Origin of the sequence: Diaphorobacter sp. MNS-0, assembly GCF_019602835.1 — a bacterium.
Lineage (GTDB): Bacteria > Pseudomonadota > Gammaproteobacteria > Burkholderiales > Burkholderiaceae_C > Diaphorobacter > Diaphorobacter nitroreducens.
In genome coordinates this window covers 3,759,923-3,873,273 of the sequence record NZ_CP080761.1, presented here as the reverse complement: position 1 = coordinate 3,873,273, position 113,351 = coordinate 3,759,923, and the positions used below count along the sequence as shown (strand labels likewise).

Here is a 113,351-nt window from a genome sequence, read left to right as displayed (position 1 = left end):
CGCGGCCACGGGGTTTGACCAGGAGTCCATCGCCACGCTGGTGCTGTCGGGGCGCTTTCTGGGCTTTCTGCCCGACCACTATGCCGAGAGCTTCGAGCGCCAGGGCCGCATGCAGCCCGTGCGGCCCGCGCTGTTCCGCTACGACTGCCGCTTCGTCAGCCTGGTGCGCCGCTCACCCGCGCCCAGCCGGGCCGCGCAACTGCTGCAGCGCTGCCTGCTGCAGGCGCATGGGGTCTGACGGCCCGCCCGGGTCGCTCAAGCGCCGGGCCGCGCTGCCGATAATGCAAGGCATATGACCACCCTTGCCGCCATCGCCCAATCCGGCCTGCAGGCCGCGCAGCTGCGCCTGGACAGCAGTGCCCACAACGTGGCCAACCTGAACACCCCGGGCTTTCGGCGCCAGACGGTGGACCAGCAGGCCGCACCGGCGCCGGGCGGCGTGCAGGCGCGCGTGGCAGCGCCTGCGGCCGCGCCCGGCGTGGCGCTGGAAGCGGAGGCCGTGGAGCAGATCAGTGCCACCTATGCCTTCCAGGCCAACCTGCTGGTGTTGCGCCGCGCCGACGAGATGGCGGGCGCGTTGCTGGACGTGCGGGCCTGACGCTGTCGGTTTAGGGCCTGTTCACACTATTTTTGCCAGTGCGAATGGCGTGAAAACCGCGCCAATCTAGGCGCGTGACGACGCCAAGGCCGGGGCCTTGGCTAGGAGGGCAACGACGAATGGCGTGGTTTTCACTCCGTTCCCTCCGGGTTGCGATCAAAAAGGGCCATTCGCGGCGTTGCCAAGCCTCGCTGGGGTAGCACCCCAGCTTCGTTTGGCGCCTTGCGCCTGGCCCTTTTTGATCGCAACGCATCTGGCAAAAATAGTGTGAACAGGCCCTAGATGAAAAGTGCCTCTGGCGCTTATCTGGCAAGCGCTAATAGCTACGTAAATAAGAGCAATCGCAACCCGCTAGCCCATCATGCGGCCCGGGCGAGGTGCGCGAGTTGCTGTGCCAGCCAGTCGGTAAACGACTCCGACCCCAGGTGGGCCGGGGTCTCAGGCGGCATGCGCATGGGCGGCCTCCGCAGGGGCGTGTGCCTGTGCCTCGCGGCGCTGGCGGGCGCGCTCCCAGGCCTTTTCATGGAAGAAGAAGGCCACAGCCTGCACCGTGGGCTCCAGCAGGCTGAGGGTGAGCGACGCAATCAGATTGCCCGTGACGGCATACGCCACCAGGGCGGCCACGCAGATGTGGATCACGTAATAGCTGCCGGTCTTGGCCAGCGTGGGCAGGTTGTGGCGGGCGGCGATGCGGATGCGGGACATGGTGTTCTCCTGTAGCGGTATGTGGAGAATGCTAGTCATTCGCATTTGGTTTGGCCAATTGTTCGTGGCTAAGTTGCAGATAGAAACTGTCGAATCGCCGCGGATATGATGGCCGCTCTCTTTTTTCAACCTCTCAACCGACCCGAACGGGAGCACCGCATGGCCCTCATGGACTTCATCAAGAAGCAGTTCATCGACATCCTCCAGTGGACCGAGGACGGCGATGGCACGCTGGCCTGGCGCTTCCCGATGGAGGGGATGGAAATCCAGAACGGCGGCACGCTGGTGGTGCGCGAGTCGCAGATGGCGGTGTTCGTCAACGAAGGCCAGGTGGCCGACGTGTTCGGCCCCGGCACCTACAAGCTGACCACGCAGACGCTGCCGGTGCTGACCTACCTGAAGAACTGGGACAAGCTGTTCCAGTCGCCGTTCAAGAGCGACGTGTACTTCTTCAGCACGCGCCAGCAGGTGGACCAGAAGTGGGGAACGCCCCAGCCCATCACCATCCGCGACAAGGACTTCGGCGCGGTGCGCCTGCGCGCCTTCGGCAACTATGCGTACCGCATCGCGGACCCGAAGCTGTTCCACACCGAGATCTCGGGCACGCGCGAGTCCTACTCCTCGGCGGACCTGGAGGGCCAGCTGCGCGGCCTGGTGCTGCAGAACATCAGCAACGCCATCGCGGGCAGCGGCCTGCCGTTCCTCGACCTCGCGGCCAACCAGGTGATGTTTGCCGACGCGCTGGCGCACGAACTGCAGCCCGCGTTCGCCAAGATCGGCCTGAAGCTCGAATCGATGACGGTGCAGAACGTCTCGCTGCCCGAAGAGCTGCAGAAGATCCTCGACCAGAAGATCGGCATGGGCATGGTCGGCAACGACATGGGCAAGTTCATGCAGTACCAGACGGCGCAGGCCATCCCGAAGTTCGCCGAAGGCGCAGCGGGTGGTGGAAACGGTGGCGGCAGCGTGGCGGGCGACGCCATGGGCCTGGGCGCCGGTGTGGCGCTGGGCCAGGTGCTGGCGCAGAACCTGCAACAGGGCCTGCAGGGCGGCGCTGCGCCATCGGCCCCGCAGGCCGCGCCTGTCGCCGCGCCGGTGGGTGTGCGGCCCGAGGAAGTGATGGCCACGCTGGAGAAGCTCGGCGAGCTCAAGTCCAAGGGCATCCTCACGCAGGAGGAGTTCGACGCGAAGAAGGCGGAGCTGCTCAAGAAGCTCATCTGACGCGCGTACACTCTCTTTTTAGTAGCTGCCAGCGCTTGCCACACAAGCACTGGAGGCCAAAAACACCTTAGATCCACGACGCATGGCCGACAGCGGCACCCAGCGGACCTACCGCGCGCCCTGCCCGGGCTGCGGCGCGCCGGTCGAATTCAAGAGCGCGCAATCCACCCATGCCATCTGCGCCTACTGCCACAGCACCGTGGTGCGCAGCGGCGAGGTGCTGCAGCGCCTGGGCCGCATGGCCGAGGTCTTCGACGACCACAGCCCGCTGCAGCTCATGGCCAGCGGACGCATCGCGCTGGACGGCCAGACGCTGCCGTTCACGCTGATCGGCCGCCTGCAATACCAGGGCGAGGAAGGCCGCTGGACCGAGTGGGTTGCCTTCCTGCAGGACGGCAGCACCGCCACGCTCAGCGAGGACAACGGCGCCTATGTCTTCACCCGCCCGGCCACGCTGGGGCGGGAATTGCCCGAAGCCGAGCGCTTTCGCGTCGGCATGACCACGGCCGTGGCCGGCCAGCCGTTCAGCGTGGCGGCCAATGTGCGCGCACAACTCGTCGCGGCCGAGGGCGAGGTGCCGAAGCTGCCGCCGCTGGGCACGCCGTTCCAGGTGGTGGAGCTGCGCTCGGCCGACGGCGAGGTGCTCTCCATCGACTACGGCACCCAGCCCCCCCAGGTGCAGCGCGGCCGGGCGGTGCGGCTGGAGGATCTGCAGTTCCAGGGCCTGAAGGACGAGTCCGCCAAGGAGGAAAAGGGCCGCCAGTTGAGCTGCCCCCATTGCGGCGCGCCGGTGCAGGTGCAGCTGTCCAGCACCAAGAGCTGCACCTGCCCGTCGTGCCACAGCCTGATCGACCTGAGCGCGGGTTTGGGTGGCGAGCTGCGCCATGCCGCACAGTACGAACCGGTGCAACCGCTGATCCCGCTGGGCAGCGTGGGACAGTTCGAGGGCGCGCCATGGCAGGTGGTGGGCTTTCAGCACCGCACGGGCGTGGAGCCCGGGGATGACGAGCACTTCGGCTGGGAGGAGTACCTGCTGTACCACCGCCAGCGGGGCTTCCTGTTCCTGGTGGACGCCAGCGATGGCTGGAGCCTGGTGCGCCCCGCCACGGGCGCGCCGCAGCACAAGCCGGGCGCGCCCGCCGCCACCTACCTGGGCACGCAGTACCGCCTGACCTCCACCTACCAGGCCGAGACCAACTATGTGGCGGGCGAGTTCTACTGGCCCGTGGAACGCGGCCAGAAGACCAGCAACAGCGACTTTGCCGCCGTGAACGGCAAGGGCCTGCTGTCGCGCGAGCAGTCGCGCAGCGAGGTCACCTGGTCGCACGGCCAGCGCATGGACTCCAGCGCAGTCGCCCAGGCCTTCAAGCTGGGCGACAAGGCGGCGCTGTTCCGCCGCCAGGACGCGGGGCCCGTCGCCGCGGGCTCTGGCATCGGCTGCGGCACGGTGATCGTGATCCTCATCGTGCTGATCATCCTGCTGGTGCTCATGAGCAACTGCTCGGGCTCTTCAGGCGGGTACTACCGCAGCTCGGGTGGCTCGTTCGGTGGCTACAGCACGGGCGGCGGCCACAAGTGACGACTTTTGTGACACCTTCTTCTCTCAACCCTTCCAAGGAGCAAACGCCATGATGGGAATCGAATGGCTTCGGCCCGCGGCCTTCCTCGGGTCCATCCTCTACGCGCTGATCGGCGTGGTCATCTTCTGGCTGTGCTTCTGGCTGATCGACAAGATCACGCCCACCGACCTGTGGGCCGAGATCGTGGAAAAGCAGAACCGCGCCCTGGCGATGGTGGTGGCCGCCATGTGCCTGGGCATCAGCATCATCGTGGCGGCGGCCATTCACTGAAGGCTCGGGCCGGGCAATGCCTGCACCACAATAGCGGGCTTGCCTTGCGCCCCCCGCTGCGGGCCTTTGACTGCCTGATATGCCCACCCTCGACTGGCTCAACCGCTCCACCGCCTTCACCACCGCCGCCCAGGTGCCCTACCGGCTGCTGGACACCGTTTCAACCCACGGGAACCAGCACCAAGCCCATGACAACCTGCTGATTCAGGGCGACAACCTCGAAGCGCTCAAGGCACTGCTGCCGTTTTACCGGGGCAAGGTGAAGTGCATCTTCATCGACCCGCCGTACAACACGCAAAGCGCGTTCGAGCACTACGACGACAACCTGGAGCACAGCCAGTGGCTGTCGATGATGTTGCCGCGCCTGCAACTGCTGCGTGAGTTGCTGAGCGAGGACGGATCGATCTGGGTGACTATCGACGACAACGAAGGGCATTACCTCAAGGTGTTGATGGATGAGGTGTTTGGGCGGCGGAATTTTGTGGCGACTTTTGTATGGCAAAAAGTCGATAGCCCCAACGACAACAAACCGGCAATTACTCCCGATCACGAATTTTTGCTGAGCTATGCGCGGAATGCCAAGGAAACCGTTTTCCAGAAAAAAAAAGCTGAGTCACTTGTAGAAGCCTATGGGATCGTCGATGAACAAGGTCGCCGATGTCGTGACCGCTTGCTGAAAAAGAATGGCAAGAACAGCCTTCGAAGTGACCGACCTTCGATGTATTTCAGACTCGACGCTCCAGACGGTACCCCGGTATGGCCTGTCCACGACGACGGACGTGAGGCCCGATGGTCCCATAGCCAAAGAGGCATTGATGAAGCACGTAACGAGGGACGGCTGATATGGAAGCAACGCGAACGAAATGGATTGGCAATTTGGATTCCATACATTCGCGAGTTTGCTCCAGCAACCCCTGTACGACCGCACCCGACTATTCTTCTCGACGTAAAGACGAGTAGACAAGCCAAAGCTCATCAGCGTGAGCTGCTGCCAGACGCAGAGCAGTTCGACACTGTAAAACCAGAACAACTGCTGGAGCGAGTATTCGAGATCGCCACCAACCCCGGCGACCTGGTTCTCGACAGCTTCCTCGGCTCCGGCACCACCGCCGCCGTGGCGCACAAGATGGGCCGCCGCTGGATCGGCATTGAGATGGGCGAACACGCCGCCACGCACTGCCTGCCCCGGCTGGAGAAGGTGGTAGCGGGCGAGCAGGGCGGCATCAGCCAGGCGGTGGGCTGGCAGGGCGGCGGCGGCTTTCGCTTCGCCCGCCTGGGTGCTCCCGTTTTTGACGCACAAGGCTGCATCCACCCCGAGGTACGCTTCGCCACGCTGGCGGCTTTTGTCTGGCAACAGGAGACGGGCACCGCCTTCGACTCCGCCAACGGCCAGGCGGGCACGCCCTGGCTCGGTACGCACTCTGTTTTTGATAGCCTCTCGCGCTTGCCTGATGCACCCGAGGCCGCAATTCCACCTGAAACCGAGCCTCCCGAGCTGGTGCTGCGCAGCCGCACGGCCTACTACCTGCTCTTCAACGGCATCCTGGGCGACAAGCGCCCGGCCAGCGGCAATGTGCTCACGCGCGCCGTCCTCGATGCACTCTTGCAACTGCACGCCGCTACGCCCCATCCCGACGCCCCGCTGGTGGTCTATGGCGAGGCCAACCGCCTGGGCCCCGAGACGCTGGCGCGTGCGCGGGTGACGTTCAAGCACATTCCGTATGACGTGAAGGCGAGGTGAATGCCATGCAGGAATTCGACACAGCGGCAGAACTTCAGCGCTGGTTGCGTGCCCAGTTTCCCCGTGAGAACGAACGCCACGAGTGGAAAGAATGGCATTCACTCAAGTCGAACATCTCGGGGCGCAAGGGCGATGACTTGGTGTCCTACATCAGTGCCTTAGCCAATATGGACGGTGGCTGCGTGGTGATTGGAGCACAGGACAAAACGCTCACACCGACCGGCATTCGGGATTTTGCCGGTTACACCGCGGAGAACGTGGTGCACCGGGTGTTGGGCAAAACGCCTGGCTTGCCGTCAATGGGGCTGCATGTGCAGGAACTGCGCGCAGGGGATACGGGCGCAGTGGTGTGGCTGGTGCACGTGCCGCGCCATGCTCCGCGCGAACTGGTGCTAGCGCACGATAAAGCATGGCAGCGCGATGGCGACAGCCTGGTGGAACTTCGCGAAGAACGGCGGCGTGCCATCTTGGCTGAGAATCTAGCGGGCGAGGATTGGAGTGCGGCCGTGGTTCCCGATGCCACGCTGGACGACCTTGACGAAGCCGCTATTGCCAAGGCGCGCGAAAAATACTTTGAGAAACACCAACGCGAACCCTGGGCTGCGCAGGTGTCGCAGTGGAGCGCCGAGAAGCTCTTAGACAAGATTGGCTTGACGATCCACGGGCGGATTACGCGTGCTGGCTTGCTGCTGCTGGGGCGCCGCGAAAGCGCCATGGCACTGCTTTCGCCTCATCCCGTCGAGATCACCTGGAAGGTGGCTGCCGAAAGGGTGGCAGAGCATTTCCACCCGCCGTTTTTGCTCACCACTACCGAGGTAGCGTTGCGCGTGCGGAACCCTAATATCAAGCTGTTCCCGGCCAATGAACTTTTGGCGGTGACTTTGCCGCGCTACGACACGAACACTGTGTTGCTCGAAGGTTTGCACAACTGCCTGGCGCACCAAGATTACGCACAATGTGGGCGTGTCGTCGTGGAGGAGTCGGCCGGGCTGGTGCGCATGATCAACCTGGGCGGTTTCTTTGACGGACAGCCCGACGAGTACGCCAGCGGGGCGCGAACGCCGGAGCGCTACCGCAACGAGCGCCTGGCCAAAGCCATGGCCGAAGTGGGCATGATCGACAAGGTGGGCTTCGGCATCCACGACATGGTGCTAGCGCAGCGGCGGCGTTTCTTGCCGCTGCCGGACTATGAAGGGTCATCCCCTCTGCGCACCGTTTTCAACGTCTATGGTCAGGAGATCGACGAGAACTACAGCCACTGGTTGATGGAGCGCACCGACCTGCCCATCGAGCATGTGCTTTGGCTCGACCGGGTGCAGAAAAAACGCAAGCTCGATGCTGCGCAGGTGGCGGAGTTACGGCGGGCGGGCTTGATTGAGGGGCGAAGCCCCAAGCTGTACATATCGGCTCAGTTGGCTGTGGCGACGGGGCAGGAGGTGGCGTATCTGAACCAGCGCCGCCCTGACGCCGACGACTACAAGGCCGCTGTGTGCAAGTTGCTCGCCATGGGACCGCAGCCGCGTGCAAAAGTTGATGAACTGCTCTTGCCCAAGCTGCAACTGTGGATTCCGGAACTGGCCCAGCGCAAGGCGTACATCAAGGCCTTGCTCAAGGAAATGTCCAAAGAGGGGCGTATCCGGAATATTGGAGGGCCCACCAAGGCGGCCCTGTGGGCGCTGGTGTCGGATGACGCGACAAACAAACCCCAATAAACCCCAATAAACCCAAACAACTTGCCTCGATCGCTTAGAAAGCTTCTTTCAAATCAATGGCTTGCATTGGGGTTTTGACCCCAATCCTCCCCAATCCTTCCCAATCCATGCCCCCCATCTCCCTCAAGACCTACCAGCAAGCCGCGCTCGACACTCTGGCCGCCTTTGCCCGCGCGGCGCGGGTCAAGGGCCCCGTGAGTGCGTTCAGCGAACTGGCGGGCCGCCCCTGGCATGCGGGGGCGTTTGGCGACGATCTGCCCTGCGTGTGCCTGCGCATCCCCACGGGCGGTGGCAAGACGGTGCTGGCCGCGCATGCCGTGCCGCTCTTGGCGCGCGAGTGGGCGGCGGTGGATGCGCCGGTGACCGTCTGGCTGGTGCCCAGTGATGCCATCCGCCAGCAGACGCTGAAGGCCTTGCAGACGCCCGGCCACCCCTACCGCGCTGCGCTGGCCGATGCCTACGGTGAGGGGCTGCGCGTGTGCGTGTTGGAGGACGTGGCCCAGATTGCCCCGCCCGAGTGGGGGCGCAACGCCATCGTGGTGGTGGCGTCGATCCAGAGCTTTCGCATCGAGGATGCGGGCCAGCGCAACGTGTACAGCTTTTCAGAAAGTTTCGAGCCGCATTTCAGGGGCGTGGACGAGCGGGCGCTGGGCCGCCTGCGCGAGCTGCCCGACGCGCTGGTGACGCACGAGGATGTGGAGCGCGACGCCACCGGCGTGCTGGCAGGCTTTGCGGGCCAGCCGCGCTGGAGCCTGGCCAACTGGCTGGCGCTGCACCAGCCCCTCCTCATCGTGGACGAGGCGCACACCGCCAAGACGGACAAGAGCTTCACGGCGCTGCAGCGGCTCAACCCCTCGTTCATCCTGGAGCTGACGGCCACTCCCATTGCCGCCAAGACCAACGTGCTGTACCACGTCAGTGCGCAGGAGCTCGCGGCCGAGGACATGATCAAGCTGCCCATCGTACTGGCCGAGCACCCCGAGGGCTGGCCCGCCGCCGTATTCGGCGCGGTGCAAACCCAGCGCAAGCTGGAGGCCGAGGCACTGAAGGACGAGGCGGCGGGCGCGGGCTATGTGCGGCCCATCGTGCTCTTTCAGGCCCAGAACGCGGGCGAAGAAATGCCGCCCGAAAAGCTGCGCGATTATCTGGTCGATGAACTGAAGCTGCCGGCCCATCAGGTGGTCGTGGCCACCGGCAAGGAGCGTGGTCTGGATGACATCCCCCTGGCGGCGCGCGACTGCCCGGTGCGCTACGTCATCACCGTGCAGGCGCTGCGCGAGGGCTGGGACTGCCCGTTTGCCTATGTGCTGTGCAGCCTGCAGAAACTGAGCAGCGCCACGGCGGTGGAGCAACTGCTGGGCCGCGTGCTGCGCATGCCCTACGCTGCGCGCCGGGGGCGCGAGGCGCTCAACCGCGCCTACGCCCATGTGTGCGCGGCGGAGTTCTCACAAGCCGCGCATGCGCTGGCGGATCGGCTGATCGAGCACATGGGTTTTGAGGCGCTGGATGTGGCGAGCATGATCGCGCCACCGAGCAGCCTGCCGCTGTGGGACAACGATTTGGAGAAAAATCAGGCTCCAGCGCCCATCCAGCAAGCGCCAATAGCTACAAATTTTGAAGCAATTGCCGCCTCACCCAAGCTGTTGGCCCTGCCTGGCGTGCAGCAGCGGGCGATTGCCGGCGTGCAGCAGGTGGTGGTGACCGGCCACATCGGCCAGGACACCGAAGCGCTGCTGCTGGCCCAGGTGCGCGGCGCCAAGAAGCAGGAGCAAGTGCGCGAGAAGGTGGCGCGGCACAACGCGCTGGTGGCCACGCAGGCCGCGCCCGCGTCGCACAACGTGCCGTTTGCGCCGCTGCCCACGCTGGGCTACCGGCTTGACGCGCAGGCCCCGCTGTGGCCGCTGGAGCGCGAGGCCGTGCTGGAGGCGGTGGAGCTGGACTTGCTCACGCCGCAGGCGGTGCAGCTGCCCAGCTTTCAGGCGGCGCAGGAGTCGGACATTTTCGAGATCGGCATGGACGGCGCCCGCGTGGCGCTGCGCCGCGCGGGCAGCGCGCAAATGGCGATGGACTGGGAGAGCAGCAGCATCACCGCCGACACCCTGGTGGGCTGGCTGGACCAGTCCCTGTTCAAGACCCCGGAGTTGGCTGGACTCACGCAGAGCCGACGCCGCGCCTGGCTGGCCGCCGTGGTGAACCACCAGCTGCACGGCTGCGGCGTGCCGCTGGTGGTGCTGGCGCAGGCGCGGTTCCGGCTGGCGCGCGCCATCGAGGCGCATGTGGCCGACCTGCGCGACGCCGCCACGCGGCGCGCCTTTCAGCAGCAGGTGCTGGGCCAGGGCCAGGGCACGCCCTGGCTGATCGAGCCCGACTGGGCGCACCCGCATGTGTTCGAGCCCGGCCGTTACCCCGCGCCCGAGGCCTCGCGCTACGGCGGGCGCTACCAGTTCGGCAAGCACTACTTTCCGGTGCTGGCCGATCTGAAGGAGGGCGGGCAGGAGTTTCAATGCGCGCAGCTGATCGACCGCCACCCGCGCGTGCGCCACTGGCTGCGCAATCTGGACACCGCGCCCTGCGGCTTTGGCCTGCCCACGTCGCGCGGGCGGTTTTATGCCGACTTCGTGGCCGAGCTGGTGGACGGGCGCGTGGCGCTGCTGGAGTTCAAGGGCGCGCACCTGCAAAACGACCCGTATGAGATCGAAAAGCGCCAGGTGGGCGAGCTGTGGGCACGCGCCAGCGGCGGGCGGGCAGTGTTTGGCTGGCTGACCATCGACGGCCTGGCGCAGCAGCTGGACGCGGCGCTGGCATAGCCCCGTCTGCGCGCCGCGTCACTGCGCGCCGATTCCCCTGCGCGGCCGGTGCCCGGCGGGCCAGCTTCGTCAGCCCTATGCCGTACATTGGGCGGCCCATGCCGCTCATGCCCCGCCCATCCTCACCCCCTTCGTCCCCGCGCCGCCGCCAGTGGCTGCAGGCCAGCGCCGCTGCGGCTGCGGGCCTGTGGCTGTCCGGCTGCGAGAAAAAGCCCGCGCCCGACCTGCTGGGCGGCTACACCGGCGACGCCATGGAGCGCGGCCACGCGCTGCGCGACCGGCTGGCCGAGGGCGCGCCCTACCAGCCCGACATCGTGCGCCGCACGCAGGTGGTGATTGCCGGTGGCGGCGTGGCGGGGCTGGCGGCGGCGCGCGCGCTGCGGCTGGCGGGGGTGGATGACTTCCAGTGCATGGAGATGGACGGCCAGCCCGGCGGCAACAGCCGCGCGGGCAGCGTGGGCGGCCTGGCCTGCCCGCTGGGCGCGCCCGGCCTGCCCGTGCCCGGCGACGACGCGCGCGAGGTGCAGGACTTGCTGGAGGAGCTGGGCCTGCGCCAGCGCGAAGCCGGCCGCTGGCGCTACGGCGGCGAGGCCGGGCAGTACCTGGCCCGCAGCCCGCAGGAGCGGCTGTTTTTCCAGGGCCACTGGCAGGACGGCCTGCTGCCCGTGGCGGGCGTGGGCGAGGCCACGCTGGCGCAGTACCGGCGCTTTGGCGCGCGCGTGGCGGAACTCGCGGGCGCCGCGCGCTTTGCCATGCCGGTGCTCAAGACCTGGGCGCCCAACAGGGCGCTGGCCCCCGTCCATCAATCGCTGGACGCTATGACTTTTGAGGCATGGCTGGCGCAGGAGGGGCTGGACGACGCCCACCTGCGCTGGTACCTGGACTACTGCTGCCGCGACGACTACGGCGCGGGCGCGGCGCGCGTGTCGGCCTGGGCGGGCATCCGCTACTTCGCCAGCCGCCACGGCTTCCGCGCGCCCGGCGAGGGCGGCGAGGGGGTCGATCCGCCCGGGGAGCTGCTGGCCTGGCCCGAGGGCAACGGCTGGCTGACCCGGCGCCTGGCCGCGCCGCTGGCGCAGGGCGGCCAGCTGCGCACCGGCGCCAGCGTGCTGCGCATTGCCGAGACGCGCCGGGGCGTGGAGGTGGACGTCTATCTGCACGCCAGCGACAGCATCGAGCGCTGGCAGGCGCGCCGCTGCATCGTGGCGCTGCCGGTGCACGTGGCCGCGCGCGTGGTGCGGCCCGCGCCGGACTTCCTCACCCAGGCCGCGCGCCAGCTACAGTGGGCGCCCTGGCTGGTGGCCAACATCCACATCGACGCGCCGCTGGCCGAGCGCGACGGCGCCGCGCCCGCCTGGAACAACGTGCTCCATGCCGACCCGGTGGCGGGCGGCCTGGGCTATGTGCATGCGGGCCGCCCGCGCACGGATTCACGCCCGGATTCACGCCCGGCCAGCCCCGGCCCCACGGTGCTGACCTACTACCAGGCCCTGGGCGACGTGCCGGGCGCGCACCAGCAGCTGGCCGAGCAGCCCTGGACGCACTGGCGCAGCGCCATCCTGGCCGCCCTGTCCGCGCCCCACCCCGACCTGCAGGGGCGCGCCACGCGCATGGAGGTCACGCGCTACGGCCACGCCACGCCCCTGCCCGTGCCGGGCACGCAGGCGCTTTTGAGCAAAATCGGCCTCTCGCGCTTGTCGAACAAGCGCTACCAGCTATCAAATGGAGAGCGCGTGCCCATGCCGCCCACGCCCGGCACCCCGCGCCTGCTGTTCGCGCATGCAGACTGGTCGGGCTATTCGGTGTTCGAGGAAGCCTTCACGCGCGGCCATGCGGCGGGGCTGGCCGCCGTGTGAGAACACGGGCCGCCCATCCGAAATCGCTATCGCGGGCATAAGAACTATTGGTTTCCACAAACGCCCAGAGTCTTCTTATCATTCGCCGCAAGTTTCCCCTCCCCACCCAACGCAGGAGTACGCAATGAGCAACGACAGCAAGAAATGCCCCGTCACCCACCTGACGACCGACTTCGGCGCCCCCGTGCCCACCAACCGCAACAGCCTCACGGCCGGCCCGCGCGGCCCGCTGCTGGCGCAGGACGTGTGGCTGAACGAGAAGCTGGCCGGTTTCGTGCGCGAAGTCATCCCCGAGCGCCGCATGCACGCCAAGGGCTCGGGCGCCTTCGGCACCTTCACCGTGACGAACGACATCACCAAATACTCCCGCGCCAAGATTTTCGAGACGGTGGGCAAGAAGACCGAGATGTTCGCCCGCTTCACCACCGTGGCCGGTGAGCGCGGCGCGGCCGACGCCGAGCGCGACATTCGCGGCTTCGCGCTGAAGTTCTACACCGAGGAAGGCAACTGGGACATGGTCGGCAACAACACGCCGGTGTTCTTCATCCGCGACGCGCGCCAGTTCCCCGACCTGAACAAGGCCGTCAAGCGCGACCCGCGCACCAACCTGCGCAGCGCCACCAACAACTGGGACTGGTGGACGCTGATCCCCGAGGCGCTGCACCAGGTCACCGTGGTCATGAGCGACCGCGGCATTCCGGCCAGCTACCGCCACATGCACGGCTTCAGCTCGCACACCTACAGCTTCTGGAACAAGGACGGCGAGCGCTTCTGGGTCAAGATGCACTTCCGCACCCAGCAGGGCATCAAGAACCTGACCGACGCCGAGGCCGAGGCCCTGGTCGGCAAGGACCGCGAAAGCCACCAGCGCGACCTGTACGAGGCCATCGAGCGCGGCGACTTCCCCAAGTGGAAGATGTACGTGCAGATCATGCCCGAGGCCGATGCCGAGAAGTACCACCTGCACCCGTTCGACCTGACCAAGGTCTGGTACAAGGGCGACTACCCGCTGATCGAGGTCGGCGAGTTCGAGCTGAACAAGAACCCCGAGAACTTCTTTGCCGACGTCGAGCAGGTCGCCTTCGCCCCCGGCAACCTCGTGCCCGGCATTGGCGCCAGCCCCGACAAGATGCTGCAGGCGCGCCTGTTCAACTACGCCGACGCGCAGCGCTACCGCCTGGGCGCCAACTACCACCAGATTCCGGTGAACCAGGCGCGCTGCCCGGTGCACAGCAACCACCGCGACGGCACCGGCCGTGTCGATGGCAACTACGGCGGCCTGCCGCACTACGAGCCCAACAGCTTCGGCCAGTGGCAGGGCCAGCCCGAATTTGCCGAGCCGCCGCTGAAGATCACCGGCGAAGCCAAGCACTGGAGCTTCCACGAGGACGACAGCAACTACTTCGAGCAGCCGGGCAAGCTGTTCCGCCTGATGAGCCCCGCGCAGCAGGAAGCCCTGTTCGGCAACACCGCCCGCGCCATGGGCGACGCGCCCGAGTTCATCAAGTTCCGCCACATCCGCAACTGCAACGCGGCCGACCCGGCCTACGGCGCAGGCGTGGCCAAGGCGCTGGGCCTCGATCTGGCGAAGGCGCTGGCCTCGAAGAAGGACGACCCGATGTTCGGCAACCCGCTGGTGGCGCTGCCCGCCTGACGCACGGCGGCGGCGATTTCTGCATGAAAATCGCCGCAAGCCCTTGTATATCCTGCGCATATAGCTACTGAAAGAGTAGCAGACAAAACGAAAGGCCCTGGTCAAAAACCAAGGCCTTTCCTCTTTCCTCTTTCCTCTTTCCTCTTTCCTATTTGCACTGCGCATGCCCCCTTCAGGTCATGCCGGAAGCTACGGGGCTATGCCAATTCCTGCCAAGGATTGACCAAGGCCACCCCTGTCTTGTCATAGCCGCCCGTATCGCGCGTCACGACCGTCAGGCCATGGTGCATGGCCGTGGCGGCGATGATCAGGCCGGGCTGCGGGAACATGTCCTAAAGTCCCAGGAATGTCCCGCCAGCTTGACGGCGCCGAGAGGGCGCCGCTCCCCCGATCCATGCACACCAGCGACTCCCCCGGATTGTTTGAACACCAGCATGTGCAGCTGGAGGCCCAGCTGCACGCCCATTTGCTGGACGTGGTGGGCGCGGATTTCGGGCATGCGCTTCAGCGCCTGCAGCGCTGGCGCGCCGACTTGGCGCAGCACATCGAGATAGAGAACACCCGCCTGCTGCCCCACGTGCCCTCTGGCGCCCGCTGGGCCGCGCGGGTCTATCTGGTGGAGCACGACCGCATCGCGCTGCTGGCCGACGAATACCTGCTGAAAGTGCAGGCCATGGCCCAGCAACCGCCACAGGACGAGCAGGCACGCCGCCACGCGGTGCTGGCGCTGCTGGACGCGGCGCACGCCCTGCGCCATGTGCTGGAGCACCACCACGAGCGCGAACACCAGGGACTGGCCCGCGAGCTGCCCCCGGCCCTGCAGGCCGCCGCCTGGGAGGGCGTGGAGCCTGGCGGGGCGTAGCGGGCGTAGTGTGGGCACATAGGTTTATGCGCACCCGTCTGCACCAAGGCGGCCCGACCCCAGAGATACCAGCGTACCGCCCCGGCGCAGCAGCCACAGCGCCTCCAGCCCCATGCGCCGCGCCAGCGCCAGCCCCTCGCCGGGGCCTGCCACCAGCAGCGCCGTGGCCCAGGCGTCGGCGTGCATGCCCTGGCGCGCCAGCACGGTGACGCTGGCCACCTCGTTGCGCACGGGTGCGGCGCGGCGGGCGTCCATGGTGTGCGCCAGGCGCGCGCCGCCCACGTCCAGGCAATGCCGGTAGTCGCCAGAGGTGGCCACGGCCAGGTTGTCCAGCTCCAGCACGCTGTGCACGGCGCGGCGCCCGGCCTCGGGGCTTTCCACGGCCACGGCCCAGGGCTGGCCGTCCGCCTGACCGCCCACGGCGCGCAGCTCGCCGTCCAGCGCCGCCAGGGCGTGGCGCACGCCGTGCTGGCGCAGCACGGCGGCCATGCGATCCACGGCGTAGCCCTTGGCGATGCCGCACAGGTCGATCTGCAGCAGCGTGCGCAGCGATAGGTGCTTGCGGGCGCGCAGCGCGGCGCGATCCAGCTCCAGCACCTCGTGCGTGGGCAGGCGCGCGGCGGTTGCGGCGCTGGCGGCGCGGATGGCTGCCGCATCGGGCGCGTCGCGCGCCGCGCCAAAGCCCCAGGCATTGACCAGCGCGCCCACGGCGGGGTCGAAGGCGCCCGCGCTCAGGCGGCAGATGTCGAGCGCGCAGGCCAGCACCTCCATGATTTCAGCGGGCAGCGTGACCCAGGCGTCCGTCGGCGCGTGGTTCAGGCGGTTGAGGGCGCTGCCCGGCAGCCAGGGCGACATCTGCGCGTCCACCTGCTGCACGGCGGCGGCCAGCGCGGCTTGCAGCGCCGGGCGGTCGATGGTCGGCGGCGCATCGCAGGTGACAGACCAGCGCGTGCCCATGGCGGGGCCGTGCAGCGTCAGCCGGTGCATGGGGTGCGGCCCTACTGCCACTGGTAGCGGAACGACTGGATGTATTCCCGCCCCGCCTGCGGCTTGCCCGCACCGGCCGAGGTGAGCGGCACGCGGATTTCCGAGGGGCTGTCGTCCATGTCTTCTGCGGCGGCGTCGATGCGGATTTCGTAGCCCGCGTCGATCAGCGCGTCGGCCAGGTCGGCCGTCACGGCCAGCGTGCGGCCCGGCCCCACGCTGGCGCCGGTCACGCCCTGCAGGCGCCTGCGGTCGGGAGCGGACAGGCGGCTCCAGTCCGCCAGGTGCTTGTGGTACTTGGCCTTGCCGCCAGCCACCCACAGCGTGCGGGCGTAGGCGCCCCGGGCGTCGGTGAGATAGACGGCGAGATAGGCGCCGTCGCCGCCGTAGTTCTTGAGCTGGGTGGTGAGCGTGACGGGCCGGGCGAACGCCAGTGCAGGCACCGCCAGGCACAGCGCCAGCAGCGGGTGTGCGGGTTTCATGGAAAGCTCCTTTCAAAAATCAACGCCGGGATCAGCGCATGGCAAACGATTCGCGGTGCACGCGCCACGGGCGGGGGCCGCTGGCGTGTACATGCAGCGCATCGCCCAGGCCCTGGGGGCCGCAGAACCAGATGTCCAGCGGCCCGGCGATGGCCTCCAGGTCCTGCGGCTTGAGGCGCTGGCCCTGGGCGTCGCCATGCACCGTGAGGGTGACCGGCGGCTGGGCCTGCGCGCACAGCGTGCGCAGGCGGGGCAGCAGCGGGTCGGTGGCGGCGTCGCGGGTGCAGTAGTGCATGTGCACCGGCTGCAGGTTGGAGGCTTGGGGCGCGGCGCCGCCCTGGCGCGCCTCCAGCAGCGCCAGGAAGGGCGTGATGCCCACGCCGCCCGCCACCCACACCTGCCGGCAACGGCGGCGGCCCTGGCCGTCGAAGCGCCCATAGGGGCCTTCGATGTCCACGCGCTGCCCCGCCCGCAGGCGCTGGCCCAGGGTGCGTGTGTAGTCGCCCAGGGGCTTGATGACCAGGCGCAGCAGAGGCTCGCCACGGTCGCTGGCGCCCAGGGCGCCCGGAGCGCTGGCGATGGTGAAGGGGTGGGCGCCTTCCGCAGCGTCGAAGCGCACGAAGGCGAATTGCCCGGCGCGGTGGCCCGGCCAGCTGGCGGGCAGGGCGCAGACCACCTCGATGGGCGCCGCCGGGCCTGCGTCGCCCAGCACACGCACGGCATGGATGCGCCCCGCGTGGCTGCGCGAGCGGCCGATCCGGCCCGCCAGCGACCACACCGCCGCCAGACTGCCCAGCGCCAGCAGCGTGCCCATGAGCAGGCCCAGCGGCAGTGCCCAGAAGGCCAGCGGCATCAGCGCCACCGTGTGAATGACCAGCGCCAGAAACACCAGCGGCATGGCGCGGTGCAGGAAGCGCCACGGCTTGTAGGCCAGCAGCCGGGTCAGCAGCGTGATGGCCACCATGGCCAGCAGCAGGTAAAAAGCCATCTCGCCCAGGTCCTTGGCAAAGCCCCGGGCGTCGGTGAGCCAGGGCAGAACGGCGTCGCGTGCCGGCCGGCCGGCGCGGCCCCACAGGCCCTTGATCCAGTCGCTGGATTCATCGGCGCCCCAGTGCAGGATGGCCGTCAGCGCCGCACTGATGCCCGCCCACTTGTGCAGGCGGTAGACCTGGTCCATGCCGCCCAGCGGACGCTCCAGCCAGGGCAGGCGCAGCGCCAGCACCATGGCCAATGCCATCAGGCCGATGCTCCACAGGCCCGAGAGATACAGCGCCTGTTGGCGCAGCTGCCACCAGCCAGTGGCTGCCCCCTGTGCATCCACAAGGGGAGAGACGCCCAGCTCGGGCGGCAGTACCGCGAGCCAGGCCAGGGTGATGGCCAGCAGCCAGCCTCCCAGGACGATCTTGATGCGCATGGCGTTTCCTTCTTGTGCGTTGAGCAAGTGGCCCGCCAGGGTGTGTGGCGAGCGGCTTGGCAACGATTCTGGAAAAGCCACGATGAACTCGTGCTGAAGGCCGCGTTCATGCGACATTCATCGCCGTGCACGTATAAAAAACGCCCATGAACGCCTTGCGCCGCCCCTTCGTCCTGATGGCCCTTGCGGTGGCCGCCGCCACCGCGGGCACTGCCGCGCAGGCCGCCGAGCGCGGCCATGGCGACCATGACCTGGCGCGCCAGGCCCTGGAGCGCGGCCAGGTGCTGCCGCTGCGTACCGTGCTCGAGAAGGTCGAGCGCGAGTACCAGGGCCAGGTGCTCAAGGTGGAGTTCGAGCATGATGACGGTCGCTTCATCTACGAGATCCGCCTGCTGCAGCAGGACGGCCGCATGGCCAAGCTGAAGATCGACGCGGTCGATGGACGTGTGCTGCAGATCAAACGCAAGGAACATTGATGCGCATCCTCGTCGTGGAAGATGAACCTACGCTGCGGGACCAACTGGTGCAGGCGATCGCCGCGGCGGGCCACACGGTGGAAGCCGCCAGCGACGGCGCGCAGGCCCACTACCTGGGCGAGGTGGAGGACTTTGACGCCGTGGTGTTGGACCTGGGCCTGCCTGTGCTGGACGGCCTGTCGGTGCTGCGCCGCTGGCGCGCCGCGGGGCGCAACATGCCGGTGCTGATCCTTACCGCGCGCGCCGCCTGGCATGAGAAGGTGGCGGGCATGGACGCGGGCGCAGACGATTACCTCGCCAAGCCCTTCCACATGGAGGAGCTGCTCGCGCGCCTGCGTGCGCTGCTGCGCCGTCTGGGGGAGCACGCCAGCGCGCAGTGGCAGTGCGGCCCGATCTGGCTGGACACGCGCCAGGCGCGCGTGCTGGTGGACGGCCAGCCGCTCACGCTCACCAGCCACGAGTTCAAACTGCTCTCGTTCCTGATGCAGCGCAAGGGGCAGGTGCTGTCGCGCACCGAGCTGTCTGAGCACATCTACCCGCACGACAGTGATCGTGACTCCAACACCATCGAGGTCTTCGTGGGCCGCCTGCGCAAGAAGCTGCCGCCGGGCAGCATCGAGACCGTGCGCGGCCTGGGCTACCGCCTGGCCGAGGCCGGCGCCACGGCATGAGGGTGGGCGGCTCTCTGCGCCTGCGCCTGCTGGCGGGCACGCTGGCGTGGATGCTGCTCAGCATCGCGCTCGCGGGCTGGGCGCTGCGCACCTTGTTCCAAGACCACATCACCCAGCAGCTACAGGCGCAACTGGTGGTGCAGCTCGACCAGCTCAGCGCCTCGGTGGAATGGACCCCGCAGGGCGGCACGGCCGTGGCGCCGCTGGCCGGTGATGCGCGGCTGGCGCAGCCGCTGTCGGGCCTGTATTGGCAGGTGGACCAGGTGGGCGCGGCGCCGCAGGCCGCCGTGGCGCGCTCGCGCTCGCTGTGGGACCAGGTGCTGGCGCTGCCGCCCGTGCCGGGCGACTACCCTGCGCGCGGCTACCGCGTGCTGCAGCTGCACGATGCGCAGGGCCATGCGCTGCTGTCCGTGGCGCGCACTCTGCAATTGCCCGACGAGTCCGCCCCGCCCCTGCGCCTGGTCGTCGCGGGGGATAAGGCCCTGCTGGCCGAGCCGCTGCAGCGTTTCACCCACCTGCTGCTGATCGCACTGGGCCTGCTGGCGCTGGGCCTGGCCATCGCCGTGGCGGTGCAGTTGCAGCTGGCACTGCGCCCGCTGCAACTGCTGCGCGAGCAACTGGCCACCGTGCGCGGCGGGCGCGCCGCGCGGCTGGAGGGGTGCTTCCCGCAGGAGCTGCAGCCGCTGGTCAATGAGTTCAACCATGTGCTGGCCGAGAACGCCGACATGGTGCAGCGCGCGCGCACCCAGGCGGGCAACCTGGCGCATGCGGTGCACACGCCGCTGTCCATCCTGGCGAATGCCGCGGCACAAGAGAGCACGCCGCTGGCGCAGTTGGTGACCGAGCAGGTGGCCAGCGCGCGCCGCCAGGTGGACTACCACCTCGCCCGCGCCCGTGCCGCCGCCGCCGTGCGCGCCACGGGGCTGCGCACGCCGGTGCTGGCGCCGCTGCAGGCCCTGCTGCGCACCATGCAGCGCCTGCATGCCGACCGGCAGTTGGCGTTCGAGCTGGCGCCACAGGCGCAGGATGGCGCCTTTCGCGGCGAGGAGCAGGATCTGTACGAACTGCTGGGCAACCTCATCGACAACGCCGGCAAGTGGGCGCGCACGCGCGTGGTGGTGGACGTGCGGCGCGAGGGCGATCTGCTGTGCTTCACCGTGGACGACGACGGCCCCGGCATTCCCGAAGCGCTGCGCGACCGCATGTTCGAGCGCGGCGTGCAGTTGGACGAGCAGCGCCCCGGCTCGGGCCTGGGGCTGGACATCGTGCGTGCGCTGGCGCAGACCTATGGCGGCAGCGTGCAAGCGCAAGCCTCGCCGCTGGGCGGGGCGCGGCTGCGCCTGTGCCTGCCGGCGGCGGACTGAAGCACCGCTTCCTAGGGCCTGTTCACACTATTTTTGCCAGATGCGTTGCAATCCAAAGCGCCAGGCGCTAGGCGCCAAACGAGGCTGGGGTGCGGCCCCAGCGAGGCTTGGCAACGACGCGGATGGCGCTTTGGGTTGCAACCCGAAGGGAAGGCCATGGAAACGGCGCCCCTCGTTGTTGCGTTTCTAGCCAAGGCCCCGGCCTTGGCGTCGTCACGCGCCTAGATGGGCGCCGTTTCCATGGTCTTCGCACTGGCAAAAATAGTGTGAACAGGCCCTACTGGCCATGCCAATGAAATCCGGCGCAATGCCCTGCTATAACTCCCCCCTTATCGAGCACAGAGGGGACGGAGCAAATGACCAACGAACAACAACAGCTTCAAACGCTGCTGCTCAACCTGCTGCCAGCAGACCACACCACCGTGGGCAATATCACGCTGCTGGAGCAGTTTCTGGCCGCCGCCCAGGCCGCCGGGCACCAGCCCCTCCCCACGGAAGCAGACTTCAAAACCGCACGCGAAGCGCTGGTGGCTGCCGGCCTGGCCGTCAAAGGCAAAGGGCGCGGCGGCGCCACCGCCCGGGCCACCGGCGCGCAACGGCCAGACTTTGCGCTCGATGCCCCTACCGCACCCGCCCCTGCAGCCGCCGACAAGCAGCCCAAAGCACCCAAAGCCAAACCCAGCCTCAAGCAGCCTGACAACGGCGACACCCAGGTGCTGGCCTACCGCCACCCCGACCGGCGCAAGAACAACCCCGAAGTGGGCCTGGTGAACGCCGAAAGCGACCCCGAGCAACCCAAAACCCGCTGGGCCTACGACCCGCACCTAGACCCTGCACTGCAATTTGACAGCGCCCGTGCCCAGGCCGACGCGCTGATCGCCGACGCCCTGGCCAGCAACGACCCCGCTGCCATGCGCCATGCGTTGCAAACCTTGCGGCGCATGGGTGCGCCCTACCTGCAATGGACAGGCAAAGCGGAGCGCACCAGCTTTGAAGTGGACACCGTGAGCCTGCATGTGCATGAGCGCATTGACGCCATGAGCATTTTGAGCAGCGTCGGTAAGCGCCAAAACGCTAGCAATTCAGTAGCTGCTAGCGCAGGTGGGATGGGCGCTAGAGGCCAAAAACACCCAAACTTTTTTCAGCCAGGGCTGTTTGAAGCGCCGTTTGAAAGCGTGCCCCTGCGCGCGGCGCTGGACTTCTACAAGCATGACCGGGGCTGGGCCAACCGGCTGGTCGCTGGAGATAGCCTGCTGGTAATGAACAGCCTGCTGCAAAAAGAAGGCATGGCCGGGCAGGTGCAGATGATCTACATCGACCCGCCCTACGGCATCAAGTACGGCAGCAACTTTCAGCCCTTTGTGGGCAAGCGCGACGTGAAAGACCGGGCCGATGCGGATTTAACGCAAGAGCCCGAAATGATCAAGGCCTTCCGCGATACCTGGGAACTGGGCATTCACTCGTATTTGACCTATTTGCGCGACCGGCTGTTATTGGCGCGCGAGTTATTGAGTGATTCGGGCAGTGTGTTTGTGCAGATTTCGGATGAGAACTTGCACCATGTGCGGGAGTTGATGGATGAGGTTTTTGGCCCGGAAAACTTCCTAGGCCAAATAATCATTCAGAAAACTGGGGGATTTACAAAGAAAACTTTGTCACTGATTGAAGATTATGTTGTTTGGTATGCAAAAGATAAGGAGGCTGTTAAATACCGAGACCTCAGGGAGTTCTCTCCAACGCCAGAGCCAAACGACAAATACTATCGCCGCCTCCTCTTGAAAAATGGTGATTGGCGATGGTTTACAAGCGATGAATCGGAAAACCCTGAAAAAACGCTTGAGATAGGACGAATTTTTAGACACGGGCCAACAAATTCGGATGGTCCATCAAGTAATCCAAAGCCATTCAATTTTCAAGGCCTAGATTACTGGTGTAATCCAAATAGACACTGGACGGTAGATCCTGTCACCGACCTGCCTAGAGTGGCTCGTTCGGGAAATATATTTCAGCTAGGCAACGACGTTGCTTTTAAGCTGTTTTGGGACTTCAATGCGGCAAAACCATTGGGTAATGTTTGGCTTGATACCCAGTCTGGTGGCTTTAATGCTGACAAAGTTTATGTTGTGCAAACAACTACAAAAGTCATCGAGCGCTGCATGCTAATGACCACCGACCCCGGCGATCTGGTTCTGGACCCCACCTGCGGTTCCGGCACCACGGCCTACGTCGCCGAGAAATGGGGCCGCCGCTGGATCACCTGCGATACCTCGCGCGTGGCCATCACGTTGGCCAAGCAGCGCCTGATGACCGCCAGTTTTGATTACTTCGCCCTGCGCTACCCGCATGAGGGGCTGCGCGGCGGTTTTATCTACAAAACCGTGCCCCACGTCACGCTCAAAAGCATTGCCAACAATGCCGAGATCGATGCGATTTACGAGCGTATGCACCCAGCCATTGCGTCGGCACTGGAGCAGCTGAATGCCCTGCTCAAGGATGCCGCGCAGGACTTTGGTATTCCCTGGTTCACGCCGACTGAAGGTGCCCGCAAAGGGCAGAAGCTGGATTTCCACGCGGGTGACGCCTTGCTGGAATGGGAGGTGCCCTTTGATTTACCGAAGGACTGGTTGCCAGAGCATCTCCGAGATTGGCAAGAGCTTGCACAGGTGGGGCAAGAGCGTGCGTTGACGGGAGTGGAGCAAGCGTTCGAGGCCTTTCACACCGCCCGGCAAAAAATGCAGGCCGAAATGGATCGCAGCATTGCCGCCCATGCCGACAGCGAAACCCTGTACGACCAGCCCGAGCGTGACAAAGGCAAGCTGCGCGTGTGTGGCCCCTTCACCGTTGAGGCCGTGCCCTTTCCTACTGTGCTATCACTAGATGAGCTGCCCGCGCTTGCTGGGCAAGGGCTAGAGGCCGATTTTGCTGATAACAGCCTGGCGCGCAGCGGCCACACCAGCCGTCAGCACGCCTGGCGCGATGAGTTGCTGAAAACCGGCATCCGCGGCAAGGGCGGGCAGATGCTGCGCTTTGCCGAACTGGAGGTGTTGCCCGGCACCACCAGCGTGCACGCCAGCGGCAGCCTGGACACCGGCGAGCGCGTGGTAGTGAGCTTTGGCCCCGAGCACGGCGCGCTGGAGCAGCGCCAGGTGGAGCGCGCGTTGAACGAGGCGGGCGAACTGTTCCCCCGCCCCAAGATGATCGTGTTCTGCGCCTTCGCCTTCGACCCCGAGGCGGCCAAGGACATCGACGCGCTCAAAGGCATCACCGCACTGAAGGCGCAGATGAACACCGACCTGCTGACCGAAGACCTGAAAAAAGCCCGCAGCAGCAACCAGAGCTTCTGGCTCATGGGCCAGCCCGATGTGCTGCTGACGCAACTGCCCGATGGCCTGTGGCAGGTGGAGGTGAACGGCTTTGACTATTTCGACACGGCCAAGGGCGAACTGGTGTCGGGCGGCAAGGGCAAGATTGCCGCGTGGCAGCTCGATACCGACTACGACGGGCGCAGCCTGTTCCCGCACCAGGTGTTCTTCCCGATGGCGGGCAAGGACGAGGGCTGGATGAAGCTGAAAAAGGACATCCGCGCCGAGCTGGATACAGAGTTGCTGCAAGCCTTCACCGGCACCGTGTCGCTGCCGTTTGCTGCCGGTGACAACCGCACGGTGGCCGTGAAAATTGTGGACGACCGGGGCATTGAGTCGCTGAAGGTGATGCGGCTGGATGCTTCGGCAACCCAGGCATAAGGAGAGCGCAGTGCTGATTTCAAGACTCAAACTGCAAAACTGGCGCAACTTCAAAAAAATCGAGGTGGATTTGCGCGACCGGGTGTTCGTGATTGGGCCGAACGCCTCGGGCAAGTCCAACCTGCTGGATGTGTTCCGGTTTTTGCGCGATGTGGCCAAACCCAAGGGTGGGGGGCTGCAGCGCGCCGTGGAAATGCGCGGCGGCATGACCAAGGTGCGCTGCCTGCTGGCGCGCAGCAACCCGGAGGTGCTGATCGAGGTCGATCTGGCAGAAAAAATAGATACCCCGGCCATCTGGCGCTACTGCCTGGCCTTTCGCAGCGAGGGCAAAGGCAAGCAGCGGGTGGTGGTAAGCAAGGAGCGGGTGGAAGACTTGCGCACGGGCGCCGTGCTGCTCGACCGGCCCCACAACCCGGAAGACCAGGCAGACCGTGAGCGTTTGACGGAAACCAGCCTGGAGCAGGTCAACGCGAACAAGGATTTTCGGGACATTGCGCAGTTTTTTGGCGCACTGACTTATCTGCATCTGGTGCCGCAATTGCTCAAACATGCGGAGCTGGGCGCCAGCGTCTTGCTGGAAGGTGACCCTTTTGGCCAGTCGTTTCTGGAGCGCATTGCCAAAACCCCGGACCGCACCCGCGATGCACGTCTGAAAAAAATCGAATCGGCCCTGCGGGCCTGTGTGCCCAATATGCGCGACCTGAAATTCAGCCGCGACAACGCCACGGGCACGCCCCACCTGGAAGCGCTCTACGAGCATTGGCGGCCCGATGCGGGCTGGCAGCGTGAAGACCAGTTCTCTGATGGCACGCTGCGCCTGCTGGGCATCATGTGGAGCCTGCTCGATGGCGACTCTTTGCTGCTGCTGGAGGAGCCGGAGTTGTCGCTGAACGAGTCGATTGTTCGGCAGATTCCGCCCTTGCTGTGGCAGATGCAGCGCCGGGCAAAGCACCGCCGCCAGGTGTTTGTGACCACCCACAGCGAGGCCCTGCTGGAGCACAGCAGCGTGGACCCGCGCGATGTGCTGCGGCTGGAGCCTTCGGCCGAAGGCACACGCGTTGTGCCTGCCACAGCCCAGGAGCTGGAGTTGGTTGCGGCGGGCTACAACGTGGCCGAGGCCATGGTTCGCAAGGCCCCGCCAAGCCAGATTGAACAGCTTTCCATTTTTTAGCCATGGCCCAACCGCTGGACATCGCCCTGGTGGTGGAAGACGTTTTGAGCCTGGTCCTGATGGAGAAGGTGCTTGCGCATACCGGGCGCGGCTATACGGTGCTGCGGCCTCTGGTGGCGCGCGGGGTGGGCAATATGCGCAAATCGGTGTCCAAGTACCTGAACGCCAGCCGCGCTTTGCCCCACGTCGTCCTGGTGGATCTGGATCAGACGCCGTGCGCCCCGCAGTTGCGCGAACAGTGGGGGGTTGCCACTTTGCCTCGGTCCATGCTGTTTCGGGTGGCAGTGCGTGAGGCAGAGGCTTGGGTGCTGGCCGATCAGGAGGGGTTTGCAAGCTTTGCGGGCATACCGGTCAGCAAAATTTCTCCTGCGCCCGAGTCCTTGGCCGACCCCAAGCAAGAACTGATCAATCTGGTACGGCGCAGCCGCAACAAACGGCTGGTAGCAGAACTGGTGCCAGCGCAAGGCAGTGCGGTTTCGATTGGGCCGCTGTACAACGAGCGCATGCGCCAATTTGTCCATGAGCGCTGGAATGTGGACGCCGCCATGGCGCACGCCCCCAGCCTGGCGCGCACTTTTGATCGCCTGCAAACCTTTTTGAAGTGAAGCGCCTTGACCTCACCCACCTCCCTCATCATCAACTCAGCCTTCACCGAGCCGCAGCAGCACTGGGCCGAGAACCCCGACCGCACACTGAGGCGCGAGCCAGTGCGCCGCCCGGCGGGCTACGAGATCATCGACACGCGCGAGAACACGCGGCGGCAGGTGGCCATCCCGCTGGTGGACACCATCCGCGACCGGGTGCGCCAGTGGCGCGCCGATGGCTGGCCGGGCACCACGGCGGTGACGCTGGCGCTGCTGCAGCACTGGTGGGATGCAGACAAGGTGTCGCGTCGCCAGTACCCGTTCTACTTTTGCCAGCTCGAAGCCATAGAAACGCTGATCTGGCACCTGGAGGCGCTGCCTGAATATCGGCAGGGCATCTTCATCGAGGGCGACGGCGGCGCGTTTGAACGGTTGTGCAACAAGATGGCCACGGGCAGCGGCAAGACTACGGTGATGGCTATGGTCATCACCTGGCAGGTGCTGAACGCGTTGACCTACCCCAAGTCGCCGCGCAAGTATTCCAGCGCCATTTTTCTGGTGGCGCCGGGCCTGACGGTGAAGTCGCGCCTACAGGTGTTGATGCCGGGGCACGAGCAGAACTACTACGACCAGTTTGAGCTGTGCCCTTCCGAGGCGCTGCGGCAAAAGCTCAACCGGGCCAGCATCCTGATCGAAAACTGGCACACCCTGATGCCACTGAAAGAGCAAGAGCGCTCGGTGGTGAAAAAGGGCAAAGAGAGCGACGAGGCTTACACCCGCCGCGTGCTGGGCCCGCTGGCCAACGCCAAGAACCTGGTGGTCATCAACGACGAGGCGCACCATGCCTACCGCAAGCCCGCCGACATCAAGGTGAGCAAGGCCGAGGCCGAGGCGCTGGGCATTGACCTGGACGAGGCCACCCGCTGGGTGGAGGGGCTGGACCGCATCCACAAAACCCGGCGCATTGCGCGCTGCTACGACCTGTCGGCCACGCCCTTTGCGCCCACGGGGCGCAGCAACACCGAGGCGGGCCTGTTCAGCTGGGTGGTGTCGGACTTTGGCTTGAACGATGCCATCGAGGCCGGGCTGGTGAAAACGCCGCGCGTGGTGGTGCGTGACGATGCTCTGCCCAATGCGCAAACGCTGCGCCCCAAGCTCTACCACCTGTACCGCGAGCCCGATGTGGCCGAAGACCTGAACCGCAAGGCCGAAGCCCACGAACCCCTGCCCGCGCTGGTGCAGCAGGCCTACACGCTGCTGGGGGCCGACTGGCGTGCCACGGCGGCCGACTGGGCGGCGCAGGGGCACCTCTCGCCCCCAGTGATGCTGACGGTATGCAACCGCACCGAAACCGCAGCACGGGTGGAGCACTATTTCACCAAGGGCCATGCGCAGTGGGCCGAGCTGCACGATGCCCAGCGCACGCTGCGGGTGGATTCCAAAGTGCTGGAAAAAGCCGAAGTGGGCGAAGCGGCCAGCGCCGACAAAGACTATGACGCGCGCCTGCGCAGCATCGTGCAGGCCGCGCGGATTGAGCCGCAGAGCAAAGAGCGTTGGCTGGCCAGCAGCACCAAAAAAGAAGAAGTGCTGCGCGAGCTGGTGGACACGGTGGGCAAACCTGGCCAGCTGGGGCAAGACCTGCAGAACGTGGTGTCGGTGGCCATGCTGTCGGAGGGCTGGGACGCCAAGACGGTGACGCACATCATGGGGCTACGCGCCTTCACCAGTCAGCTGCTGTGTGAGCAGGTGATTGGCCGGGGCCTGCGCCGCGTGGCCTACGACATCGACCCCACCACGGGCCTGTATGCGCCGGAATTTGTGAACGTGTTTGGCGTGCCGCTGTCGGTGGCTATGCCACCCGGTGGTGATGGGCCCCCGCCGCCACCGCCCAAGCCCAGCGTGCAAATCAAGGCCCTGCCCGAGCGGCAAGTGCATGAGATCAAATGGCCCAACATCCTGCGGGTGGACCAGGTGGTGCGTCCACAGCTGGTCGTGGAGTGGAGCAAGGTGCCGACGCTGACGATTGACCCGGCCAAAGTGGCACTGCACGCGGACATTGCCCCCGCGCTGGGCGGCGCAGCCGACTGGAGCCAGATCACCACCATCGACCTGGAGAAACTGCCCGAGGAGTTTCGGCTACAGCGACTGGTGTTCAAGGCGGCGCAGAAGGCATTTGAGCAGTTGCAAGACCAGTTCAAAGGGCAACGGGAATACTTGCTGTTTCAGTTGGTGCGGCTGGTGGAGACGTTTCTGGCGTCGGGCAAGATCGACATTCCGTCGCTGTTTCATCAAGACCCGCTGCGCCAGCGGATTTTGTTCTCCATGCACATGGATGCCATCGTGCAGCATCTGATGGCCTATGTGATCGAGCAAAACACCTTGCGGCTGGAGGCAGTGTTTGATGGCGAGCGTCCGGTGGGCAGCACGCGCGACATGCGCACCTGGTACACCACGCGCGTAGCCGAGCCCACGCAGCGCAGCCAGATCAGTCACATCGTGGTGGACAGTGGCTGGGAAAAATACGCTGCCAATGTGGCCGAAACGCACCCGGATGTGGCCGCCTGGGTAAAGAACGACCACCTGGGTTTTCACATCCTGTATTTGTGGAACGGCACCAAGCGCAAGTACATCCCTGACTTCTTGGTGCGATTCACATCAGGCAAGACCCTGGTGCTGGAGATCAAGGGCGAAGACTCACCCCAAGACCAAGCTAAACGACAGGCACTGGATCAATGGGTGCAGGCAGTGAATGCGCAAGGCGGCCTGGGCAGTTGGGCGTGGGATGTGGTGGCAGGTAGCGCAGCAGGGTTGCAAGATGTCCTTGCGAAGCACGCTGCGAAGTGATGAATTCGCATCTTCCCCCTGACCGAGCTTTACGCGTCAAAGGGGCCATGCGCAGGCCAGTAGCGGCTGGCAGAATCCCGTCTCTTTCTCCTCGCGGGGCAGGTTGCACTGCCCAAGGAAATCCACGTTTATGTTCACAGGCATCGTCCAAGCCACGGCCACCATCGCCGCCATCGACGACCGCGCCGGCCTGCGCACCTTCACCCTCGACTTTCCCGCCGGCTTCTGCCATCAGCTTGCCATCGGCGCCAGCGTGGCGACGGACGGCGTGTGCCTCACGGTGACCGAGATCCTCTCGCCCACGCGCGCCACGTTCGACGTGATGCTGCAAAGCCTGAACATCACCACGCTGGGCAGCTACGCCGTGGGCGACCGCGTGAACGTGGAGCGCGCCGCCAAGGACGGTGCCGAGATCGGTGGCCACCCGCTGTCGGGCCACGTGGATTTCACCGGCACGCTCGTGGAGCGCCGCGAACTGGAGAACAACCTTGTCTGGCGCGTGGCCGTGCCCGAGGCGTTTCGGCGCTACGTGTTTGCCAAGGGCTACATCGCCCTCCACGGCGCCAGCCTCACCGTGGCCGAGGTGGACCGCGCCGAGGGCTGGTTCGAGGTCTGGCTGATCCCCGAGACGCGCCGCGCCACCGTGTTCGAGAACGTGCAGGTGGGCGACCGCCTAAACATCGAGATCGAGCGCAGCACCCAGGTGGTGGTGGATACCGTGCGCGAAGCGGTGCAGGAAAGCCTGGGCCGCCTGGCGCCGGTGCTGGAGGGGCTGCTGAAAGAGAAGGGCCTGTCGCTGGACGACTACCTGCCGCACCCGTCCAAGGCCCTGCCGCCGCAGCGATGACCGGTGCGCCGCGCGCCCTCACGCCGGCCGACTTGCCCGCGTTGCTGGCGGTGCAGCGCGCCTGCTACGGCGACGCCTACGTCGAAAGCGCCGAGGTGTTTGCCCGCCGCCTGGCCAGCCCCGTGAACTGCTCGCTGGTGCTGGAGCATGAGGGGTGCGTGGCCGCCTACCTGGCGGCCTACCACTCGCTGCTGGGCAAGGTCACGCCGCTGCACGGCGACTTCGATGCCGTGCCGGCGCCCGACACGCTGTATCTGCACGACATGGCGGTGCTGCCCGCCTGCGCCGGCCGGGGCCTGGCGCGTGCGTTGCTTACGCGGCTGCTGCCGCGGGCCCGCGCGGCGGGGCTGCGCCACACGGCGCTGGTGTCGGTGCAGAGCTCGCAGACGTACTGGGCGCGCCAGGGCTACGCCGTGCACCCCGTGCAGGACGCCGCGCAGCGGCGCCACCTGGACAGCTACGGCGCCGGCGCGGTGTACATGGCGCAGGCACTATAAAAACGATAGCTTTTAGCGCTTGCCATCAAAGGATTTCAGAACGTTTTGTTCCTGAAAGCCCCATTCGGCAAGCGCGACCAGCTATCTTTTTAATTACCTCCGAAGCCTAGAACTGCAGGTCCGCGCGCAGCCACAGCGTGCGGCCGGGTTCGTTGATGCGCACGCCGCCCGGGTAGCCGAAGCCGGCGTTGCCCGCCAGGTTCAGGTGCTCGGCGTAGTTCTTGTCCAGCAGGTTGTCCACCCCGGCGGCAAGCTTCAGCTGCGCGTTGATGCGGTAGCCCGCGTGCAGCGACAGCACGCCGAAGCCGGCGCTTGCGCCCAGGTCGCGGCCCACCACGTTGCCCTGGCCGTTGGCATGGCGGTGCTGCGCGGCCACCAGGCGCCACAGGCCGCCGGCGCTCCACGGGCCCTGGGCGTATTCCAGGCCCAGGCGCGCCTCCAGCGGCGGCATCTGCGGCAGCGGGCGGCCTTCACTGGTGTTGCGGCCCCAGCTGTAGGCCAGCGTGCCCTGCGCCGTCCACGCCGTGCCCAGGCGCTGGCTGGCGCCCAGCTCCAGCCCGGCGGTGCGGGCGTCGACGTTGCGCACGGCCGATTTCATGCCGGTGTAGTCGAACAGGATGTAGTCGCGCACCACGCCCACATAGGCCGAGGTCCACAGCTGCCAGTCCGCGCCCTTCCACTGCGCGCCCATGTCCAGCTGCGTGGTCTTCTCGGGGCGCAGCGTGGCGAAGGCGTTGCCGGCGCTGGCCGCGCTGTTGCCGGGGGAGATCAGCTCCCAGTAGTCCGGAAAGCGCTGCACGTGCCCCAGGCCCGCGTAGACCAGCGCGCCCTGCGGCGCCAGCGTGCGTTCCCAGCGCACGAAGCCGCTGGGCATGGCCGAGCGCGTGCGGTGGTCCGCGCCGGCCGCCGGGGCCATGCCGCCCATGCCGCTCGGGGCAGGGTAGCGCCAGGCCTCGGCGCGGTCCAGGCGCAGGCCGCCCACCCAGCGCGTGTCGGCCTGGGCCTGCCATGACAGCTCGGCAAATGCGCCCAGGTTCTCGAACTTGGCGTCGCGCATCCAGGGCTTGCTGTCGTAGGGCACGCTGGGCGTGCCGGTGCGCTTGTCGTGCGGGCTGCGCTGTGCGTCCAGGCCCGTCTCCAGCTGCCAGTCGGGCTGCCACTGCAGCGTGGCGGCCACGCGCGCGCCCTCGGTGGTGCGCCGCACGTTGCTGGCCATGGGCATGGACATGCTGCCGCCGGGCTGGAAGGTGCGCAGCGTGAAGTTGTCCATCACGTGGTCGGCGCGGTTGCCGTAGACCTGTGCCTGCAGCTTGGCCAGCCAGGGCGTGAGGTGGCGCTTCTCGAAGCGCAGGCCCCAGCTCTCGCGCTTGAACTGTGTGCCGTCCATGCCGCGCCCGCCGTAGCGCGCCTCGCCGTCGCCCGTGCCGGCGCTCAGCTCCAGCAGCGTGTCCGCGTCGGGCGTGAAGCCCAGCGCCACGTCGGTGTTCCATTTGTCCCAGGCCGAGGGCACGCGCCGGCCGTTGCCGTCCTTGTAGTCCTGGCCGTGGGAATGGTTGGCGGTCACGCGCACGTACACCTGCGCGTTGCCGGCCTGAAAGTCCACGTTCTGGTCGTTGCGCCCGGCGCTGGCGCCCAGCAGGCTGGCGCTGAGGCGCACGCCGGGTTCGGTGAAGTCAGGGCGCTCGCGGTCAAAGCGCACCACGCCGGCCGAGGTGCCCGGCCCCCAGACGACGGTCTGCGGCCCCTTGACGACGGTGAGCGTGTCGTAGGTCTCGGGCGAGATGTAGGAGCTGGGCGCGTCCATGCGCCCCGGGCAGGCGCCCAGCAGCTGCGTGCCGTTGGTCAGCAGCGGCAGGCGCGAGCCGAACTGGCCGCGGAACACCGGGTCGCCGTTGGAGCCACCGCTGCGGATGGCCGAGAAGCCCGGGATGGTCTTGAGGTAGTCGGCCGCGTCGCTGGCCGGCACGGGCTGGCGCGGCTGCTTGGGGTCGGCCACCACCTGCACGGGCGAGTGGTCGTGCACGGCCGTGACGACCACGTCGCGCAGCGTGTGCTCGGGGGCCGCGGCCGCGTTGTTCACGGCGTCGTTCGCGGCCAGGGCCGGGCCTGCCAGCAGCAGCGCGCAGGCCAGCGCGCAGGGGGTGAGGTGCGAGGACAGGGGTGCGCACCGCAAGGCAGGCGCGCGGAAGGAATATGCAGTCATGAGAAATCCACGCCCGGCGCTGCTCGGCCGCGGGGGCGGCAGATCAGCGCGCAGGCAAACAACGGAAGGCGCCAGTCCCACGGGCCGGCGGGTGGTTGCAGTCAGGCGTGGGTGGAAGGCGGGCCGCGCGGGGGCAGCGGCGCCTGGGCGCGCCAGGCCGCCACGGCCGGCGCGCGGCTGCGCTGTGCGGGGTGCACGCGCGGGGCGGGCGGGCGCAGGGCGGCCAGTGCCAAGGCTGGCGGCGTGGCCAGGGCAATGCACAGCAGGCAGCCGGGGTCGGCATGGTGGCTGTCGTGCGCAGCCGGGTCTGCGTGCGGCGCAGGGCCACCCGCGGGTGCGGCGAAGCAGACGTCCAGGTGCGCCAGGTCGACTGCCGGCAGCGCCTGGCGCACCTGCACGTTGGCCCACAGCGCCACCAGCCACGCACACACGAACACCGCGAGGACCGCGGAGCCCAGGCGTCGGTGGTGGCGAATGCGCTGCAGCATGGGGTGGGGATTATCCCGAGCGCTGCGCGTTCGGGGCGCGCCGGAACTTGACCCAGCGCAAGCCGTCAGAAAGTGTCCACATGCGCTGGTGATAATCGCGGCTATGCCAAACCGCTGGAAACCCAACGTCACCGTGGCCGCCATCGTCGAGCGCGAGGGCCGCTTTCTGTTCGTCGAGGAAGACACGGCCGACGGGCTGCGGCTGAACAACCCCGCGGGCCACCTGGACCCGGGCGAGTCGCCCATCCAGGCCTGCGTGCGCGAGGTGCTGGAGGAGACGGCCTACGACTTCGAGCCCACGGCGCTGGTGGGCGTGTACCTGAACCGCTTCACGCGCACGCGCACGGGGGATGACATCACCTACCTGCGCTTTGCGTTTGCGGGCAATGTGGGCGCGCACCACGCCTGGCGGTCGCTGGACGACGGCATCCTGCGCGCCGTGTGGCTCACGCCCGAGGAGCTGCGCAGCTGCAGCGCGCGCCACCGCAGCCCGCTGGTGCTGCAGTCCGTCGAGGATTACCTGGCCGGCCGGCGCGCGCCGCTGGACTTGATCCACACCGACGCCAGCGTGCTGCGGACGCCGGGCTGATGATCAGGGCGCTTGGCTTGGCTCGCAGCGCCAGCCAAGCCAGCAGACGCCGTGGCGCGGGCTTGGCAGGGTCACTGGCCGTCGCCCCTCCTTTTCGCAAAGCGAGAGCAGGGGGACGCGGCGCAGCCGCTCATGGGAGGTCACTGCGCGGTGATCTTGCGCTCGCGCACGATGGCGCCCCACTGGTCGTATTCCTTCTTCATGAAGCTGGCGAGCTCGGCGCGCGTGGTGGGGTGGGGCGACAGGCCGTGCTTGTTCAGGGCCTCCTTCACGCCGGCGTCGTTGAGCGCCTTCACGATCTCCTTGTTCCAGCGCTCCAGCAGCGGCGCGGGCGTCTTGCCCGAGGCCACGAAGGCATACCAGTTCAGCGCCTGAAAGCCCGGGAAGCCCGATTCCGCCACCGTGGGGATGTTCGGCAGGTAGGCCGGGCGCGTCAGGCCGGTGGTGGCCAGCGGGATCAGCTTGCCCGCTTCCACGTGCGGCATGGCGGTGGGCGGCGCGGCGAAGTAGCTGGTCACGCGCTCGCCCAGCAGGTCCTGCAGCGCGGGTGCGCCGCCCTTGTAGGGCACGTGGACCATGTCGATGCCGGCGCGCTGGTTGAACAGCTCGCCCGCCAGGTGCGAGGCCGAGCCCGCGCCGGTGGAGGCATAGTCCACGCTGCCGGGCTTGGCCTTGGACAGTTGCACGAACTCGGCCAGGGTCTTCACGCCCGCGCCCTTGTGCACCACCAGCACGTTGGGGAAGTACACCCCGCCCGAGATCGGCGCCAGGTCCTTGAACGGGTCGTAGGGCAGCTTCATGAGGTGCGGCGCGATGGTCAGCGGACCCACCGAGCCGAACAGCAGCACCGTGCCATCCGATGCGCCCGCGGCCACCTGCTGGTGGGCGATGTTGCCGCCCGCGCCGCCCTTGTTCTCCACCACCACGGACTGGCCGATGTTCTCGGCCAGCTTCTTGGCGATCAGGCGGGCCGCCGCGTCGGCTGCGCCCCCGGGCGCAAAGCCCACGACCAGCGTGACCGGCTTGGCCGGCGGAAAGTCCTGCGCCAGTGCCGGGCCGGCCCAGGCGATGGAGGTGAGGGCCACGGCGGCGGCCTGGATCAGGGTGCGTTTTTTCATGGCGAGGCTCCTTTAGTCGTTGTAAGTCAAATGTTGCTCTAGCGCTTATCCATCAAGCGCTAACAGCTATGGTTTTAGAAGCAATCAATCGCTGCCCAGCCCGATCGGGTTGGGCTGGCGCTTTTCGGTGGTGTGGCGCAGCAGCGCGGCGGTGCGGAACACGCCGTGGGCGAACTTGCCGTAGGGCAGCGTGGCAAAGAGGGCCATCACCGCGCCCAGGTGCAGGCACAGCACCAGGGCCAGCGCGGGCGCGGCCGACGGGGTGATGCGCACCAGCCACAGCGCCAGGCCGCTTGCGGCCACCAGGAACAGCAGGGCGATGAAGCCCAGGTCCATGGGCTTTTGCGCGGCTTCGCCGTGTGCGGGGTGGCGCGTGCGGTTCAGGTACCACAGGCCGATCGTGCCCAGCACCAGCATCACGCCGCCCGCCACGCCCAGCAGTTTGGGAATGCTGGGTGCCTCGTAGGGCGCCTGCCAGCCGAAAACGTAGTGGTACACCGTGGCCAGCGAGGTCGCGGCAAAGCACAGCAGGAAGCCGTAGAACGTGAGGTGGTGCGCGCGGCGGCGCTTGAGGGTGTAGGCGTCGTCCTCGTTGTGGCAGCCGTCGCCATGGCCGCCGTCCAGGTACTTCAGGCGCAGCACGTCGTGCGCGGCCTCGGTGGCGGCGGGGGCGCTCACGTCGGCGCCGCTGGTGGCGGGCTTCACGTCCTTCCAGAAGCGGCGCACGCCCATGGACAAGGCCAACACCACGAACAGGAACACCGGCGCGAACAGGCCCACCAGCAGGTTGTGCGGGAACAGGCGGTAGAAGTTGCCGCCCAGGTCCGCGCCCCACAGCGCGCCGAGCCCGCCGCCCTGCAGCGCCGCGCCCAGCACCAGGAACAGCGTGAGCGCGGCCACGAGGGCCAGCGACAGCGTGAGGCCGTTGCGGCGGTACAGCCGGCCCAGCGCGGGCGGCCAGGCGTAGTCGGCGTAGGTCTGGCCGCGCACCTGGGCCATGGCCTGCGGGATGTTCACGGCGAATTCGTGCGGCGGGGCGTACTGGCAGGCGTGCAGGCAGGCGCCGCAGTTGTGGCACAGGTTGGCCAGGTAGTGCACGTCGGCCTGGGTGAAGTCCAGGCGGCGCGTCATGGCCGGGAACACGGCGCAAAAGCCCTCGCAGTAGCGGCAGGCGTTGCAGATCTGCATCTGCCGCGCCACCTCGGTCTCGGCGGCGCTCTGCGCCGGCGCGGGCACGATGGGAATCACGCGGGCGGGCCCGCCCTGGGCCAGGCCTATCGCTTCGTCGGTCAGGGATTTCAGGGTTTGCATGGTGTTCAGCCCTCGTCGTTCACCGCGCCGTGCGCGGCAGCCTGGCCCGCGGCGGCCAGCGCGGCGTTGCGCCCGGCGATGCGGCCGAAGGCCGTGCCGATCGACATGCCCACGCCGGCGGTGTAGCCCTTACCCAGCACGTTGCCGGCCATCATTTCGCCCGCCACGAACAGGTTGCGGCTGGGTTGGTCGGCGAAGCGCACGGCGGCCGTGTCGTCGGTGTGCAGGCCCAGGTAGGTGAAGGTGACGCCGGGCTTGAGCGCGTAGCCGTAGAACGGCGCGGTGTCGATGGGCCGCGCCCAGTGGGTCTTGGCGGGCGCCACGCCCTCGGTATGGCAGTCGTCCAGCGTGGTGTGGTCGAACTGGCCCACGCGGCAGGCGGCGTTGTAGGCGTTCAGCGTCTGCATGAAGGTCTCTGCGGGCAGGCCGAGCTTTTCGGCCAGCGCGGGCAGGCTGTCGGCCTTCACGCCGGGGAACACCGGCGGCATGAAGCGGCCGATGGCCTTGCTGTCGATGATGGAGTAGCCGATCTGCCCCGGCTGCTGCGCCACCAGGCGGCCCCAGATGGCATAGCGCTTGGGCCAGAAGTCTTCGCCCTCGTCGTAGAAGCGCTCGCCCTCGCGGTTGACCACCACGCCCAGCGACACGCAGTCGATGCGCGTGCAGATGCCGCCGTCGTACAGCGGCGCGCGCGCGTCGATGGCCACCATGTGCGCCTGCGTGGGGTCGCCGATGCGGTCGGCACCGTGGTCGTCGAGCAGGTGCTTCAGCAACACGCCGCGGTTGTAGGCCGTGCCGCGGATCAGGAAGTTGTCGGCCGGCCACTCGCCGCGCGCGTTCTGGCCCCAGGCCTCGCGCAGCCATTCGCGGTTGGACTCGAAGCCGCCGGCGGCCAGCACGCAGCTCTTGGCGGTGATGCGCTGGCCCTGCACCCAGGCGGCCTGGAAGGTGCCGTTCTCGATCTCGATGCGCTCCACGGGCGATTCGTAGCGCACCTGCACGCCCAGCGCCTCGGCGCTGCGGTAGTAGGCATTCACCAACGCCTTGCCGCCGCCCATGAAGAAGGCATTGGTGCGCGCCACGTGCAGCGTGCCGGCCAGCGCGGGCTGAAAGTGCACGCCGTGGCGGCGCATCCAGAGGCGGCAGGTGCTGGACGCGCGGATCACCAGGCGCGCCAGGTGCTCGTTGGTCTGGCCGCCGGTCACCTTCAGCAGGTCCTGCCAGTACTCTTCTTCAGGGTAGGCATCGACCAGCACGTCCTGCGGCGCGTCGTGCATGCAGCGCAGGTTGCGGGTGTGGGCGGAGTTGCCGCCGCGCCAGGCGCGCGGGGCCGATTCCAGCAGCAGCACGCGGCTGCCGGCCTCGCGGGCCATCAGCGCGGCGCACAGGGCGGCGTTGCCGCCGCCGATGACCAGGACATCGGTGTCCATCGGGGGAGATTGCATAGGTTTCGCTCGTGGGGTCGCGCCAGGCAGGGGCGAGGGGCGCAGCAGTCGAGCGTGGACTGTAGGCAGCGGCCCGCCAGCCGTGCAGCCGCGGGCGGGTATGGGGGTATCACGAACGGTGATGGCTGCGCGCCCGGGCGCGACGCCCGAAAGCAGCCGCTACGGGGCGGGAATCCCTGCCGGTGCCTGCGCCAGCAGTGAGGTGCCGATCCAGCGGCCCTCGGTGACCAGACCGCGGGCACAGTCCAGCAGCACCACGCGCGCGGCCAGTGCGGCGGGGGACAGCTCTTCGTCCGGCAGGCTGCACAGCAGGTTCACGCGCCGCGCCGGCGCGCCCGTGAGGCGCGCGCACTGAAAGCGCGTGGCCGCGTCCGGGTAGCGGCCCAGTGCCGCCCAGGGCTGCAGCGTGGAGCCCAGGCCGGCGTCCACGGCGGCCATCAACATGGCCAGCGAGTCCACTTCCAGCACCACATGCGGGGCGATGCCCGCGCTGGCAAAGGCCGTGTCCAGCGTGCTGCGCAGGCCGTGCGGGCCGGTGGGCAGGATGAGCGGCTCCTCGCGCAGCTCGGTGATCGCCACCTCGGCGGCCAGGCGCGGGGCGGCGGCGCCGCGCATCAGGAACAGGTCTTCTTCCAGCAGCGGCTGGATTTGCCAGCGCTGGGTGCGTCCGGCCAGTTGCGCCTGGTGCAGGCGCGAGTCGAACAGCACGGCCAGGTCCAGCTCGCGCGCATGCAGCATGGCCGAGAGGTGGCCCGACATGCCCTCCACCATGTGCAGCCGCACGTCGGGGTAGCGCGCGCGCATGGCCTGCATCAGCGGCAGCCCCAGCAGCGCCGAGGTGGTGGGCGCCAGGCCCACGGTGACGGTGCCCGACAGCCGCGCCTGCTGGGCGGCGCGCACCGCCTGCTCGGCATGGCGCAGGGTGAGCTGCGCCTCGCGGAAGAACGCGGCCCCGGCCTCGGTGGGGGCCACGCCGCGCGGCGTGCGGTGCAGCAGGCGCGTGGCCAGCTCGCCCTCCAGCCGGGTGATCTGCTGGCTCAGCGCGGACTGCACCAGGTTCAGGTCGAGCGCGGCGCGGCTCATGGAGCCCAGCTCCACCACCCGCACGAAATATCGCAATTGCCGCAGTTCCATCGTCTCCAACACCCGGTTGACCCCAGGCGCCGCCCGGCCGGGGGGGGCTGGGATAATCGCACAGATATGACGAAACACCGGGTCGTGGTGGGCCTGTCGGGGGGCGTGGACTCCGCCGTCACGGCGCACCTTCTCAAGCAGCAGGGCCACGAGGTGGTCGGCATCTTCATGAAGAACTGGGAAGATGACGACGACAGCGAGTTCTGCTCCAGCCGCCAGGACTTCCTGGACGCGGCCAGCGTGGCCGATGTGATCGGCATCGAGATCGAGCACGTCAACTTTGCCGCCGAGTACAAGGACCGGGTGTTCGCCGAGTTCCTGCGCGAATACCAGGCCGGCCGCACGCCCAACCCGGACGTGCTGTGCAACGCCGAGATCAAGTTCAAGGCCTTCCTGGACCACGCCATGCGCCTGGGCGCCGAGAAGATCGCTACCGGCCACTACGCGCGCGTGCGTCAGAACCCGGCCACGGGCCTGTTCGAGCTGCTCAAGGGATTGGACCCGTCCAAGGACCAGAGCTACTTTCTGCACCGCCTGAACCAGGCGCAGCTGTCCAAGACGCTGTTCCCCGTGGGTGAGCTGCACAAGACCGAGGTGCGCCGCATCGCTGCCGACATCGGCCTGCCCAACGCCAAGAAGAAGGACTCCACCGGCATCTGCTTCATCGGCGAGCGGCCATTCCGCGAGTTCCTCAACCGCTACATCCAGCATGCACCCGGCCCCATCCTGGACGACCGCGGGCGCAAGCTGGGCCGCCACGTGGGCCTGTCGTTCTACACGCTGGGCCAGCGGCAGGGCTTGGGGATCGGCGGTGTCAAGGAAAAAGGCGCCGGGGCGAAAGCACCGTCTGGCCAGCCGGTGCGCGGCGCGGGCGACCATGCGCCCTGGTTCGTGGCCCGCAAGGAGCTGGAGACGAACACCCTGCGCGTGGTGCAGGGCCACGACCACCCGTGGCTGCTGTCGCACCGCCTGGATGCGCAGGACGCGAGCTGGATTGCCGGCCATCCGCCCGCAGCAGGCGCCTGCGCCGCCAAGACGCGCTACCGCCAGCAGGACGCCGCCTGCACGGTGCTGGCCGCACAGGGCGACGCCTTCAGCCTGCAGTTCCCCGAGGCGCAGTGGGCCGTGACGCCGGGCCAGTCGGCCGTGCTGTACGACGGTGAGGTGTGCCTGGGCGGCGGGGTGATTGCGGCCGTGAACGGCTGAAAGCCCGCCCAGGGGGGGTAGGCGGCATCAAGGGATACCCGAATAGCCGGGATGCCGGACCTGCGTCCTTGCTATGGTGTGAAATTGCTTCAGCACCGGTCTCCGGTTTTTTCACGCTGCGTCGCGGGCGGGCTTTCTACAGTCTCGTCCGCGCCGCTCCAGTCGGTTGACCTCCGGTACTGGGCGTGCGAGGCATTTCTCCTTCCAAAACCGGGACAACAACAGGGGGCACAGGCTATGGTCTGGCAACAAATCTACGACCCACTGGGCAATATGGTCATCTCCACCGCACTGGCCGCGCTGCCGGTGGTGGTCATGCTCGCGGCCTTGGGCTTTTTCCACATCAAGGCGCATATCGCGGCAGGCATGGGCCTGATCACGGCGCTGCTCGTGGCGGTCTTCGTCTACGGCATGCCGGGCGACATGGCCGGCCGTGCGGCGCTGTTCGGTGGTTTCACCGGCCTGCTGCCCATCGGCTGGATCGTGCTGAACATCATCTTCCTGCACCAGCTCACCGAGCAAAACGGCAGCTTCGCCGTGCTGCAGGACTCGCTGTCGGGCATCACCGAGGACCGGCGCATCCAGCTCTTGCTGATCGCCTTTTGCTTCGGCGCGTTCTTTGAAGGCGCGGCCGGCTTCGGCACCCCCGTGGCGGTGACGGCCGCCATCCTCATCGGCCTGGGCTTCTCGCCGCTGGCGGCCTCGGGCCTGTCGCTGATCGCCAATACGGCGCCGGTGGCCTTTGGCGCCCTGGGCACGCCGGTGATCACGCTGGCCAAGGTGCACGGCTACGACCTGATGGAGGTGACGGCCATGATCGGCCGCCAGCTGCCCTTCTTCTCGCTGCTGGTGCCGTTCTGGCTGATCTGGGCCTTCGCCGGCCGCAAGGGCATGATGGAAATCTGGCCGGCCATCCTGGTGACGGGCGTGTCCTTCGCCATTCCGCAGTTCCTGGTGTCCAACTACATCGGGCCGGAATTGGTGGACATCATCGCCGCCATCGTCTCCATGGTCTGCCTGGTGGCCTTCCTGCGCGTGTGGAAGCCCAAGACGGTGTGGACGTCGCCCTCGCTGCGCGGCCACGACCCCAGCGCCGCAGAGGCCAAGCCGCCGCAGCCGGTCAAGCGCCACAGCACCCAGGCGCTGGTGGCCGCCTGGACCCCCTGGGTCATCTTGTCGGTGTTCGTGTTCATCTGGGGCCTGCCCTCGGTCAAGGCCTGGCTCAATGGCATCTTCGCGCCGGCCTTCCCCATGGCCGGGCTGCACAACCTGATCGAGAAGGTGCCACCCGTGGTGCCCGCGCCGCACAAGGAGGCCGCCGTCTACACGCTGAACCTGCTGTCGGCCACCGGCACGGGCATCCTGCTGTCGGCCGTGGTGAGTGCGCTGGTCATGAAGTACAACCCGGTCGCCATAGTCACCACGTTCTTCCGCACCTTCTGGCTGGTGCGCTACTCGCTGCTCACCATCGTGCTGATGCTGGCGCTGGGTACGCTCACGCGCTATTCGGGCACCGACACCACGCTGGGCCTGGCTTTTGCCAATACCGGCGTGCTGTACCCGTTCTTCGGCACGCTCATGGGCTGGATCGGCGTGGCGCTCACGGGATCGGACACGGCCTCCAACGTGCTCTTCGGTGGCATGCAGAAGGTGGCAGCCGAGCAATTGGGCCTGTCGGCCAACCTGATGGGCGCAGCCAACAGCTCGGGCGGCGTGATGGGCAAAATGATCGACGCGCAGTCCATCGTCGTGGCCTCCACCGCCACCCGCTGGTTCGACCACGAGGGCGACATCCTGCGCTACGTGTTCTTCCACTCCATCGCGCTGGCCTGCCTGGTGGGCCTGTACGTGACGATGCAGGCCTATGTCTGGCCGTTCTCCCTCATGGTGGTGCACTGATTTGAGTGTTTTTGGGCTGCAGCGCTTGCCCATCCAGCGCGAGCAGCTATCACCACCATAGCAAACGGGCGCCCTGGGGCGCCCGTTGTGCTTGGTGCGAGGCCGAATCAGAACGGAATGTCGTCGTCCATGTCGTCAAAGCCCGATGCGGCGCGCGGCGGCTGTGCCACGGGCGCGGGTGCGGGGCGGGCCGCGGGGGGGGCGGGGCGCGGCGCGGGTGCGGCGCGGCGCGGGGCCTCGTAGCCGCCACCACCACCGCCCCCGTTGTCGCCGTAGCCGCTGTCGTCATAGCCGCCGCCCTGGCCGCCGCCCATGCCCTGGCGGCTGCCCAGCATCTGCATGGTGTCGGCGCGGATTTCGGTGGTGTAGCGCTCCTGGCCGCTCTGGTCGGTCCATTTGCGCGTGCGCAGGCTGCCTTCCACGTAGATCTGGGAGCCCTTGCGCAGGTACTGGCCCACGATCTCGGCCAGGCGGCCGTTGAAGACCACGCTGTGCCATTCGGTGGCTTCCTTGTTCTCGCCGGTGTTCTTGTCGCGCCAGCGGTCCGTCGTGGCGATGCGCACGTTGGCGACCTGGTCGCCGCTGGGGAAGGTGCGCATCTCGGGGTCGCGCCCCAGGTTGCCGACGATGATGACTTTGTTCACGGATGCCATGAAAAATCCTTGTGCTTAGCCCGGACGGCAGGGAAGGGTTCCGGGCCAGATGAGTCCAACAGGCGACCCCTGCGAGGCCGCAGGTGCGCAGCATAGCGGCTTGCACGCCGCCGGTGCGCCGGAGGGTGAAAAAATCAGTGGCCGCCGCCGCGTCCCACCGGCCGCAGCGGCCAGGTGACGAGCAGCCACAGGGCCGTGAGCACGGCGGTGGCGGTGAACAACCCCGGCGCGCCCGCCCACTTCGCCAGCGCGCCGCCCAGCGCACCGCCCGCGAACAGGCCCAGCGACTGCAGCGTGTTGTAGGCGCCCAGCGCCGCGCCGCGCAGGTTGGCCGGCGCCATGCGCGACACCAGACTGGGCTGCGTGGCCTCCAGCGCGTTGAAGCCGCAGAAGAAGATGAACAGCAGCGCCGCCACCGGCATCAGCGATGGCGCAGCCCCTCCGGCCGCCAGCAGGCCAAAGCCCATCTGCACCACCAGCACCAGCCCAATGGCGACCAGCAGCGCAGCGCGCAGCCGCCCGCGCCGCTCCATGGCAAACAGCCCGCCCATGGCGACGAAGGACAGCACCACGGCCGGCAGGTACACCTGCCAGTGCGCGTCCTTGGGCAAGCCGGCCTGCACCAGCAGGGCCGGCACGGCCACCCACATGGCCATCTGCACCGTGTGCAGCACGAACACGCCCAGGTTCAGGCGCAGCAGGTCGGCATGGCGCCACACGTCGGCCAGGCGCCCGCGCGGCGCGTCGGCATGCTGCACCGGCTCGGGCGGCACCATCCACAGCACCACGGCCACGCCGCCCAGCGCCAGCGCGCAGGTCAGGCCGAAGAGGCCGGCCAGGCCGATGTGCGCGGCCAGCAGCGGCGCCGCCACCAGGGCGATGGCGAACATCAGCCCGATGCTGGCGCCCACCAGTGCCATGGCCTTGGTGCGCACCGCGTCGCGTGTCTGGTCGGCCAGCAGCGCCGTTACGGCGGCGGACACCGCGCCCGCACCTTGCAGCGCGCGCCCCACCAGCAGCCCCATCACCGAGTCGGCCAGCGCGGCGAGCAGGCTACCCGCGGCAAACACCAGCAGCCCCAGGACGATGACACGCTTGCGCCCGAAGCGGTCCGACGCCATGCCCAGCGGCAGCTGCAGCACCGCCTGCGTGAGCCCGTAGATCCCCATGGCCAGCCCCACCAGGGCCGGGTCGTCGCCGCCGGGGTACTTGCGGGCTTCGAGGGCAAAGACCGGCAGCACCAGGAACAGGCCCAGCATGCGCAGCGCGAAGATCAGCGCCAGGCTGATGCTGGCGCGGCGCTCCAGCGGGGTCATGGCGGTGGAGGGCGGAGTGGGTGTGGTGGTGTCCGGCACGGGCGCGGGGGCAAGTCAAAGCACGGATTCTCACCCATGGCCGGGCCGCACGCGGCAGGGCGGGCCATCGCGGCGTGTGGCGAATTGGGCATGAAATCGCGGTCAGATGCAATACAGATGAGCGCAAACAGCTATTTTTTTAGGAGCATCTGCATGGCTTACCAGACTGACGCCCAGGGCGCTCCGGCCGCAGCTTCTGCGCGGGCGGGGTGGGTGACCTATCATCGTGCGTTTGCCTCCAGGCACGCGCGATGCCCACCTTCGAGCCACCCTCCGACGATCGCCACCCTTCGCCTGCCGATGCGGCCGGAGGGCGCCCACTGGCGCAGGTCCTGCGCGAGCAGCGCATCAGCATCCGCGGGGCGCGCACGCACAACCTCAAGAACATCGACCTGGACATCCCGCGCAACCAGCTCGTGGTGATCACCGGGCTGTCGGGCTCGGGCAAGTCCAGCCTGGCGTTCGACACGCTGTATGCCGAAGGGCAGCGCCGCTATGTGGAGAGCCTGTCGGCCTATGCGCGGCAGTTCCTGGGGCGGCTGGACAAGCCTGATGTGGACCTGATCGAGGGTCTGTCGCCGGCCATTTCCATCGAGCAGAAGGCCACCAGCCACAACCCGCGCTCCACCGTGGGCACGGTGACCGAGATCCACGACTACCTGCGCCTGCTGTTCGCGCGCGCGGGCACGCCGTACTGCCCGGACCACGGCCTGCCGCTGTCGTCGCAGACCGTGAGCCAGATGGTGGATGCGGTGCTGGCCTTGCCCGAGGACACCAAGCTCATGCTGCTGGCGCCTGTGGCGCGCCAGAAGAAGGGTGAGTTCACCGAGCTGTTCATGCAGATGCAGGCGCTGGGCTACGTGCGCTTTCGCGTGGACGGGCAGATCTACGAGCACGAAAGCCTGCCCCAGCTCAAGAAGACCGAGAAGCACGACATCGACGTGGTGATCGACCGCTTGAAAGTGCGCCCCGACGCCCAGCAGCGCCTGGCCGAGAGCATCGAGGCCGCCCTGCGGGTGGGCGGGCACGAGGGCAACGGCCGGGTACTGGCGCTGGAGATGGACTCGGGCCAGGAGCACCTGTTTTCCAGCAAGTTCGCCTGCCCGGTGTGCAGCTACTCGCTGCCTGAGCTGGAGCCACGCCTGTTCTCGTTCAACTCGCCCACGGGCGCCTGCCCCGCGTGCGACGGCCTGGGCCAGCAGGAGGTGTTCGACCCCGCGCGCGTGGTGGCTTTCCCGGCCATCAGCCTCGCCAGCGGCGCCATCAAGGGCTGGGACCGGCGCAACGGCTACTACTTCGCCATGCTGGAGAGCCTGGCGCGGCATTACGGCTTTGATGTGGAGACGCCCTTCGAGGAGTTGCCCGAACGCGTGCGCGAGGTCATCCTGCACGGTTCGGGCGAGGAAGAGATCGCCTTCAGCTACCTGCTGGACAGCGGCCCGAACAAGGGCAAGCCCATCGTCAAGAAGCACCCCTTCGAGGGCATCCTGCCCAACATGGCGCGGCGCTACCGTGACACGGACTCGGCCGTGGTGCGCGAAGACCTCGCGCGCTACCGCAGCGCCCAGCCCTGCCCCGAATGCCACGGCGCACGCCTGCGCCGCGAGGCGCGCCATGTGAAGGTGGGCGAGGGCGACGCCGCGCTGGGCATCTACGACGTGAGCCACCGCACGCTGGCGGACGCGCTGCAGTGGTTCGCATCGCTGCAGCTGGCCGGCGCCAAGGCCGAGATCGCCGGCAAGATCGTGCGCGAGATCGCCGCGCGCCTCACCTTCCTGAACGACGTGGGCCTGTCCTACCTGAGCCTGGACCGCAGCGCCGAGACGCTCTCGGGCGGCGAGGCGCAGCGCATTCGCCTGGCCTCGCAGATCGGCAGCGGCCTGACCGGCGTGATGTACGTGCTGGACGAACCCAGCATCGGCTTGCACCAGCGCGACAACGACCGGCTGATCGCCACCCTCACGCGGCTGCGCGACCTGGGCAACAGCGTGATCGTGGTGGAGCACGACGAGGACATGATCCGCGCCGCCGACCACTGCGTGGACATGGGGCCCGGCGCGGGCGTGCATGGCGGTCGCGTGATGGCGCAGGGCACCTACGCCGAGCTGTGCGCCAACCCGCAATCGCTCACCGGGCAGTACCTGAGCGGCGCCAAGACCCTGCCGGTGCCTGCGCGGCGCACGCCCTGGCTGCCCGTGTTGCAACAGAGCGCCGCAGCGCCCGAACCCGACAAGAAGCCCAAGTCGCGCTTTCCCGAGACGGCTGCCAGCCTGCGCAAGAAGGAGCGCCTGGCCGAGCACCGCGCCACGCAGGGGCAATTGCAGGCGCTGCGCGTGGTGGGCGCCACGGGGCACAACCTGAAGGGCGTGAGCGTGCAGTTCCCGGTGGGGCTGTTCACCTGCGTGACGGGCGTGTCCGGCTCGGGTAAGAGCACGCTGGTCAACGACACGCTGCACAAGGCCGTGGCGCGCCAGCTCTACCGCGCGCACGACGAGCCCGAAGCGCATGAAACCATCGAGGGGCTGGAGTATTTCGACAAGGTCATCAACGTCGACCAGAGCCCCATCGGCCGCACGCCGCGCAGCAACCCGGCCACCTACACGGGCCTGTTCACGCCGATCCGCGAACTGATGGCCGAGACCACCACCGCCAAGGAGCGCGGCTACGGCCCCGGGCGCTTCTCCTTCAACGTGGCGCAGGGCTCGGGGGGCGGGCGCTGCGAGGCCTGCCAGGGCGACGGCGTGGTGAAGGTGGAAATGCACTTCCTGCCCGACGTGTACGTGCCCTGCGACGTGTGCCACGGCCAGCGCTACAACCGCGAGACGCTGGAGGTGCAGTGGAAGGGCAAGAACATCGCCCAGATCCTGGACCTGACGGTGGAGGACGCCCACGCCTTCTTCAAGGACGTGCCCACGATCGCGCGCAAGCTGCAGACGCTGCTGGACGTCGGCTTGTCTTATATCCGCCTGGGCCAGAGCGCCACCACGCTCTCGGGCGGCGAGGCGCAGCGCGTGAAGCTGGCGCAGGAACTCTCCAAGCGCGACACCGGCCGCACGCTCTACATCCTGGACGAGCCCACCACCGGCCTGCATTTCGCCGACATCGACCTGCTGCTCAAGGTATTGCTGCAGCTGCGCGACGCGGGCAACACCATCATCGTCATCGAGCACAACCTGGACGTCATCAAGACCGCCGACTGGGTCATCGACATGGGCCCCGAGGGCGGGGCCGGCGGCGGCACCGTGGTGGCCGAGGGCACGCCCGAGCAGGTGGCCCACAATGCGGCCAGCCACACGGGCCGCTACCTGGCGCCATACCTGTCTGCCGCCCAAAATCAGTAGTAACCCTGAGGTTTTGCGCCGCCGGCAGTTACAGTTGCGCACCGCGGCGGAGTGTTTCACTACGCCAGCGCGGCTTTATGGCGAATGATTGGGCGCGGGCTCTGGAATCATCGCGCCACTTCGCTGGCCGGCGCTTGTCGGCACGGCAGCCCCCGGCCTCCGCGCCGGCTTCTCCTCCACCTTTTTTTGGCAGGACTTCGCGGCGCGCAGCGCGCCCCGCGGGCCTGGACGTTTCATGAACCTGCTAGACCCGACCGTCATCACCTTCGGCATCTACCTGCTGGCCATGCTGTTCATCGGCTGGCTGGGCTACCGCGCGACGACCGACCTCTCCGACTACATCCTGGGCGGGCGCAGCCTGGGCAGCTTCGTCACCGCGCTGTCGGCCGGCGCGTCCGACATGAGCGGCTGGCTGCTCATGGGCCTGCCCGGCGCGGTGTACCTGAGCGGGCTGAGCGAGGCGTGGATCGCCATCGGCCTGACCATCGGCGCCTACCTCAACTGGCGCCTCGTGGCCGCGCGGCTGCGCCTGTACACCGAGCGCACCAACAACGCCCTCACGCTGCCCGACTACCTGGCCTCGCGCTTCGAGGACGGCTCCAACGTGCTGCGCCTGGTGACCACGGCGGTGATCCTGGTGTTCTTCACCATCTACTGCGCCTCGGGCGTGGTGGCCGGTGCGCGCCTGTTCGAGAGCATGTTCGGCCTGCCCTACCAGACAGCCCTGTGGGTGGGGGCGCTGTGCACCATCGCCTATGTGTTCATCGGCGGCTTCCTGGCGGTGAGCTGGACGGACACCATTCAGGCCTCGCTGATGATCACCGCGCTGATCCTGGCGCCCGTGGTGGCCTACTTCGCCGTCACCGGCGAGCTGCAGGCCGGCCAAAGCCTCACCGAGATGATCGGTGCGCAGAAGCTCGACCTGATGCACAACGCCAGCGTGATCGGCGTGGTCTCGCTCATGGCCTGGGGCCTGGGCTACTTCGGCCAGCCGCACATCCTGGTGCGCTTCATGGCGGCGGATTCGGTGGCCTCCATCCCGCGCGCGCGCCGCATCGGCATGACCTGGATGGTGCTGTGCCTGGGCGGCGCCGTGGCCGTGGGCCTGGTCGGCATCCCGTACTTCGCGGTGCACACGCAGCAGGCCGCCGGCGTGCAGGCCAATGCCGAGACGGTGTTCATCGAGATCGCGCGCCAGCTCTTCAACCCCTGGATCGCCGGCCTGCTGCTGGCGGCCATTCTGGCGGCGGTGATGAGCACGCTGTCGTGCCAGTTGCTGGTGTGCTCCAGCGCGCTGACCGAGGACATCTACCGCGTGTTCCTGCGCAAGAACGCCACGCAGCGCGAGCTGGTGTGGGTGGGCCGAGCGATGGTGTTCGCCATCGCCGTGGTGGCGATCGTCATCGCGGGCAACCCCAACAGCCGCGTGCTGTCGATGGTGAGCTACGCCTGGGCGGGCTTCGGCGCGGCGTTCGGGCCGGTCATCCTGCTGTCGCTGTTCTGGCGCGGCATGACGCGCAACGGCGCGCTGGCCGGCATCGTGGTCGGTGCCGTGACGGTGGTGGTGTGGAAGCAGGGCGGCTGGCTGGGGCTGTACGAGATCGTGCCCGGCTTCGTTCTGGGCGCGCTGGCCGTGGTGCTGGTGAGCAAGCTGGGCAAGCAACCCTCACCCGCCATGCTGCAGCGCCACGACGCGGTGGACGCCGAGATGGCGCGTCTGCAAGCCTGAGGCGAATGCGGGTTTGAGGCAAAGTGGCCTCAAACCCTTGTGGGATAAGCGCTAGAAGCTATTAATTATATAGCGCAACGGCGTGCGGTCGTTCGCCCAGCTTGAACACCGCCACGCCCTCCACCAGCTCCTGCGCCTGGCTGCGCAGGCTGGCGGCGGCGGCGGCCATCTCTTCGACCAGCGCGGCGTTCTGCTGCGTGGTCTGGTCCATCTGGCTCACGGCCTCGCCCACCTGGGCCACGCCCAGAGACTGTTCGCGGCTGGCGTTGCTGATCTCGCCCATGATGTCGTTGACGCGGCGCACGGCGGTCACCACATCTTCCATGGTCTTGCCGGCGCGCTCCACCAGCGCATTGCCGCGTTCCACGTCATGCACGCTGGCGGAGATCAGCTCCTTGATCTCGCGCGCAGCGCCCGCGCTGCGCTGCGCCAGGCTGCGCACCTCGCTGGCCACCACGGCAAAGCCGCGGCCCTGCTCGCCGGCACGCGCGGCCTCCACGGCGGCGTTCAGCGCCAGGATGTTGGTCTGGAACGCGATGGAATCGATCACCCCGATGATGTCCGCGATCTTGCCGGACGAGCTGTGGATGCCGTGCATGGTCTGCACCACCTGCGCCACCACCTCGCCGCCCTGCGCGGCCACGCCGCTGGCGCTGGTGGCCAGCTCGCTGGCACGCGCGGCGCTGTCGGCGTTCTGGCGCACGGTCGCGGTCATCTGCTCCATCGATGCGGCGGTCTCTTCCAGGGCGCTGGCCTGGCTTTCGGTGCGGGCGGCCAGGTCGGTGTTGCCCTGCGCGATCTGCGCGCTGGCCGTGGCCACGCCCTCCGCGCCCTGGCGCACGCGGCCCACCACCTCGGTGAGCTGGCGGCGCATCTGCAACAGCGCGGCGATCAGGCGGCCCATCTCGTTGCTGCCGTGGGCGATGTCGCTGCCCGACAGGTCACCGCGCGCCACGGCGCGGGCCAGCTCCACGGCCTGCGCCACCGGCTGCGTGATGGAGCGCACGAAGACCAGCATCAGCACCGTGGCGCCCGCCAGCGTGCCCAGCAGCGCCAGCGCCTGCCACGCCAGCGTGGCGCGCAGGCGGTCGATGCGCGCCTGCAGGGCCTCGTCCACGCCCTGCATGGCCTGGGCGTTCAGTGCGTACAGCGCGTCGATGGTGCGGGTGTAGGTGTCGAAATACTCCTGCGCGGGCAGCGTCAGCGTGTCGGCCTGCAGCAGGGCCTTGTCGGCCAGGGCCAGCGTGGCCGTGATTTGCGCGTCCAGCGTGCGCGCGGGCGCGCCCAGCGTGGCCGCAAAGGCAGGGCTCGCCTCGGTGGCGCGCGCCAGGTTGCGCAGCGTGTCGCCCTGCAGCTCCACCACGCGCTGGCGCAGCGACTGCAGCAGCCCCTTGGCCTCCAGCGGCAGCTCGCCGCCGCGGCCCAGGAAGCCCGCGCCCTGGGCGCGCATCACGCCCAGCTTCTCACCCAGCTGCGGCGCATGCACCAGCGAGGCCTGGATCAGCGCGTTGGTGGCGAAGTCGGGGTCCAGCTGCAGCTCGTAGCTGTGCAGCAGCTGCTCGCCGGTCTGCAGCAGCGACGTGATCAGCGCCGTGTGCTGCGCCGTGCTTTGCGCGGCCGGCAGCGAGCGTGCGGCCACGGCCGGCTCCAGCTGCTGCCAGGCCTGCTGGGCGCGCTGCCAGGCGTCGCGCTGGGCCGCGGGCACCTGCGCCGCGTCCAGGCGGGCGGTGGCCTCGGCGAAGGCTTTGTTCACCGCATCGCGCGCGGCCGGGCGCCGGGCGGCCAAGGTCTCGTCGCCGCCCAGCATGCCGTTGGACAGGCCGCGGTGCACCTGCAGCCCCTGCACCACCTTGTGCAGCGCCAGCAGCGGCGGGGCGCCACGGGCCTCGTGGCGAGCGCGCGCCAGGTCGTCGAGCGCGCCGCTCACGAACAGCCAGGTGGGCACGGCGCTCATGAGGATGCCGGCGAGGCCCAGGAGGAGGAATTTGTAAAGCAGCGGCAGGCGCTGAGAAAGCGAGGTCATAGCGGGAACCTTTCCTTGTCCGCGAGACCGCCTAGGGCCTGTTCACACTATTTTTGCCAGATGCGTTGCGATCAAAAAGGGCCAGGCGCAAGGCGCCAAACGAAGCTGGGGTGCTACCCCAGCGAGGCTTGGCAACGCCGCGAATGGCCCTTTTTGATCGCAACCCGGAGGGAACGGAGTGAAAACCGCGCCATTCGTCGTTGCCCTCCTAGCCAAGGCCCCGGCCTTGGCGTCGTCACGCGCCTAGATTGGCGCGGTTTTCACGCCATTCGCACTGGCAAAAATAGTGTGAACAGGCCCTAGAGGGCGGGCGAGACAAAGAGATGTCAAGGACGTGTAACGTAATGTTATTCGGCAAAAACCTGCCTGTCCTTGAACGAGTTCAGCTTTTTGGGCGCGCAGGGGCTCCATCCCGTCCCAGAGGTGTTGCGACGGGTTTAAGGGTATTTTTGGCCCCTAAACCAATAAATACGGGCGCTAGTAGCTATCAGTATGGAAGCAAAACCTGCGCATGCCCCAGACGCTGCCACGCGGCCGGCCTGCCCTGCGCGGGCGAAGCACTGGCCGCTGGTCGTGCCGCCTACAGCGGCCGCCGCGTGGCGAAGCGCACCACCGTCACGCCGGCACGCGCCTGGCGGGTGCTGGGCATGACCAGCACGCAGTCGTCGTACGGCGTGGTGACGGGCTCGCCATCGTTGTCGCCGATCACGGTACCGGCCTGGGGAATCACCTCCAGGCCCGTGAAGGGCTGGGTGAAACGAAAGCGCTCGCTCCTGGCGACCACCGGGCCGGTGACCTCCAGCGCCCACTGGCGCGGCGCGTCGGGCAGGCGCCAGCCGGGCAGCCCACGTGCCAGGCTGGCGGAATCCACCACGCCGGCCGCTTGCAGGAAGCGCACGCACTGGTCCTGCGCCACGGCGCGGCTGGCCGGGTCGCCATGGAAGCCGCATTCGACGAGCAGCGAGCGCGTGTCGCCGCCCTCGGCATCGGGCTGGCCAAAGCGGCCATAGTCGCGCATGCGCGTGCCGTCCTTGTGGCCCGCGTCCACCACGATGTGCTCGGGCGCGGCCAGGGTGCGCGCGAGGTGCAGGTTGCGCGGCTGCATGCCGGTGAGCAGCAGCGGCGCGCAGGGCTCGTGCATGGAGTGCAGGTCCAGCAGCCAGTCGGCCTCGGCCACGAAGGGGCGCAGCGCGGCCGCGCGCCGGCGCTCCAGCGTGTCGCCGGCGTCCATGCGCGCATCCACCCACTGGCGGTTGAGGTCTTCGTCCACGAAGCGGGCGGCGTCGTGGTGGTGGGGGTCGAACCGGTCGAACGCGGCCAGATTGCACAGCGCCAGCGTGAGCGTGCCGCGCGCGGGGCGCAGGCCGGCTTCCAGCAGGCCCTTGAGCGCCCAGGCGCCGCACAGCTCGTTGCCGTGCACGAGGGCGCTGATCATCACGTGGCGGCCCGGCGTGCCGGAGTCGAAGCGCCACACGCCCTCGGTGCCGGTGTTGCCGGCGCGCCAGGCGCCGAGGTCGGGCGCGGTCAAAGTGAAAGGCAGGGGAGCGCTCATCATTCTTCGATCTTGGCGAACTCGATGATCTTCTTGTACTTGGCGACCTCTGCGGCGAGGAATTTGTCCACGTCCAGGCTGGGGGATGCCACGGTGGAGCCCGCGGCTTCCATTCGCTTGCGGAAGTCCGGCGACTCCAGCGTCTCGTTGAGCGCCTTCTTGAGCCGCTCGGCCACGGGCTTGGGCAGGTGGGCGGGCGCCATGAGGGCGAACCAGGTGCCGATGTCCACGTTCTTGTACTGCGCCGATTCGGCCAGCGCCGGAATGTCGGGCGCGACGGTCGAGCGCTTGGCCTCGGTGGTGCCCAGGGCGATCACTTTGCCGCTCTTGATGTGCGGCAGGCCGCTGGAGAGCACGAACACGCCGAACTCCAGGTTGTTGCCCACCAGGTCGTTGGTGAGCGGCGCCACGCCGCGGTAGGGGATGTGCGTCATGAACAGCTGGCCCTGTTCCTTGATCATCCCGCCGGCCAGGTGCAGCGAGGTGCCCACGCCCGAGCTGCCATAGCTGAGCTTGCCGGGGTTCTTGCGTACGCGTTCGGTGAATTCGGCCAGGTTCTTCACGCCGGTGCCAGTGCTGGCCACCAGCACCAGGGGCTGCGAGGCCACGAGGCCGATGGCGGTGAAGTCCTTGATGTCGTACTTGACCTTCTTGGTCACCAGCTTGTTGATGGCGATCTCGTTGCTGGCGCCGACCAGCAGCGTGTAGCCGTCGGGCGCGCTGCTGGCCACCTTCTGCGCGCCAATGGCGCCGCCCGCGCCGCCCAGGTTCTCGATCACCACGGGCACGCCCAGGCGGTTGGACAGCTCCGCGCCCACGGCGCGGCCGGTCAGGTCGGTGCTGCCGCCGGGCGGATAGCCCACGACGATGGTGATGGGCTTGCTGGGGTAGGCGGGCGCTTGCGCGAAAGCGGCAGGGCTGGCAGCGGCGAGCAGCGCGGCGCTGGCCAGCAGCGCGCGGCGCAACGGGGCGGGGATGCGGGAAGTGTGCATGGCGTTTTCCATAGGCAGGTCGAGGTGGGTGCCATTGTGGAAAGCGCACCGTGGCTGCGTCGTGCCGAAGTGGCACCAGGCCGTGCATTGTGGGCACGCGGCCCGCGGGTTTATCCGGGGATCACTGGCGCGCCAACGTGGCCCACAGCGCCTCGGCCCAGGGCGAGAGCCGGCGCTTGGGCCGGTACATGCGCACGTCGAAGCGCACCTGCATGCGCTCGTCGCCCGCGCGGGCCAACCGCCCCGACTGGCAGTCGGCATGCACCATGGACCAGGGCAGCCAGGCCACGCCCAGGCCGCGCAGCACGTACTCGTACTGCGCGTCGGCCGAGTCGCATTCCACCACGCGCGCCAGGCGCGGCGCCAGCGGGTCATGCGCCAGGCGGTCTTCCACCAGCCGGCCGAGCGCCAGCGTGTGCGAGTAGGCGAGGTAGGGCACCGCGTCCGTGCCGCCAAAGTGGTGCAGCGGCGCACCGCCGGCGCGGGCGCGGGAGACGGGCACCAGGCGGTCGCTGGCGAGCGTGAGGTGGGTGAACTGCCGTGCGTCCAGGCGCACGGCGAGCGAGGTGTGGTGGTAGGCCAGGGTGAAGTCGGCCTCGCCACGCTCGATCATGGCCACGGACTCATCCAGCGCACAGGTGCGCACGCGCAGCTCGCCGCCCGCCAACACGGGCTGTATGCGGGCCAGCCAGTCGGCCACCACGGTGCGTGCCAGGGTACGACCGGTGGCCAGGGTGACGGTGCGCGCCTGCCGCCCTGCGATGGCACGCAACTCCTCGTGCGAATGGGCCAGGTTCTGCGCCATCTGCTGCGCGGTTTCCAGGAAGGCCTGCCCCGCGGGCGTAAGCCGCACGGGCCCGCCGCCGTCGCGCTCCGTGAGCGGCGTGCCGGCCCACGCCTCCAGCGCGCGGATGCGCCGTCCGAACGCCGGGTGCGTCACATGGCGCAGTTCCGCCGCGCGGGTGAAGCTGCGCTCATGCGCCAGGGCGATGAAGTCCTCCAGCCACTTGAGTTGCATGGCCGGAAAACGCTGGGCTAGGCGCGCGCGGCGTTGAGCGCGGCGCGCGTGGCCTGGGCCGCGTTGCGTGCGGCCGCGGCAAAGTCCGCACCGCCCGAGGCATAGAGCACGGCGCGCGAGGAGTTCACGATGATTGGCCCGTCGGCGCGCAGCCCGGCGCGCACCGTGGCGGCTGCGTCGCCGCCCTGCGCGCCCACGCCGGGGATCAACAGCGGCAGCGTGGGTGCGAGCGCGCGCACGCGCTCTATTTCTTGTGGGTACGTGGCGCCCACCACCAGGCCGAGCTGGCCGTTCTTGTTCCAGGGGCCCTGCGCCTGGCGGGCCACGTGCTCGTACAGCAGCGGCTGGCCTTCGACGCTGGCCAGGCGCTGGGCCTGCAGGTCATCGCCACCGGGGTTGGAGGTGCGGCACAGCAGGAAAGCACCCTTGCCGTGGTAGGCCAGATAGGGCTCGATGGAGTCAAAGCCCATGAAGGGCGAGAGCGTCACGGCATCCGCGCCGTAGCGCTCGAAGGCCTCTTTGGCGTATTGCTCGGCCGTGGAGCCGATGTCGCCGCGCTTGGCGTCCAGGATCACGGGCACATGCGGGGCGTTGCAGCGCATGTGCTGCATCAGGCGCTCCAGCTGGTCCTCGGCACGGTGCGCAGCGAAGTAGGCGATCTGCGGCTTGAAGGCGCACACCAGGTCGGCCGTGGCGTCCACGATGGCGGCGCAGAAGTCGTAGATCTTGTGCGCCTCGCCACGCACGGACTCGGGAAAGCGCGTGGGTTCGGGGTCCAGGCCCACGCACAGCAGGGAGTCGTTGCGCGTGGTGGCGTCGCGCAGCATGTCAAGAAAAGTCATGTCCGTGATTTTAGGCAACACCGTGCCGCTGCCGTGCGCCATGGCGTCCTGGTGTTTTCGCGGGCGGCTTCGGCAAGGACGGCGCCTGCCCGGCACAATCGCCGTCCATGCCTGCCCTTTCCCGCCGCCAGCTCGTCGTTCTTGCCCTGTTGACCCTGGTGTGGGGCCTCAACTGGCCGGTGATGAAGATGGGTGTGGCGCACTTTCCGCCGCTCACCTTCCGCATGGCCTCGCTGTGGCTGGGCCTGCCCATCCTGGCCGCGGTGATAGGGGTGCGCAAGCTGCCCTTCACTATTGCGCGCGCGCATTGGGGCCGCGTGGCGCTGCTGGCGCTGACCAACATGGTGCTGTGGCACGTGCTCATGATCCTGGCGATCCCGCAGCTGTCCAGCGGGCGCGCGGCCATCCTGGGCTACACCATGCCCATCTTCTCGGCCGTGCTGGGCGCGCTGGTGTTCGGCGACCGCCTGGCCGGTCGTGCGTGGATGGGCGTGGGCGCGGCGCTGGTGGGCGTGGTGCTGCTGCTGTGGCATGAGATCGGCGCGCTGGGCGGCAGGCCCCTGGGCGTGACGTTGATGCTGGTGTCTGCCGCGAGCTGGGCCATGGGCACGCAGCTGCTGCGGCGCCTGACCGTGCCGGTGCCGCTGCTCACGCTGTCGTTCTGGATGGTGGCCATCACCTGCGTGGTACTCACCGTGCTGGCGGTGGCGTTCGAGCGCGAGCGCTGGGTGGCACCCGACGCCCAGGCCTGGGCCGCCATTCTCTACAACGGGCTGCTGGCGCTGGGCTTTGCGCAGACGGCGTGGTTCTTCCTGGTGCGCACGCTGCCGCCCGTGGCCTCCACGCTCAGCGTGATGATGATTCCGGTGCTGGGCGTGTTCAGCGGCGCGCTGTGGCTGGGCGAGGTGCTGCACTGGCAGGACTGGACCGCCGTGGGGCTGATGGCCGTGGCCATCGGCACCGTGCTGTGGCCGGCCCGCGCCGTGCAGGCGCAGGAGTTCAAGTAAAAAGAGCTGCTAGCGCTTATGCAATAAGCGCAAGCAGCTCTGATTTTTATAGCGTTCTGGGGCGGGATCAGCCTGCCGCGCGCTTTTGCAGTATTTCGATGGCCGGCAGGGTCTTGCCCTCCAGCACCTCCAGGAACGCGCCACCGCCGGTGGAGATGTAGCCCACGTCCTTCTCGATGCCGTACTTGGCAATCGCCGCCAGGGTGTCGCCGCCGCCGGCGATGCTGAAGGCGCTGGATTCGGCGATGGCCTGCGCGATGGCCTTGGTGCCGCCCGCGAACTGGTCGAATTCGAACACGCCCACGGGGCCGTTCCAGACGATGGTGCCCGCGGCCTTGAGCTGCGCGGCCAGTTGGGCCGCCGTCTCGGGGCCGATGTCCAGGATCAGGTCGTCCTCGGCCACTTCGCTGGCCTTCTTCACGGTGGCGGGTGCGTCGGCCGCGAAGGCCTTGGCGACCACCACGTCGGTGGGGATCGGCACCTCGGCGCCGCGCGCGGCCATGGCGGCGATCACGGCCTTGGCTTCGTTCACCAGGTCGGGCTCGGCCAGGCTCTTGCCGATGGGCAGGCCGGCCGCCAGCATGAAGGTGTTGGCAATGCCGCCGCCCACCACCAGGCCGTCCACGTTCTTGGACAGGCTTTGCAGGATGGTCAGCTTGGTCGAGACCTTGGAGCCGGCCACGATGGCGACCAGCGGGCGCTTCGGGTTGGCCAGCGCGGTCTGGATGGCGTCGATCTCGGCGGCCAGCAGCGGGCCGGCGCAGGCCACCTTCGCGTACTCGGCGATGCCGTAGGTCGTGCCCTCGGCGCGGTGGGCGGTGCCGAAGGCGTCGTTCACGTAGATGTCGCACAGCTGGGCCATCTTCTTCGCCAGCTCGGGGTCGTTTTTCTTCTCGCCCTTGTTCAAGCGGCAGTTTTCCAGCAGCACGACCTGGCCGGGCTGCACCTGCACACCGTCCACCCAGTCGGTCACCAGCGGCACGCCGTTCTCGTACGGGTGGCCCAACAGCTCGCCCAGGCGCTGGGCCACCGGGGCCAGCGAATCCTCGGGCTTGAACTCGCCCTCGGTGGGGCGGCCCAGGTGGCTGGTCACCATCACGGCGGCGCCGGCTTCCAGCGCCATCTGGATGCAGGGCACGGAGGCACGGATGCGCGTGTCCTCGGTGATGCGGCCGGCGTCGTCTTGCGGCACGTTCAGGTCGGCACGGATGAACACGCGCTGGCCACGGGCCTGGCCCTGGGCGCAAAGGTCGGAAAAGCGAAGGATGTGCATGGGAACAGTGGGTGAGTGCGCCGCGCCGTCACGGTGCGGTCATGAAAACTGCGCGGATTGTAGGCGCCTGGTAACCGCGCCGTAACTCTCTACCAGCCCAGCCCGATGTGCAGCGGCAGGTACACCGCCATACCCACGACGATGGTGCCCAGGATGCCGCGGCGCCAGAAGTAGTAGCCCGCGGCGGCGGCCACGGCGGGCAGCCGTGCGTCCTGCAGCGTCTGGATCAGCGCGCCCTGGGTCATGACCAGCTCGGGCGCGATCACCCCGGCCAGCGCGGCCAGCGGCGCGTACTTCAGGCCGCGGCGCAGCCAGTCGGGCATCGGCAGGTCGCGCTCGGGGATCATGAAGAACGCGCGCGTGAGCAGGGTGATGCCCGCCAGCCCCAGGATGGCGATGGCCGGCTCGATCCAGGCACCGTTCATGTGTCGCCCCCCGCGGCGCGGGTACGCGCACGCCGCAGCGCACGCTCGGCCGCTTCGGCGGCCAGCCCTGCTGTGACGGCTGCGGCGATCGCCACCAGGATGTTGAGCTTGAGCGGCAGCGCGAAGGTGGCCACCGCCGCCGTGCAGGCCACGGCCGTGGCGAGCCAGGTGGCGCGGTCGTTCAGCATGGACAGCAGGATGCCCAGCAGCGCCAGCACGCCCGCAAAGCCCAGCCCCCAGGACAGCGGGATGGCGTTGGCCAGCACGATGCCTGCAATGGACGGCACCTGCCAGGCCAGCCAGTTGGCCGAGGCCGCGCCCCAGAAATAAGGCACCTGCTCGGGCGCAGGCACGGGCTTGGGAAAGCGCTTCATGAAGCTCACGAAGATCACATCGCCGCTGAAGTAGCCCAGCGCCAGCCGGTGGCGGCGCGGCAGGTGGGCGAAATAGCTGCGCCACATGCTGCTGAAGATCACGAAGCGCAGGTTGACGCAGGTGGCCGTCAGCCAGATCACCCACAGCGGCGCGCCCGCCACCATCAGCGGCAGCACGGCCAGCTGTGCGCTGCCGGCATACACCGCCAGCGACATGAACAGCGCCATCGGCAGCGACATGCCGCTCTTGGCCATGGCCACGCCCGTCACCAGGCCCCAGGCGCCGATGCCCAGGCAGGTGCCGGCCATGTCACTGGCGCCCTGGCGGAAGGCCGGGTCGCGCAGCTGGGCGCGCAGGAAAGGCAGACTCATGGGGCGGCGCCCAGCACCATGCCTGGCGCCAGCGGGAAGCCGCGCAGGAAGTCCTCGGCGGGCAGCCGCTTGCCGCCCGCGCGTTGCAGCACCGTCAAGCGCAGCAGGCTGCCGGCGCCGCAGGCCACGCCGATGCCGTCGGCATCTATAGACAAAATCTGGCCGCAGGCCGCATCCAGCGTGCGCGAGCAGCTATCTATTTCGCAGCGCCATACCTTGATGGCATCGGCCCCCAGCGTGGTGGCCGCGCCGGGGAAGGGGTCGAAGGCACGCACGCGCCGGGCGATCACCTCCGCCGGCTGGTTCCAGTCGATGGTGCTTTCCGCCTTGTCGATCTTGTGCGCGTAGGTCACGCCCTCGGCCGGCTGCGGTGTGGGTTTGAGGCCCCCGCAGGCGGCCATCTCCAGCGCCTCCACGATCAGCCGCCCGCCCAGCTGCGCCAGCCGGTCGTGCAGCGTGGCGGTGGTATCGGCGGGGCTGATGGCGGTCTTTTCCAGCAACAGCATGTCGCCGGTATCCAGGCCCGCGTCCATCTGCATGATGGTCACGCCGGTTTCCGCGTCGCCGGCCTCGATGGCGCGGTGGATGGGCGCCGCGCCGCGCCAGCGCGGCAGCAGGCTGGCGTGGATGTTCAGGCAGCCGAGGCCGTTCTTTGCCCCCACGCTCCCCGCTGCGCGTGGTTCGCTGCCCCCCAGGGGGGCTTTCTCGCCTTCGGGCGGCCGTGCGGCGCTCATTGTGTTGAGCACCCACTGCGGCAGGATCAGCCCATAGGCGGCCACCACCATCACATCGGCCTGCGCAGCCTCGATGGCGGCTTTGGCGGCCGCTGCGTCCTCGGGGTATTTGCCATCCAGGCGCAGGCTCAGCGGCTGCGCCACGGCGATGCCGTGCTGCAGCGCGCACTGCTTGACGGGTGAAGCCTGCAGTTTCAAGCCGCGGCCCGCGGGGCGGTCGGGCTGGGTCAACACCAGGGGCACGGTGAATCCCGCGGCCAGCAGGCGCTCCAGGGCCACGCGCGCAAACTCGGGCGTGCCGGCAAAAATGACTCTCATACAACGCGTGGAATAGCGGCCCCGGGGTGGGGCTCAGTGAAAGGGGTCGTTGTCGTTCAGCCGCTCGTCCGTGAACATCACGCGCTGCACGACGCCCGCCGGGTCGATGTGCACATGGGCCTGGCGGGGCTCTCCATTGTCACGAAAGCGGTAGGTCCAGATATCGCCATTGAAGCGCGCCACCTTCTCCACCAGCGCAGGCGGGCCGAAGGTGCGTCGCACGGCTGCGCGCGTATCGACGCCATTGCGCAGCGCATGGAAGCGCTCCAGCGTCAGTACCTGCTCCACCCGCACCAGGCGTTGCCGGGCGTCAAAGTCGAGGTGGTAGACCTGTTGGCCTGCGGGCTGGCGGCTGTAGACCAGCCGTTCTCCGCCTTCAGGGAGCATTACGGTCAGCGTGGGTGCGCCCATGGTGCGCTCGATGTCCGCACGCGGCGTGCCTGCTTTCTGCCATTCGGGTACGGCGCAGGCCGCCAAAAAAACAGCCAGCAGCAGTGCGCTCCAGCGGAGCCGGCGCGGTGCGGTTGCGTGCGCCGGCAGCGGGGTCATGCGCGTTCGGCCTGCTTTTGCTGCTTCAACAGCTTGGTCTTGATGCGGTTGCGCTTCAAGGGCGACAGGTATTCCACGAACACCTTGCCCAGCAGGTGGTCCATCTCGTGCTGGATGCACACGGCCAGCAGGCCCTCGGCCTCGATCACGCGCGGCTGGCCGTCGCGGTCCAGCGCGCGCACGTGCACGGCAGTGGAGCGCTCCACGCCATCGTAGATGCCAGGCACCGACAGGCAGCCCTCGTCGCCCACCTGTTTCTCGGCACTGGCCCAGGTGATCTCGGGGTTGATCAGCACCAGCGGCGTGTCGCGCTCTTCGGAGACGTCGATCACCACGATGCGCTCGTGCACATCGACCTGCGTGGCGGCCAGGCCGATGCCATGGGCGTCGTACATGGTGGCGAACATATCGTCCACGATGGCGCGCACGCGCTCATCCACCGCCGTCACGGGCTGGGCGACCTTGTGCAGGCGAGGATCGGGGTAACAGAGAATCGGAAGAATTGCCATGGCAGAGCGCTCAATATGTCGCTATTTTCGCCACTTTTGCCCGCCATTGCGGCGCCCAATCACAATAATCGTTGCCCGATCAAGGGCTTGGGCACAGAATCTCAAATGGTTTGTAATGTATTCGCGGCAGTTTCTTCTGTAAAACAATTAACTGCACCGCAGCGAGAGGGGCGTTTTTCCAATGAATGACACGAGGAACAATATGGCGGCTCAGGCCCGTATGCGCGTGACGGCGCTCGGCGCACTGGCTTTGTTGGCGGGTGCCGCCATGGCACCGGCGGCGCAGGCCCAGAATTACCCGATTACTTCCGAGCAGCGCGCCACCGCGCAGCAGGTGGCTTCACGCGGCGTTCCCCTGTCCGAATTGGCCGCCAATGCGCCCGATACCTACGTGGTGAAACGCGGAGACACGCTGTGGGGTATTTCCGGCATGTATTTGAAGCGCCCCTGGCGCTGGCCGGAACTGTGGGGCATGAATCTGCAGTCCATTCCCAACCCGCACCTGATTTTCCCGGGCCAGACGCTGTACCTGGAAAAGGTGGACGGCTATGCCCGCCTGAGCACCAGCCGCAAAGGCGCGCCCGAGACCGTGCGCGTGTCGCCGCGCACGCGCTATGACAGCCTGGCCGGCACGGCGCTGCCCACGCTCAAGCCGCACCTGATCGAACCCTTCCTCGTCGAGCCTCTTGTGGTGGACGAGCTCGCGCTGCAGCAGGCCCCGCGCATCGTGGCCACGCGCGACGAACGCATGATCATGGCCAACGGCGACCGCGCCTACGTGCGCGGCCCTGAAGGCAGCCCCCTCGTGATGGCGCCTGGCGTGCCGCGCCAGTACCGCGTGTTCCGCAACGCCATTCCGCTGAAGGATCCGCACACTGGTGAGGTGCTGGGCTACGAAGCGCAGTATGTCGGCCGCGCCGAACTGGTGCGCAGTGAAACTACCACTCCAGTGCCCCAGAGCGATGTAGCGCGGGGCAAGAGTTCCAGCGAGGGCCGGGGGGAAGTGCTGGAGGGGCAAGCCGACGGCACAGCGGTGGACATCGTTCCCGCCACGGTGGACCTGAGGGGCGCGAAGGAAGAGATCCGCGCCGGCGACCGCCTGCTGCCCGCACCACAGCGCAGCTTCAACAGCTACACCCCGCGGGCACCGCAGGGCCCCGTGGATGCCAGCGTGGTGTCGATCTACGGCAGCGCGGCCGTGGCCAACGCCGGCCAGAACCAGGTAATCACCATCAACCGCGGTACGCGCGACGGCATGGAAGCCGGCCATGTGCTGCAGCTGCTCACCAAGGGCGAGCGCTTCAAGGACAAGACCGACGAGCAGCGCGCCATGGTGCGCCTGCCCAGCGAGAGCAATGGCGTGGCGATGGTGTTCCTCACGTTCGACCGCGTGTCCTACGCCCTGATCCTGCAGTCGCAGCAGGCGGTGCGTGTGGGCGACCGTTTGGTCAACCCCGAGTAAGCCCCGGGCGCCGTCACCTGCGGGCGGCCGCTCCCCCGCCTTGTCACCGCGCATGCAACGCGACGAACTGGCCGCCTGGCTGCGACTGACGCTCACGCCTGGCGTGGGCAACGGTGCCGCGCGCAGGCTGCTGGCCGTATTCGGCCTTCCCCAGAACATCTTTGCGCAGGGCGAGAGCGCCTGGCAGTCCTGCGTCACCACGGCGCAGGCGCGCGCGCTCGCCCGCGTGCCCGAGGAGCTGGAGGCGCTGACCGAGCGGACGTGGCAGTGGCTGCTGGACGGGCGGGCGCCCGCGCAGCCGGCGCACGGCATCGTCACGCTGGGTGACGAGGCCTATCCGCCTGCGTTGCTGGCCACCGAGGATCCGCCGCTGCTGCTGTACCTGCTGGGTGCTCCGCAGTTCGTGCAGGGCGGCGCGCCGTTCGCGCCGGCGCACAGCCTGGCCATGGTGGGTAGCCGCAACCCCACGGCCCAGGGGGCGGACCATGCCCGGCAGTTCGCACGCGCTCTGCGGGAGGCGGGTTTGTGCGTCGTTTCGGGCCTGGCGTTGGGCATCGACGCGGCGGCGCACGAGGGCGCGCTGATCGATCCGCCCGACGGCGCCGCGCCCGCCACCATTGCCATCGTGGGCACCGGGCTGGACCGGGTGTACCCGCGTGCCAACAAGGAGCTGGCCCACCGCATCGCAAGCCATGGCCTGCTGGTCAGCGAATACCCGCTGGGCACGCCGCCGTTGCCGGCCAATTTTCCCAAGCGCAACCGCATCATCTCCGGCCTGTCGCAGGGCACCCTGGTGGTGGAGGCGGCGCTGGCCTCGGGCTCGCTGATCACCGCGCGGCTCGCGGCCGAGCAGGGGCGCGAAGTGTTCGCCATACCAGGCTCCATCCACGCGCCCCAGTCGCGTGGATGCCACGCGCTGATACGCCAGGGCGCCAAGCTGGTGGAGTCGGCGCAGGATGTGCTGGAAGAACTGCGCTGGCATGCGCCGGCAGCCGCCATCCCTGCGGAACAGCCCGCGTCCGAGGAGCCCCTCGCGCCGTCGTATCAATGTGTGCTGGATGCGCTGGGGTTCGATCCGCTGGGGCTGGACGCACTGGTGGCGCGCACGGGGCTGGATGCCGCCACGCTGCAGGTACGGCTGCTGGAGCTGGAACTGGAGGGGCGTGTCGCGCGCCTGCCCGGCGGGCTGTTCCAGCGCACGGGGCAGGCCTGAAAGCAGCGACGGCAATGCGCGCTTCGCGGTGCACGCCTGCGGGGCGGGGGCTTGCCGCGCGGCCTTGACCGCTCGGCGGATCAGCCGGCGCGGTACGGGCAAGTGTTTGCTATATAAAAATGAGCTGCTCGCGCTTGCTGTACATCCATTTCAAAGGATTTTTCCGTTGAAACCTGGATGAAATAAGCGCAGACAGCTATGTTTTTTGATGTTATAGCCCGAGCATCAACCGCAGGTTCTGCACCGCGGCGCCGCTCGCGCCCTTACCCAGGTTGTCCAGGCGCGCCACCAGCACGGCGTGGCGGTAGCTCTCATTGGCGAACACGCGCAGTTCCAGCTGGTTGGTGTCGTTGAGCGCGAGGGCATCGAGCTTGCCGTCCTCGGTGGGCGGCAGCACCTTCACCCACTGCTCGGGCGTATTGCTCTTGGCGTAATGGGCCGCCAGTGCGTCGTGCAGGTCCGCCGCCTTCGGCTGGCCGGGCAGCAGATCCAGATGCAGCGGCAGTTGCACCAGCATGCCCTGGCGGAAGTTGCCCACCGAGGGGATGAAGATCGGGCGGCGCGTGAGCCCGGTGTACTTCAGGATCTCCGGCAGGTGCTTGTGCGACAGGCCCAGCGCATACAGCTCAAAGGGCGCCGCCTGGCCTTGCTCGTAGGCCTCGATCATCGTACGGCCGCCGCCGGAGTAGCCGCTCACCGACGGCAGTGCCAGCGGGTGGTCGGCAGGCACCAGGCCGGCGTCGACCAGCGGGCGCAGCAGGGCGATGGCGCCGGTGGCATAGCAGCCGGGGTTGGATACGCGCGTGGCGCTGCGCACGGCCTCCAACTGGCCGGGCGCCAGTTCGGGAAAGCCGAACACCCAGCCCGGCGCCGTGCGGTGGGCGGTGGAGGCATCAATGATCTTGATGGCGCGGCCGGTCTCGGCAGTGATGGCGTCCACCAGCGCGACCGTTTCGCGCGCGGCATCGTCGTGCAGGCACAGCACAACCAGGTCCACACCGGCGATCAGTGCGCGCTTGGCGGCGGCGTCCTTGCGCAGTTCGGGGGCGATGCTGACCAACTCCACCTGGGGCATGGCCTGTAGGCGCTCACGAATCTGCAGGCCGGTGGTGCCTGCCTCGCCATCAATAAAGACCTTGGACATCAGTAGCTCCTGCAAGGGCCGGCCCAGGGATGAGGCCGGGGGCGTAAGTTATATCCACATCAATGGTGCGTCGCAGCATGATACATTTGCCGGCTGCCATTCCCGAGCATGCGGCTGTATTTCCGCTCTTCGGCAGAACGGGTACAAACACCATCCTTCCCCTGAGAGAGACCTCATGAAGATTCACGAATACCAAGGCAAGGAAATCTTGCGCAGTTTCGGCGTGCCCGTCCCGCGTGGCATCCCCGCTTTCACGGTGCAAGAAGCCGTGGAAGCCGCACAAAAGCTCGGCGGCCCCGTGTGGGTCGTGAAGGCCCAGATCCACGCCGGTGGCCGTGGCAAGGGCGGTGGCGTGAAGGTGGCCAAGACCATTGATGACGTGAAGGCACGCGCCAGCGAGATCCTGGGCATGCAGCTGGTCACGCACCAGACCGGCCCCGAAGGCCAGAAGGTGCGCCGCCTGTACATCGAGGATGGCGCCGACATCAAGAACGAACTGTATGTGTCCCTGGTCACCGACCGTGGCACGCAGAAAGTGGCGCTGATCGCTTCCAGCGAAGGCGGCATGGACATCGAGGAAGTGGCCCACTCCACGCCCGAGAAGATCATCACCGAGATGATCGACCCCCTGACCGGCATCACGCCCGAGCAGTCCAAGAAGGTGGCCGCAGCCATCGGCCTGACGGGCGCTTCGGTGGACCAGGCGGTGGACCTGTTCGCCAAGCTCTACAAGTGCTACATGGACACCGACGCGTCCCTGGTCGAGATCAACCCGCTGAATTGCGACTCCAAGGGCAACCTGATGGCCCTGGACGCGAAGTTCAACTTCGACGCCAACGCGCTGTTCCGCCACCCGGAAATCGTGGCCCTGCGCGACCTGGACGAGGAAGATCCGGCGGAAGTCGAGGCCTCCAAGTTCGACCTGGCCTACATCAGCCTTGACGGCAACATCGGCTGCCTGGTGAACGGCGCCGGCCTGGCCATGGCCACCATGGACACCATCAAGCTGTTCGGCGGCGAGCCGGCCAACTTCCTGGACGTGGGCGGCGGTGCCACCCCCGAGAAGGTCACCGAAGCCTTCAAGATCATGCTCAAGAACCCCAAGGTCAAGGGCATTCTGGTCAACATCTTCGGCGGCATCATGAAGTGCGACACCATCGCCACCGGCGTGATCACCGCCTGCAAGGCCGTGAACCTGCAGGTGCCGCTGGTCGTGCGCATGAAGGGCACGAACGAAGAGCTGGGCAAGAAGATGCTGGCCGAATCCGGCCTGCCCATCATCAGCGCCGACACCATGGCGGAAGCCGCCACGAAGATTGTCGAAGCCGTCCGTTAAGCAGGCCCGGAGATAAAACATGTCGATCTACATCAACAAAGACACCAAGGTCATCACCCAGGGCATCACCGGCAAGACCGGTCAGTTCCACACGGAAAAGTGCCAGGAATACGCCAACGGCAAGAACTGCTTCGTGGCGGGTGTGAACCCCAAGAAGGCCGGCGAGAAGATTTTTGACATTCCAATCTTTGGGTCGGTCAAGGACGCCGCCAAGGAAACCGGTGCTACCGTCTCCGTGATCTACGTGCCGCCCGCAGGCGCGGCCGCCGCCATCTGGGAAGCCGTCGAGGCCGACCTGGACCTGGCGATCTGCATCACCGAAGGCATTCCCGTGCGCGACATGCTCGAAGTGCGCAACAAGATGAAGGCCAAGGAAGCCGCCGGCGGCAAGCGCACGCTGCTGCTGGGCCCCAACTGCCCTGGCCTGATCACGCCGGACGAGATCAAGATCGGCATCATGCCCGGTCACATCCACAAGAAGGGCCGTGTGGGCGTGGTGAGCCGTTCCGGCACGCTGACCTACGAAGCCGTGGCACAGTTGACCGAACTGGGCATCGGCCAGTCGTCCGCCGTCGGCATCGGCGGCGACCCGATCAATGGCCTCAAGCACATCGACGTGATGAAGGCTTTCAACGACGATCCTGACACCGACGCCGTGATCATGATCGGCGAGATCGGCGGCCCCGACGAGGCAGAAGCTGCCCGCTGGTGCAAGGCCAATATGAAGAAGCCCATCGTGGGCTTCATCGCAGGCGTGACCGCTCCTCCGGGCAAGCGCATGGGCCATGCGGGCGCGCTGATCTCCGGCGGCGCCGATACGGCGGACGCCAAGCTGGCCATCATGGAAGAGTGCGGTTTCACCATTACCCGCAATCCTTCCGAGATGGGTCGCCTGCTCAAGGGCCTGCTGTAATCCGCGAGCCTGGCGCGGTGTAGCGCGCCAGGTTACGCAAAACTACGCACGCGCGAGAGGGTCTACCCTCTCTACACTGACAGCTCCAACACAAAAGAAACGCCAGCTTGGTTTACCCAGGCTGGCGTTTTCGATTCATAACACTGGAGCCATCAATGGAGTACTTGAGCAATGCCGATTTCTGGATCGGCCTGGTGAAGATCGTCTGGATCAACATCATTTTGTCGGGCGACAACGCTGTCGTCATTGCCGTACTGGTGGTGATGGTGGGCAAGCTGATGCAATCCCGCGGCGAACCTCGGCAGGCCTAAGAAGTCTGGCGCGCGTTAGTGCGACGGGAATGTGCCGCGACCTGACGGACATGTCCATGAAGTAGCAAAAATGGCAGCCAAGAAGGGCTGCGTAGGGCCTCTTTGCAACACACGTCAACGGGCCTGGCTTGCACGCGTTCAACATCATGACGGACCTGTCGCCCCGTGCGCCTCGACTATGATGCGCAGTCCCGCAATGCCGGTTGTGAGGGATATGCAGCGATGCCCTCCTCCACCGCATGTAAAGCGCCTTCGCGTGAGGCGTATCGCGGGAGCCTCTTATGAAACCTCTGCCGATGCTGAGCTACGAATTCTGCGCGTTGACGGACACGGGGCGGGTGCGCTCCAACAACGAAGACGCTGTGGCCATCCATGAGACGGCGCAGATGGTCATCCTGGCCGACGGCATGGGGGGCTACAACGCGGGCGAGGTGGCTGCCGGGATGGCGATCACCTACATCGGCACCGAGATGGTCCGCTGGCTGCAAGGCGACGGCTCCGCGGCATCGCCTTCGGAGGTACGGCATGCACTAGAGGCCTGTGTGGACAACGCGAACCACGCGATCCTCGGCGCCTCGATGTCCAATCCGCAGTACCTGGGAATGGGTACCACGCTGGTCGTCGGCGTGTTCCGTGACGACCGGCTCATTCTCGGCCACATCGGTGATTCGCGCTGCTACCGGTGGCGCGAGGGCCTCTTGCGGCAGATCACGCGCGACCACTCGTGGTTGCAGGAGCAGATCGACCTGGGACTGCTCACGCCGGCACAAGCAGCCGTTTCGGGGCAGCGCAACCTGGTGACACGGGCGCTGGGGGTGGATGTGTCCGTGCACATAGAAATCAACGAATTTCCTGTCGAGCCCGGTGACTTGTTCATTCTTTGCTCCGACGGCCTGACGGACATGTTGAGTGACGCAGATTTGGCCGAACTGGCGCGGATGCCCATTGCGCTACAAGATAAAGCGGCGCGCATGGTGGCCATGGCCAACGCCATGGGAGGGCGGGACAACATCAGCGTAGTGCTGGCGCAAACGCAACTCGCTCAAGACGCCAAAAAACGCGGCGGCCTCATGGCGCGCCTGCTGCGCACCTCGTGACCCTTCCGCCAAGCTCAGCCCGACCGCCAGGGCTTCATTTGCCTGTGCCCGGAAATTGCTACTTCCCTCTACTAGCTAAGTTGTTTGGATAAGGAAAAGTGATCATGCCCAGAATGGTCGTGTCGATCGATGGAGTTGTCATCAAGGAAGTCCCCTTCACCAAGGAACGCACAACGGTAGGCCGCCGCCCCTACAACGACGTGGTCATCGACAACCTTGCCGTCAGTGGTGAACATGCGGTCTTCCTCATGAATGGGGATGATGTGGAAGTGGAGGATCTGGGCAGCACCAACGGCACCTACGTCAATGGCAAGGCCATCAAGCGACAGCCTTTGCGCAACGGCGACACGGTGGAATTGGGGAAGTACAAGATCCGCTTCCTGCACGAAGAGCCTGGGCATGACTATGAGAAGACGATGGTCTTCAAGCCCGGCATGTTGCCGCCGCTGGCCAAGCCTGCGGCCCCTGCGCCAGTCGTGCTGAGCGCCGCCGTGCGGGTGATGAACGGCCCCGCCGCCGGCCGTGAGGTGGCTCTGACAAAAGTGGTTACCACCATTGGCAAGCCCGGCGTGGCCGTGGCATCCATCACCAAGCGGCACAGCGGCTTCGTCCTGGCTCATGTGGAGGGTGGGGACTTTCCGTTCCTGAACGGTACGCCCATTGGAGTGGACCCCATAACTCTCAAGAATGGTGACCGCATCGCTCTGGCCAGCACTGAGATGGAGTTTGTGCAGGGCTAGAGCGTGCAGAGGGCAACGCTAGTGTGGCGATCATTAGCGCTTCGCTTTTAAAAGCCGTTAGCGGCGGTTTTTCCATATATTCATGCACATGTGACATCCGGGTGCGACAAATATGTCATCTTGCGGGGTGAAGGTCGCCGGGATGGGAGTGGCAAGGCATCTGGGGCTTGGCACGATCCGTGCATGAAGATGGCAGTCGAAAGACGGATTTTTAACTCTCAAAGGAGTGATATATGAAGCGCTTTATGCAACAGGGTTTCACCCTCATCGAACTGATGATCGTGGTGGCCATCATTGGTATTTTGGCTGCTGTGGCCTTGCCTGCGTACCAAGACTATACGGTGCGTGCCCGTGTGTCTGAAGGCATGGTGGGTGTTTCTGCCGCCAAGGTCAATGTGGCAGACGTTCTGGCATCGGGCAATCCCACGTCTGACGCCAATGGCTATGCAATGGGCTATACCTCCCCGTCGGCAAGCCGCAACGTAACGTCCATCGCCATTGCTTCCGGTACTGGTGTCATCACGCTGACCACAACGGCGGCTGCAGGCAACGGCACTTTGATTTACACGCCCAACGCCCCTGTGGGTACGATACTGCCGGTGGGCACGGCTTCCTTTACTCCCCCAGCCCAGGCGACGCAATGGCGTTGTGCGGCGGCGGGAGCTTCGGCCACAGGTTTTGCAGGCTTTGCGGCAGGTTCTCTGCCGGCGCGCTTTGCTCCGTCCGAGTGCAAATAATTATCCCCTGTGTCAAAAAAGAGCGCCTTGGCGCTCTTTTTTATTGATGGATAATATTTCCGGCAGCATTGATTTGCGCAAGATATTCTGTTGGCTGTTTGTTTATTGCCTGAAAAACCATGATCGATAAAAAAGATTTGCAGGAATTGAAGCTTTGGGGGAGTGTGTTGCTCTTGATGGCTTTGGTGTCGGAGGTTTGTTTTTTTGTTGTTTATGGTTCCTCATTTTATGTTTCCTTTGTTCAGAAGCAAAATGGGTTTGAAGGGGTATTTCTGCAGTTGATATTCCCGTTTTCTGGTGCGGCAATATTTATGTATTTGGCAGGGTGGATCAATTTATCAGCTCGGTGCAAATTGGTTCTGGTTGGGTTGGGGGTGGTGCTGGCGATCTACTTGTTCGCATGGGGGAATGGAAAGTATCATTATTTTTCTTCGGTATATATACTGGGTATTCCTGCGGGAATCTGGTTGGCGATTGAAGCAATATGGGATGTTGTGCGGGCGAAAGCAGAGAAGAGAGCCGTGTCAGAAGGATCCACTGCCTTTCTATGGGTGTTGCTGGGTTCGTTGGCATTGGGGGTTGCAACGCACGGCACTCTCCAGGTGACCCCCGTGTTGTTGCCGCTGACTCATGATGTGAATCTCTGGATGATTGACGCCGCATACGGCCACTGGGGTCGGTCGGTCGCCATGATGGCAGATGCCATGCCGGCGTGGATTCAATCGACGACTACTTTTATTTACTCTCTGCTGGCGGTCATGTTTTTTCCGCAAATTGCCTGGTTGATTCGAGAGCAAAAAAACAGAAGCCTGCATGGTTGGCGGACCATGGTCGTGCCGTTCTTTGTTGCGGTCCTGTGCTATGCATGGTTGCCTGCGACTGCCCCAATTGCAGCGTTTGAGGGCTTGTATCCGAAAAGCATGCCGCCACTGGAGCACATGTCAAGTGGACTTGTGAGCGTACCGCAGGCAATGCGCAATGCCATGCCGTCCATGCATCTCTCCGGCGCCATTTTGATATTTATGGTGTCGGCAGCTTTCCGGCATAAATGGATTGCCCTACTTGCATTTGTATTCACTCTCGGTACTGCTTGGGCCACTTTGGCGCTGGGTGAGCATTACGTCATTGACTTGGTGGTGGCGTTGCCCTTTTCAGTGGCCATGGGTTTGTGGCTGATTGACCCGCCGCTCCGTCGGCAGGCGCCTGCATGGCAGCGAGTGCTTCATTGGTTGGCGCTGGCTACGTTTGTGGCATGGATGCTCATGCTGCGCCTGGCGCCCGTGTGGTTGCAGACACATCTATGGTTTGTGCAATTGTTCTCGGTGTGGAGTGCTGTGGTGGCACTTCAACTGTTGGTGTGGTATGTGCGCATGGTGTGGTCCGAGGAGCATACTCGGGAGCCATCCAATAGTGCTTCTACGCATATTTCTTTCAGCGTCTTGCCTGCAGAGCTTGCGGGAAAGCGTTGGTTGGTTGGTATATTTTTCTTCTCGGGCTTGGCAGGTCTGGTGTATGAAGTGGTATATGCAAAGGCACTGGGCGTGACCTTTGGGGGGACTGCATTGGCCGCCAACACCGTTCTCATGACCTATATGGGCGGAATGGCATTGGGGGCCTGGCTAGGGGGGTGGTTGGCAGAACGTAGCAAACGGCCACTTTATTTGTATGCCGTATTTGAAGCCGCCATTGGACTGTATGCGGTGATTACGCCGTTTCTTTTTTCTGGTATCCAAAGTCTGTATGTGGCAATGGCGTTGGATACGCCCCCCGATGCGCCTGCACTGACTGCCTTGCGTATGGCCTTGGGAGCCCTTGTTTTGGGGGTGCCCACTGTCTTGATGGGAGCCACACTGCCACTGGTGTTCCAATGCTTGAGATCCCTGGGCATTCCTACAGGGCGTGCGATTGCACCTTTGTACGGCGCCAATGTGCTGGGCGCCGCTGCGGGTGCATTGCTGGGCGGCTACGCCATTTTGCCTGCTGCGGGGCGCGATGGCGGTACCTTGCTCGCAGCGGTGATCAGTTTGCTGGTGGCTTTGTACGTTATTGACAAGATCAAGCGGCAGCCGGGCCTGTTTGAGGCCGGTAGCGACAGGGCAGTCACTGCGCTTACTGCAATGCCTGTGCCGCCACCTACCCGTCAGGGTGTGGGCGCCTTGACGATCTTGACGGTGGGGGGGGTGGTCACACTGGCACTGGAGGTGGTGTTCATGCACTTGCTGGCCGTCGTAGCGGGCAATAGCGTGTATGCATTCGGCCTGATGCTGGCCACTTTTCTGCTCGGCCTGGGCTTGGGGGCGATGGTCGGGGAGCGTCTGATGTTGCGCTATGAGCGTGCGGTTCTGGTGCTTTGGGCGCAATGTGGCATCGCATTATCCATTTTGCTGACCTCCTTCGTATGGGATGGGCTGGCTGACTACATGGGTAGTTTCGCTTACGTGCAGCAATGGCTACCACTGAGTTTTTCGGCACGCGAATTGGTACGTGCCATGGTGTGTGCAATGGCCATGCTGCCGCCTGCTTTCTTTATTGGCATGAGTTATCCGGCGGCTATGGGCCTTGCCGCCGACTGGTTGGCAGCAAGGCGTTTTGGCGGCCAAGCGGCCCGAGGGGTTGGGCTCGCAAGTGCTGCCAATACGCTAGGAAACATCGCCGGAGTGCTGCTGGCGGGATTTTGGTGGCTTCCGCAGTATGGTTCGCGCAATGTGCTTCTGGGCTTGGCAGTCGTGGTGGTGGTGCTGGCTGCATTCATGGCCTGGGCGACTTCTGAAGGGCGCGTTGTGCGTCGCACTGCGCCTGTAGGGTTTGTAGCGGCTGCCTTGGCCTTGTTTCCGGCACATTGGAATTTCACCGCGCTGTCGCAGGGAGGGAACGTGTATTTCTATCCTCAGGAGTGGGGTGAAGTGATCGACCATGCTGAAAGCGTGGAGGGGGGCTTGACCACTGTTGCGCAGATGCAGCTCCAAGGCAAGCCGCACCTGACTTTGCTGACCAACGGAAAGTTCCAGGGAAATAACGCTGAAGGTGGTGAGATGGTGGCGCAAGAGTCTTTTGCGCTGATCCCGTTGTTGCACACCACAGAGCGGGGCCGTGCCTTGGCTATTGGATATGGCACCGGAATGACGGCACGGGTTCTGCAGGATCAGGGTTTTGAAAAGCTGGATGTGGTGGAGTTGTCGCGCGATATCGTGGATATGGCGGATAAATACTTTTCAAATATCAATGCTGGGATTTCTAAGCACCCCGCTGTGAGTATGTACTATACCGATGGTAGAAACTATCTGCTCACCCAGTCGCAAAATTATGATCTCATCAGCTTGGAGATATCTAGTATCTGGTTTGCTGGTGCAGCCAATCTATACAACAAAGAGTTTTACGAGCTTGCTGCAAAACGCCTGACATCACAAGGCGTATTGCAGCAGTGGGTTCAGTTGCATCATATGCGCCCTCTTGATTTTGTCTATATTATGGGTTCGGTGCGCTCGGTTTTTAGAAATGTCTGGCTGTACGTCAGTGGTGGTCAGGGGATCATCGTGGCAAGCAACAGTGATATGGCGACGAGTGGGCAGCCTGCGGCTTTGCAGAAGCTACTAAATAGTCACACAATTTCCAGTCTCAAAATGGCAGACCTCCCGGGGCGTCTTGTGGCCGGGCCTGCGCAAATTGACGCCATGTTGCAAAGGTATGATCGCAGTATGAGTATGTTTGTATCCACTGATAAGAATCTTTATCTGGAATACGCTACGCCAAAAGGTAACGCTGTTATGTTCGACACCACGCCTGTGCTGATCCAGATGTTGACACAGAAACCATGAAGGCACGTTTTTTCGCGTCGTTCCGAGTGGCGGGTGTTCATCTGCTGTGCGGAATTTTATTGATGGCATTATTTGCGTTGTGGATTTTTCTTGTATGGTTTCCTTACCCATACTATAAAATATCCAATGGTGCGATACTGTTTTTGATATTGATCGCGGTTGATGTCGTCACTGGGCCAGTGTTGACTTTTGTACTCTATAGCCCAGAGAAATCGCGTTTCAAATGGGGCGTTGATATTGCATTGATAGCATCGATACAGCTTTCGGCCTTGGTGTATGGTGTCGGAAGTATCGCTTCTTCTCGTCCGATATATCTGGCTTTTGAAGGGAATCGTTTTCGTGTGGTCACCGTGGCTGATGTACCTAAAGATCAGCTTGGTGCGGCGCCGCAAGAATACTCTCGTATCGGGATTGGTGGGCCGCAGCTTCTGGGCGTTAGATTGCTCAATCCGGGTGATGAGGGATTTATTGAGAGCATGGTGCAGGCATTGAATGGAAATCACCCCGCATTTAGGCCAGAGCGCTGGGTGAGCTATGCTTCGCAAAAGAATGATGTCCGAAAGGCGTTGCGTCCTTTGTCGGGTTTGCCAAGCGAATCAGATATTACTGAGCGCCTTGAGCGGATCAAAAAAACGACAGGGTTGGACGAGTCGGAACTGGGATTCTTGCCCTTGGTTCAGGATGCGAAAACTGATTGGGTCGTAGTAGTTTCGCGCAAGGATGCCTTGCCGGTTGCATACTGGAATGTTGACGGATGGGGTGGGCACGGTTAATTTTGTGCTGATTTCTATCAGCTCCGGTGCGAATAAAAGGGGGCGCTTTTTGCGGCGGAGTTTTTGCATTGATGCCGGCTTTGTCTTTGTATTGGCATTGCCTTTCCTTGTACTATTTATCCGGCCGCCACTGACCAATTTTTGGCCTGTCATGGTTGCATGGTTTTTTGCCGGGGGATGGATTTGAGGTGCAGAATTGAACGATCAGCGCATCGCCGCTCATGCGCGCATTAGAGGGCGAGTGTGTGCCTGACGCGGCGGGCAGTTTTCTTCGAGAGACGAAGGGTCATGGGTCCATTACAGGACGGGTGGCGGCCGCATTGGCCCATCGCTCCGGCGCGGCTTCGACGACTTTGCCCACATCACGCAGATGCGTTGGGGGCAAAGTTCCAGCAGTCCATTTGCCGTGCCTCCTATTCCGCTGCCACAATGCGGCCATGCCTGTTTCATCGACTCCCAGCATTGACCTGACAGCCCTGCGCAAGTCGTATGCGCAAATGGCGGAGGCTTTGCAGCTTTGGCAGGATCAGCCGGAGGGCTCGGTATTCAAGCCGCATTTGCGCTCGGCGGTGATCCAGTCCTTCGAGTACACCTACGAGATCGCACTGCGCATGCTGCGGCGTGTGCTGGTTGAGCGGTCTCTGGCTGCCGATCTGGTTCAGGATTTGTCTTTCAATGACCTTGTGAGGTTGGGGGCGGATGCCGGGCTGTTGCAAGACCCGCAGGCTTGGCGCCGCTGGCGTGCCATGCGCAATGCCACCAGCCACACCTACGATGAGGCCAAGGCGGCGCAAGTGGCGGCTGCCATTGGTGCGTTCAGCCACGATGCCCTGGCGTTGCTGCAAGCGCTGGAGCGGGCTGTCGCACGCGAGCAGGCAGACTCATGAGCACCGGCCCTGTTGCCTCCCTTGCGCTCAGCCCAGCCCAGCGCAGCGAAATCCGCCGCATCGTAGATGCGGCGGTGCCTGGGGCACGGGTCTGGGTGTTTGGATCGCGCGCGGCGGGTAGGGCTCGCCCTTTCTCGGACGTGGATTTGTTGCTGCAGACCCGGCAGCCGCTGGCCTGGGATGAATGGGCGGCACTGGAGGATGCGTTCGAGCAAAGCGATTTGCCCTTCAGGGTGGATGTGGTGGAGCGGCGGGGTTTGCCGCCTGATTTCCTGCAGCGGGTGGAGCGCGAGAAGGTTCTTCTTTGAGCCCGTCAAGCGCCAGTCCGAGGGGGTTTCCTCGTATGATCCGCCCTTTCCTGCGCATGCTGCCCGTAGCTCAACCGGATAGAGCAATTGCCTTCTAAGCAATAGGTCGGGGGTTCGAGTCCCTCCGGGCAGGCCACCCACATTCCGTGGCCCGCATCAGGCCACAAAGCTCCCCGACTTGCCCCCGTGCTTCTCCAGCACCTGCACGCCGGTCATCACCATGCGCTTGTCTGCGGCCTTGCACATGTCGTAGATGGTCAGCAGCGCGATCTGCACGGCGGTGAGGGCTTCCATTTCCACCCCGGTCGGGCCCACGGTTTCTGCGGTGGCTTTGCACTGCACGGCGTTGTCGGCGCGCAGCAGTTCAAATTCCACCGCTACGCGTGTCAAGGCCAACGGGTGGCACAGGGGGATCAGCTCGCTGGTTTTCTTGGCAGCCATGATGCCGGCGATGCGTGCCACCCCGAGCACATCTCCTTTCTTGGCAGTGCCTGATGCAATGAGCTCCAGGGTTGCGGGCAGCATGGTGATGCGCCCGGTCGCTACGGCAATGCGATGGGTGTGCTGCTTGGCGCCCACATCCACCATATGGGCGCGGCCTTCGGCGTCGAAATGGGTGAGGGGGGAGGAAGGCGTGGACATGGCAGGTTACAAGCAGGGCGAAACAATCAGGTAGTGAGGGCATCATACGGCGATGTACCGTAGGGTTGGACTGGGGAGTCTTGTGCGAAACTTCAAGCCAAATTGGGCTCTAGGGCAGATGGGTAAAGCGCTAGCAGCTTCTTTTTTAATAGCATTGGAAGGTCTGCTGGCGCCGAGCGTCCATGCGCAGAGCGCTTTGCCCATGCTGGGCGATGGTGCGGAGATGACGACAAGCGCCGAGCGTAAGCTGGGCGACAGCATCATTCGTGAGCTCTATCGCGATCCGGACTACATCGACGATGCGGTTCTCCATGAATATGTCGATGGACTGTTCCAGTCGCTGCGTGCGGCGGCTAAGGCGCGGGGTGAGCTGTCTCCCGAGCTGGAAGAGCGCTTTGCCTGGGAGGTGCTGTTGGGCAAGGACCGGACGGTGAATGCTTTCGCCCTCCCTGGAGGCTACTTTGGCGTGCACCTCGGGCTGATCGGCGTGGTGAGTACGCGCGACGAGCTCGCGTCGGTGCTGGCGCACGAACTCAGCCATGTCACCCAGCGCCATATTTCACGCCTGATCGCGCAGCAGGGGCGGCAGACGCCGCTGATGCTGGGCACCATGATCCTGGGCGCCCTGGCGGCCAGTCGCAGTCCCGATGCGGCCCAGGCCCTGATGGTGGGCGGGCAGGCGCTGGCCCTGCGCATGCTGCACTATTCACCCGAGCCCCGCGTGATCGAGCGCCTGATCGAAAGCGCCACCCTGCTGGGCCTGGACGACGAAGCCGCGTTCCATTTGCAGCGCTACCGGGTGGCGTACCCCAAAGACCATGCGCGCTGGCAGAAGAAGAACGGGATGTCGGGCGAGCCGCTCATGCCTGGTCGGGCGCCGGGTGTGGTTGTGGCCCCGTCGTAATAGGCACGTCTTCGTACAGGGCCTCCAGCGGCACTTGAAGGCCCACGCTGGCCCATTCGACGTGGCCGCCAGCCTCGATGGGGTGCAGCACCCAGCGCTTGCTGTCGCCATCGCGGCGAAACAAATCGAGGCTCAGGCGCTCGGGGTCGATCAGGGCGTATTCGCGCAGTGTGGGCAGCTTGCGGTAGGCAGCAAACTTGGCGCCGCGGTCGTAGGCGCTGGTGGCGGGGGACAGCACTTCCACCACGAGCACCGGGGCACTCTTGCTGTGGCTCTGCCCACGGTCGCTGTCGGCGCAGGTGACGAAGACATCGGGGTAAAAAAACGCGTTGTCTTCTTCCACGCGCAGCTTCATGTCAGAGATGAACACGCTGCAGGGGCTGCCGCGCAGGTGGTTGCGCAGGGCCATGTACACATTGCCTGCCACCGTCACATGGGCGTCTGACGCGCCCGCCATCGCAAATACCTCACCGTCGTGGTACTCGTGCTTGGTGCTTTGCTCGGCCTCCCAGGCAAGGTAGGCCTGGGCATCAAAAAACGGCTGTGGTGCGGGTAGGGACATGGCTCGCTCCGGGGTAGGTGGTCATGGTAGCAGTCTGCGCCTGGCAAGGAGCATCGTGCATCAGTCCGCCACATAACTCCCCGACTTGCCCCGTGCTTTTGCAGCACGCGCACGTCGTGGATGGACATGCCGCGGTCGGCCGCCTTGCACATGTCGTAAATGGTGAGCAGGGCCACCTGCACGGCGGTGAGGGCCTCCATCTCCACGCCCGTGGGGCCCACGGTTTCCACCGTGGCGGTGCAGGCAATGCCGGTGGCGCCGGGGTACTGTGCACTGGCGGGGGCAAAGTCCAGCGCCACGCGGGTCAGTGCCAAGGGGTGGCACAGGGGGATGAGGTCGCTGGTCTTCTTGGCGCCCTGGATGCCGGCGATGCGCGCTACGCCGAGCACGTCGCCCTTCTTGGCGGTGCCCGACTCGACCAGCGCCAGTGTGGCGGGCTGCATCTCGATGCGGCCCGTGGCAATGGCCACGCGGTGCGTGGCCGGTTTAGCGCCGACGTCCACCATGTGGGCTTGGCCTTGGGCGTCGAAGTGGGTGAGGGGGGAGGGGGACGTTGTCATAAGGCGGGTTTACAACCGGGTGCGAAACATTCCAATGGCCGGGGCATCATACGGCCATGTGCAGATGGCCGCGATTGATGGCCGGCCCGTTCCCGCGGGTGGAGGAGTTGTGTGCAAGGTTCTCTACAAAATTGGCTCCCAGCGCCCAGCTGGAAAGCGCTGACAGCTTCTTTTTTTATAGCATTTGGCTCCCTGCAAGCACCGGCTGTGGTGGCACAGCCATCGCTGCCCACACTGGGAGATGGCCTGGAGATGACGACCAGTGCCGAGCGCAAGCTGGGCGACCGCATCATCCGCGAGCTGTACCGCGACCCGGATTACATCGATGACGCGGTGCTGAACGAGTATGTGCAGAGCCTGTTCCTGCCACTGGTGCAGGCCGCCAAGGTGCGAGGGGAGTTGTCGCCCGACCTCGAGGAACGCTTTGCCTGGGAGATCTTGCTGGGTCGAGACCGTACGGTGAACGCATTTGCCCTGCCGGGCGGCTACTTCGGCGTGCACCTGGGGCTGATCGGCGTGGTGAGCACGCGCGACGAACTCGCGTCGGTGCTGGCGCACGAACTCAGCCATGTCACCCAGCGCCACATTTCACGCCTGATCGCGCAGCAGGGGCGGCAGACGCCGCTGATGCTGGGCGCGCTGATCCTCGGCGCGCTGGCTGCGAGCCGCAGCCCCGATGCGGCCCAGGCCCTGATGGTGGGTGGGCAGGCGCTGGCCGTGCAGAGCCAGCTGAACTTCTCGCGCGACATGGAGCGCGAGGCCGACCGTGTGGGCTACGGCCTGATGGCGCCCGCCGGCTTTGCGCCGCAGGGTTTCGTGGGCATGTTCGACAAGCTGCAGCAGGCCAACCGCATCAACGACAACGGCAGTTGGCCCTACCTGCGCAGCCACCCCTTGACCACGCAGCGCATTGCGGACATGCACAGCCGCATTCCGCCGGGTGCGGCGCAGCCCGCGCGGGCTACGCTGGAGCACCTGATGATGGCTGCGCGCGCGCGCGTGCTGATGCGCCCCGGTGTCGACGCTTGGCGACAGTGGGTTGCCGAGCCGCAGGACGCCGGCTTTGCCGCACGGCCCGCACCGCAGCGGGTGGCGGCCTGGTATGCGGCCACCCTCAGCGCGGTGCAGTTGGGCGACATGGCGGCTGCGCGCAAGGCGTTGCGTGCGCTGCAGTCCAGCGCAGGTTCCGATGCTGCAGCGTTGCGCCAGGCGCGCCTGCTGGGTGCTGAGCTGGAGCTGGCTGCGGGCGATGCGCCCGCGGCGCTGACGTACCTGCAGGGCAGCGTCGTCACGGAAGGCAGCGGTGTGCCCAGCGCGCCCGCGCCCGCACGGCCAGAGATGCTGCTGCGCACCCAGGCCCTGCTGCGCACGGGCGCGGCAGGCGAGATGGCGGGGCCCTTGCAGACCTGGGTGGCCACGCATCCTCGGGACGCGACCGTCTGGCAGGCGCTGGCGCAGGTATGGCAACAGCAGGGGCAGCCCCTGCGCGCCGTGCGCGCCGAGGCCGAGGCACACGCCGCACGCTATGACTACGCGGCCGCGGTGGATCGTTTCAAGGCGGGGCAGGACCTTGCGCGGCGCAGCAGCGCTGCGGGGGACTACATCGAAGCGTCGATCATCGACACGCGGCTGCGAGCGGTGGAGTCACTTCTTAAGGAACAGGCCGCCGAGCGCTGATTCGATCAGCATGCCCAGCAGAGAGTAGATCAGCGAACCGATCAGCGCGGCGGTAAAGCCGTGTACCTGGAAACCGTCGCCCAGCACCGAGGCGGCGGCCCAGAACATGAGCGCGTTGATCACGAAGAGGAACAGCCCGATGGTGACGATGGTCACCGGCAGCGTCAGCACGACGAGGACCGGGCGCAGCACCACGTTGAACAGGCCGATCACAAAGGCCGCGATCAGCGCAGCGCCGAAGCTGCGCACCTCCACGCCGCTGTAGAGGTAGGCCACGCAAAGCAGGGCGGCCGCGCTCAGCAGCCATTTGAGCAGTAGTCGCATGGCGCGCAGCATAGCACCGGGCCGGTGAATGCGCCGCGCCGCATGCGGCATGAGCGCGTGTAAAAAAAGCCGGCCCATCTGCGCTTGCACGCGATGGGCCGGCTGGGCTGAACCGTGGTTTTGCCGAGTCCTGCCGTGCCGATCAGTCGGCGGCCAGCATGAACAGCAGGCCCAGGCTGGCGAGCGAGCCGGGCACCGTCCAGCGCCGTGGCGGTTTGCGCACGATGACCGGCGCGGCGGCGGGCGCTGCGTCGGTCGGGGTGTTCACCTCCTGTTCCAGTTTGGGGCGACGGGCGTCTACCACCCTGCACGCGCCATGCTCGGACTGCAGCTGCGCCAGCAGCTCGGGCAGCGGCCCCTTGGCCAGTACCGTGCTGATGGGCGCACCCTCCGCCCGCAGCCAGGGCTGCAGCTGGGCAAACAGCTTGTCCGCCCATTTGGCGCGCCAGTTCTCGCGTGCGCTATGGCTCACCCATTTGCTGATGCGGTGCGTCATGCGCGGTGCGCAGGCCACCAGCACCCAGTGGATCGTGCCCGCAGTGGCGGGGGCCGCCAGCGGCTCCAGGACTTGCCGCGCGTAGGCTGCGTCGTCCACATACACGATGACCTTGTCCATGGCGGATCTCCTGTCGGGCCTATGGGTGCGTGTGCAGGAAGGACTGTTTCAGCCGTGCTGTGCAGGGGCCGTCTTGGCGCGCCGCGCGACGATGGCCTTGCCGATCACCAGCACCAGCAGGGCGCCGGCCACGCTGGCGGCGTACTTCAGGGTGTCGGACTGCTCCAGCTTGAACATCCACTGCCACTTGTCGGGGTTGGCCAGCGCGGGGTCGGAGACCAGCATGCCGCCGGCGATCCAGCCCAGCAGCATGCCGCCGGCGGTGATGATGGCCGGGAAGCGCTCCATGAGCTTGATGACCAGTTGGCTGCCCCACACGATGATCGGGATGGAGATCAGCAGGCCCAGCACCACCAGCAGCAGCGAGTGGTCGCCCGCGTTCTGTGCTGCGCCGGCAATGGCGATCACGTTGTCCACGCTCATCACCAGGTCGGCCACGATGATGGTCTTGATGGCGGCCAGCAGCTTGTCGCTCTCGGCCACGCTGCCGTGGCCGTCCTCGTCGGGGGCCAGCAGCTTCACGCCGATCCACACCAGCAGGATGGCGCCCACCACTTTCAGGAAGGGCAGGTTCAGCAGCGTCATCGCGAAGGCGATCAGGACCACGCGCAGGATGATGGCGCCCGCCGTGCCCCAGATGATGCCCTTGGTGCGCTGCGCGGGCGGCAGCTTGCGGCAGGCCAGGGCGATCACCACGGCGTTGTCACCACCGAGCAGGATGTCGATGATGATGATCTGCCCCAGTGCAACCCAGAACTCGGGTGAAGTCAGAAATTCCATAAAGTCCTCGTTATCAGTAACCGAAAGGAGGCCCGCAGCCACTGTAGGTGGCGGTGGGCGGCTCCGCAAGAGAGACACTGCACGGTGACCAGGGACTCGTCCACCCGCGTGGGTTGCGACGCGCGAAGAGGTAAGGACGGCCTTGATCAGCCCCGCAGGGCCATCAAAGGTCTTGCTCAGCCCGCATGCGATGCGTGGCGCATGCCGGGCCCGGGCTGCCGGAAGCGGTGCGCTTCGTACTGACGACAGACCGAGGGCCTCTGCACCCCGGGGCCGATGGCCGTCAGGACTTGGAGGTCAGGAGCTACTCCCCTTCGAACCTGCGATTGGAACATGGCACGAGGGCGGCGCGCAAGCGGCAGGCGTTTTTTGCGCAAGGCGGTTTGAAGAAAATGTTGCCAGATGCGCGACGGAATATGTCTGCCATGCTATTTAAAACATAGCGAATGGCCCTGGCGGCCCCGCCGCCATGCGCATGGAACACACCGGGACGGGCGGTATCATCGGCGCGCCCTTACCCGCCATGTCCTGCATCCACATCGCCGATATCGAAGCCGCCATCAACCATTGGCGCGCCCGCGCCCCATCGCCCGATGGCGTGGGACTGGCGCCGGAAATCGAGGCGCTGGCCGAGGTGTATGGCCGCATGGTGTTTGCGCGGGCCGAGGACGTGGCGCCGCAGCAGATGCCCGCCGCGGCGCTGGCGGCGTGGCTGGCCTGGTATGAGACCACACCCGACACACCGTGCATCGCCATCTGCTCCACCAGCCAGGGGGATGAATGGTGCAAGGGCTGCGGGCGCAGCTTTGCCGAGGTGCAGCACTGGCTGGCGATGAGCCCGATGGACAAGCGCGCCGTGTGGCGGCGCATCACCCGCGAGGGCACGGCGCTGCGCTTCACGCGCTATGCCGAACGTGCGGCCGAGCGCCCCGCCGATTGCGCCGGCGGCGCTCCCGGCGCTGGTTGACCGGCTTTACGGCGGGGCGCGCGCCGGCTAAGGTGGCCGCATGCTGCGTTTGACCCAGGCCCCCGATATCGCCATGGCCACGCTGTGGCGCGACCTGCTGTGCGAAGCCGGCATGCCCGCCAGCGTGCAGCGCCAGCATCTGGGCGCGGCGGCGGGCCACCTGCCGCCAGGAGAGTGCCTGCCCGAGATCTGGCTGACGTACCCCGAACATGCAGAACGCGCCCGTGCGCTGTTGCGAGAGTTCCAGCATCTGCCGCAGCGCCAGTGGCGCTGCCACGCGTGCGGCGAGGCGATCGAGGGCGGCTTCGAACAGTGCTGGAATTGCGGCGCCTTGATGCCGCAGTAGATTGCTATTTATTCAGGAGCTGGTGGCGCTTGTTGGTCGGGCGCTAGAGGTGTTTTTTGCTCAAAACGCCACGTTACTTCCAGCGCAGCGGTTCCACATGCACGCTGCCCAGGGTGCTGCTCAGCGTGAGGCCGCCTTCCTGCACCGTCGCCTGCAGCTGCATGCTGCGCTCGGCCAGTGTTGCCAGTTGCTGGGCGGCGTCGGCGGGCAGGCGCCAGACCTGCAGCTTGTCCAGCCGCGTGAGCTTGTTCTCGATGCCCTTCCACCACACCTCGGCTGCGTGGTGAAAACAATAAACGATGACCGCATCGGATTTGCTGCAGGCCTTGGTCAGCGGCTTGTCCTCGGGCTGCCCGACCTCGATCCACAACCGCTTGCGACCCGTGAAGTCGGTCAGCGATACGTCCGGGTCCTCCGGATCGGACAGGCCCGCGCCGAACGCCAGCGTGCCATCGCCCTGGCAGGTGTCCTGCAGTTCATGGGCCTGCAGCGCCAAGGCGGCCAGCCGCACCATCATGCGCTCGTCGGTCTCGCTGGGGTGGCGCGCCAGGGTGAGTGCATGGTCGGCGTAGTAGCCGTGGTCGATGTCCGCGATTTGCAGGTTCGCCTTGAAGATGGTGGACTTGAGGGCCATGGGATGCTTTCAAAATGAGAGCTGCCCGCGCTTGACTGGCAAGCGCGGGCAGGCAAAAAGGCTCAAACCGGCTGGATCAGACGCGGCGCGCCAGCTCGGCCGCCTTGCCGGTATAGCTGCTCGGCGTCATGGCCAGCAGGCGGTCCTTGTCGGCTTGGGGGATCTCCAGGCCGTTGATCAGCGCGTGCAGCGCCTCGGCCGTCACGGTCTTGCCGCGCGTGACTTCCTTGAGCTTCTCGTACGCGCCCTGCACGCCGTAGCGGCGCATCACGGTTTGGATGGGCTCGGCCAGCACTTCCCAGCTGGTGTTGAGGTCGTCGGCCAGGGCTTCTTCGTTCAGCTCCAGCTTGTTCAGGCCGGTCATCAGCGAGGTGTAGGCCAGCGCGGCGTAGCCCAGCGCCACGCCGATGTTGCGCAGCACGGTGCTGTCGGTGAGGTCGCGCTGCCAGCGGCTGATGGGCAGCTTTTCGGACAGGTGCCTGAGCAGCGCATTGGCCAGGCCCAGGTTGCCCTCGGCGTTCTCGAAGTCGATGGGGTTGACCTTGTGGGGCATGGTGGACGAGCCGATCTCGCCCGCCTTGAGCTTTTGCTTGAAGTAGCCCAGGCTCACGTAGCCCCAGATGTCGCGCGAGAGGTCCACCAGGATGGTGTTGGCGCGGGCGATGGCGTCGAACAGCTCGGCCATGTAGTCGTGCGGTTCGATCTGGATGCTGTAGGGCTGGAAGGTGAGGCCCAGGCCCAGCGGCTCGGGCGTCTCCACAACCTTGCGGCTGAAGGCTTCCCAGTCGAAGTCGGGCCAGGCCGACAGGTGGGCGTTGTAGTTGCCCACGGCGCCGTTCATCTTGCCCAGGATCTTCACCGCCGCGATGCGCTCGCAGGCCGCCTGCAGGCGCACGACCACGTTGGCCAGCTCCTTGCCCACCGTGGTGGGGCTGGCGGTCTGGCCGTGGGTGCGGCTGAGCATGGGCACGTCGGCAAACCGGTGGGCCATCTCGCGCAGCTTGAGCACGATGCGGTCCAGGCCCGGCAGGATGACCTGGTCGCGGCCCGAGCGGATCTGCAGCGCATGGCTGGTGTTGTTGATGTCCTCGCTGGTGCAGGCGAAGTGCACGAACTCGGCAGCCTTCTCCAGTTCGGGGCGGGCCTCGAACTTGGACTTGATCCAGTATTCCACGGCCTTCACGTCGTGGTTGGTGGTCTTCTCGATGTCCTTGATGGCGCTCGCGTCGGCCTCGGAGAAGTTCTTCACCAGGCCCAGCAGGTAGGCGCGCGCGCCGGTGGACAGCGGCTTGAACTCCGCAAATCCCGCGTCCGACAGCGCGATGAACCAGGCCACCTCCACCTGCACGCGGCGGTGCATGTAGCCGTGCTCGCTCATGATGGGACGCAGGGCGGAGAGTTTGGCGGCGTAGCGGCCGTCTAGGGGCGACAGGGCGGTGATGGTGGACAGGCTCATGGGCCGTCATTGTAGGTGGGCGCCTGGAATGCCGAAGGGCCGCGGCCGGCCGGCGCGCCCGCCCCTAGAATCGCGCTCACCCGACCAACCCCATCCCCCCTAGGCGCTGCACACCACCATGAAACTGATCGGATCGAATACGAGCCCCTACGTGCGCAAGGTGCGCGTGGTGCTGGCCGAGAAAAAGCTGGATTACCAGTTCGTCGAGGAGAACGTGTGGGCCGACGACACGGCCATCAGCGCGTCCAACCCGCTGGGCAAGGTGCCCTGCCTGATCATGGAGGGCGGTGAGGCGGTGTTCGATTCGCGCGTGATCGTGGAATACCTGGACACGCTGTCCCCCGTGGGCAAGCTCATTCCCGCCCTGGGGCGCGAGCGCGCCGAGGTCAAGACCTGGGAGGCGCTGGCCGACGGCCTGCTGGACGCCGCCATCCTCGCGCGCCTGGAGGCCACCTGGGCCGGCCGTCAGGACGGTGAGCGCAGCCAGGCGTGGATCGACCGGCAGCTCGCCAAGGCGCGCGCCAGCCTGCAGTCCATGAGCAAGGGGCTGGGCGACAAGCCTTATTGCAGCGGCATCCACCTTACGCTGTCGGACATTGCCGTCGGCAGCGCGCTCGGGTGGCTGGAGTTCCGCTTTCCTGACATCGCCTGGCGCACGGACCACCCCAACCTGGCCCGCCTGATGGACAAGCTGATGCAGCGCCAGAGTTTCATCGACACCCAGCCGCGCTGAACCGCCGACCCGCTGGGCCTAAAGAAAAAGCGCGCCTTCCGTGAGGAAGTGCGCGCTTTTTGCTGCGGAATAAAAAAAGTTGCGAAGCGCCCCGAAACGAATGAAGAGAGGGAGGGAGGAGAAGCGCCCCAGGGTTGCAACCAGGCCGGGCCTGGAAGGCTTCGCAACGTTAAAAACGGTTATCGGATCACGCCGCGATGGACTCGCGGCCACGGTTAACTCCTAGAGTGGGGGTGATGGTAAAAAGTTCCAGATCTCACCCATAAAAAATTTCAAAAAAAATTCACCAAGCCTCAACGCGGCGCCGCCAGTTGCTGCTCGATGGCCTGGATCAGCGCTTTGCTGTGGGGTTCCACCGAACTTCCGTAGCTTCCCACCACCTTGCCCGAACGGCTGACCAGGTACTTGTGGAAGTTCCACCGTGGCGTCTGCCCCGCGGACGCTGCGGCGAGCTGGCGGTACAGCGGCAGGGCTTCGCCGCCCTTCACGTGGCTCTTGGCAAACATCGGGAAGCGCACGCCAAACGTGTTTTCGCAGAACTGGGCGATCTCGGTGTTACTGCCGGTTTCTTGTGCAAAGTCGTTCGACGGAAAGCCCAGCACCACCAGCCCTTGGTCGCGGTAGCGCGCGTACAGCTCTTCCAGGCCTTGGTATTGGCCGGTGAAGCCGCAGTAGCTGGCCGTGTTGACCACCAGCAGCACCTTGCCGGCGTATTGGCACAAGGCCTGCGGCGCCTCGTCCTGCAGGCGCGGCACGGTGTGCTGCAGCAGGGCGGGGCAGGCCTGGGCGTCTACTGCGGGAGTCGCCGCAACATCCGCCGCCTGGGCGGCGGGGCCCAGCAGCGTGGCGCATAGGAACAGCGGCAAGGTCAGGCGTGGCATGGTGCAGGGATGGCGGGGAGGGCAAAAAGCCCGTACACGCCGCCATTGCACCATGTCTGCAGGCGGCGAAAAAGTTTTTGGCTATCGACCATGCTGAAAGCATGGGTTTCACCTTGTTGCGATCTGACCGCACTCGGTGCCGGATGATTGCTATTAAAAATCTAGCTTCCCGCGCTTGCTGTCAAAGTGCTGGAGCCCTAAAACACGCTAGACCCTAGCTGGGTGCCCGCGCCTCGCCTGCCTGCGCCTCGCGCGCATGGGGACGACGCAGTACCCGGTGGCTCAGCCATTGCTCGAAGTCGTCCACATAGGTGAACACCGCCGGCACCACCAGCAGGCTGAGCACCGTGGAGGTGATGAGGCCGCCGATCACGGCCACGGCCATGGGGGAGCGGAAGCTCATGTCCGCGCCGCCCAGCGCCAGGGCAATGGGCATCATGCCGGCGCCCATGGCCAGCGTGGTCATGATGATGGGGCGCGCGCGCTTGTGGCAGGCGTCCAGCAGCGCGTCCATGCGGCTCATGCCGTGGCGCCGCGCCACGATGGCGTATTCCACGAGCAGGATGGAGTTCTTCGTGGCGATGCCCATGAGCATGATGAGCCCGATGAGCGACGGCATGGAGAAGCTCTTGCCGGCCAGCAGCAGCGCGACGAACGCCCCGCCCAGCGACAGCGGCAGCGCCGCGAGGATGGTGACCGGCTGCAGGAAGTCCTTGAACAGCAGCACCAGCACGATATAGATGCACACCACGCCGGTGAGCATGGCCAGGCCGAAGCTGGCGAACAGCTCGCCCATCATCTCGGCGTCGCCCACGTCGATCAGGCGCACGCTGGCGGGCAGGCCCCGTACGGCGGGCAGCTGGCGTACGGCCTCGGTGACCTCGCCCAGGCCGCGCTCGCCCAACTCGATCTCGAAGTTCACGTTGCGCGAGCGGTCGTAGCGGCTGATGACCGCGGGGCCGCCGGCCAGCGACAGCTCGGCCACCTCGCCCAGGCGCACCGGGCCGTGCGCGCCGGGCAGCGTGAGGCGCTCCAGCACCGACAGGTCTTCGCGCGCAGCATCCTCCAGGCGCACGACGATGGGCACCTGCCGCTGTGCCAGGTTGAGCTTGGGCAGGTACTGGTCGTAGTCGCCCACGGTGGCCACGCGCAGCGTCTCGGCGATGGCGCTGCTGGTGACCCCCAGGTCGGCGGCGCGGGCGAAGTCGGGACGCACGGCGATCTCTGGGCGCACCAGGCTGGCCGTGGAGCTCACGCCGCCGATGCCCGCGATGGTGCGGATGTCCCGCTCCACCGCGCGGGCGGCGGCCGCGAGCGCCTGCGGGTCTTCGCTGGCCAGCGCCAGGATGTACTTGTCGTTGGAGCCGCCCAGGCCCACCTTCACGCGCACGCCGGGCAGCTCTTGCATGGCGGCGCGCAGGCGCTGCTCGATCTCCTGCTTGCGCGGGCGCTCGCCCCGCGGCGTCATGCGCAGCGTGAGCGTGGCCTTGCGCGGGTCGCCCGCGCCCGCGCCGGCGAAGGGGTCGGCCCCGGCCGAGCCGCCGCCGATCGTGGTGTAGATGCTCTCCACATGGCCCACGCCCATGGCGCGCTCGGTGGCCAGGGCCACGACGGCGCGCGTGTCGGCCAGCTTGGCGCCGGGCGGCAGCTCCAGCGTGACCTGGGTCTGGGCGTTGTCGTCCGCCGGGATGAAACCCGAGGGCAGCAGCGGGATCAGCGCCAGGGAACCGACGAAGAACAGCAGCGCGCCCAGCAGCGTGAGGACGCGGTGCTTCAGGCACCAGTGCGAGGCACGCATGTACGCGGCCAGCCAGCGCGGCTCCTTCTCGTGGTCCACCATGGGCTTCATGATGTAGGCGGCCATCATCGGCGTGAGCAGGCGCGCCACGACCAGCGAGGCGAACACCGCCAGCGCCGCCGTCCAGCCGAACTGCTTGAAGAACCGCCCGGCGATGCCGCTCATGAACGCGGTGGGCAGGAACACGGCGATCAGCGTGAAGGTGGTGGCGATCACGGCCAGGCCGATCTCGTCGGCGGCCTCCATGGCCGCCTGGTACGGCGTCTTGCCCATGCGCAGGTGGCGCACGATGTTCTCCACCTCCACGATGGCATCGTCCACCAGGATGCCCACCACCAGCGACAGCGCCAGCAGCGTGATGATGTTGATGGAAAAGCCCAGCAGGTGCATGCCGATGAAGGCCGGTATCACCGACAGCGGCAGCGCCACGGCGGACACGATGGTGGCGCGCCAGTCGCGCAGGAACAGCCACACCACCACCACCGCGAGGATGGCGCCCTCGTACAGCAGCTTCATCGAGCTGTCGTACTCGTCCTGTGCGATGTCCACGAAATCCACCGTGCGCGTGAGCTGCAGGTGCGGGTGCTCGGCCATCAACTGGTCCAGCGCGCGCTGCACGCCCGCGCCCACCTCCACCTCGCTGGCGCCGCGGCTGCGCGAGACCTCGAAGCCGATGACCGGTTTGTCGCCCAGCAGCGCGGCGGTGCGTGGCTCGGCCACGGTGTCGGTCACGGTGGCCACCTGGTCCAGGCGGACATGGCGGCCGCCGGACAGCGCGATCTCCAGCGCCGCGATCTCCTGCGCCGTCTGCACCGTGGCCAGCGTGCGCAGCGGCTGCTCGGCCCCGCCCAGCTCGGCGCGGCCGCCCGCGCTTTCCACCTGCACCTGGCGCAGCTGGCGCGAGACTTCGGCCGCGGTGGCGCCCAGCGCCTGCAGCTTGAGCGGGTCCAGCGCCACGCGCACCTCGCGCGCCACGCCGCCCACGCGGTTGACCGCGCCCACGCCGGGCACGGCCAGCAGCCGGCGCGTGAGGGTGTCGTCCACGAACCAGGACAGCGCCTCGTCGTCCAGCTGGTTCGAGGCGATGGCGAATGCCAGGATGGGCTGGCTGGACAGTTCCAGCTTGGTGATGATGGGGTCGCGCAGGTCCGCGGGCAAGTCCGAGCGCACGCGCGAGACGGCCGAGCGCACGTCGTCCACCGCCTCCTGCACGGGTTTTTCAAGCTGGAACTCGGCCGCGATGGTGGCTGTGCCGTCGGTCAGCGTGGAGGTGATGTGCTTGAGCCCCTGGGTGGTGGCGATGGCGTTCTCGATCTTGCGCGCCACGTCGCTCTCCAGCTGCCCCGGCGCCGCGCCGGGCAGGGAGGCCGTGACCATGACCACGGGCAGGTCCATGTCGGGAAAGTTCTGCACCTTCATGGACCGGAAGGCCAGCAGTCCGGCCAACGTGAGCAGCACGAACAGCATGGCCGCCGGGATGGGGTTGCGGATCGACCAGGCGGAGAGGTTCATGGTCGCTCCTTATTTGCTAGCTGCTTGCGCTTGAGGGGCGGGCGCTACAGCCTCTTTTGGTGCTGAATTTGCGGCCGGCGCAGCCTGCACGCGCACCAAGTCGCCGTCGTTCAGGAAGGCGCCGCCGCGCGCCACGATGCGCGCCTGGGGCGCCAGGCCCGAGGTGATGGCCACGCGCTCGCCGCTGCGCGCACCGGTCTGCACGCGGTGCATGGCCACGCGCGAGTTCGTGCCTACCTCGAACACATGCGAGAAGCCGTCGCGCACCACCACGGCCGACAGGGGCACCAGCAGCGCGTCGCGCTCGCCCAACAGGAACTCGCCGCGCGCGAACATGCCCGCCCTTATCTCGGGGTGCGCCGGCAGGTCCACGTACACCAGCGCATTGCGCGTCTGCGGGTCCACCGTCGGGGCCAGCATGCGCACCGTGCCTTCCACCTGCGCGCCGCTGGCGGCCGTCACCACCGCCTTGGCACCGGGACGGATGCGGGGCAGCTCGCTGGATGTGACCTCCGCGCGCCACTCCAGCCGGCCCTTGCGCACCATGCGAAACAGCTCGGTGCCCGCACCCACCACCGCGCCCACGGTGGCCGTGCGCGCGGAGATCACGCCGCTGTCGGGCGCCAATACCTGGGTGTGTTTCAGGCGCAGCTGCTGGGCGTTGAGCGCCGCCTGTGCCGCCGCCACGCGGGCCTGCGCGGTCTGCGCGCCGGTGGCGTATTGCTGGATCTGCTGCTGGCTCAGCGCACCCGAGGCGCTCAGGGTGTTGGCGCGGTCGGCGTTGGCCTGCGCCTCGGCCTGGGCGGCGCGGGCCTCCAGCAGGCTGGCGCGGGCCTGGGCCACGTCGGCCTCGATGGTCTCGGGCGCGAAGGTGGCCAGCACCTGGCCGGCGCGCACCGTATCGCCCACGTTCACGCGCACGTCGGTCAGCCGCAGGCCGCTCACCTCGGCGCCGATGCTGGCCTCCTGCCACGCGGCCACGTTGCCGTTGGCCGGCAAGCGCTGGGTCACGTTGCCGCGCTGCGGCTGGGTGGTGGCCACGGTGAGGGCGGGGCGCGGCCCCTCGGCCTGAGCGGAGGCCTCGGCATGGGTGGGGCCGCTGCCCAGCAGGACGGCGGTGGTCGCGGCAAGCCCCAGCAAAGCCAGGGCGATCAGGGTGCGGGTCGGTGTCAGGCGCGGCATGGCGGTCGAAAAGGAATTAGTGCGAAGAAGAAGGGGGGGTGGTGGCCGCCTGCGTGGAGGTCTGGGCCGCTGGCGCGTCGGCCTCGGGCGTCCAGCCGCCGCCGGCCGCGCGGTACAGCGCCACCCACGCAGCCATGCGCTCTTGCTCCAGCGCGACCACGGCGGTGTCCGAGGCGAGGGCGGTGCGGCGGGCATCCTCCAGTTCCACCAGGCTCGCCAGGCCAGCGCGCCAGCGCTCCTGCGTGGCGGTGAAGGAGCGGCGGTAGTCCTCGGCGGCGCGCCGGGCGTCGGTGCTGCGGCGCGCGGTGCTGTCCAGCCGCGCCAGGGCCTGCTCCACCTCGCTCACGGCCTGGCGCACCTGCGCGCGGTAGGCCTGCGCGGCGCTGTCGTAGCGCGCACGGGCGGCATCCACCTGCGCGGCGCGGCGACCGCCGTCGAACAGCGGCAGCGTGACGGCCAGCGGGCCGATGGACCAGGTGTTGCTGGTGGCTTGCACCCCCGCGGTGCGCACCAACCCGCGGCCAATGGTGCCGCTGAGCGTGAGGCGCGGGTAGCGCTGCGCCTGGGCGTCGCCCACCTCGGCACTGGCGGCCGCCACCTCGCGCTCGGCGGCGTACACGTCGGGCCGCTGCGCCAGCGTCTGCGCGGGCAGGCCGTCGATGCTGAACAGCTGCTCGGGCGGGTGCAGCGGCGGCGCGGCAGCCAGCTGCGTGCGCAGCAGGGGCTCGTCGCGCCCGGTGAGGGCCACCAGTGTCTTGACGATCACCTCGCACTGCAGGCGCTGCTGCTCGGCGCGCACCGCGCTGTCGGCCTGGCTGGCCGTGGCCAGCGCGGCAGTGGCGGGGGCGGTGAAGCCGGCGCGTTCGCTCTCGCGCGTGAGGCGGGCCGTTTCGCCGCGCGAGCGCGCATCCGCCTGCGCCACTTGCAACTGGCGCGCGCAGTGGTGCCAATTGCTGTACTGCAGAGCCGTCTCGGCCGCCACGGAAACGCGGGCCTCGTGCCACTGCGCCTGAGCACCGGCCAGGCGCTCGCGCGCGGCGTCCGCCACGGCGGCGTTGCGGCCGAACAGGTCGATCTCCCAGCCGGCCTGCAGCCCCGCCTGCGCGGTGGTGGCCACGCCGCGCACCTGCTCGTTGAAGCCGCGGCTGGCGCTGGCCTGCGCGTCCAGGCTGGGCAGCAGCGCCGCGCGTGCGGCCGTCTGCTGCGCGCGGGCCTGTGCCAGACGGGCGCCGGCCTCGGCCACCGTGGGACTGAGGGCCTGTGCGTCCACGATCAGCGCGCCCAGCAGCGGGTCGCTGTGGCGCTGCCACCAGTCGGCCAGATCGGCCACGCTGCCTTGGTGGGGCAGCGGTGCGTGCCAGGCGGCGGGTGCGGGTGCCTGCACGGCCGCGGGCGGGCGTTGCACGGCGCAGGCGGCCAGTGCCAGGGGCAGGGTGGAAAGCGCAAGGCGCTGGAGGACGGGGCGCTTCATGGTGCGGTAGACCTGCGGGCGGTGCGCCGGCGGGGCGTGGAAGAGGTCGAAGGAGAGGGCGAGGCCGGGGCCGAAGGGGTGGCAGGCTGAGCGCGCGTACGCCGGCGCCGCTCGGTGGCCACCATGGTCATGGCGTAGTCGGCCAGGCGTTCCGCCCACTGGTCCACGGCCGCCGGGGATGCGAGCAGCTGTGGCTGCATGGCGCACACCACTTCCTGGTGGCTCCACAGCTGAAAGGCCAGTCCGGTGACGGTGAGCGTGAGGCGGTGCAGGTCGTCGTCGGCCTGCGGCAGCCCCAGGTGCCGGCACAGCAGCGCGGCCATGGCCTCGTTGGGTGCGCGCACGTCTTTTGCCAGCTCGATCTGCCACTGCGCCGTGGGCTCCAGCATTTCACGGATGTGCAGCCGCACCACCTGGCGTGCCATCTCGCCGTCGTGCAGCGGCCCCAGCGCGCCCTGGTAGAAGCAGTGCAGCGCGGCGCGCAGGGACAGGCCGGGGCGCATGAAGTCGGGTACCAGCGATTGCAGCGAGCCGAAGGGCGCGGAAAACAGCGCCGCGTACAGCGCGGCCTTGTCGCCGAAGTAGTAGCTCACCGAGGCCACGTTGACCTGGGCCTCGGCGGCGATCGCGCGGATCGAGGTCTTGGCGTAGCCCTGTTCGGAAAAACAGTTTGAGCGCCGCCATCAGCAGCCGGGTGCGCGCCGGCGGCGGGCTGTCGCCGGGGGCGCCGGGGCGGGGGGGCGGGGGGGCGAGAGGGGGGCGGACGTCGTCATCGCGGCGCATTAGACCGCGATGAATCAAACGTTTGTTTGATTTTTACGGGGCGCTACATCTGCGCACGAATGGAAATTCCATGTATCAAAAGTGCCCCTTGCGCTTTATGGGTAAGCGCTAATAGCTATGAAAAATATAGCTAAATGCCGTAGCCGACTCAGCCGAACACGGCGCGCCACAGCGCGCGCACGGCGCCTTGCTCGGCGGCCAACGTCTCGGGCGGCACGCGGGTGGGCTCTTCGTTGAGCCGCGCGCGGTGCTGCACGTGGCGCAGCGTGCGGTAGGCGTCGGCGGCGGCGCGGCCCACGCCCGCAGGCAACAGGCCGGCGGCCTCGGCGCGCTGCAGCAGCGCGATGTTGCCCACGTTGCCCTGCAGCTCGGGGTGCGCCGCGGAGTGCGCCAGCACCAGGTACTGCACGGCGAACTCGGCATCCACCATGCCGCCGGGGCTGTGCTTCACGTCGAACTGGTCCGCAGGCGCCGGGTGGGCGCTGCGCACGCGCTCGCGCATGGCGACGATCTCGCTGCGCAGCGCGGCGGCATCCCGCGGCGCGGTGATCACGGCCTGGCGCACGGCGTCGAAGCGCGCGTGCAGGCCTTCGCTGCCCAGCACGAAGCGCGCGCGCGTCATGGCCTGGTGCTCCCAGGTCCAGGCGGTGTTGCTGCCGCGCTGCTGCTGGTAGTCGGCATAGGCCTGGAAGCTGGTCACCAGCAGGCCCGAATTGCCGTTGGGCCGCAGGGCGGTGTCGATCTCGAACAGGTCGCCCTCGCCGGTCTTCACGGTGAGCCAGTTGATGAGCTTGCGCGCGAAGGCGGCGTAGACCTCGGGGGCACGCTCGTCGTCGTCGTCGAACACGAAGACGATGTCCAGGTCGCTGCCGTAGCCCAGTTCCTTGCCCCCCAGCTTGCCGTAGCCAATGACGGCGAACTGCGGCTGCTCACGGTGGCGGTTGCGCAGCCGGCCCCAGCACCACTCGGCCGTGACGCGCAGCACGCTGTCGGCCAGCGCGGACAGGTCGTCCGCCACCTGCTCCACGGTGATGCGCCGCTCCACGTCGCGCGCCAGCGTGCGGAAGGTCTCGGCATGGTGGGCGCGGCGCAGCAGGTCGAGCAGGTTCTCGTCGTCGTCCTCGCCCGTGGACTGCAGCGCGGCCAGGCGCAGTCCCAGTTCGCGTTCGAAGTCGGCGGGCACGAAGCGCTCGGACAGCAGGGCGTCGCCCGCCAGCTCGTCGATCACCCCGGGGTGCTGCAGCATGTAGCGCGCGGGCCACTTGGCCGCGCCCAGCAGGTGCAGCAGATGCTCGTGCACCGAGGGGCGCTCCAGCAGCAGCGCCAGGTAGCTCTCGCGGCGCAGCAGTGGCTCCAGCCAGCCCACCAGGCGCACCGCGGCGTCCTCGTTGACCTGGCCCTCGGCCAGCCAGCGCCCGGTGCGTTGCACGATGCGAAACAGCCGTGCGCGCGCCTCATCGCGCAGCCCCTGCACGCGCGGATGGGTGCGCCACTCGGCCACGCGCTCGCGCACCTTGGCGGGCAGTTGCTCCAGCAGCGCCTCCAGGTCGGGGGCGGGCGACGCAGCCGCTGCGGCGCGCGGGCCGCCGCATCCGCCATTGCTGCATTGCTTGTGGCCCGTGCCGCCGAGCAGGATGTCGAACTCCTGGGCCACCAGTTCGCGGTGCGTGTCCAGCGCGCGCAGGAAGTCGCAGCAGTTCAGGCCCAGGGTGCGTGCGATCCAGGCCAGATCATCGTCGCGCGTGGGCAGCACATGGGTCTGCTGGTCGTCCAGGTACTGGATGCGGTGCTCCACGCGGCGCAGGAAGGTATAGGCGGCCGCCAGCTGCTCGGCCGTCTCCTGCGGCATGAGGCCGGCGCGGGCCAGGCGTTCCAGGGCCTCCAGCGTGGGGCGGCAGCGCAGTTCGGGGAACTGGCCGCCGCGCACCACCTGCAGCAGCTGTACGGTGAACTCGATCTCGCGGATGCCGCCGCGCGAGAGCTTCACGTCGTTGGCGCGCTCGGGGTGGCCGGCGCTGCGCTTGGCGGCATGGTCGCGGATCTGGCGGTGCAGCGAACGCAGTGCGTCGAACACGCTGTAGTCCAGGTAGCGGCGGAAGACGAAGGGCAGCACCACGCCGCGCAGCGCCTGCACGTTCGGCATGCCCAGGCAGTCCAGCGGCGCCACCACGCGGCTCTTGAGCCAGGCAAAGCGTTCCCATTCGCGGCCATGCACCAGCAGGTATTCCTCCAGCGACGCCAGCGACACGGCCGGTGGCCCCGAGTTGCCGTGCGGGCGCAGGGCCAGGTCCACGCGGAACACGAAGCCGTGCTCGGTGGTGTCGCCCAGCAGGCTGTAGATGGCCTTGACCGCGCGGGCGAAGTATTCGTGGTTGGAGAGCTTGCCGCGCCCGTCGGGCTGGCCGGCGGTTTCGCCCTCGTGTTCGTAGACGTAGATCAGGTCGATGTCGCTGGAGACGTTCAGCTCGCGCGCGCCGAGCTTGCCCATGCCCACGATCCACAGCTGCACGGGCTGGCCCTGGGGCCCCAGCGGCGCACCGTGGCGCGCGTCCAGCTCGGCGCGGGCGTGCCGGCAGGCGCGGTCCAGTGCCAACTCTGCCAGCCGGGTCACGGCCAGGGTGATGTCGGACAGCGGTGCGGCCTGGTCGCAGTCCAGCGTGATCAGCCGCTCCATCACCAGTTGGCGCAGGATGCGCAGCGCCGCGCCCAGGTCGTGGCCGCGCGCCAGCAGGGCGTCGCAGGCCTGGGCCATGGTCTCGCGGGTGGGCACGCCCGGTGGCAGCAGCGCCAGCTCGGCCTGGTAGCGGCGGTGCAGGCGCTGGTGGAAGCGCGAATATTCCGACGGCGGGCTGCCGGCGGTCACGGGATCAGTCGAAGGCATCTGCATGGCAAGGGCTGCTCGGTGCGCTCGCGGGCCACGCCGGGGCGCGGCCGTACATAACGACACCGTGGGGTGCTGAACCCTCAGGGGATGTGCGGGTCATAATTCCTGCCATCGTTTCGCCCGCCATGACAGAGTCTCCGCCCCATCCCTCCCGCCTTCTCAAACTCGTGGCGGGCTGTGCGCGATGGGGATTGGTCGCCTTGGTGACCTTCTGGTTGCTGCTGGCGGCCGCCTGGGGGGGGCTGCATGGCTGGATTGTGCCGCGTATCGGCGACTTCCGTCCGCAGCTGGAACAGCAGGCCCAACGGGCACTGGGGGTACCTGTGCGCATCCATTCCATCAGCGCGCGCAGCGAGGGGCTGATCCCCTCGGTGGAGCTGAAGGACGTGGCCCTGCTGGACGCCCAGGGACGCGAGGCGCTGCGCCTGCCGCGCGTGATGGTGGCGCTGTCGCCGCGCTCGCTGCTGCGCTTTGGGTTCGAGCAGATCTATATCGAAGGCCCCGAGCTGGACATGCGCCGCGAGCGCGACGGGCGCATCGTCATCGCGGGCCTGGCCTTCCGCGACAGCGCCGAGGGCGACAGTGCGGCGGCCGACTGGCTGTTCTCCCAGGCCGAGGTGGCGATTCGCGCCGGCACGCTGCGCTGGACCGACGAGCAGCGTGGCGCCGAGCCGCTGGCGCTCACCGAGGTGAGCGTGGTGCTGCGCAACAGCGCGCGCCGCCACCAGGTGCGCCTGGACGCCACGCCGCCCGCCGAATGGGGCGCACCCTTTACCTTGCGCGGCCAGTTCCGCCAGCCGCTGCTGTCCACGCACAGCGGCGACTGGCAGCGCTGGAGCGGCGAGCTGTTCGCCCACTTCCCGCGCGTGGACGTGTCGCGCCTGCACCGGCACGCCGATCTGGAGGGGCTGCAGGTCGCGCAGGGCCGGGGCGCCGTGCGCGCGTGGGTGGATGTGCAGCGCGGCCAGATCGGCGGCGGCACGGTGGACATGGCACTCGACGAGGTCAACGCTACCCTGGGCAAGAACCTGCGCCCACTGGCACTGCGCACGGTGACGGGGCGGGTGGGCGGTCGCTGGCTGGACGACGGCTTTGAGATGTCCACCCAGAATCTGCAGTTCGTGGCCGACGATGGCCTGCGCTGGCCCGGCGGCAATCTGGCGCTGCGCCACAGCGGACAGGGCCAGGCAGGCCGAGAGCGTGGCGAACTGCAGGCCGACCGGCTGGACCTGGCTGCCCTGGCGCAGATCGCGAGCCGGCTGCCGCTGGGCGACACCGTGCACGGCGCGGTGCGCGACTATGCGCCGCGTGGTCTGGTGGAGCAGTTGCGGGCCGAATGGCAAGGGCCGCTGGCGCAGCCGCAGAAGTACCAGGTTCGCGGCAAGGTCGCAGGGTTGGCGCTGGCGGCGGACGACGCCGTGCCTACCGTCGCCGGCCTCAGTGGTGCGCAGGTGTCTTTCGATCTCACCCAGGCGGGTGGGCAGGCCGAGTTGGCCATGGCCGACGGGACGCTGCGCCTGCCCGGCGTGTTTGAGGAGCCCGTGGTGCCCGTGCAGCGGCTGGAAGCGGGGGTGCGCTGGCAGATCGAGGGCGAGCGCATCGCGGTCCAGACCAGCCAGCTGCGCTTTGCCAATGCGGACGCCCAGGGCGAGGCGCGGCTGAGCTGGCACACGGGCGACCCTGCGGCGTCGCCTGCGCGCGCGCGCTTTCCGGGAGTGCTGGACCTTTCGGGCACGCTGTCGCGGGCCGATGGCACGCGCGTGCATCGCTACCTGCCGCTCACCGTGCCAGCGGAGTCGCGGCACTATGTGCGCGACGCCATCCTTGCGGGGACCGCCAGCCAGGTGCAGTTCCGCGTGAAGGGCGACCTGCACGACTTTCCCTATGGCCATGTTCCGCGCGAGGGCGAATTCCACATCGCAGCGCGTGTCAAGGACGTGACGTACGGCTATGTGCCACCGGCGCTGTTGCACGCGGGCGACCGGCCCTGGCCGGCTCTCACGGCACTGTCGGGGGAGCTAGTGTTTGACCGCGCGGGCATGGAAGTGCGCAACGCCACGGGGCGCTTTGCCGGGTATCCCGCGCTGCGGGTGCAGAAAGTGAACGCGAAGATCGCGGACCTGCAGCACACCGAAGTGGTGGTCGGGGCCGACGTGCGCGGCCCGCTGCCCGACATGCTGGCGCTGGTGAGCGCCTCGCCCATCTCCCGGCTTACGCAGGGGGCGCTGGACCGGGCCGCCGCCACCGGCGTGGCCGAACTGCAGCTGGGCCTGACGCTGCCCATCAGCCGTATTGACCAGTCCACCGTGCGCGGCAGCGTCACCCTGGCGGGCAACGACGTGCACTTTGTGCCCGAGGCGCCCCTGGTGAACGCGGCCCGGGGCGTGGTGCAGTTCAGCCAGAGCGGTTTCACGCTGGTTGGCGTGCAGGGACGCGCCCTGGGGGGCGAGGTACGGCTGGAAGGCGGCATGAATGCGGCGCCGGCGGGGGCTGGAGAGTCCTCGGTGCGCGTGCGTGCGCGCGGCACAGCCACCGCCCAGGGTCTGCGCGAGGCACAGCAGCTGGGCCTGGTGTCGCGGCTGGTGCGCGGCGCCAGTGGCAGCGCCGCCTACACGGTGGCCGTGGGGGTGCGGCGGGGAGTGGCCGAACTGCAGGTGGCCAGCGACCTCGTCGGTCTTTCGCTGACGGCGCCCGCGCCACTGGGCAAGGCAGCGCAGGCCCCGTTGCCCGTGCGCTTCGAGAACCGCTTGACGCCCGAGGCCGCAGCCTCGGATACCGCGCCCTTGCAGGACGAATTGACGCTGGAGTTGGGCGACGTGGGCAGGCTCAACTACCTGCGCGCACTGGACGGGCCGCAGGCGCGCGTGCTGCGCGGCGCGCTCGCCATCGGCGTGCCGCCGGCGCAGATGCCCGCGCCTCCCGTCCAGGGTGTCGCGGCACACGCCGTGTTGGGTGCGCTGGACGTGGATGCGTGGACGGCGCTGTTGCAAGAGCCCTCGGCACCGTCGGCACAGGCACAGGCAGTAGTGCCGGCACCCGCGCCCTCCGGGGAGGCGCTGACCACCGATTACCTGCCCACCAGCCTGGCCGTGCGTGCCGCCACGCTCACGCTGCATGGGCGCACGCTGCACGACGTGGTGGTGGGGGCGTCGCGGCAGGGCGCCGTGTGGCGTGCCAACGTGGATGCCGATGAGCTGGACGGGTACCTGGAGTACCGCCCTGCCGGTGCGTCCGCGCCGCGTGCCGATGCGGCCCAGGGTCTGCTGCACGCCCGGCTGGCGCGGCTGGCCATTCCGCAGATGGCCGAGACGCAGGTCAACGCGCTGCTCGATGCGCGCGAACCGGGCACGCTGCCGGCGCTGGACATCGTGGTGGAGGATTTCGAGTTGCGCGGACGGCGCCTGGGGCGCATCGAGATCGAGGCCCGCAACCGCGGCACGGAGGGCGGCCAGCGCGAGTGGCGCCTGTCCAAGTTCAATCTGACCGCCCCCGAGGCCGTGCTGACCTCGCAGGGCCACTGGGCGCTGGTGGGCAGCGGGGCGCAGGCGCAACGGCGCACGGTGATGGATTTCGAGCTGGACATCCGCGATTGCGGCGCCTTGCTGGCACGCTTTGGCATGGATGGCGTGGTGCGCCACGGCAAGGGACGCATCGGGGGCCAGGTGGGTTGGCTGGGCTCGCCGTTGTCACCCGACTACCGCACCATGAGCGGCCAGATGAATGTGAACGTGGAGGCAGGCCAGTTCCTCCAGGCCGAACCAGGACTGGCCAAGCTGCTGAGCGTGTTGAGCCTGCAATCCCTGCCGCGGCGCTTCGCGTTGGACTTCCGCGACGTGTTCAGCGAAGGCTTCGCATTCGACTTCGTGCGTGGCGACATGCGCATCGAGAACGGTGTGGCCACCACCAACAATCTGCAGATGAAGGGCGTGAATGCCGCCGTGCTCATGGAAGGCAGCGCCGACATCGAACGCGAGACGCAGGACCTGCACGTGGTGGTCGTGCCCGAAATCAACGCCATGACGGCTTCCCTCGTGGCCACGGCGATCAACCCCGTCATCGGCCTGGGCAGTTTCCTCGCGCAGGTTTTCCTGCGCGGCCCGCTGATCCAGGCCGCCACGCAGGAATTCCGCATCGACGGCACCTGGTCAGAACCGCGTGTGGATCGCATCCAGCGCCGCAAGAGCGCTGCGCCGGAAGGCGCAGCGAGCCCTACCGTTCCACCGGCATCAGGAGACAAACCATGAAAGTCGCAGCCTTGCAAATGGTCTCTGGCGTCGCGCTGCAGGCCAACCTGGCGCAGGCGCGCCATCTGCTGGAGCAGGCGGCGCAGGCGGGCGCGGAGCTGGCGGTGCTGCCCGAGTATTTCTGCGCCATGGGCTTGGCCGATGCGGACAAGCTGGCGCTGCGCGAAACCATGGGCGACGGCGTGGTCCAGCGGTTTCTGGCGCAAGCGGCGCGCGAGCTGGGCCTGTGGGTGGTGGGCGGCACGCTGCCGCTGGTGTGCGACAGCGAAGAGCGCGTGCACAACACCACGCTGGTGTTCTCGCCCGCGGGCGACTGCGTGGCGCGTTACGACAAGATCCACCTGTTCCGCTTCGACAACGGCACTGAATGCTTCGATGAGGCGCGCGTGATCCAGGCCGGGCGCGAGAGCGTGCGCTTTGCCTTGCCGGCGCGGGATGGCAACGTGTGGCGCGTGGGGTTGTCGGTGTGCTACGACCTGCGCTTCCCCGAGCTGTACCGCCAGCACGCGCGCGCGGGTGCCGACCTGCTGCTGGTGCCCAGCGCCTTCACCTACACCACCGGCCGGGCCCACTGGGAGGTGCTGCTGCGTGCGCGCGCCGTGGAGAACCTGGCCTATGTGCTGGCGCCGGCGCAGGGCGGAACGCACGAGAACGGCCGGCGCACCTGGGGCCACAGCATGCTGGTGGACCCCTGGGGCAGCGTGCTGGCCCAGCAGCCCGAGGGCGCGGGCGTGGTCCTGGGTACGCTGGATGCGGCGCATCTGCGCCAGGTGCGCCGCCAGCTGCCGGCGCTTGAGCATTGCGTGCTCTGATGGGCGGCACCGTGGAGCACGGCGGACCGGCGGGCGGACGGGACAGGGGTGCTGCGGGCCCGCAGCAGGGCCCGCAGTCGCTGCTGCCCCCTTCGGCGCCAGAAGACGGGCTCCAGGACAAGGTACCCCGCCGGTGGCGCCGCTGGGTGGGTGCGTGGCGGCGCTGGTCCCTGTGGACGCTGCTGGTGGCGCTGGTGGCGGGCATGCTGGTCACCCAGGTATGGCTGGCTGGCCGCTACGAGGCCAGCCAGGTGCAAAGCCGCCTGGAACGCGACACTGCCGACGCCGTGGCCGACATCCGCAACGCCTTCGCGCACAACCTGCAGAACCTGCAGGCGCTGCAGGCGGGCGACCCCGACCTGGCCACGTGGGAGGCGCGCGCTGCCGAGCTGCTGAGCACGCGCCGCGAGCTGGTGCGCATCGAATGGCGGGACACGCAGCTGCTGCTGCGCGCACATGCGGAGTCGCCCTATCGCCCCCTGCCGTGGGACGCCACCACGCGCAGCGGCACGCATTCGGAGACCATGCTGGCCTGTACCAACGCCCGGCGCATCACCGGCCCGTCGTACTCCAGCAGCTATTTCCAGCCCCTGCCCGACGGCATGGGCGCCGAGATGATGGAGGTCTGCCTGCCGTTGATCCAGGACGGACGCGTGCGCGGCTTCCTGGTGGCCACCTACGCGCTGCAGACCGTGCTGCAGGACTTGGTGGCGCCCAGCCTGCAGCGCACGCAGGAGGTGTCGTTCACCGAGGCCGACGGCACGCGGCTGGCGCTGGTGGGCGCGCTGCGCCGCGGCTCGCGCATGTTCACGGCGCAGCAGCTGTTCGACCTGCCGGGCAACACCTTGGTGCTGCGCATGGACGGCTGGCACGCCGCGCCCAGCGTGTTTCCCAACGTCCTCACGGCCCTGGTCACGGCCATGTCGATCGCGCTGGTGTCGGTGCTGGTGGTGCTGGTGCGCGACAACCGGCGCCGCCTGCGCGCCGAGCGCGACCTGGGCGACGCGCTGGCTTTTCGCAAGGCGATGGAGGACTCGCTGGTCACGGGGCTGCGTGCGCGCGACCTCAACGGCCGCATCACCTATGTGAACCCGGCGTTCTGCGACATGGTGGGCTTTCCCGCATCCGAGCTGGTGGGCCAGACGTCGCCGCTGCCCTACTGGCCGCCCGAGCACGCGCAGGAATATGCGGAGCGGCAGGTGGTGCGCATGTCGGGCCGGCTCGACCCGCCGCGCGAAGGGTACGAGTCCACCTTCATGCGCAGGGACGGCACACGCTTTCCCGTCATGATCTACGAAGCGCCGTTGATCAACGCACAGGGCCTGCACACGGGGTGGATGGGCTCGTTTCTCGACGTGAGCGAGCAGCGGCGCGTGGAGGAGCTGTCGCGCACCTCGCAGGAGCGCCTGCAGGCCACGGCACGCCTGGCCACGGTGGGGGAGATGGCATCGCTGCTGAGCCATGAACTGAACCAGCCGCTGGCGGCCATCTCCAGCTATGCCAACGGCTCGCTGAACCTGCTGGAGCCGGCGCCGGGCGCCGAGTTGCCGTCGCCCCAGGACCTGCAGGACGTGCGCGTGGGCGTGCAGCGCATTGCAGCGCAGGCCGAGCGCGCGGGCCGCGTGATCAAGAGCGTGCACGACTTCGTGCGGCGCCGCGACCAGACCCGCGAGCCGGTCACCGCGCAGGACCTGTTCGATGCGGTGCTGCCCATCATCCGGCTGCAGGCGCGCAAGCTGGGCGTGCGCGTGGTGCTGTCGATCGAGGACGGCCTGCCGCCCGCGCTGTGCGACCGCACCATGGTCGAGCAGGTGCTGTTGAACCTCACGCGCAACGCCATGCAGTCCATGGACGACCCGCAGATCCATCCGCGCATCCTCGACCTGCGGGTGCGGCGCGCGGCCTCCAATGCGTCCAACAGCTGGCTGGAGTTCTCGGTGGCCGACATGGGCATGGGCATTCCCGAGGACGTGGCCGAGCGCCTGTTCACGCCGTTCTACACCACGCGCGTCGAAGGCATGGGCCTGGGGCTGAGCCTGTGCCGCACCGTGGTGGAGCAGCATGGGGGCTTTCTGGACCATGCGGCGCGTGAGCCGCGTGGTACGGTATTCACTTTCACCCTGCCCGCATTTCAGAAAGCCGACCCCTGATGGAACCCGCCTCCAACGCCACTGTGTACATCGTGGACGACGACGCCGAGGTGCGCGAGGCGCTGGCTTGGCTGCTGCGCTCGCGCCGCGTGCTCAGCGAGGCGTTCGCCAGCGCCGAAGCGTTCGAGACCATGCTGGTCGAGCGCAACGCCAGCGGCCTCATGCAGCGCCAGCCCTGCTGCCTGCTGCTGGACGTGCGCATGCCGGGCGGCATGAGCGGCCTGGCGCTGTTCGACAAGATGGTGGAGCGCGGCGACACCGCGGGCATGCCGGTGATCTTCCTCACGGGCCACGCCGACGTGCCCACCGCCGTGGCCACGGTCAAGCGCGGCGCGTTCGACTTCTGCGAGAAGCCGTTTTCCGACAATCAGCTCGTGGACCGCATACAAGCAGCGCTGGAGCTGTCGGCCCGGCACATCGAGGCCTGCCGCGCGCGCCACGAACTGCAGGACCGGCTGTCCGACCTGACCGACCGCGAGCGCGATGTGATGCGGCTGGTGGTCGAAGGCCTGCCCAACAAGCTCATCGCCGATCAGCTCGACATCAGCGTGCGCACGGTGGAGGTGCACCGCGCGCGCGTGTTCGACAAGATGCAGGTCAAGTCGGCGGTGGAGCTTGCCAACCTGCTGCGCGCCGCGCCACCGGCGTAAAAAAAGACGCGGGCCCTTGCGGGCGCGCGTCGTCTTCGTCTTCACATCGTCGGCGGGCAGGATTGCCGCGCCGACGGCCCGCCGCAGATCAGCCGCGGCCCTGGCGCTCACCCACATAAATCTCCACGCGGCGGTTGCGGGCGCGCCCGTCGGAGGTGTCGTTGGAGGCCACAGGTTCACGCGAGCCACGGCCTTCCACGTGGATGCGGTTGCCGTTCACGCCACGCGCCGTGAGGTAGTTGCGCGTGCTCTCGGCGCGGTCCAGCGACAACGGGTTGTTGATCGCATCGCTGCCGGTGGAGTCGGTGTGGCCGACGATGCGCACCTCGGTGTTCGGATTGTTGCGCAGGCCCTCGGCAAAGCGGTCCAGAATGGGGCGGAAGTTGGGCTGGATGTCCGAACGGTTGGTGGCGAACGAGATATCGCTCGGGATGTCCAGCTTGAGTTGGTTGTCCGGCGTCTGCGTCACCGTCACACCGGTGCCCTGGGTGGCGGCCTGCATGTCTTGCTTTTGGCGCTCCATGTGCTGGGACCAGATGTAGGTGCCCAGGGCGCCCACGCCCGCGCCGATCACGGCGCCCTGCGCCGCATGACCGCCCGTCATGGCGCCGATGGCTGCGCCGCCCAGCGCACCCACGCCGGCGCCGGTGACGGTGCGGCGCTGGGTGTCGGTCATGTTGGCACAGCCCGTGGCCAGCATGACCACCGCGAGACTGCCGATGAGGAGAGGTTTGCGCATGAGAGAACTCCTTTGTTGTTGCTCGGTCGGCTCGCAGCCCTCGAGCGGGCGGCTGGGCCAGTGCGAGCAGCGTAGCAATCCAGCGGTGCCTCGTCTGTAGGACGCGGCGCAACGCGCGTGCGCGACCCGTGGCCGATGGGCCTGCGTTCAATGGGCCGCGCTCATTCCCGGCCAGAATCCGCGAGCGCTCTCAGTCGTGCGGCGGGGCGTCGCCCCGTGGGGGCTCGCTGGGGGCCGCTGGCGGCTCGCCGCCCTTGCGGCCGCTGAACATGGTCCACCAGACAATGCCCACGAGGAGCACCAGTGCAAGCAATGCTTCAAGCAAAATCAGCCCCATGAATCTTCGTCTCCTGCGCCTGGTGGTATCGGCGCTGATTGTAGGAACGCTGGCCGCGTGCTCCACCCGTCCTCCGGCGCCCGTGGCGCCCAGCGTGCCGTCCGTGCAGCCGCCCGCCGCGCCCACTGTACCGGTGCCTGTGCCGGGCACGCTCACGCAGTCCAAGAGCCGCTGGGTGCCCGTGGGCTGGGGCGAGTTGCCGGGGTTTGAGGGCGATGCGCTGCACGAGGCCTGGAACGCCTGGCTGCGCAGCTGCGAGCGCCCCGCGCCGGCGTTCGCGCCGCTGTGCGGCGATGTGCGCCGCCTGAGCATCGCGTCGCCCGAGGAGCAGCGCGGCTGGATGATGCAGCGCCTGCAGCCCTACCGCGTCGAGTCGCTGGACGGAGCGGCCGACGGCCTGCTCACGGGCTACTTTGAGCCCTATCTGGACGCCGCGCGCCAACCGGGCAACGGCTTCAGCGTGCCTTTGTATGCACCCCCGGCCGATCTGGCGGCGCGCAAGCCCTGGTACACGCGCCAGCAGATCGACACCCTGCCGCAGGCCCAGGCCGCCCTGGCCGGCCGCGCGATCGCCTGGGTGCGCGACCCGGTGGAAGCCATGGTGCTGCACATCCAGGGCTCGGGCCGGCTGCGCGTGCAGGAGGCGGACGGCAGCGTGCGCCTGGTGCGCCTGGCCTTCGCGGGCACCAACGACCAGCCGTACAAGAGCGTGGGCAAGTGGCTGCTGGACCAGGGCCTGGTGCGCGACGCCACCTGGCCCGGCATCACCGCCTGGGTGCGGGCCAATCCGCAGCGCGTGAACGAGATGCTGTGGTCCAACCCGCGCTACGTGTTCTTTCGCGAGGAGCCGCTGGACGCGCTGGACGCCGCCTTCGGGCCTAAGGGCGCGCAGGGCGTGCCGCTCACGCCGGGGCGCTCGATCGCCGTGGACCGCCAGAGCATCCCCTACGGCACGCCGGTGTGGCTGGCCTCCAGCGGCCCCACGGCGCAGTTGTCGCGCCTGGTGCTGGCGCAGGACACGGGCAGCGCCATCCTGGGCGCGGTGCGCGCGGATTACTTCACCGGCTGGGGCGCCGAGGCGGGCGAGATTGCCGGGCGCCTGAAGCAGGGCCTGCGCCTATGGGCGTTGTGGCCGCGGTAGTGCTATTGATTTGGAAGCTGTTCGCGCTTGATTTATGGCGCTTTCAATACAAATTAATGCTGAAATGCCCGTAAGGCAAGCGCTGAAAGCTATCAATATCGGAGTGATTCATTCGCCCTCGACCACGTAGCGCGACACCACGGGTGGCGCGTCGCCCACGTGGAAGGCAAAGCGCCGGTCGCGCAGCGCCACGTCGGAGGCGGTGACGCGGTCAAAGCGCCGCAGGTGCTCCGTCCAGGATTCGTCCACCACGCGTTCCACGTAGCGGCGCGGGTCGGCGATGTTGTGCTGCAGCTCCCAGCTCAAGGCGCCCTGGCGCAGGCGCGCGCGGCGGCTTTCCTGCATCACGGCGCGAAATTCCGCCGCCCGCGCGGGGTTGATGAAGTATTCGATGCTGACCACCAGCCGCAGGCCGGCGGCGGGCGGGCTGTCGGCCCGCGGTGCCTGGAAGGCGCGCGAGGCGCTCAGGTCCTCCTCGCCATGGCGGTTGCTCACCAGGCGCTGTACCAGCGCCATCACCAGCACCCCGGTGAGTGCCGCCAATGCCAGGCTCATGTGCACGCTGGAGAGTGCGGCGACCTGCCCCCACAGCGCCGCGCCCACGGCCGTGGCGCCCATGATGGACATCTGGTAGATGGACATGCCGCGCGCGCGCACCCAGTTGGGCAGCGCCAGCTGTGCGGCCACCGTGAGCGAATTGGCGGTGGTGATCCACGCCGCCCCGCCCACCAGCATGGCCGGCACCGCCACGTACACGTTGGGCGCGATGGCGATCACGGCGGTGGCCAGCGCCTGCAGCAGCGTGCCGCGCGCCACCAGCTGGTCCAGCGACATCATCTGGCGCAGGCGCGGCAGGAACATGGCAGCGCTCACGGCGCCCGCGCCCATGGAGGCCAGCAGCAGCGTGAAGGTGCCCGCGCCGCCGCCCTGCAGGTCGCGCGCCACCAACGGCAGCAGCGCCAGCAGCGCCGTGGCATGCAGGAAGAAGATGGAGATGCGCCACAGCACGGCGCGCATCGGAGGCGACTCGCGCACGAACTGCAGACCCACGCGCATGGCACTGGTCAGGCGCTCGCGCCCCAGCGGGTTGGGCATGGGCTGGCGCCGCCAGCGCATGATGGTGAAACCCGCCACCAGCGACAGCGCGGCATTCAGCACGAACACCCAGGCGCTGCCCGCGCTGGCGATGATGGCGCCGGCCACCAGCGGGCCAATGATGCGCGAGGCGTTCATGGCCACGCCATTGAGCGCCAGCGCCGCGGGCAACTGTTGGCGGTTCACCAGCTCCGGCACGATGGCCGCAAACACCGGCCAGCGCATCGCCAGCCCGATGCCGTTGGCGAAGGTCAGCGCCAGCAGCAGGTAGGGGTTGAGCCCACCCCAGAGGATGGCCACGCACAGCACCACCGCCACGGCCGCCACCCAGAACTGCGTGACCATGAAATAGCGCCGCCGGTCCAGGATGTCGGCCAGCGCGCCGCTGGGCAGGCCCAGCAGGAACACGGGCAGCGTCGAGGCCGTCTGCACCAGCGCCACCAGGGCAGGCGAATCGGTCAGCGTAGTCATCAGCCAGGCCGTGGCCACGTCGTTCATCCACATGCAGGTGTTGGCCGCCAGCCAGGTGAGCCACAGCATGCGGAACACCGGCACCGACAGCGGCGCGAAGGGCGACTGCGGCGCACGCTGCGCCGCGCTGTGCCGCAACTCGGCTGTGGCGGCGGCCTCGGCGGTGTGGGCGGCGGCGGAGGCCGCGTCGGGGCCTGGCGGTGTGGGTGATGAACTCAGCGGTCCGCTGTCATGGAGGGGCTGGGGCGGCATATGCGGCCATTGTGACGGGAATGCGGCGCGCTTGCTGCGCCGGGGCCGCAATCCCGGCGGGTGCGAAACGGTGTTCAGCCTCTGTTGGAATTGCCGTTGCCGTTGCCGTTGCCGTTGCCTCCGGCATTCCCATTGCCGTTGCCTCCGGCATTCCCGTTGCCATTGCCTCCGGCATTCCCGTTGCCATTGCCTCCGGCATTCCCGTTGCCGTTGCCTCCGGCATTCCCGTTGCCATTGCCTCCGGCATTCCCGTTGCCGTTGCCTCCGGCGTTCCCGTTGCCATTGCCCCCGGCATTCCCGTTCCCATTGCCATTGCCCCGGCATTCCCGTTCCCGTTGCCCCCAGCATTCCCGTTCCCGTTCCCGTTCCCGTTGCCGTTGGTGTTTGCGGGAGGAGGCAACGCGGATGGAGGGTCCACTACAGCCCTTTGCCGCACGCGTATCCGCTGCGCGACCAGCACGCCGTTGGCAGACATCCGGCCCGCCACTTCCAGCGTTGCGCCGTTGCGGATGTCATCAGCCCGCCCCCCGGTTATTTGCGCGCCCGAGGCATCGATATCCGTGCCTTGCAGCGCAAAGGATTGTGCAGAGGCGAAGTTCGTCACCACACCTTCCAGCACGACGGGCGCGTCTGCCTGGCGTGAGAGGCTGTGCGCTGGCCGCAGCACGCGGGCCACGAGCACGTTGCCGGACGGTGCCTGGGCTGCATGCACATAAGGGGTATCTATTTAGCTCCAGTGACGTGAGAATAGCTGGATGGAAACCCAGATGCTAACGCCAACTCCTGGACGGGACTACCCCCGCACCTGGAACGAATTTCTTGACTGGTTTGCCACCGAAGAGGCTTGCCAGGCGTTCCTGGAGAAGCTTCGGTGGCCCCAAGGCTTCGTCTGCCCGCGTTGCGGCAACGCTGGCGATGTGTACCGCGCCAGCCGCACCCGCCTGATGTGCCGCTCATGCCAGTACCAAGGCACAGTGACATCTGGAACCATCTTTGACAAGACGCGCACACCGCTGCGTGTCTGGCTGGCTGCAGCTTGGTACCTGACCAATCAGAAACAAGGCGTGAGCGCCCTGGGGCTGCAGCGCGTATTGGGTTTGGGGAGCTACCAGACCGCCTGGACCATGCTGCACCGGTTTCGACGTGCCATGGTCCGCCCGGGCCGGGACAAGCTCAAGGGGCTTGTGGAGGTGGATGAAACGTACCTGTCCATCACGGATCGCAAGAATCCCGCCACCCCTGCAGGGCGCAAGAGCAGCACCACCAAAGTGTTGATGGTCATGGCGGTGGAGATCGTGGAGCCCAAGGGGTTTGGGCGCATCCGGTTACGCCGCATTGACCGAGACGCCGCCACCCACGTAATCCCCTTTGTGCAGGAGGTGGTCGAGCCTGGAGCCCAGGTACGCACGGATGGTTCGGCGGCATACCGCGCTCTGGGAGAACTGGGTTACACCCACCAGCGCACCGTCATGCTCGGCTCAGGCGTACCTGCCCATGTCTCCATGGCGGGAGTGCACCGGGTCGCCTCACTGGTACAGCGCTGGGTGCTGGGAACACATCATGGCTCTGTACAGCCAGACCACCTGGACGCCTATCTCGATGAATTCGTGTTCCGTTTCAACCGGCGCACATCCAGCTCACGCGGGATGCTGTTTTACCGCTTGCTGCAGCAAGCGGTGGTTACGCCGCCAGTGACGTATGGGGATGTCGTGAGCAAGAACACCGGGGAGAGCCAATCGGATACCATTGCTGGATGAAATCAAGGGGTATCTATTTAGCTCCAGTGACGTGAGAATAGCTGGATGGAAACCCAGATGCTAACGCCAACTCCTGGAGGGGACTACCCCCGCACCTGGAACGAATTTCTTGACTGGTTTGCCACCGAAGAGGCTTGCCAGGCGTTCCTGGAGAAGCTTCGGTGGCCCCAAGGCTTCGTCTGCCCGCGTTGCGGCAACGCTGGCGATGTGTACCGCGCCAGCCGCACCCGCCTGATGTGCCGCTCATGCCAGTACCAAGGCACAGTGACATCTGGAACCATCTTTGACAAGACGCGCACACCGCTGCGTGTCTGGCTGGCTGCAGCTTGGTACCTGACCAATCAGAAACAAGGCGTGAGCGCCCTGGGGCTGCAGCGCGTATTGGGTTTGGGGAGCTACCAGACCGCCTGGACCATGCTGCACCGGTTTCGACGTGCCATGGTCCGCCCGGGCCGGGACAAGCTCAAGGGGCTTGTGGAGGTGGATGAAACGTACCTGTCCATCACGGATCGCAAGAATCCCGCCACCCCTGCAGGGCGCAAGAGCAGCACCACCAAAGTGTTGATGGTCATGGCGGTGGAGATCGTGGAGCCCAAGGGGTTTGGGCGCATCCGGTTACGCCGCATTGACCGAGACGCCGCCACCCACGTAATCCCCTTTGTGCAGGAGGTGGTCGAGCCTGGAGCCCAGGTACGCACGGATGGTTCGGCGGCATACCGCGCTCTGGGAGAACTGGGTTACACCCACCAGCGCACCGTCATGCTCGGCTCAGGCGTACCTGCCCATGTCTCCATGGCGGGAGTGCACCGGGTCGCCTCACTGGTACAGCGCTGGGTGCTGGGAACACATCATGGCTCTGTACAGCCAGACCACCTGGACGCCTATCTCGATGAATTCGTGTTCCGTTTCAACCGGCGCACATCCAGCTCACGCGGGATGCTGTTTTACCGCTTGCTGCAGCAAGCGGTGGTTACGCCGCCAGTGACGTATGGGGATGTCGTGAGCAAGAACACCGGGGAGAGCCAATCGGATACCATTGCTGGATGAAATCACAGTATCAATGGGGCTGCTGGAGCTAAATAGATACCCCTTATGAAATCACAGTATCAATGGGGCTGCTGGAGCTAAATAGATACCCCTTATGCACATACAGCGGCATGCCGTTGTCCAGCATGCCGGCCTCCAGACCGTTCAGAAAGGCAGCCTCTGCATACTGGATCTGCATGGTGCCCAACTGGAACCGGCGGGCCACCGTATCGAGGGCCTGCACGCTGCCCCACAGCACGGGCTGTACCGAGGGGAGCGTGGCGGTGGTCAGCTGCAGCCGGGTCGCGCGCATCAGCCCACTGCTGGTGGGCAACGCATGTACCTGCACGATCTGGCCGACTTGCAAGGCGGCCAAGCCGGACAGCCCGTCGAGCACGGTCTCGTCATCGACATATACCCGCGCACCCATTACCTCGATGCGCCCCAGCGCCGCGTCCACGGCATCCACCGCCCCCCGTAGCTCCGGTATCGACAGTACGTGCGCGGCCGTACCTGTGCTGAATCCGGTATCGAGGGTGCCGTTCACTTGCACGGTCATGCCAGGTTTCAGGGTGCTCTGGCCGCTCTTCAGGCTTTGCTGACCATCGGCGTCTTCCTGCGAGACGCCTTCCACTTCCACCTGGGCGTGGCTGATATCGAAGCGCACGCCGTTCACAACCATGTACGACCCGCTGGGTGATTCGCCGAGGCTGTCGACGCTGCCAATGGCCACGGAAGACATGGCGATGCCGGTGCCGCCCGAGCCCACGCCGTCGCCGCCTCCACAGGCTCCGAGCACCAGCCCCAGCGTGGTCATCAGCGCGTATATCCCAGTCCTCATGTTTTTTTCCTGCGCTTTGCAGAGCCTGCACGGGTGGTCGGTTTCAGGTCCGGCGGCTCGTCCTCATGGTAGACATACACGCCTACGCGCATGCGTGCCGTTCCCATGCCTGCCGCAGAGGCATGGGCCTGGGTCATTTCCCGTACCAGGCGGTAATGCACGGAATCCCAATGTTCCCGTGCCAACTGGTGGATGCGTTCGCACTCCGACACGGTCAAGCCCGAGGCATAGACGGAGCGTTCCAGCATCCGGGGCTGCTGCCCCAAGGTATTGCTGACGGCGGCCAGCAGATGGTCCCGCACATTGTCCCCGGTGAAGGCTAGCATGTCCCGCAGGCTGGTGGCCGGGATGAAACCGTCGCCCACCAGTTCCACCTCGCCTTCGCCGTCGCCCGTCAGCCCCCTGACCAGATTCAGGCGCTGAAGCTCCTCCAGCAGGGTTCTGTGGTGCACATCGCCGCGGGTGGCGAGACGTGCCACCAGTTCAAAGGAGGGGCCATGGCCGGTGTCCACAATAGGAAGGCGGCGCCGGCTGGGCTCCTCGGCGGCAAGCTGCAACCAGGCCGTGAAAGCCTTGGCGGCCGACGACCCTTCGGTGGCAGGCAAAGGGTCGCGTACTTGGCGCACTCTGGCGGTCACGTCCTTGCGATTGAGACCGGTGGTGACCGAGATCTGGCTCAGGTTGGGGTCGGGAATGCCTTGGCTGCGCCAGAGATGGCGCGCCTCCTCCAGCAGCAGGTCCCTCAGGATTTCTTCGAGTTGGGCGTGCTTCAGTCCCATCGCCAACGCCAGCCTGACCGCGGGGCGAAGGATTCGTACCAGCGCGGACTGCGTCCATTTCAGGCGGTCTTGCATGGGAAGGTGAAAGGGCGAGAGGCTCGTCGCTTAAGTGTGACTGCTCATGCAGCCAGCGGTGCCTAAAAAATGCGAGTGTGCCATCTGCCTGACACCAGGAGAAGGACCGCCAGGCGCGATGGCCGTTGGCGTCATGTTCCCTGAACGCGCTGGAGTCTGACCTCGCTGGAACGAAGCCGCCCCGATGCGCGGGCGGCTTCAGCGGGTTGCTGGGATCGTGGCGCCCGGGCGCCAGTTGCAATGAAAATGCGGTCAAACCCTTATGGGGAAAGCGGTGCAAGCTACCGAATTAGGAGTGGTCCTACGCTGCGGCGCCACGCACCACGGGCCGCACCGGGCCCAGGTGCGCCAACGGCAGCGCGCCGCCTGCCTTGACCTCGCCCAGCGAGAAGCTGGTGTGCATGTCCTTCACGTTGGGCAGGTTCAGCAGCACGGTGCGTGCGAACTGCGAGAAGCTGTCCAGGTCGCGCGCCACCACCTGCAGCTCGAAGGTACCGGTGCCGCTGATGTAGTGGCATGAGACCACTTCGGGGATCTGGGCAATGGCCTGCTCCATGGCCAGCGTCAGGTCGCCGGTGTTGCGCTCGGCGTCCAGGCGCACGAACGCCAGCACGCCCAGGCCGATCTTGTGGCGGTCGATTTCCGCGTGATAGCCGCGGATGTAGCCCGCTTCCTCCAGGGCGCGTACGCGCCGCCAGCACGGTGCAGCGGACAGGCCTACGCGTTGCGCCAGCTCGGCGTTGGTCAGGCGCGCCTCGGCCTGCAGCTCGCGCAGGATGGCGATGTCGTATTTGTCCAAGGTTTCCATTTTTGGATTGTTTTAAGAAAGAAGCTTTCGCGCATCAGGGTAAACGCGGCAAACAAAGCAAACACATATCGGTGTCTCGCGCATACACTGCGCAGATCGGGTGGCGCCCACACGGCACCGTCCCGCACGCCGCGCCCAACAGAGGCGGCGGATCACAGAACCCACGGAGACAAGACATGAATGC

95 protein-coding genes, 1 tRNA gene and 2 pseudogenes (2 of these 98 running past the window's edge) are annotated in these 113,351 nt (G+C 67.1%); 52 read left to right on the top strand and 46 right to left on the bottom strand.

Annotated features, from left to right (window positions below):
- On the top strand, positions 1 to 238 hold the 3' end of the coding sequence (locus tag K2L43_RS18295) for a LysR family transcriptional regulator (protein WP_220638205.1). It extends 701 nt beyond the left edge of the window; 238 of the gene's 939 nt are visible here — the last part of the coding sequence; its start codon lies off the left edge, out of view; the stop codon is at positions 236 to 238.
- Between the two features lie 54 nt (positions 239 to 292).
- Positions 293 to 598: a flagellar basal body protein gene (locus K2L43_RS18290; protein WP_011807180.1), complete on the top strand. Its 306-nt coding sequence runs from the start codon at positions 293 to 295 to the stop codon at positions 596 to 598.
- A gap of 438 nt (positions 599 to 1,036) precedes the next feature.
- Here the strand turns inward: K2L43_RS18290 and K2L43_RS18285 are convergent, their stop codons facing one another.
- Entirely contained in the window at positions 1,037 to 1,303 is a 267-nt protein-coding gene (locus K2L43_RS18285) for a DUF2061 domain-containing protein (protein WP_011807179.1), read from the bottom strand.
- Between the two features lie 159 nt (positions 1,304 to 1,462).
- Between K2L43_RS18285 and K2L43_RS18280 the strand changes: the two genes are divergently transcribed.
- From K2L43_RS18280 to K2L43_RS18245, 8 genes are all read left to right on the top strand, one after another.
- Complete coding sequence (locus K2L43_RS18280) at positions 1,463 to 2,524, top strand: SPFH domain-containing protein (protein WP_220638204.1); 1,062 nt, start codon at positions 1,463 to 1,465, stop codon at positions 2,522 to 2,524.
- Positions 2,525 to 2,606: 82 nt separating this feature from the next.
- Complete coding sequence (locus tag K2L43_RS18275; protein WP_220638203.1) at positions 2,607 to 4,103, top strand: DUF4178 domain-containing protein; 1,497 nt, start codon at positions 2,607 to 2,609, stop codon at positions 4,101 to 4,103.
- A gap of 49 nt (positions 4,104 to 4,152) precedes the next feature.
- Positions 4,153 to 4,374: a DUF350 domain-containing protein gene (locus K2L43_RS18270; protein WP_015914656.1), complete on the top strand. Its 222-nt coding sequence runs from the start codon at positions 4,153 to 4,155 to the stop codon at positions 4,372 to 4,374.
- Positions 4,375 to 4,453: 79 nt separating this feature from the next.
- Complete coding sequence (locus K2L43_RS18265) at positions 4,454 to 6,115, top strand: site-specific DNA-methyltransferase (RefSeq protein ID WP_220638202.1); 1,662 nt, start codon at positions 4,454 to 4,456, stop codon at positions 6,113 to 6,115.
- A gap of 5 nt (positions 6,116 to 6,120) precedes the next feature.
- Positions 6,121 to 7,827 carry an RNA-binding domain-containing protein gene (locus tag K2L43_RS18260; protein WP_047349266.1) on the top strand — a complete coding sequence of 569 codons (1,707 nt, stop codon included), beginning with the start codon at positions 6,121 to 6,123 and terminating at the stop codon, positions 7,825 to 7,827.
- Between the two features lie 107 nt (positions 7,828 to 7,934).
- Entirely contained in the window at positions 7,935 to 10,634 is a 2,700-nt protein-coding gene (locus tag K2L43_RS18255; protein WP_220638201.1) for a DEAD/DEAH box helicase family protein, read from the top strand.
- Between the two features lie 107 nt (positions 10,635 to 10,741).
- Positions 10,742 to 12,490 (top strand): FAD-dependent oxidoreductase, encoded by a 1,749-nt coding sequence (locus tag K2L43_RS18250; protein WP_255580493.1) that lies wholly within the window; start codon positions 10,742 to 10,744, stop codon positions 12,488 to 12,490.
- A gap of 124 nt (positions 12,491 to 12,614) precedes the next feature.
- The gene (locus K2L43_RS18245; RefSeq protein ID WP_220638199.1) at positions 12,615 to 14,144 is read left to right on the top strand and encodes a catalase; all 1,530 of its coding nucleotides are present in this window, start codon (positions 12,615 to 12,617) and stop codon (positions 14,142 to 14,144) included.
- Between the two features lie 197 nt (positions 14,145 to 14,341).
- Here the strand turns inward: K2L43_RS18245 and K2L43_RS19130 are convergent, their stop codons facing one another.
- Positions 14,342 to 14,473: a hypothetical protein gene (locus K2L43_RS19130; RefSeq protein ID WP_255580492.1), complete on the bottom strand. Its 132-nt coding sequence runs from the start codon at positions 14,471 to 14,473 to the stop codon at positions 14,342 to 14,344.
- A gap of 65 nt (positions 14,474 to 14,538) precedes the next feature.
- Between K2L43_RS19130 and K2L43_RS18240 the strand changes: the two genes are divergently transcribed.
- Positions 14,539 to 15,006, top strand: coding sequence for a hypothetical protein (locus K2L43_RS18240; RefSeq protein ID WP_220638198.1), 468 nt, complete (start codon positions 14,539 to 14,541; stop codon positions 15,004 to 15,006).
- 24 nt (positions 15,007 to 15,030) lie between these two features.
- On the opposite strand, the gene K2L43_RS18235 is transcribed toward K2L43_RS18240, so the two are convergent.
- From K2L43_RS18235 to K2L43_RS18225, 3 genes are read right to left on the bottom strand one after another with little or no spacing between them, the layout of a single operon-like run.
- On the bottom strand, positions 15,031 to 15,993 hold the full coding sequence (locus K2L43_RS18235; RefSeq protein WP_220638197.1) for an FAD:protein FMN transferase: 963 nt from the start codon (positions 15,991 to 15,993) through the stop codon (positions 15,031 to 15,033).
- 11 nt (positions 15,994 to 16,004) lie between these two features.
- Positions 16,005 to 16,472 carry a DUF2271 domain-containing protein gene (locus K2L43_RS18230; protein WP_220638196.1) on the bottom strand — a complete coding sequence of 156 codons (468 nt, stop codon included), beginning with the start codon at positions 16,470 to 16,472 and terminating at the stop codon, positions 16,005 to 16,007.
- Positions 16,473 to 16,503: 31 nt separating this feature from the next.
- On the bottom strand, positions 16,504 to 17,886 hold the full coding sequence (locus tag K2L43_RS18225; protein ID WP_220638195.1) for a ferric reductase-like transmembrane domain-containing protein: 1,383 nt from the start codon (positions 17,884 to 17,886) through the stop codon (positions 16,504 to 16,506).
- Positions 17,887 to 18,032: 146 nt separating this feature from the next.
- Between K2L43_RS18225 and K2L43_RS18220 the strand changes: the two genes are divergently transcribed.
- The 9 genes from K2L43_RS18220 (at position 18,033) to K2L43_RS18180 (ending at position 30,083) form a co-directional block, all read left to right on the top strand.
- The gene (locus tag K2L43_RS18220) at positions 18,033 to 18,362 is read left to right on the top strand and encodes a PepSY domain-containing protein (protein ID WP_011807164.1); all 330 of its coding nucleotides are present in this window, start codon (positions 18,033 to 18,035) and stop codon (positions 18,360 to 18,362) included.
- Positions 18,362 to 19,033 (top strand): response regulator transcription factor, encoded by a 672-nt coding sequence (locus K2L43_RS18215; protein ID WP_196994766.1) that lies wholly within the window; start codon positions 18,362 to 18,364, stop codon positions 19,031 to 19,033. Before K2L43_RS18220 ends, K2L43_RS18215 begins: the two co-directional genes overlap by 1 nt.
- Positions 19,030 to 20,397 (top strand): sensor histidine kinase, encoded by a 1,368-nt coding sequence (locus tag K2L43_RS18210; RefSeq protein WP_220638194.1) that lies wholly within the window; start codon positions 19,030 to 19,032, stop codon positions 20,395 to 20,397. Before K2L43_RS18215 ends, K2L43_RS18210 begins: the two co-directional genes overlap by 4 nt.
- Before the next feature lie 356 nt (positions 20,398 to 20,753).
- Positions 20,754 to 24,140, top strand: coding sequence for a site-specific DNA-methyltransferase (locus tag K2L43_RS18205; protein ID WP_220638193.1), 3,387 nt, complete (start codon positions 20,754 to 20,756; stop codon positions 24,138 to 24,140).
- Between the two features lie 10 nt (positions 24,141 to 24,150).
- Complete coding sequence (locus K2L43_RS18200) at positions 24,151 to 25,311, top strand: AAA family ATPase (RefSeq protein ID WP_255580491.1); 1,161 nt, start codon at positions 24,151 to 24,153, stop codon at positions 25,309 to 25,311.
- A 2-nt stretch (positions 25,312 to 25,313) separates the two neighbouring features.
- Positions 25,314 to 25,916 (top strand): DUF4276 family protein, encoded by a 603-nt coding sequence (locus K2L43_RS18195; RefSeq protein ID WP_047349253.1) that lies wholly within the window; start codon positions 25,314 to 25,316, stop codon positions 25,914 to 25,916.
- Between the two features lie 6 nt (positions 25,917 to 25,922).
- Entirely contained in the window at positions 25,923 to 28,739 is a 2,817-nt protein-coding gene (locus K2L43_RS18190) for a BPTD_3080 family restriction endonuclease (RefSeq protein WP_011807158.1), read from the top strand.
- Positions 28,740 to 28,869: 130 nt separating this feature from the next.
- Positions 28,870 to 29,586 (top strand): riboflavin synthase subunit alpha, encoded by a 717-nt coding sequence (locus K2L43_RS18185; RefSeq protein WP_220638192.1) that lies wholly within the window; start codon positions 28,870 to 28,872, stop codon positions 29,584 to 29,586.
- Entirely contained in the window at positions 29,583 to 30,083 is a 501-nt protein-coding gene (locus K2L43_RS18180; protein WP_220638191.1) for a GNAT family N-acetyltransferase, read from the top strand. Before K2L43_RS18185 ends, K2L43_RS18180 begins: the two co-directional genes overlap by 4 nt.
- A 106-nt stretch (positions 30,084 to 30,189) precedes the next feature.
- Here the strand turns inward: K2L43_RS18180 and K2L43_RS18175 are convergent, their stop codons facing one another.
- Positions 30,190 to 32,286 (bottom strand): TonB-dependent copper receptor, encoded by a 2,097-nt coding sequence (locus tag K2L43_RS18175; RefSeq protein WP_255580490.1) that lies wholly within the window; start codon positions 32,284 to 32,286, stop codon positions 30,190 to 30,192.
- A gap of 101 nt (positions 32,287 to 32,387) precedes the next feature.
- Positions 32,388 to 32,774 carry a hypothetical protein gene (locus K2L43_RS18170; RefSeq protein ID WP_123675478.1) on the bottom strand — a complete coding sequence of 129 codons (387 nt, stop codon included), beginning with the start codon at positions 32,772 to 32,774 and terminating at the stop codon, positions 32,388 to 32,390.
- Positions 32,775 to 32,877: 103 nt separating this feature from the next.
- Between K2L43_RS18170 and K2L43_RS18165 the strand changes: the two genes are divergently transcribed.
- Complete coding sequence (locus K2L43_RS18165; protein WP_220638189.1) at positions 32,878 to 33,363, top strand: NUDIX hydrolase; 486 nt, start codon at positions 32,878 to 32,880, stop codon at positions 33,361 to 33,363.
- Positions 33,364 to 33,503: 140 nt separating this feature from the next.
- Here K2L43_RS18165 and K2L43_RS18160 read toward each other — a convergent pair whose 3' ends face one another.
- The 4 genes from K2L43_RS18160 to K2L43_RS18145 all read right to left on the bottom strand — a co-directional run bounded on the left by K2L43_RS18160 (position 33,504) and on the right by K2L43_RS18145 (position 38,371).
- A complete protein-coding gene (locus tag K2L43_RS18160; protein WP_220638188.1) occupies positions 33,504 to 34,481 on the bottom strand; it encodes a tripartite tricarboxylate transporter substrate binding protein in 978 nt (325 codons plus the stop codon).
- 84 nt (positions 34,482 to 34,565) lie between these two features.
- The gene (gene tcuB / locus K2L43_RS18155; RefSeq protein ID WP_220638187.1) at positions 34,566 to 35,792 is read right to left on the bottom strand and encodes a tricarballylate utilization 4Fe-4S protein TcuB; all 1,227 of its coding nucleotides are present in this window, start codon (positions 35,790 to 35,792) and stop codon (positions 34,566 to 34,568) included.
- Positions 35,793 to 35,797: 5 nt separating this feature from the next.
- Positions 35,798 to 37,222, bottom strand: coding sequence for an FAD-dependent tricarballylate dehydrogenase TcuA (gene tcuA / locus K2L43_RS18150; RefSeq protein ID WP_370633118.1), 1,425 nt, complete (start codon positions 37,220 to 37,222; stop codon positions 35,798 to 35,800).
- Positions 37,223 to 37,396: 174 nt separating this feature from the next.
- The gene (locus K2L43_RS18145; protein ID WP_220638185.1) at positions 37,397 to 38,371 is read right to left on the bottom strand and encodes a LysR substrate-binding domain-containing protein; all 975 of its coding nucleotides are present in this window, start codon (positions 38,369 to 38,371) and stop codon (positions 37,397 to 37,399) included.
- 66 nt (positions 38,372 to 38,437) lie between these two features.
- Between K2L43_RS18145 and mnmA the strand changes: the two genes are divergently transcribed.
- Positions 38,438 to 39,577, top strand: coding sequence for a tRNA 2-thiouridine(34) synthase MnmA (gene mnmA, locus K2L43_RS18140; protein WP_220638184.1), 1,140 nt, complete (start codon positions 38,438 to 38,440; stop codon positions 39,575 to 39,577).
- A gap of 237 nt (positions 39,578 to 39,814) precedes the next feature.
- Positions 39,815 to 41,476, top strand: coding sequence for an L-lactate permease (locus tag K2L43_RS18135; RefSeq protein WP_220638183.1), 1,662 nt, complete (start codon positions 39,815 to 39,817; stop codon positions 41,474 to 41,476).
- 107 nt (positions 41,477 to 41,583) lie between these two features.
- Here K2L43_RS18135 and ssb read toward each other — a convergent pair whose 3' ends face one another.
- Complete coding sequence (gene ssb, locus K2L43_RS18130) at positions 41,584 to 42,129, bottom strand: single-stranded DNA-binding protein (RefSeq protein ID WP_015914621.1); 546 nt, start codon at positions 42,127 to 42,129, stop codon at positions 41,584 to 41,586.
- A gap of 134 nt (positions 42,130 to 42,263) precedes the next feature.
- Complete coding sequence (locus tag K2L43_RS18125) at positions 42,264 to 43,445, bottom strand: MFS transporter (protein ID WP_220638182.1); 1,182 nt, start codon at positions 43,443 to 43,445, stop codon at positions 42,264 to 42,266.
- A gap of 290 nt (positions 43,446 to 43,735) precedes the next feature.
- On the opposite strand from K2L43_RS18125, the gene uvrA reads away from it, so the two are divergent.
- Entirely contained in the window at positions 43,736 to 46,825 is a 3,090-nt protein-coding gene (gene uvrA / locus K2L43_RS18120) for an excinuclease ABC subunit UvrA (RefSeq protein ID WP_220638181.1), read from the top strand.
- A 235-nt stretch (positions 46,826 to 47,060) separates the two neighbouring features.
- Complete coding sequence (gene putP, locus K2L43_RS18115) at positions 47,061 to 48,554, top strand: sodium/proline symporter PutP (RefSeq protein WP_196994776.1); 1,494 nt, start codon at positions 47,061 to 47,063, stop codon at positions 48,552 to 48,554.
- A gap of 61 nt (positions 48,555 to 48,615) precedes the next feature.
- On the opposite strand, the gene K2L43_RS18110 is transcribed toward putP, so the two are convergent.
- The 5 genes from K2L43_RS18110 to pyrF all read right to left on the bottom strand — a co-directional run bounded on the left by K2L43_RS18110 (position 48,616) and on the right by pyrF (position 54,981).
- Entirely contained in the window at positions 48,616 to 50,577 is a 1,962-nt protein-coding gene (locus K2L43_RS18110; protein WP_220638180.1) for a methyl-accepting chemotaxis protein, read from the bottom strand.
- Between the two features lie 580 nt (positions 50,578 to 51,157).
- Positions 51,158 to 52,132: a succinylglutamate desuccinylase/aspartoacylase family protein gene (locus K2L43_RS18105; RefSeq protein ID WP_047349383.1), complete on the bottom strand. Its 975-nt coding sequence runs from the start codon at positions 52,130 to 52,132 to the stop codon at positions 51,158 to 51,160.
- Positions 52,129 to 53,121 carry a tripartite tricarboxylate transporter substrate binding protein gene (locus tag K2L43_RS18100; RefSeq protein ID WP_255580489.1) on the bottom strand — a complete coding sequence of 331 codons (993 nt, stop codon included), beginning with the start codon at positions 53,119 to 53,121 and terminating at the stop codon, positions 52,129 to 52,131. Before K2L43_RS18100 ends, K2L43_RS18105 begins: the two co-directional genes overlap by 4 nt.
- Positions 53,122 to 53,242: 121 nt before the next feature.
- Entirely contained in the window at positions 53,243 to 54,139 is an 897-nt protein-coding gene (locus K2L43_RS18095; protein ID WP_088888065.1) for a LysR family transcriptional regulator, read from the bottom strand.
- Between the two features lie 17 nt (positions 54,140 to 54,156).
- On the bottom strand, positions 54,157 to 54,981 hold the full coding sequence (pyrF, locus tag K2L43_RS18090; protein ID WP_041839097.1) for an orotidine-5'-phosphate decarboxylase: 825 nt from the start codon (positions 54,979 to 54,981) through the stop codon (positions 54,157 to 54,159).
- 107 nt (positions 54,982 to 55,088) lie between these two features.
- Here pyrF and K2L43_RS18085 point away from each other — a divergent pair, with 107 nt between their 5' ends.
- Entirely contained in the window at positions 55,089 to 55,988 is a 900-nt protein-coding gene (locus tag K2L43_RS18085; protein WP_220638178.1) for a DMT family transporter, read from the top strand.
- Positions 55,989 to 56,055: 67 nt separating this feature from the next.
- Here K2L43_RS18085 and K2L43_RS18080 read toward each other — a convergent pair whose 3' ends face one another.
- From K2L43_RS18080 to def, 6 genes are all read right to left on the bottom strand, one after another.
- A complete protein-coding gene (locus K2L43_RS18080; protein WP_220638177.1) occupies positions 56,056 to 57,261 on the bottom strand; it encodes a phosphoglycerate kinase in 1,206 nt (401 codons plus the stop codon).
- Positions 57,262 to 57,350: 89 nt separating this feature from the next.
- A complete protein-coding gene (locus K2L43_RS18075; protein WP_047349385.1) occupies positions 57,351 to 57,686 on the bottom strand; it encodes an AzlD domain-containing protein in 336 nt (111 codons plus the stop codon).
- Positions 57,683 to 58,432: an AzlC family ABC transporter permease gene (locus K2L43_RS18070; RefSeq protein WP_220638176.1), complete on the bottom strand. Its 750-nt coding sequence runs from the start codon at positions 58,430 to 58,432 to the stop codon at positions 57,683 to 57,685. Before K2L43_RS18070 ends, K2L43_RS18075 begins: the two co-directional genes overlap by 4 nt.
- Positions 58,429 to 59,484, bottom strand: coding sequence for a methionyl-tRNA formyltransferase (fmt, locus tag K2L43_RS18065; protein WP_220638175.1), 1,056 nt, complete (start codon positions 59,482 to 59,484; stop codon positions 58,429 to 58,431). The genes K2L43_RS18070 and fmt overlap by 4 nt, the downstream gene beginning before the upstream one ends.
- A 33-nt stretch (positions 59,485 to 59,517) precedes the next feature.
- Positions 59,518 to 60,033: a hypothetical protein gene (locus tag K2L43_RS18060; protein ID WP_047349388.1), complete on the bottom strand. Its 516-nt coding sequence runs from the start codon at positions 60,031 to 60,033 to the stop codon at positions 59,518 to 59,520.
- Positions 60,030 to 60,542, bottom strand: coding sequence for a peptide deformylase (gene def, locus K2L43_RS18055; protein ID WP_011807132.1), 513 nt, complete (start codon positions 60,540 to 60,542; stop codon positions 60,030 to 60,032). Before def ends, K2L43_RS18060 begins: the two co-directional genes overlap by 4 nt.
- A gap of 202 nt (positions 60,543 to 60,744) precedes the next feature.
- Between def and K2L43_RS18050 the strand changes: the two genes are divergently transcribed.
- Both K2L43_RS18050 and dprA read left to right on the top strand, forming a co-directional pair.
- Positions 60,745 to 62,004 carry a LysM peptidoglycan-binding domain-containing protein gene (locus tag K2L43_RS18050; RefSeq protein WP_255580488.1) on the top strand — a complete coding sequence of 420 codons (1,260 nt, stop codon included), beginning with the start codon at positions 60,745 to 60,747 and terminating at the stop codon, positions 62,002 to 62,004.
- A gap of 52 nt (positions 62,005 to 62,056) precedes the next feature.
- Positions 62,057 to 63,217, top strand: coding sequence for a DNA-processing protein DprA (gene dprA / locus K2L43_RS18045; protein WP_220638173.1), 1,161 nt, complete (start codon positions 62,057 to 62,059; stop codon positions 63,215 to 63,217).
- A gap of 211 nt (positions 63,218 to 63,428) precedes the next feature.
- On the opposite strand, the gene argC is transcribed toward dprA, so the two are convergent.
- Positions 63,429 to 64,361: an N-acetyl-gamma-glutamyl-phosphate reductase gene (gene argC / locus K2L43_RS18040; protein ID WP_011807129.1), complete on the bottom strand. Its 933-nt coding sequence runs from the start codon at positions 64,359 to 64,361 to the stop codon at positions 63,429 to 63,431.
- A gap of 175 nt (positions 64,362 to 64,536) precedes the next feature.
- Between argC and sucC the strand changes: the two genes are divergently transcribed.
- From sucC to K2L43_RS17985, 11 genes and pseudogenes are all read left to right on the top strand, one after another.
- Positions 64,537 to 65,697 (top strand): ADP-forming succinate--CoA ligase subunit beta, encoded by a 1,161-nt coding sequence (gene sucC / locus K2L43_RS18035; RefSeq protein WP_011807128.1) that lies wholly within the window; start codon positions 64,537 to 64,539, stop codon positions 65,695 to 65,697.
- A 19-nt stretch (positions 65,698 to 65,716) separates the two neighbouring features.
- On the top strand, positions 65,717 to 66,610 hold the full coding sequence (gene sucD / locus K2L43_RS18030) for a succinate--CoA ligase subunit alpha (protein ID WP_015914606.1): 894 nt from the start codon (positions 65,717 to 65,719) through the stop codon (positions 66,608 to 66,610).
- 155 nt (positions 66,611 to 66,765) lie between these two features.
- Positions 66,766 to 66,864, top strand: a pseudogene (locus K2L43_RS18025) (TerC family protein); the annotation flags it as partial.
- 338 nt (positions 66,865 to 67,202) lie between these two features.
- The gene (locus K2L43_RS18020; RefSeq protein WP_220638172.1) at positions 67,203 to 68,018 is read left to right on the top strand and encodes a Stp1/IreP family PP2C-type Ser/Thr phosphatase; all 816 of its coding nucleotides are present in this window, start codon (positions 67,203 to 67,205) and stop codon (positions 68,016 to 68,018) included.
- A 104-nt stretch (positions 68,019 to 68,122) separates the two neighbouring features.
- Positions 68,123 to 68,758, top strand: coding sequence for an FHA domain-containing protein (locus K2L43_RS18015; protein ID WP_220638171.1), 636 nt, complete (start codon positions 68,123 to 68,125; stop codon positions 68,756 to 68,758).
- A 233-nt stretch (positions 68,759 to 68,991) separates the two neighbouring features.
- Positions 68,992 to 69,495: a pilin gene (locus K2L43_RS18010; RefSeq protein ID WP_220638170.1), complete on the top strand. Its 504-nt coding sequence runs from the start codon at positions 68,992 to 68,994 to the stop codon at positions 69,493 to 69,495.
- Positions 69,496 to 69,614: 119 nt separating this feature from the next.
- Positions 69,615 to 73,310 carry a fused MFS/spermidine synthase gene (locus tag K2L43_RS18005; protein WP_220638169.1) on the top strand — a complete coding sequence of 1,232 codons (3,696 nt, stop codon included), beginning with the start codon at positions 69,615 to 69,617 and terminating at the stop codon, positions 73,308 to 73,310.
- Positions 73,307 to 74,083, top strand: coding sequence for a hypothetical protein (locus K2L43_RS18000; protein ID WP_220638168.1), 777 nt, complete (start codon positions 73,307 to 73,309; stop codon positions 74,081 to 74,083). Before K2L43_RS18005 ends, K2L43_RS18000 begins: the two co-directional genes overlap by 4 nt.
- Before the next feature lie 437 nt (positions 74,084 to 74,520).
- On the top strand, positions 74,521 to 74,970 hold the full coding sequence (locus K2L43_RS17995) for an HI0074 family nucleotidyltransferase substrate-binding subunit (RefSeq protein WP_011807119.1): 450 nt from the start codon (positions 74,521 to 74,523) through the stop codon (positions 74,968 to 74,970).
- Positions 74,967 to 75,278: a nucleotidyltransferase family protein gene (locus K2L43_RS17990; RefSeq protein ID WP_011807118.1), complete on the top strand. Its 312-nt coding sequence runs from the start codon at positions 74,967 to 74,969 to the stop codon at positions 75,276 to 75,278. The genes K2L43_RS17995 and K2L43_RS17990 overlap by 4 nt, the downstream gene beginning before the upstream one ends.
- A gap of 59 nt (positions 75,279 to 75,337) precedes the next feature.
- Positions 75,338 to 75,414: transfer RNA gene (locus K2L43_RS17985), tRNA-Arg, on the top strand.
- Between the two features lie 20 nt (positions 75,415 to 75,434).
- On the opposite strand, the gene moaC (K2L43_RS17980) is transcribed toward K2L43_RS17985, so the two are convergent.
- Complete coding sequence (moaC, locus tag K2L43_RS17980; protein ID WP_220638167.1) at positions 75,435 to 75,920, bottom strand: cyclic pyranopterin monophosphate synthase MoaC; 486 nt, start codon at positions 75,918 to 75,920, stop codon at positions 75,435 to 75,437.
- A 118-nt stretch (positions 75,921 to 76,038) separates the two neighbouring features.
- Between moaC (K2L43_RS17980) and K2L43_RS17975 the strand changes: the two genes are divergently transcribed.
- The gene (locus K2L43_RS17975) at positions 76,039 to 76,824 is read left to right on the top strand and encodes a Wzy polymerase domain-containing protein (protein ID WP_220638166.1); all 786 of its coding nucleotides are present in this window, start codon (positions 76,039 to 76,041) and stop codon (positions 76,822 to 76,824) included.
- On the opposite strand, the gene K2L43_RS17970 is transcribed toward K2L43_RS17975, so the two are convergent.
- Both K2L43_RS17970 and moaC (K2L43_RS17965) read right to left on the bottom strand, forming a co-directional pair.
- A complete protein-coding gene (locus K2L43_RS17970) occupies positions 76,781 to 77,386 on the bottom strand; it encodes a Uma2 family endonuclease (RefSeq protein ID WP_047349401.1) in 606 nt (201 codons plus the stop codon). The two genes, K2L43_RS17975 and K2L43_RS17970, sit on opposite strands and share 44 nt — an antisense overlap.
- Positions 77,387 to 77,446: 60 nt before the next feature.
- Positions 77,447 to 77,946: pseudogene (moaC, locus tag K2L43_RS17965) on the bottom strand (cyclic pyranopterin monophosphate synthase MoaC).
- Between the two features lie 111 nt (positions 77,947 to 78,057).
- Between moaC (K2L43_RS17965) and K2L43_RS17960 the strand changes: the two are divergent.
- Positions 78,058 to 79,623: a M48 family metalloprotease gene (locus K2L43_RS17960; RefSeq protein ID WP_220638165.1), complete on the top strand. Its 1,566-nt coding sequence runs from the start codon at positions 78,058 to 78,060 to the stop codon at positions 79,621 to 79,623.
- Here K2L43_RS17960 and K2L43_RS17955 read toward each other — a convergent pair.
- The 3 genes from K2L43_RS17955 to K2L43_RS17945 all read right to left on the bottom strand — a co-directional run bounded on the left by K2L43_RS17955 (position 79,591) and on the right by K2L43_RS17945 (position 81,343).
- On the bottom strand, positions 79,591 to 79,947 hold the full coding sequence (locus K2L43_RS17955) for a phage holin family protein (protein WP_041836445.1): 357 nt from the start codon (positions 79,945 to 79,947) through the stop codon (positions 79,591 to 79,593). The genes K2L43_RS17960 and K2L43_RS17955 overlap by 33 nt on opposite strands.
- A 142-nt stretch (positions 79,948 to 80,089) precedes the next feature.
- Entirely contained in the window at positions 80,090 to 80,563 is a 474-nt protein-coding gene (locus K2L43_RS17950; RefSeq protein WP_220638164.1) for a hypothetical protein, read from the bottom strand.
- A gap of 48 nt (positions 80,564 to 80,611) precedes the next feature.
- Complete coding sequence (locus K2L43_RS17945) at positions 80,612 to 81,343, bottom strand: TerC family protein (protein ID WP_220638163.1); 732 nt, start codon at positions 81,341 to 81,343, stop codon at positions 80,612 to 80,614.
- A 523-nt stretch (positions 81,344 to 81,866) separates the two neighbouring features.
- Between K2L43_RS17945 and K2L43_RS17940 the strand changes: the two genes are divergently transcribed.
- Positions 81,867 to 82,310: a DUF3717 domain-containing protein gene (locus K2L43_RS17940; protein ID WP_103738417.1), complete on the top strand. Its 444-nt coding sequence runs from the start codon at positions 81,867 to 81,869 to the stop codon at positions 82,308 to 82,310.
- Positions 82,311 to 82,350: 40 nt separating this feature from the next.
- The gene (locus tag K2L43_RS17935; RefSeq protein ID WP_011807111.1) at positions 82,351 to 82,656 is read left to right on the top strand and encodes a putative signal transducing protein; all 306 of its coding nucleotides are present in this window, start codon (positions 82,351 to 82,353) and stop codon (positions 82,654 to 82,656) included.
- 73 nt (positions 82,657 to 82,729) lie between these two features.
- Here K2L43_RS17935 and K2L43_RS17930 read toward each other — a convergent pair whose 3' ends face one another.
- Positions 82,730 to 83,290: a YaeQ family protein gene (locus K2L43_RS17930; RefSeq protein ID WP_011807110.1), complete on the bottom strand. Its 561-nt coding sequence runs from the start codon at positions 83,288 to 83,290 to the stop codon at positions 82,730 to 82,732.
- 76 nt (positions 83,291 to 83,366) lie between these two features.
- Complete coding sequence (gene purB / locus K2L43_RS17925) at positions 83,367 to 84,746, bottom strand: adenylosuccinate lyase (RefSeq protein ID WP_220638162.1); 1,380 nt, start codon at positions 84,744 to 84,746, stop codon at positions 83,367 to 83,369.
- 118 nt (positions 84,747 to 84,864) lie between these two features.
- Here purB and K2L43_RS17920 point away from each other — a divergent pair, with 118 nt between their 5' ends.
- Positions 84,865 to 85,479: a glutathione S-transferase family protein gene (locus tag K2L43_RS17920; protein WP_011807108.1), complete on the top strand. Its 615-nt coding sequence runs from the start codon at positions 84,865 to 84,867 to the stop codon at positions 85,477 to 85,479.
- A gap of 293 nt (positions 85,480 to 85,772) precedes the next feature.
- On the opposite strand, the gene K2L43_RS17915 is transcribed toward K2L43_RS17920, so the two are convergent.
- The 6 genes from K2L43_RS17915 to glnE form a co-directional block, all read right to left on the bottom strand.
- On the bottom strand, positions 85,773 to 86,360 hold the full coding sequence (locus K2L43_RS17915) for a glutathione peroxidase (protein WP_255580487.1): 588 nt from the start codon (positions 86,358 to 86,360) through the stop codon (positions 85,773 to 85,775).
- A 214-nt stretch (positions 86,361 to 86,574) separates the two neighbouring features.
- Positions 86,575 to 89,670, bottom strand: coding sequence for an efflux RND transporter permease subunit (locus K2L43_RS17910; RefSeq protein ID WP_220638161.1), 3,096 nt, complete (start codon positions 89,668 to 89,670; stop codon positions 86,575 to 86,577).
- Between the two features lie 9 nt (positions 89,671 to 89,679).
- On the bottom strand, positions 89,680 to 90,852 hold the full coding sequence (locus K2L43_RS17905; RefSeq protein ID WP_220638160.1) for an efflux RND transporter periplasmic adaptor subunit: 1,173 nt from the start codon (positions 90,850 to 90,852) through the stop codon (positions 89,680 to 89,682).
- Between the two features lie 16 nt (positions 90,853 to 90,868).
- Entirely contained in the window at positions 90,869 to 92,323 is a 1,455-nt protein-coding gene (locus tag K2L43_RS17900) for an efflux transporter outer membrane subunit (RefSeq protein WP_088888086.1), read from the bottom strand.
- Positions 92,320 to 92,925, bottom strand: a complete 606-nt coding sequence (locus tag K2L43_RS17895; RefSeq protein WP_255580486.1) for a CerR family C-terminal domain-containing protein — start codon at positions 92,923 to 92,925, stop codon at positions 92,320 to 92,322. The genes K2L43_RS17900 and K2L43_RS17895 overlap by 4 nt, the downstream gene beginning before the upstream one ends.
- A 329-nt stretch (positions 92,926 to 93,254) precedes the next feature.
- A complete protein-coding gene (gene glnE, locus K2L43_RS17890; RefSeq protein WP_220638159.1) occupies positions 93,255 to 95,993 on the bottom strand; it encodes a bifunctional [glutamate--ammonia ligase]-adenylyl-L-tyrosine phosphorylase/[glutamate--ammonia-ligase] adenylyltransferase in 2,739 nt (912 codons plus the stop codon).
- A gap of 122 nt (positions 95,994 to 96,115) precedes the next feature.
- Between glnE and K2L43_RS17885 the strand changes: the two genes are divergently transcribed.
- From K2L43_RS17885 to K2L43_RS17870, 4 genes are read left to right on the top strand one after another with little or no spacing between them, the layout of a single operon-like run.
- Entirely contained in the window at positions 96,116 to 100,234 is a 4,119-nt protein-coding gene (locus tag K2L43_RS17885; protein WP_220638158.1) for a YhdP family protein, read from the top strand.
- Entirely contained in the window at positions 100,231 to 101,046 is an 816-nt protein-coding gene (locus tag K2L43_RS17880; protein ID WP_011807100.1) for a carbon-nitrogen hydrolase family protein, read from the top strand. The genes K2L43_RS17885 and K2L43_RS17880 overlap by 4 nt, the downstream gene beginning before the upstream one ends.
- Positions 101,046 to 103,196: a nitrogen regulation protein NR(II) gene (locus K2L43_RS17875; RefSeq protein ID WP_220638157.1), complete on the top strand. Its 2,151-nt coding sequence runs from the start codon at positions 101,046 to 101,048 to the stop codon at positions 103,194 to 103,196. The genes K2L43_RS17880 and K2L43_RS17875 overlap by 1 nt, the downstream gene beginning before the upstream one ends.
- A complete protein-coding gene (locus K2L43_RS17870) occupies positions 103,196 to 103,846 on the top strand; it encodes a response regulator transcription factor (RefSeq protein WP_220638156.1) in 651 nt (216 codons plus the stop codon). Before K2L43_RS17875 ends, K2L43_RS17870 begins: the two co-directional genes overlap by 1 nt.
- Positions 103,847 to 103,934: 88 nt before the next feature.
- On the opposite strand, the gene K2L43_RS17865 is transcribed toward K2L43_RS17870, so the two are convergent.
- Both K2L43_RS17865 and K2L43_RS17860 read right to left on the bottom strand, forming a co-directional pair.
- Entirely contained in the window at positions 103,935 to 104,585 is a 651-nt protein-coding gene (locus tag K2L43_RS17865) for an OmpA family protein (RefSeq protein WP_220638155.1), read from the bottom strand.
- A 190-nt stretch (positions 104,586 to 104,775) separates the two neighbouring features.
- Positions 104,776 to 104,922, bottom strand: coding sequence for a hypothetical protein (locus tag K2L43_RS17860; protein WP_172208921.1), 147 nt, complete (start codon positions 104,920 to 104,922; stop codon positions 104,776 to 104,778).
- Here K2L43_RS17860 and K2L43_RS17855 point away from each other — a divergent pair.
- Positions 104,855 to 106,063 (top strand): murein transglycosylase A, encoded by a 1,209-nt coding sequence (locus K2L43_RS17855; protein ID WP_220638154.1) that lies wholly within the window; start codon positions 104,855 to 104,857, stop codon positions 106,061 to 106,063. The two genes, K2L43_RS17860 and K2L43_RS17855, sit on opposite strands and share 68 nt — an antisense overlap.
- 108 nt (positions 106,064 to 106,171) lie before the next feature.
- Here K2L43_RS17855 and K2L43_RS17850 read toward each other — a convergent pair whose 3' ends face one another.
- Entirely contained in the window at positions 106,172 to 107,881 is a 1,710-nt protein-coding gene (locus K2L43_RS17850; protein WP_220638153.1) for an MFS transporter, read from the bottom strand.
- Positions 107,859 to 108,485 carry a DUF5666 domain-containing protein gene (locus K2L43_RS19125; RefSeq protein ID WP_255580608.1) on the bottom strand — a complete coding sequence of 209 codons (627 nt, stop codon included), beginning with the start codon at positions 108,483 to 108,485 and terminating at the stop codon, positions 107,859 to 107,861. The genes K2L43_RS17850 and K2L43_RS19125 overlap by 23 nt, the downstream gene beginning before the upstream one ends.
- A gap of 151 nt (positions 108,486 to 108,636) precedes the next feature.
- Between K2L43_RS19125 and K2L43_RS17840 the strand changes: the two genes are divergently transcribed.
- Positions 108,637 to 109,638, top strand: coding sequence for an IS1595-like element ISCsp2 family transposase (locus tag K2L43_RS17840; protein WP_011805960.1), 1,002 nt, complete (start codon positions 108,637 to 108,639; stop codon positions 109,636 to 109,638).
- A 45-nt stretch (positions 109,639 to 109,683) separates the two neighbouring features.
- On the top strand, positions 109,684 to 110,685 hold the full coding sequence (locus K2L43_RS17835) for an IS1595-like element ISCsp2 family transposase (protein ID WP_011805635.1): 1,002 nt from the start codon (positions 109,684 to 109,686) through the stop codon (positions 110,683 to 110,685).
- Between the two features lie 43 nt (positions 110,686 to 110,728).
- Here K2L43_RS17835 and K2L43_RS17830 read toward each other — a convergent pair whose 3' ends face one another.
- The 3 genes from K2L43_RS17830 to K2L43_RS17820 form a co-directional block, all read right to left on the bottom strand.
- Complete coding sequence (locus K2L43_RS17830; RefSeq protein WP_255580485.1) at positions 110,729 to 111,505, bottom strand: DUF5666 domain-containing protein; 777 nt, start codon at positions 111,503 to 111,505, stop codon at positions 110,729 to 110,731.
- Positions 111,502 to 112,359: a DUF6502 family protein gene (locus tag K2L43_RS17825; RefSeq protein WP_220638152.1), complete on the bottom strand. Its 858-nt coding sequence runs from the start codon at positions 112,357 to 112,359 to the stop codon at positions 111,502 to 111,504. The genes K2L43_RS17830 and K2L43_RS17825 overlap by 4 nt, the downstream gene beginning before the upstream one ends.
- Before the next feature lie 301 nt (positions 112,360 to 112,660).
- Complete coding sequence (locus K2L43_RS17820) at positions 112,661 to 113,167, bottom strand: Lrp/AsnC family transcriptional regulator (protein WP_011807092.1); 507 nt, start codon at positions 113,165 to 113,167, stop codon at positions 112,661 to 112,663.
- Between the two features lie 176 nt (positions 113,168 to 113,343).
- On the opposite strand from K2L43_RS17820, the gene K2L43_RS17815 reads away from it, so the two are divergent.
- Positions 113,344 to 113,351 carry the 5' end (the start) of an indolepyruvate ferredoxin oxidoreductase family protein gene (locus tag K2L43_RS17815; RefSeq protein ID WP_220638151.1) on the top strand. The gene runs 3,613 nt beyond the window's last position, so the window shows 8 of its 3,621 coding nt (coding positions 1–8); it begins with the start codon at positions 113,344 to 113,346; the stop codon falls past the right edge of the window.

What these genes read in the sequence shown, in the direction of transcription:
- K2L43_RS18290 (WP_011807180.1), top strand. Translation starts at nt 293, where the DNA reads ATGACCACCCTTGCCGCCATCGCCCAATCCGGCCTGCAGGCCGCGCAG.
- K2L43_RS18285 (WP_011807179.1), bottom strand. Translation starts at nt 1,303, where the DNA reads ATGTCCCGCATCCGCATCGCCGCCCGCCACAACCTGCCCACGCTGGCC.
- K2L43_RS18280 (WP_220638204.1), top strand. Translation starts at nt 1,463, where the DNA reads ATGGCCCTCATGGACTTCATCAAGAAGCAGTTCATCGACATCCTCCAG.
- K2L43_RS18275 (WP_220638203.1), top strand. Translation starts at nt 2,607, where the DNA reads ATGGCCGACAGCGGCACCCAGCGGACCTACCGCGCGCCCTGCCCGGGC.
- K2L43_RS18270 (WP_015914656.1), top strand. Translation starts at nt 4,153, where the DNA reads ATGATGGGAATCGAATGGCTTCGGCCCGCGGCCTTCCTCGGGTCCATC.
- K2L43_RS18265 (WP_220638202.1), top strand. Translation starts at nt 4,454, where the DNA reads ATGCCCACCCTCGACTGGCTCAACCGCTCCACCGCCTTCACCACCGCC.
- K2L43_RS18260 (WP_047349266.1), top strand. Translation starts at nt 6,121, where the DNA reads ATGCAGGAATTCGACACAGCGGCAGAACTTCAGCGCTGGTTGCGTGCC.
- K2L43_RS18255 (WP_220638201.1), top strand. Translation starts at nt 7,935, where the DNA reads ATGCCCCCCATCTCCCTCAAGACCTACCAGCAAGCCGCGCTCGACACT.
- K2L43_RS18250 (WP_255580493.1), top strand. Translation starts at nt 10,742, where the DNA reads ATGCCCCGCCCATCCTCACCCCCTTCGTCCCCGCGCCGCCGCCAGTGG.
- K2L43_RS18245 (WP_220638199.1), top strand. Translation starts at nt 12,615, where the DNA reads ATGAGCAACGACAGCAAGAAATGCCCCGTCACCCACCTGACGACCGAC.
- K2L43_RS19130 (WP_255580492.1), bottom strand. Translation starts at nt 14,473, where the DNA reads ATGTTCCCGCAGCCCGGCCTGATCATCGCCGCCACGGCCATGCACCAT.
- K2L43_RS18240 (WP_220638198.1), top strand. Translation starts at nt 14,539, where the DNA reads ATGCACACCAGCGACTCCCCCGGATTGTTTGAACACCAGCATGTGCAG.
- K2L43_RS18235 (WP_220638197.1), bottom strand. Translation starts at nt 15,993, where the DNA reads ATGCACCGGCTGACGCTGCACGGCCCCGCCATGGGCACGCGCTGGTCT.
- K2L43_RS18230 (WP_220638196.1), bottom strand. Translation starts at nt 16,472, where the DNA reads ATGAAACCCGCACACCCGCTGCTGGCGCTGTGCCTGGCGGTGCCTGCA.
- K2L43_RS18225 (WP_220638195.1), bottom strand. Translation starts at nt 17,886, where the DNA reads ATGCGCATCAAGATCGTCCTGGGAGGCTGGCTGCTGGCCATCACCCTG.
- K2L43_RS18220 (WP_011807164.1), top strand. Translation starts at nt 18,033, where the DNA reads ATGAACGCCTTGCGCCGCCCCTTCGTCCTGATGGCCCTTGCGGTGGCC.
- K2L43_RS18215 (WP_196994766.1), top strand. Translation starts at nt 18,362, where the DNA reads ATGCGCATCCTCGTCGTGGAAGATGAACCTACGCTGCGGGACCAACTG.
- K2L43_RS18210 (WP_220638194.1), top strand. Translation starts at nt 19,030, where the DNA reads ATGAGGGTGGGCGGCTCTCTGCGCCTGCGCCTGCTGGCGGGCACGCTG.
- K2L43_RS18205 (WP_220638193.1), top strand. Translation starts at nt 20,754, where the DNA reads ATGACCAACGAACAACAACAGCTTCAAACGCTGCTGCTCAACCTGCTG.
- K2L43_RS18195 (WP_047349253.1), top strand. Translation starts at nt 25,314, where the DNA reads ATGGCCCAACCGCTGGACATCGCCCTGGTGGTGGAAGACGTTTTGAGC.
- K2L43_RS18185 (WP_220638192.1), top strand. Translation starts at nt 28,870, where the DNA reads ATGTTCACAGGCATCGTCCAAGCCACGGCCACCATCGCCGCCATCGAC.
- K2L43_RS18180 (WP_220638191.1), top strand. Translation starts at nt 29,583, where the DNA reads ATGACCGGTGCGCCGCGCGCCCTCACGCCGGCCGACTTGCCCGCGTTG.
- K2L43_RS18175 (WP_255580490.1), bottom strand. Translation starts at nt 32,286, where the DNA reads ATGACTGCATATTCCTTCCGCGCGCCTGCCTTGCGGTGCGCACCCCTG.
- K2L43_RS18170 (WP_123675478.1), bottom strand. Translation starts at nt 32,774, where the DNA reads ATGCTGCAGCGCATTCGCCACCACCGACGCCTGGGCTCCGCGGTCCTC.
- K2L43_RS18165 (WP_220638189.1), top strand. Translation starts at nt 32,878, where the DNA reads ATGCCAAACCGCTGGAAACCCAACGTCACCGTGGCCGCCATCGTCGAG.
- K2L43_RS18160 (WP_220638188.1), bottom strand. Translation starts at nt 34,481, where the DNA reads ATGAAAAAACGCACCCTGATCCAGGCCGCCGCCGTGGCCCTCACCTCC.
- tcuB (WP_220638187.1), bottom strand. Translation starts at nt 35,792, where the DNA reads ATGCAAACCCTGAAATCCCTGACCGACGAAGCGATAGGCCTGGCCCAG.
- tcuA (WP_370633118.1), bottom strand. Translation starts at nt 37,222, where the DNA reads ATGGACACCGATGTCCTGGTCATCGGCGGCGGCAACGCCGCCCTGTGC.
- K2L43_RS18145 (WP_220638185.1), bottom strand. Translation starts at nt 38,371, where the DNA reads ATGGAACTGCGGCAATTGCGATATTTCGTGCGGGTGGTGGAGCTGGGC.
- mnmA (WP_220638184.1), top strand. Translation starts at nt 38,438, where the DNA reads ATGACGAAACACCGGGTCGTGGTGGGCCTGTCGGGGGGCGTGGACTCC.
- K2L43_RS18135 (WP_220638183.1), top strand. Translation starts at nt 39,815, where the DNA reads ATGGTCTGGCAACAAATCTACGACCCACTGGGCAATATGGTCATCTCC.
- ssb (WP_015914621.1), bottom strand. Translation starts at nt 42,129, where the DNA reads ATGGCATCCGTGAACAAAGTCATCATCGTCGGCAACCTGGGGCGCGAC.
- K2L43_RS18125 (WP_220638182.1), bottom strand. Translation starts at nt 43,445, where the DNA reads ATGACCCCGCTGGAGCGCCGCGCCAGCATCAGCCTGGCGCTGATCTTC.
- uvrA (WP_220638181.1), top strand. Translation starts at nt 43,736, where the DNA reads ATGCCCACCTTCGAGCCACCCTCCGACGATCGCCACCCTTCGCCTGCC.
- putP (WP_196994776.1), top strand. Translation starts at nt 47,061, where the DNA reads ATGAACCTGCTAGACCCGACCGTCATCACCTTCGGCATCTACCTGCTG.
- K2L43_RS18110 (WP_220638180.1), bottom strand. Translation starts at nt 50,577, where the DNA reads ATGACCTCGCTTTCTCAGCGCCTGCCGCTGCTTTACAAATTCCTCCTC.
- K2L43_RS18105 (WP_047349383.1), bottom strand. Translation starts at nt 52,132, where the DNA reads ATGATGAGCGCTCCCCTGCCTTTCACTTTGACCGCGCCCGACCTCGGC.
- K2L43_RS18100 (WP_255580489.1), bottom strand. Translation starts at nt 53,121, where the DNA reads ATGCACACTTCCCGCATCCCCGCCCCGTTGCGCCGCGCGCTGCTGGCC.
- K2L43_RS18095 (WP_088888065.1), bottom strand. Translation starts at nt 54,139, where the DNA reads ATGCAACTCAAGTGGCTGGAGGACTTCATCGCCCTGGCGCATGAGCGC.
- pyrF (WP_041839097.1), bottom strand. Translation starts at nt 54,981, where the DNA reads ATGACTTTTCTTGACATGCTGCGCGACGCCACCACGCGCAACGACTCC.
- K2L43_RS18085 (WP_220638178.1), top strand. Translation starts at nt 55,089, where the DNA reads ATGCCTGCCCTTTCCCGCCGCCAGCTCGTCGTTCTTGCCCTGTTGACC.
- K2L43_RS18080 (WP_220638177.1), bottom strand. Translation starts at nt 57,261, where the DNA reads ATGCACATCCTTCGCTTTTCCGACCTTTGCGCCCAGGGCCAGGCCCGT.
- K2L43_RS18075 (WP_047349385.1), bottom strand. Translation starts at nt 57,686, where the DNA reads ATGAACGGTGCCTGGATCGAGCCGGCCATCGCCATCCTGGGGCTGGCG.
- K2L43_RS18070 (WP_220638176.1), bottom strand. Translation starts at nt 58,432, where the DNA reads ATGAGTCTGCCTTTCCTGCGCGCCCAGCTGCGCGACCCGGCCTTCCGC.
- fmt (WP_220638175.1), bottom strand. Translation starts at nt 59,484, where the DNA reads ATGAGAGTCATTTTTGCCGGCACGCCCGAGTTTGCGCGCGTGGCCCTG.
- K2L43_RS18060 (WP_047349388.1), bottom strand. Translation starts at nt 60,033, where the DNA reads ATGACCCCGCTGCCGGCGCACGCAACCGCACCGCGCCGGCTCCGCTGG.
- def (WP_011807132.1), bottom strand. Translation starts at nt 60,542, where the DNA reads ATGGCAATTCTTCCGATTCTCTGTTACCCCGATCCTCGCCTGCACAAG.
- K2L43_RS18050 (WP_255580488.1), top strand. Translation starts at nt 60,745, where the DNA reads ATGGCGGCTCAGGCCCGTATGCGCGTGACGGCGCTCGGCGCACTGGCT.
- dprA (WP_220638173.1), top strand. Translation starts at nt 62,057, where the DNA reads ATGCAACGCGACGAACTGGCCGCCTGGCTGCGACTGACGCTCACGCCT.
- argC (WP_011807129.1), bottom strand. Translation starts at nt 64,361, where the DNA reads ATGTCCAAGGTCTTTATTGATGGCGAGGCAGGCACCACCGGCCTGCAG.
- sucC (WP_011807128.1), top strand. Translation starts at nt 64,537, where the DNA reads ATGAAGATTCACGAATACCAAGGCAAGGAAATCTTGCGCAGTTTCGGC.
- sucD (WP_015914606.1), top strand. Translation starts at nt 65,717, where the DNA reads ATGTCGATCTACATCAACAAAGACACCAAGGTCATCACCCAGGGCATC.
- K2L43_RS18020 (WP_220638172.1), top strand. Translation starts at nt 67,203, where the DNA reads ATGAAACCTCTGCCGATGCTGAGCTACGAATTCTGCGCGTTGACGGAC.
- K2L43_RS18015 (WP_220638171.1), top strand. Translation starts at nt 68,123, where the DNA reads ATGCCCAGAATGGTCGTGTCGATCGATGGAGTTGTCATCAAGGAAGTC.
- K2L43_RS18010 (WP_220638170.1), top strand. Translation starts at nt 68,992, where the DNA reads ATGAAGCGCTTTATGCAACAGGGTTTCACCCTCATCGAACTGATGATC.
- K2L43_RS18005 (WP_220638169.1), top strand. Translation starts at nt 69,615, where the DNA reads ATGATCGATAAAAAAGATTTGCAGGAATTGAAGCTTTGGGGGAGTGTG.
- K2L43_RS18000 (WP_220638168.1), top strand. Translation starts at nt 73,307, where the DNA reads ATGAAGGCACGTTTTTTCGCGTCGTTCCGAGTGGCGGGTGTTCATCTG.
- K2L43_RS17995 (WP_011807119.1), top strand. Translation starts at nt 74,521, where the DNA reads ATGCCTGTTTCATCGACTCCCAGCATTGACCTGACAGCCCTGCGCAAG.
- K2L43_RS17990 (WP_011807118.1), top strand. Translation starts at nt 74,967, where the DNA reads ATGAGCACCGGCCCTGTTGCCTCCCTTGCGCTCAGCCCAGCCCAGCGC.
- moaC (WP_220638167.1), bottom strand. Translation starts at nt 75,920, where the DNA reads ATGTCCACGCCTTCCTCCCCCCTCACCCATTTCGACGCCGAAGGCCGC.
- K2L43_RS17975 (WP_220638166.1), top strand. Translation starts at nt 76,039, where the DNA reads ATGGGTAAAGCGCTAGCAGCTTCTTTTTTAATAGCATTGGAAGGTCTG.
- K2L43_RS17970 (WP_047349401.1), bottom strand. Translation starts at nt 77,386, where the DNA reads ATGTCCCTACCCGCACCACAGCCGTTTTTTGATGCCCAGGCCTACCTT.
- K2L43_RS17955 (WP_041836445.1), bottom strand. Translation starts at nt 79,947, where the DNA reads ATGCGACTACTGCTCAAATGGCTGCTGAGCGCGGCCGCCCTGCTTTGC.
- K2L43_RS17950 (WP_220638164.1), bottom strand. Translation starts at nt 80,563, where the DNA reads ATGGACAAGGTCATCGTGTATGTGGACGACGCAGCCTACGCGCGGCAA.
- K2L43_RS17945 (WP_220638163.1), bottom strand. Translation starts at nt 81,343, where the DNA reads ATGGAATTTCTGACTTCACCCGAGTTCTGGGTTGCACTGGGGCAGATC.
- K2L43_RS17940 (WP_103738417.1), top strand. Translation starts at nt 81,867, where the DNA reads ATGTCCTGCATCCACATCGCCGATATCGAAGCCGCCATCAACCATTGG.
- K2L43_RS17935 (WP_011807111.1), top strand. Translation starts at nt 82,351, where the DNA reads ATGCTGCGTTTGACCCAGGCCCCCGATATCGCCATGGCCACGCTGTGG.
- K2L43_RS17930 (WP_011807110.1), bottom strand. Translation starts at nt 83,290, where the DNA reads ATGGCCCTCAAGTCCACCATCTTCAAGGCGAACCTGCAAATCGCGGAC.
- purB (WP_220638162.1), bottom strand. Translation starts at nt 84,746, where the DNA reads ATGAGCCTGTCCACCATCACCGCCCTGTCGCCCCTAGACGGCCGCTAC.
- K2L43_RS17920 (WP_011807108.1), top strand. Translation starts at nt 84,865, where the DNA reads ATGAAACTGATCGGATCGAATACGAGCCCCTACGTGCGCAAGGTGCGC.
- K2L43_RS17915 (WP_255580487.1), bottom strand. Translation starts at nt 86,360, where the DNA reads ATGCCACGCCTGACCTTGCCGCTGTTCCTATGCGCCACGCTGCTGGGC.
- K2L43_RS17910 (WP_220638161.1), bottom strand. Translation starts at nt 89,670, where the DNA reads ATGAACCTCTCCGCCTGGTCGATCCGCAACCCCATCCCGGCGGCCATG.
- K2L43_RS17905 (WP_220638160.1), bottom strand. Translation starts at nt 90,852, where the DNA reads ATGCCGCGCCTGACACCGACCCGCACCCTGATCGCCCTGGCTTTGCTG.
- K2L43_RS17900 (WP_088888086.1), bottom strand. Translation starts at nt 92,323, where the DNA reads ATGAAGCGCCCCGTCCTCCAGCGCCTTGCGCTTTCCACCCTGCCCCTG.
- glnE (WP_220638159.1), bottom strand. Translation starts at nt 95,993, where the DNA reads ATGCAGATGCCTTCGACTGATCCCGTGACCGCCGGCAGCCCGCCGTCG.
- K2L43_RS17885 (WP_220638158.1), top strand. Translation starts at nt 96,116, where the DNA reads ATGACAGAGTCTCCGCCCCATCCCTCCCGCCTTCTCAAACTCGTGGCG.
- K2L43_RS17880 (WP_011807100.1), top strand. Translation starts at nt 100,231, where the DNA reads ATGAAAGTCGCAGCCTTGCAAATGGTCTCTGGCGTCGCGCTGCAGGCC.
- K2L43_RS17875 (WP_220638157.1), top strand. Translation starts at nt 101,046, where the DNA reads ATGGGCGGCACCGTGGAGCACGGCGGACCGGCGGGCGGACGGGACAGG.
- K2L43_RS17870 (WP_220638156.1), top strand. Translation starts at nt 103,196, where the DNA reads ATGGAACCCGCCTCCAACGCCACTGTGTACATCGTGGACGACGACGCC.
- K2L43_RS17865 (WP_220638155.1), bottom strand. Translation starts at nt 104,585, where the DNA reads ATGCGCAAACCTCTCCTCATCGGCAGTCTCGCGGTGGTCATGCTGGCC.
- K2L43_RS17855 (WP_220638154.1), top strand. Translation starts at nt 104,855, where the DNA reads ATGGTCCACCAGACAATGCCCACGAGGAGCACCAGTGCAAGCAATGCT.
- K2L43_RS17860 (WP_172208921.1), bottom strand. Translation starts at nt 104,922, where the DNA reads ATGGGGCTGATTTTGCTTGAAGCATTGCTTGCACTGGTGCTCCTCGTG.
- K2L43_RS17850 (WP_220638153.1), bottom strand. Translation starts at nt 107,881, where the DNA reads ATGCCGCCCCAGCCCCTCCATGACAGCGGACCGCTGAGTTCATCACCC.
- K2L43_RS17840 (WP_011805960.1), top strand. Translation starts at nt 108,637, where the DNA reads ATGGAAACCCAGATGCTAACGCCAACTCCTGGACGGGACTACCCCCGC.
- K2L43_RS17835 (WP_011805635.1), top strand. Translation starts at nt 109,684, where the DNA reads ATGGAAACCCAGATGCTAACGCCAACTCCTGGAGGGGACTACCCCCGC.
- K2L43_RS17830 (WP_255580485.1), bottom strand. Translation starts at nt 111,505, where the DNA reads ATGAGGACTGGGATATACGCGCTGATGACCACGCTGGGGCTGGTGCTC.
- K2L43_RS17825 (WP_220638152.1), bottom strand. Translation starts at nt 112,359, where the DNA reads ATGCAAGACCGCCTGAAATGGACGCAGTCCGCGCTGGTACGAATCCTT.
- K2L43_RS17820 (WP_011807092.1), bottom strand. Translation starts at nt 113,167, where the DNA reads ATGGAAACCTTGGACAAATACGACATCGCCATCCTGCGCGAGCTGCAG.